This is a genomic window from Bradyrhizobium sp. SOJA106, assembly GCF_059448745.1.
On record NZ_CM182549.1, the window covers coordinates 226164 to 338489 of the forward strand.

Genomic DNA, 112326 nt, shown 5'->3' on the forward strand with positions numbered 1-112326 from the left:
TTGAGGCTGCCGCCGGCGAGCTTCTCAAAGACCTTGCGGCGGGTCGGGTCGGCCAGCGCCTTGAAGATGTCGGCTTCGATCATGGCAACACATAAGCATGTGCTTATGTGTTGCGCAAGCCCTTACTGTAAAGCCTCGCCGTGCTGGGTGATGTCGAGACCCTCCAGCTCCTGCTCGCGCGATACGCGCAAGGGCACGAACAGGGCGACCAGCTTGAGCAGGACGAAGCTCACGCCGGCCGCCCAGACGAAGGTGACGGCGACTCCGTAGAGCTGGATCAGCAGCCGCTGCGGATGGCCCTCGATCAGGCCGGCGGTGCCGCCGATCGCGCTGGTGGCGAACACGCCGGCGAGCACGGTGCCGGTCAGGCCGCCGACGCCATGGACGCCGAACACGTCGAGGGAATCGTCATAATTGAAGCGGTGCTTCAGCCAGGTACAGGCCCAGTAGCACACCGCGCCGGCGATGATGCCGATGACGATGCCATGCCACGGCGCGACGAAGCCGGAGGCGGGCGTGATGGTGCCGAGCCCTGCGACCGCGCCGGAGATCATGCCGAGCACGGAAGGCTTGCGCCGCGTCGACCATTCGATCGCGCCCCAAGTCAGCGCGCCGGAACAGGCTGCAAGATGCGTCGCGATGATCGCCATCACCGCGCGCGAATTGGCCGCGCCCGCCGAGCCGCCGTTGAAGCCGAACCAGCCGACCCACAACAGCCCGGTGCCCATCACCGCAAGCGACAGATCGAACGGCGAGAGATTCTCAGTGCCGTAGCCGTGGCGGCGTCCCATCACCTTGGCGGCGACGAGGCCGGCGGTGCCGGCCGACAGATGCACGACAAGGCCGCCGGCGAAATCCATCACACCCATGCTGCTAAGAAAGCCGCCGCCCCACACCCAATGCGCCAAGGGAATGTAGACGAAGATGAACCAGGCGACGGAGAACAACAAATAGGCGGAGAACCGCATGCGGTCGGCAACCGAGCCCGCGACCAGCGCCACCGTGATGATGGCGAACGTCATCTGGTACAGCATGAACAGGGATTCCGGGATCGTCTTCGCCGCCGGATTGACGCTGTCCATGGTCATGCCGGCAAGAAACCAGCGGTCGAGCGAGCCGATCCATGGGCCGTCGCCGACGAAGCACAGCGAATAGCCGAACGCGACCCAGAGAATGGAGATCAGCGTCACGGCGGCGAGACTCTGCGCCATGGTCGCGAGCACGTTCTTCTTGCGCACCATGCCGGAGTAGAACAGCGCCAGTCCCGGGATGGTCATCATCAGCACCAATGCGGTGGCGACGATCATCCAGGCCGTGTCGGCGGTGTTGATCTCGGAGGTGGCTGCATGCGCCGGCGAAGCCAAAGCGAACACATATCCGATCGGCGCGGCCAAAGCGGCCGCGCGGCGCAACAATCCCGCCATGTCATTTCCCCCGGCATCAAATTGGCGTCGCACGCTGTGGCGTCGTTACGAGGTGCGATCGAAAGAGAGTTTCTTAAAGCGCGTCGCTGTCGGTTTCGCCGGTGCGGATGCGCAGCGCGTGGTCGATCGGCGTGACGAAGATCTTTCCGTCGCCGATCTGGCCGGTGCGCGCGGACGCGGTGATCACGCCCACGGCCTTGTCGGCGATGTCGGAGGGGACCGCGATCTCGATCCGCAGCTTCGGCAGGAAGTTCACGACATATTCGGCGCCGCGGTAGATCTCGGTGTGGCCCTTCTGGCGGCCGTAACCCTTCACCTCGGTCACGGTCATGCCGTGGACGCCGATCGCCGTCAGGGCCTGGCGGACCTCATCGAGCTTGAAAGGTTTGATGATCGCGACGACGAGTTTCATGGTCAGGCCTATTCCCCGGGATGCGCAGCGCCGTAGGTCCCCGGCGCTGCGTCAATCTGGCATCTTTCCGGGCAAATGGCACAAAAAACTTGCAGATTGAAGCGAAAAACGTTCGGCCGTGTGAACGGCCGCCTCTGTACAGGGCAGTCGTTCATCATTCACAGTGCATTTTGGGCATGGATGCGGTGAACCTCCGCCTGTCGAGCGGTACATAAGTATTTTGAGGGGGACGCTTCATGGCAAGTTGGTTTTATGCGGCCGAGGGCAAGCAGCAGGGGCCTTTTCCGGAAGGGCAATTCCGCGACTTGGTTGCGCAAGGAATTGTGCGCGCCGACACGCTGGTGTGGTCCGAGGGCATGGCCGGCTGGCAGAAGGCCGCCGAAATCCCCGGCCTGATCGGCGGCGCGCCGCCGATGGTCCCGGCCGGCGGTCCGCCGATGATGGGCTCCGGCGGCTATGCTGGCGGTGGCAGCACGGGATCGATGGCCGTCGATTTCGGTATTCTCGAATTCACGTGGCGCACCGTCGTGCTGCTGATCGGGATGATCTTCGTCATCCCGGCTCCATGGGCGTTCGTCTGGTACACGAAATGGATCGTGTCCTGCGTGAAGGTCCCGGGACGTCCGAACCTCAGCTTCACCGGCAATGCGATGACGCTGGTGCCCTGGTTTTTCGGCTTCATCGTGCTGGCGATCGTGATCGGCTACATCGGCAGCCAGCTGCTCAGCAACTTGCTGTTCATCGTGCAGATCGTGCTCTACTGGCTCCTGATCAAATGGATGGTCGCGAACCTCGCCTCCAACGGGCAGCCGCTCGGCCTCAGCTTCTCCGGCTCGGTCTGGGCCTATATCGGCTGGAATCTGCTGTTCGCGATCTCGATCATCACCATCATCGGCTGGGCCTGGGTCGCCGCGGCCCAGATGCGGTGGTTCTGCCGCAGCATCGAAGGCGCGCGCCGCGAGATCGTGTTTCGGGGGAGCGGCCTCGGCATTCTCTGGCGCGGAATCGTGGCTGCGATCCTGTGCAGCCTGATCATCCCGATCCCCTGGGTGTATCGCTGGATCATGAACTGGTTCGCCTCGCAGACCGAGCTCGTGCCGCGCGGGTCGCTCGCGGCCTGATCCGAAAAGCTCCGGGCGCGGGTCTGGAGCTGTCAGCTCCTGCGCTCGCGCACCGAGCCCTCCTGCGCCACCGACGCCACCAGCGTGCCGTCGGGCTTGAAGATCGAGCCGCGGGTCAGGCCGCGGCCTGATTGCGCACTCGGCGAATCCTGCGCGTAGAGCAGCCATTCGTCGGCGCGGAACGGGCGATGAAACCACATGGCGTGGTCGAGGCTCGCCGGCATCATGCGCTTGTCGAACAGTGTGCGGCCATAGCGTGCCATGATCGCATCGAGCAGCGAGAAATCCGAGGCGTAGGCGAGCGCGCACATGTGCAGCGCCGGATCGTCGGGCAGCTTCGCCGCCGTCCTGATCCAGACATGGATGCGGCCGTCGTCGATCTTCTGGCCGAAATAGCGGCCGAGCTCGACCGGGCGCAGCTCGATCGGACGATCGGATTCGTAGTAGCGGCGGATGAACTCCGGCATCTCGCGGAACATCGGCTGTTTCGCCACCTCCTCCGCCGTGAGCTTCTCCGGCGGCGGCACTTCGGGCATCTTGTCCTGATGGTCGAAGGCGGTCTCCTCATCGGTGTGGAACGAGACCATGATCGAGAAGATCGCGTTGCCGTGCTGGATCGCGGTGACGCGCCGCGTCGAATAGCTCTTGCCGTCGCGCAGGCGCTCCACCTGGTAGATGATCGGAATCTGCGGATCGCCCGGCAGGATGAAATAGCAATGCAGCGAGTGCGGTAGCCGCCCCTCGACGGTGCGGCAGGCCGCGACCATCGCCTGCCCGATCACCTGGCCGCCAAAGACCCGCTGCCAGCTCGTCTTCGGGCTGTTGCCGCGGAACAAATTCACCTCGAGTTGTTCGAGATCGAGGATCGAGATCAGGTCGATCAGGCTTTTGGACATGACTTGCGCTTTCGAAGGATCCCGTCATTCCGGGTTCGCGCATTTGCGCGCCCCGGGAATGACACAATGAGGCCGTTCCGCCCTTGTTTCACCGCACTGTTTCGCCCAGCTCAAGTCTGCTAGCAAGACCGAGAATTGACCGGGAAGCTTGGTATGTCGGCACAGGGTAGCATTGTCATTGGCGGGGGCGCGTTTGCCGGCCTCGCATTGGCGCTGGCGTTGCGCCAGGGCCTGGGACCCGAGATTCCCGTCATCGTCGCCGATCCCGCGCTCAGCACGCGGCCGAGCCGCGACCCGCGCGCGACCGCGATCGTGGCGGCTTGCCGCCGCTTGTTCGAGGCGATCGGCGCCTGGGATGACGTCCGGGCTGAGGCCCAGCCGATCCTCGACATGGTCGTCACCGATTCCAAGCTGGAAGACGCCACCCGTCCGGTGTTCCTGAACTTCGCCGGCGACGTGGCGCCGGGCGAGCCGTTCGCGCATATGATCGAGAACCGCCGTCTGATCGATGCGCTGGTGGTGCGCGCCGAGGCCGAGGGCATCGATCTGCGCCCCACCACGGTGTCATCCTACGATGCGCGCCCTGAGCGTATCGACGTGACGCTCGGCGACGGCAGCGTGATCGCCGCCAGCCTTCTTGTCGCGGCCGATGGTGCGAAGTCGAGGCTGCGCGAACGCGCCGGCATCGCCACCCACGGCTGGGAGTATGATCAGTCCGGCATCGTCGTCACCGTCGGTCACGAACGCGATCACGAGGGCCGCGCCGAAGAGCACTTCCTGCCGGCGGGTCCCTTCGCGATCCTGCCGCTCTCGGGAAAACGGTCGTCACTGGTGTGGACCGAGCGCCGAGCGGAGGCCGCGCGCATCATCGCGCTCAGCGACGAGGAGTTCCATGCCGAGCTCGAGCAGCGCTTCGGCCTGCATCTCGGTGAGGTCAAGGCGCTCGACAAGCCGCGCGCGTTTCCCCTGTCCTATTTCGTCGCGCGCTCCTTCATCGCCGAGCGCCTCGCGCTGGTCGGCGATTCCGCCCATGTCATCCACCCCATTGCAGGCCAGGGTCTCAACATGGGGCTGAAGGATGTCGCGGCGCTGGCCGAGGTCGTCGTCGATGCCGCGCGGCTCGGCATGGATCTCGGCGGCGCCGACGTGCTCGAGCGTTACCAGCGCTGGCGCCGCTTCGACACCATGGCGATGGGCGTTGCCACCAACTCGCTGAACTTCCTGTTCTCCAATCAGTCGACGCTGTTGCGCACCGTCCGCGACATCGGCCTTGGCCTCGTCGACCGCGCTCCGCCGCTGAAGAGCCTCTTCATCCGCCAGGCCGCCGGGCTGACGGGCGAGGTGCCAAGATTGTTGAAGGGCGAGGCGCTGTAGCTCCACGCCCCGCTGTCGCCCCGGATCAGCGCACGGCGATGCGCCGGGACGACACCGAAAGTGGGGAGCGGCCATCGCGCATCTCTCAATCGATCTTCCGCGCCTCTTCCGGCAGCATGATCGGGATGCCGTCGCGGATCGGATAAGCGAGCTTGGCGCTGCGCGAGATCAGCTCCTGTTTGGCAGAATCGAATTCCAGCGGACCCTTGGTCAGCGGGCAGACCAGGATCTCCAGCAATTTGGGATCGACGCTGGTTTCGGGGCGTTCGGTGGGCGTATTCATTTCGGTCTCCGGCGGCTGGTTGCCTCTAGCACAGATATTTGTCACCGCCACCGCGCCGGCTCAAGTAGAGATCAACCGCAGCAGCTCGTCGATCAGGACCTGGATCCTGGCCGCTGGCACCGCCGTCCCCGACAGGGCGAAGCCGAGAAACGTCCAGTACAGGATCTGCGCACGGGCCTGCGCCGTCGCGGGCGCGAGCCCGCGCTTTGCGAGCAATGCTTCGATATATTCGATCCTGCGCCGGTCGATGGCGCGGACCGCGCCTTGCGCGGCCGCATCGAACGCGGCCCAGTTGCGCACCGCGCGTTCGAGGTCGAGCCGCGCACCAAAGGACCTGCGCAGCAGCGCCTTGAGCGGATCCTCAGTGGCAGCCTCGACATCGGCGATGATCTGCTCCGCCGCGATCTCACGCCAGCGCTTCAGAACGGCGGCGTGGAACGCGCCGAGATCGGTGAAATGCCAATAGAAGCTGCCGCGCGACACGCCGATGGCCTTGGCCAGCGGATCGGCCTTCAGCGCGGTGAAGCCGCTCCTCGCCAGCGCCTTGAGGCCCTGGTCGATCCAGTCGTCGGCGGAGAGCTGCTCGGTCATGTCTGGGTTCCGGAAAATCCGCCATACACTAGTGTATTGACAGGCGGCGGGCCAGCGCCTAATCAACCATACATAACTGTATGGAGACATCGATGCGTGATCTCTTGCTCCAGTGCGCCGGCGTCCTAACCATTGTCGTGGCGCTCATCCACGGCTTTCTCGGCGAAGCCAAGGTGTTTCCCCGCGCCCGGATCGAGCCGGAACGGCTGCGCACCCTGATCCGCCTGGTCTGGCAGGCCTCGACCGTCGCCTGGATCGGCGGCGGCGTGCTGCTGATCGCAACGCCCTGGATGGGCTCGGAGCCGGCGCGCCACTGGATCGCCGCCACCATGGCCTGCGTGTTCGGCTTTTCGGCCTGCGCCAACGCATGGGCGACGCGCGGCCGGCATTTCGGCTGGATGATGCTCAGCGCGGTCGTCGCGATGGCGGTTGCGGGATACTGAGCGTCGAGACGACAAGCCAGGCATTCAAGCGGAGCCGCATCATGGAAAATCGTGTTCGACTGACCATCGAAAACCGCGTGGCCCATCTCCGGCTTAACCGCCCGGACAAGATGAATGCGCTCGACCCGGCGATGTTCGAGGCCATCATCGAAGCAGGCACACAGCTGGGTACGGCCAAGGATCTCGGCGCCGTCATCATCTCGGGCGAAGGGCGCGCCTTCTGCGCCGGCCTCGACCTCGATCGCCTTCTCGCCACCGCGAACGGCAATCCGCTGCTCCCGTCCATTGACCTGACGCGTCGAACCCACGGCATCGCGAACTATGCCCAGCATCTCGTCTGGGTCTGGCGCGAACTGCCCGTACCGGTGATTGCAGCGGTTCATGGCGTTGCGTTCGGCGGTGGCTTCCAGCTCGCGCTTGGTGCTGACCTGCGCTATGTCGCGCCCGGAACAAAGCTCGGGATCATCGAGACCAAATGGGGTCTCGTGCCCGATATGTGCGGCACGCAGCTGATGCGCCGTCTCGCACGCGACGACGTCGTGCGAGAGCTGACCTATTCCGGCCGGGTCTTTTCCGCGCAACAAGCGCTTGCCTACGGCTTTGCGACGCGGCTGGCCGACAATCCCGTGGCGGCTGCGCTGGCCACGGCGCACGAGATCGCGAGCCGCAGCCCCGACGCCGTCCGCGCGGCCAAGCGCCTGTTGAACCTGTCTGCGACCTCGGATCCAGCGACCGGTCTCGCCGCGGAGACCACCGCACAGGCCGCGCTGCTTGGCACGCCCAATCAGATCGAGGCCGTCAGAAGCAATCTGGAAAACCGCAGGCCGCGATGGAGCTATGCATGAGCGAGACGCAAGGATTCGATCTGCAAATACTCAACGCGGTCAACGCATCGGCGGCCTTCAACCGCTCCGTCGGTTTCGACGTTGTTGCTGCCGGCCATGGCGAGGTGACCATCCGGATGGGCTGGCGGGACGACCTGACTCAATATTCCGGACATCTCCATGCCGCTCTCATCGCGGCCCTGCTCGATACCGCCTGTGGCTTCGCCGCAGCGACGCTCGTCGGTGCGGTCACCGCTTCGCATTTCTCGATGAATTGCCTGAGGCCGGCGATCGGCCGCTATTTCGTCGCGAAGGGAACGACGCTCCGCGCCGGGCGCAGGCAGGTGTTCGCCCGCGCCGAGCTCTTCGCGGCCGACGAGCAAGATGATCTCGCCCTCGTCGCGACCGGCGAAACCGTGCTCGTCCCCACCTGCAAACCGCGCAAGGTTGACGGGAGCTGAGCCATGGCGCTGACGCTCGTTACTGGAGGTACAGGTCATCTCGGCGGGGATATCGTCGATCGTCTCGTTCGCGCTGGGCATCGTGTCCGGGTGTTTGCGCGCTCGCCGGGCGCGCGACCGGATGTCGAATGGGCCTCAGGTGATCTCGCCACGGGCGCCGGTCTGCGGGCCGCGCTACATGACGTCGACACGGTCATCAATGCTGCGACCTATTCGCCGATTGCGCGGCGCGGCGGCATCCGTCCGATCGACTTCTTCAGGTCGCCCTCCGCCGTGGATGTCGAAGGCACGGAACGCCTGCTGGCCGTCAGTGGGGAAGCTCGGGTGCGGCACTTCCTCCACGTTTCGATCGTCGGTCTCGACGAGGCGACCTTGCCCTATGCGCGGGTCAAGCTCGCCGGCGAACGACTGGTGCGTGCATCCAACCTGTCCTGGTCCGTCGTTCGCGCGATGCCGTTCTATTATCTGCTCGACAGGCTGCTTTCGGGCCTGTTCTGGCTGCCGGTGTGGCCGGTGCCGACGTCGCGGTTCGATCCGGTCGATACGACGGACGTTGCCAACCACGTCGTGGCTTGCGCGTTCGACGGGCAGCGCGGGGCGCGCGCGGAGATCGGCGGGCCGGAAGCTCTCGATCTCGTTTCCCTCGCTCGCCAATATCAGAACGCGAGAAGACTGCATCGAAAAATTCTGCCGGTCGATCTTTCGGAGGCAAAGGCGCGCGGCATGGGTTTTGTCGTCAGTCAGGGTGTGCGAGGCCGCCTCACCTGGGCGGACTGGCTGCGGCGCAACGATCCGGGGACGCGAAGCGTGGCCTCGCGCAACTGGCAAGGCCAGAGTGCCATCCCCAAGCCGTGAGGCGTAAGGCCGCAGCAGCCGCTCAAATGTGTGGCGTACACGGAGAGCGCTGATGTTTTTCGGATCGTTAGAATAACTCTAAATCCAGAAAGCCCCGAACCGGATTGACTTCATCATCTCCTTTGCTTCCTTCGGTCCCGCTTCGCGGTCCGCGCAGCGCCCACGACAGAAGAGGAGACGTTCGTGAAGGTCATTCGTGTTGTTGCCATTGCAGTGACGGTCGGGATTGGTATGAGCTCGGCGGCGATGGCCGACGGGTTCAAGAACTGCACCAAGATCGACAAGGCGTCGTGGAAGCCGGCCAGCGAAGCCGAAGCCAAGGCCAAGGCGGCCGGCTACGAGGTGCGGCGCTCCAAGGTCGAGGGCTCGTGCTATGAAGTCTACGGCGTCAAGGAAGGCACGCTCTACGAGCTGTTCTACAGCCCGGAAGATCTCAGCCTGAAGCACACGATTGCCAAGTAAATCTTTAGGGTGGTCCCAGCTTGATCGACGAAGCGGTGCCAGAAACGCGCGGGGCGTCCGAAAGGGCCCCCGCGGATCGGACTGCATCGCGGACGGTTGCGGTTTGGGACCTCCCGCTACGCCTCTGGCATTGGGCCTTAGCAGCCAGCATCCTGGCCGCGTGGTTCACTCCCACCATCTATGACAGAGCTCATCGCATCGTCGGCTATACGGCGCTTGGGCTGCTCGGCTTCCGTCTGGTCTGGGGGTTTTGGGGAAGCCGCTATTCGCGCTTCCGCATGGTCGGCGTCAGGCTCCGTGCCGCGCCGCGCTATCTCTGGAATCTGCGCCGCGGCATCACCGGCCGCTATATCGGCCTCAATCCCGCCGGCACCCTGATGCTGGTGGCGCTGCTGCTGTCGCTCGCCGTCTCGACGATCACCGGCGCGATGTCGGTCACTGTGACCTTCTTCGGCGTCTGGTGGGTCGAAGACACCCACCATTATTCATCGGACGCGGTGATCGTCCTGGTCGTGCTCCACGTCATCGGCGTGGTGCTGATGGGGATGCTGCAGCGCGAGAACCTGATCCGCGCGATGATCACGGGCCGCAAGCGCATCCGCAACCATCCCTAGGCACAGCTGGTCGAGCTCGAACGGACCTAGCTGCGGGCTCGCCCAGCCGCGGAGTTTTACGGGACTCGTAGCCGCTGACCCGCACAGGACTACCGCCAACCGTGTCATTTGCCGAGCGACGTTTACCTCGTGATAGGCATGCAACTGTTCGTTGCTGGAAATTAACCTGGAGCAAGCCCGATCGGATCAATCCTCGATTGTATTGACGAGGGAGCGATTTTGAATGTTCCGCGTTTTTGCCTGCCTCACGGTGGAGCATGACTGGCGGCTTGTCATGCTCGCCGGCCTGGTCTGCTTCGCCGCAAGCATTGTCGCCGTCAGCATCTTTCATCGCGCGATCGCCTCGCGAGCCTGGGCGCGGCTGATCTGGATTGCGATCGCCGGCGCCGCCATCGGCTACGGAATCTGGGCAACGCATTTTGTCGCAATGCTCGCCTACGAGCCCGGCGTCCCGACCGGTTACGGCCTTGTTCTGACGGCGCTGTCGCTCGCTGCGGCAATGATCCTGACGTCGGGCGGCTTCGGCGTTGCCGTCAACAATTCGGGCCGCTGGCGCGCGGCAGCCGGTGGCGGCATCATCGGCGCCGGCATTGCAAGCATGCACTATATCGGCATGTGGGCCCTCGAGGTGCCGGGTCGTGTGACCTGGTCGCCGGGGCTGGTGTTCATCTCGATCGTCCTGGGCATGGCCCTGGGCTATGCTGCGCTCGCGGTTGCCCTCGGCCGCAAGGACAAGTGGGGTACCTTCGCCGCGGCGCTGTTGCTGACGCTCGCCATCGTGTCGCATCATTTCACGGCGATGGGGGCCGTTGAGATCGTCCCAGACCTGACACCGGCAAACCATACATTGTCGCTGTCTCCGACCTTCCTCGCCGTGGCAATTGCAGGTGTGGCCCTGTCGGTCCTCGGGATGAGCCTCGTCGGCGTGCTGGCGGATCGCCGCCTTGCGACCAGGACCAGCAGGTTCGAGCAGATCATCAGTGAGCTTTCGCTGGCCAGGCAGCAGGTGGAACAGTCGCAACAGGAAATCCAGGACCAGAAACTCAGGCTGGACACGGCCATCAACAACATGGTCGAGGCTCTCTGCATGTTCGATGCGGAGAAGCGGCTCGTCGTCTGCAACGAGCGCTATGCCCGACTCTATCAGTTGCCGCCGGAACTGCTGAGAACGGGGACCCCGCACGCCGACATCATCAGGCACCGCGTCGTGACCGGCATCCTCCGGAGCGACACCAGCGAGGGCGCTGCCGCGCAATTCCTCTCGAAATTGGCCGCGTTGCCGTTCGACGCAGTATCGAGCAGAATCGACGAGTTCGCGGATGGTCGGTTGATCTGCGTGACGCGCCAGCCAATGGCCGGCGGCGGGTGGGTGGCTACGCATCTCGACGTGACCGAGCAACGCCGGTCCGAGGCCAAGATCGCTCATATGGCGCAACACGATGCGTTGACCGATTTGCCAAATCGCGTGCTGCTCAGGGATCGGATGGAGCATGCACTCGCAGTGACGCGCAATGGTGGCCTCGATCTGGCGGTGCTCATGCTCGATCTCGACCGCTTCAAGGAAGTCAACGACACGCTGGGACATCCCGCGGGTGATTCCCTGTTACGCGCCGTGGCTGCGCGTTTGCGCGAGTGCACCAATGAAACCGCGTTGATCGCTCGGCTGGGCGGCGACGAGTTCGCCGTGATCGACTATGTGACAAACCCGGCCGTCGAGGCCGCCACCCTCGCCGAGACCATCAGAAAGGCGCTTTGCGAGCCCTTCGATCTCGGCGATCACCGGGTCCTAGTTGGTACCAGCATCGGCATTGCCATCGCGCCGCGCGATGGCAACGACTCCGACATGCTCATGAAGAGCGCGGATCTGGCGCTCTACTCGGCCAAGAGCGGTGGGCGCGGTGCATTCCGTTTCTTCGAGCCGAAACTCGACGAGCTCATGCATGCTCGACGCAACCTCGAGCGCGACATGCGGGATGCACTTGCCGCCGGTGAATTCGAACTGCACTACCAGCCGTTCGTCGATACCGCGACCGGCGAGATCCGCGGCTTCGAAGCCTTGCTGCGCTGGCACCACCGGCGACGAGGTCTGGTCATGCCCGGCGAATTCATTCCGCTCGCGGAGGAGACCGGTCTGATCGTGCCGCTCGGCGAATGGATCTTGAGAAACGCCTGTGCGGAAGCCGCCAAATGGCCCGCCCATCTCAGGATCGCGATCAACCTGTCTCCCGCTCAATTCAGGAGCAAGGAGCTTGTCCCGGTCATCGTCGGTGCACTGGCGAGTTCGCAGGTTGCGCCACACCGGCTCGAGCTCGAGGTGACCGAGACGGTGATCATGCATGACAGCGAAGCCGTGTTCGAAGCGCTCGGCCAGCTACGCGACCTCGGCGTGCGCATCGCACTGGACGATTTCGGCACCGGCTATTCATCGCTGAGCTTTCTGCAAAGATTCCCGTTCGACAAGGTCAAGGTCGACCGCAGCTTCGTCAACGAACTCTCTAGCGCAAGGCCAGACGCGCGCCATCTCGCGCGCGCAGTCGTTCGCTTCGCAGTCAGCCTCGGCAAGACGACCACCGCCGAAGGCGTCGAAACCAACGAGCAGCTGGACATCCTCCGTGAAGAGGGGTGTGGCGAAACGCAAGGCTACCATTTCAGCCGGCCGATGCGCGCATCCGACATCGCGAACATGTTGAGGCGCGGCACGAGGGCAGCCATCCGCGCCGCGTGAGCCGTCAGACCTTCACTGCAACGGCGGATCGCCGCTGGTGCGCTTCTTGGCGAGGTCCATCTCGGTCACCGCGATCAGGATCTCGGCGCGGGTCTTGAGGTCCGGCGCCTCAAGCATGGCCTGCTTCTCCGCGGGACCGTAGGGCGACATCATCGCCAGCGCGTTGACCAGCGCCTCGTTGGGCGCGCTTTCGACGCCTTCCCAGTCGACCTTGAGATTATTGGCCTTCAAGAAGTCCGCCAGCACGGACAGCAGCGCCTCGCGATCGACCTCGTCCTCGCCCATGCGCGCGGTGAAATCGTCGACGAAGGCGAAGAAATCCACCTTGCATTGGCGGTAGGCGGTCAGCACCTCCAGCTCCTCGACCACCTTGAAGCGCGAGACGCCGGTGAGCTCGAGGATGTAGCGGCCGTCGCCGGATTCGGCGAGCTGGGTGATTCGGCCGACGCAGCCGACGCGGAACAGCGCCGGCTTGTCCGAATTTTTCGGCGAATGCGCCACGTCGGGCTGGATCATGCCGATCAGGCGATGACCGTCGCGGAACGCATCGTCGACCATCGCGAGATAGCGCGGCTCGAAGATGTTGAGCGGCATCTGGCCGCGTGGCAGCAACAGCGCGCCAGGCAGCGGGAACACCGGAATGATCTCCGGAAGGTCGGCGGGCCCGCGATATTCGATGTTGATCGGCATCTGGTCCCCGCTAGAGCATGGATGCGGACCCGCAGGGCCGCGCTAGCGCAAAGCGTGTAGCGGTTTTCCGCTCAGATCATGCTCAAACAATAGTCGCGCTCTTTCCTTACGAGAACAGGATCGTCGACAAACGCTTGCGCCCCTCGACGGTTGCATCATCCGTGCCGCCCCAAGCCTCGAAAAACTGCACCAGCTGCTTGCGGGCGCCGTCATCGTTCCACTTGCGGTCGCGCTTGACGATTTCGAGCAGCTGCTCGGTGGCCGCAGTGCGGTTGCCTTGCGCGTTGAGCGCGGTGGCAAGGTCGAATCGTGCCTGATGATCGAGCGGATTTGCGGCGACTTTCTGTTCCAGCTCGGCGACCGGACCAAGCTGCTCCGCCTGCTCGGCGAGATCGATCGTGGTCTGCACGGCCTTCACCGCGGGGTCGTTGCGCTTGGATTCCGGCACCATGGCCAGCGTCTGCTTGGCCTGCTCCATCGCGCCTGACACGGCATAGCACTTCGCGAGGCCGGCAAGGGCCGCGATGTTGGTCGAATCATGCTGGAGCGCCTCGGCATAGATCTGCGCGGCCGCCGTGGCATCGCCCTCGGCCAGCACCGCTTCGGCCTCCTGTACGATCTCGGCGACGTTGACCTCGCCCGGCGCGGTCATGCCCTTGGTCAGCCTCTCGATGAAGGCGTTCACCTGGCTTTCCGGCACGGCGCCCATGAAGCCGTCGGCAGGCTGGCCGTTGACGAAGGCGATCACGGCCGGGATCGACTGGATGCCCATCTGGCCCGGGATCGCCGGGTGCTGGTCGATGTTCATCTTGACCAGCTTGACCTTGCCCTTGGCCGCCTTGACCGCCTTTTCCAGCACGGGGGTGAGTTGCTTGCAGGGGCCGCACCACTCCGCCCAGAAGTCGATCAGCACCGGCTGGCGCTTCGATTCCTCGATGACGTCCTTCACGAAGGTCTGGGTGGTGGTGTCTTTGATCAGATCGGCCGCAGCCGGGCTCGCCGCTCCGTTACCCTGGTCGATGATCGTCACGGGATTCCCTCGTCTGATGTCTGGAATGGCGGCTCTTTAGCACGTCGCCAATTCTTATGCTGTGGTGTCGGCGCTAAAATTGGGCCGGGACGGCCGAATTTCAATCCATCACGGGCAATTCGGCGGTTCCAGGGCATTTTGGTCGATTTGCCGCGCGTTCGGCTCCATTTGGGGCCTCAAAGATACCAATCTATACCGCGGGTAGCTGTTGCATTCCCCTCCCGCTTTTGGCATACGACAGCCGTTGCCGGCGCGTCATGCGACCGAAACAGGATGCGGGTGTAGCTCAGTGGTAGAGCACGACCTTGCCAAGGTCGGGGTCGAGGGTTCGAGCCCCTTCGCCCGCTCCAATTTTTCCCAGAGCATCCAGCCAAACCGGGTCGGGACGCGGTTTTCCATGCCGCGGGTGGCTGTATTGGGTCTCACATGACAGTTTTGGTTACGGGCAGCGCGGGTCACCTCGGGGAGGCGATTCTCAGCACGCTTCGCGGGCGCGGTTCCTCGGCACGTGGAATCGACCTCAAGGCTTCGCCCTTCACCGACGCGGTCGGCTCGATCGTCGATCCCGACTTCGTGCGGGAGCAGATCGACGGCGTCACCGCCGTGATCCACACCGCGACGCTGCACAAGCCGCATGTGGCGACCCACAGCAAGCAGGATTTCGTCGACACCAACGTCACCGGGACGCTCAACCTGCTCAAGGCAGCGGCTGCCGCCGGCGTGCGCAGCCTCGTCTTCACCAGCACCACCAGCGCGTTCGGCTCGCAGCTTCGCCCCGAAGCCGGCCAGGCGGCGGTGTGGGTCACCGAGGACCTGCCGCCGGTGCCAAAAAACATTTACGGCACGACCAAGCTGATGGCCGAGACCCTCTGCGAGCTGTTCTTTCGCGAGCGCGGTCTGCCGGTCGTCATCTTGCGGACCTCGCGCTTCTTTCCGGAGGACGATGACGATCCCGCGATGCGCTCTGCTTACCCGCTGGACAACGCACAGGCCAATGAGCTGCTCTATCGCCGCGTGGATATAGCGGACGCGGTGAGCGCGCATCTGCTGGCCGTCGAGCGCGCGCCGAAGATCGGCTTTGGCCGCTACATCGTCTCGGCCACGAGCCCGTTCGCACAGCACCATCTCGCGGCGCTGGCGCGCGACGCGGCCGCTGTCGTGCGCGCGCTCTATCCCGACTGCGAGCAGCTCTATGCCGCGCGCGGCTGGCGGCTGTTTCCGCGGATCGACCGCGTCTATGTCAATGAGCGCGCGCGGCGCGAGCTCGGCTGGCGGCCGGAATTCGACTTTGCCCATGTGCTGCGCAGCCTTCGCGATGGCCGCGATTTCCGCAGCGCGTTAGCGCGCGTAGTCGGTTCGAAGGGATATCATGATGCGGCTTTCGACGACGGGCCCTACCCCGTCGCCTGATGAGCGCCGCGTTCGTCATTTTGCTCGATGCATCAAGTGTCTGCTCGGCGTCGCCGCGAGCAAAGTCGGCCCGAGCCGTTCTACTGTGCATGGGGTTGTTTCGCAGTTTGGTTTGATGCCCCTCGTGCTGTCTGCAGACCAGGTCGCGCGCGATCTTGATTCCGCTTGCAGCGACAGTGCGGGGGCGCGTTGATTGACATTCCGTCTCAATTTTTACTGAGCGTAACTGCAGCGTACCCGACTCGCTTCTCACCGCTGGCAGATGTGCTAACCTTTTTGCGTCTGCCGCTCGGCGGATCCCAAACTTCGTCTCTCGACTAGCCATAACAAAATAAAGCGCGTCCTTGACGGCTGCCTTAGGGGAGTGACGCGATGACATCGATGTTCCATCGATCCGTGTTGGCGCTTGCAGCCGTAGCCCTTCTTGCGGGGACCAGCGTCGGCAATGCGCAACAGGAGGACAAGAATCGGGCGCTGAAGAAATACGAATCCGGCACCAAGGAATTCTGGACCCATCCACCGGATGACTGGTTCTTGGGCGACGAGACCGAGGCGCAGAAGGGCCTCGCGCCGCCTTCGGGTGCGCCGACTGGCGCCTCCGACGCCGAGCTCGCCAACATCGTCAAGAAGGTCAAGCTGCCGCCGGGCTTCAAGATGGAGGTCTATGCCTCCGGCGTGCTGGCCGCGCGGCAGATGGCCTGGGGTGACAAGGGCACGCTGTTCGTCGGCTCGTTCGGCCTCGGCAACGTCTATGCCATCAAGGACAACAACGGCAAGAAAGAGGTCAAGACCATCCTCAAGGGGCTGAACATGCCCACGGGGCTCGCCGTCAGGGACGGCGCGCTCTACGTCATCGCCGTCGACAAGCTGATCCGCTATGACGATATCGAGAACAAGCTCGACAATCCCGGCGAGGGCAAGGTCGTCTATGACGACATGCCGTCCTATGCCGCGCATGGCTGGAAGTACATCGCCGTCGACAAGGAAGGCTGGTTCTTCATACCGTTCGGACCGCCCTTCAATGTCGGCATTCCCCCGACCAGCGTGTCGCAGATCCGCCGCGTCGATCCCAAGACCGGCAATGCGGAAATCTGGGCGCTCGGCGTTCGCAACTCGGTCGGCGGCGACGTCGATCCGCGCACCGGCAAGTACTGGTTCACCGAGAACGCGCGCGACTGGATCAGCGATGACCTGCCGAGCGACAAGCTGAACATGATCAACAAGATCGGCGAGCATTTCGGCTATCCCTATTGCCACCAGGGCGACCTGCCCGATCCGAAGTTCGCGATGGGCCACAAATGCTCCGAGTTCACGCCGCCCGTGCTGAATCTCGGTGCGCATGTCGCCCCGCTCGGCATGAAGTTCTACACCGGCGATCAATTCCCCGCCGAATACAAGAACAACATCCTGATCGCCGAGCACGGCTCCTGGAATCGCCACAAGTACCAAGGCGGCCGCATCGTGCGCGTGATCGTCGGGCCCGACGGCAAGAACGCCAAGCAGGAGGTGTTCGCCTCCGGCTGGATCGAGGGCGACCAGGGCTATCTCGGCCGTCCCGATGACATCATCCTTGCCAAGGACGGCTCGATCCTCGTCGCCGACGACTGGGCCGGCGCGATCTATCGCATCAGCTACAGCAAGAAGTAGCCGGCACGAACGAACGCTGCGGCCGGTGACGGCCGCGGCTTTTCCATTTCATCGTCCAATGCTGTCGTTCCGGATTGCGCGCCGCTCGCGCGCAAGTCCGGAACCCCTAACCCCGATTCGTGGTTATGGATTCCGGGCTCGCGCCAAGCGGCGCGCCCCGGAATGACGACCTCGATAGATCGGAATCCCACCCATGCGCCGGCAGTTCATCTCGCACGCAATCCGCGCGGTTGCGCTCGTAACGCTTGCATTCGTTCCAGCAAGCGCCGCCGACAACGCCGCGATCAAGGATAAGGCCGCGGCCTGCTCCGGCTGCCATGGCGAGAACGGCATTTCGCAGACGGAGAATATCCCCTCGCTGGCCGGCCAGCCCGACCAATTCATCCAGTGGCAGCTCGTATTCTTCCGCGCCGGCTCGCGCAAGAACGACCAGATGCAGCCGATCGTGGAGGAGATCGCCAACGAGGACATCCGCAATTTTGGCGCCTATTTCTCGCAAATGACGCCGCCGAAGGCAGCGAAGGACACTGATCCCGATCTGTCGAAGAAGGGCGCGCAAGTGGCCGCCGGCCGCCGCTGCGCCTCATGCCACACCGATAGCTTTGCTGGCACCAAGGCGGTGGCGCGGCTCGCGGGCCAGCGCGAGGAATATCTGGTCAAGGCGCTGCACGACTACAAAGCGGGCGCGCGCGTCGGCGGCGGCGTCGCCGCGATGGCCGATGTCGCCTATCACATGAGCGACGAGGAGATTACCGCGGTCTCGCACTATCTCGCGTATTTCAAGTAAGGCTCGGTGTAGCCATCACCACAGCTCGTCGTCCGGAGCGCGCAGAGCGCTAACCCGGGACGACAGTGCCGTGGTTAGCTCGCCCGCTGCCTCTCATATGCTTTGAGATGCGTATACGCGATGCGCAGCTTCGGCACCGGCACCTTGGCGGCATCGGCGCGCGCGATGAGATCGCCGATCACGTGATCGGCTTCGACTGGCAGGCCCGCCTGGATGTCGCGGAACATTGAGGCAGTCATCGGCGAGCCCTCGGTCGTCAGATTCCCCTTCACGCGCTCGAAAAACGGGCCGCCTGGCGTATAGCCTGACGCAGTCGCGATCGCGCTGGTCTCATCCAGCATGCCCAGCAAGAAGTCGCGGCCGCCGGGCGCGGCGAGGATGTTGCCGACGGAGGTGCGCATCAGGCTGGTGGAAGCTGCAAGCGAGGACAGGAACACCCACTTCTCCCACATATCCTGCATGATGTTCTGGCTGGCGGCGGCGCCATTGATGCCGCTCTTGAAGACCTCGTCGATCGCCTTGACGCGATCCGACAGTTTGCCGTCGCGTTCGCCGTAGTTGAGCGACTGCATCGGCTGGAGCTGCACCACCTCGCGCTTCTCGTTCAGCGTCGCGGCGATGGCGCAGAGCCCGCCGAGCACGCGCTCCTTGCCAAACCTCTCGTCGAGGATATCGAGATGCTTCATGCCGTTCAGCATCGGGATGATCGATGTGTTCGGACCGACCGCGGGCGCGAACGACTTCATGGCGTCGTCGAGGTCGAACGCCTTGCAGCTCAAGAGCACGACATCGAATTTCTCTTTGAGCGTGTCGGCCTGCACGGTCGGCGGATTCTTCAGGGTCACATCGCCATTCGGGCTCTTGATGACGAGGCCGGCGCTCGCGAGCTCGCTGGCGCGGCGCGGGCGGACCAGGAAGGTGACGTCGCGACCGGCCTGCAACAGCCTGCCACCAAAATAGCCGCCGATAGCGCCGGCGCCGACCACGAGAATGCGCATGGGATATTCCTTTTGTTGCTATTGGCGGTTCATCTATAGTCGTCATTGCCAGCGAAGCGAAGCAATCCAGGATGCTGCCGCGATCACATTCTGTCGCCGGAGAATGAGGGGGCTACTTCTCGAGCACCATCTCCTCGACCTCGCGCAACTGTTCCTTGCCGAAGAACATCTCGTTGCCGACGAAGAAGGTCGGCGACCCGAAAGCGCCGCGGGCAACCGCCTCCTCGGTGTTCCTGATCAGCTTGCCCTTCACTTCCGGTTCCTGGGCGCGAGCGAACAGCTTTTGCGCATCGAGACCGGAGGACGCCAGCGCTTTCGCCGCGACTTGCGGATCGTCCATCTTCTTTGGCTCGCGCCACATGTGGTGGAAGGCGGCCTCGACATATGTCTCGAACACGCCTTCGAGCTGCGCGGCGATGGCCGCGCGCATCAGGTTCAGCGTGTTGACAGGGAAATGCGGATTGAAGACGTAGGGCTGGACCTTGAACCGCTTGATGAAGCGCTCGGTCTCGATCTGCTGGAACTCGCGCTTGTTCTTGATGCCGGCGAGCGTCTCGGCCGGCGACTTGTTGTTGGTCGATTTGAAGATGCCGCCGAGCAGGATCGGCACATATTCGAACTTGACGCCGATGCGCTGTTCGATCGCGGGGATCGCGAGATGGCTGAGATAGGCGTTCGGGCTGCCGAAATCGAACAGGAATTGCGGGGCTGTGCGGGTCAAGATCGTTCTCCCTGGTGTCGCTTTTTGCCCATTGTGGCGCAGCCCGCGCCACGGGTCCACCGTTTAATGATGGTCGTAATACTTTGATGATCAGACCGGACGCCGGACCGCGCGCCGGCGCCAGACCAGGAGGTAATAGCCCGTCTGCAAGACGAGCATGGCGCAGAACACGATCGGATAGGCCGCCCACACGCCCGCAAAGCCGATGGTGCGGCTCAGGATCACCGCGGACGGCAGCTCGATCGCGACGATGGCGAAGATCGACAGCAGCATCGGCGTCAGCGCCACGCCGGCGGCGCGCATCGCGCCGGTAAATGTGGTCGCAAGGCCGAACGGCACCGAGCTCCACAGGGCGACGTACAGCAGTCCTTTCGCCAGATCGAGCACGGCGCCGTCGGTGATGAAGAGGCCGAGCACGGCGCGCGGCACGAGATAGACCAGCGCCACCAGCCCGCCGGTCAGCACAACGTTGAACGCGAGCCCGGTGCGTACGATGCCGTGGAGCCCAGCGCTGTCGCCGCGGCCGATCGCCTGCGCGCCCAGAATCGACACCGCGATCGAAATCGACATCGCCGTGAACTGCGTATAGCCCATCACCTGGTTGACGGCGCCGTAGGCCGCGGTAGCGTCGGACCCAAAGCCATTGACGAGGCCGAGCAGCACCAGTTCGGCGATTGCCATCACCACCATGCCGATGGCGCTCGGCAGTCCGATGCCGAGGATCCTTCCGAGCACGGCGCGATTGAGCCGGAGATGACGCAGCAGTGCAGCATCAGGCGCAAGGGCATGTCTCGTCCGCAGCAGATAGATGACCAGCGCGAGCAGCGTCAGCGCGTTGGCGATCGCAGCCGCCCATGCCGGGCTGGTGATGCCAGCGGCGGGCAGTCCGACTGAGCCACGGATCAGCATCGGCGTCAGAATCAGGCCGATCGCAGTCGACAATGCCAGCGCCAGCAGCGGCGTGAGCGCATCGCCGACACCGCGGATCATTGCCGTCGTCAGTAGGAATACGAAACCGAGCGGCATCGTCAGCAGCATGACGCGCGCATAGGCGCTGGCCTGGTCGAGGATGTCCGCGGGCGTCGCGAGGGCCATCATCAATTGCCGGCTCAAGGTCCCGCCGATCAATGCGACGGAAATCGCGAGCAGGGGGCCGACCGCCAGCGTCGTGCCGACAACGCTTCTGATTTTGTTGTATTCGCCCGCGCCAAACGCCTGACCGATCAGAACGGTGGCGCCGGTGCTCAGCCCCATAACGAAGGCGAACAAAAAGAACATGACCGGAAAGAGCGCCGACACCGCGGCGAGCGCGTCGACGCCGATCATCTGCCCGAGAAAGACGTTGCTGACGGTGCCGAACAGCGATTGCAGCGCGTTGCTCAGCATCAACGGGGCGAGAAAGCGGAGGAATGTGGTCCAGAGCGGTTTGGCGGCAGACATGGATAGGCCTTTCAACAGAGCGCACGAAGCCGTCACCGCGCGCAATGCGCGGCTCGGCCGTCGATGGGGTTGTGAGGAACGCCGCGCCTTAAGCGCGGTCGCTGTAGGCGAGCTTGACGACGTGGTCGCGGATGTCGGTCGGCCAGTCCGCGATCAGCCCGGTGAAGCGCCGCCGGTCATCCGCGAACAATGCGCGCGAAGCTTCCTCGAACTGCGGCAGGTTGCCCGCCATGGTCGACATGAAGTGATAGGCCGCATCGCGCGCCTGCCGCTCGCGATCCTTATCGCCGCTGGCACGCCGCGCCTCGTCGACGAGCTTGCGCAGCGCGACCGACGCGCCGCCCGGTTGCGCGTTGAGCCACTCCCAGTGCCGTGGCAGCAGTGTCACCTCGCGCGCGACCACGCCGAGTTTCGGCCGGCCGCGCCCGCGCGGCTCGCTCGGTGCTGCAGTCTCCTCGACCGCCGATGGGAGGAGCTTGGCCAACCGCGCCAGTACCTCGCGATCTCCGCCGCGCAGATCGAAATCGATCGATCGGCCCGTGGCGTCCTCGAAGATGATGATGGGCTCGTCCGGCCGCGGCGCCACGCGCTTGACGACCAGCGCGACCTCTCCGGCCGGCCCGGACGCCAGGCGGCGCGGACCCTGGAATGCGGTGAAAATCTTCTGCATTGGAATCATTGCCATATTTGAGCAGCGTTGGCGGCTTAATACCCGGGTAAATTAGACCCGTCAATATACCCGGGTGAAAATATCCATTACCGATGGCTCGACATTGTGTTCCCGGGCTGGCACGAACGGCGCGGCCGATTGACCACGCCTAGCCTGGGGACTCCACCGATGCTGACCGTTCACCACCTCAACAATTCCCGCTCGCAGCGCGTGCTGTGGCTGCTCGAGGAGTTGGGCGTGCCCTACGAGATCGTGCGCTATCAGCGCCAGCCGGACATGCGCGCGCCGAAGGAACTGCGCGCGATCCATCCGCTCGGCAAGTCGCCCGTCATCACCGACAACGGCAACACCATCGCGGAGTCTGGCGCGATCATCGAATATATCGTCGCGACCTACGGCAACGGCCGGCTGATCCCGCCGCCGAACACGCCCGAGCGGCTGCGCTTCACCTATTGGCTGCACTACGCGGAGGGATCCGCGATGTCGCCGCTGCTGTTGAAGCTGCTGTTCACGCTGATGCCGAAGCGCGCGCCCGCACTGCTGCGCCCGCTGGTGCGCAAGGTCTCGAACCAGGCGCTCACTGCGTTGGTCAATCCGCAGCTCAAGCAGCACATGGACTACTGGGAAACCGAGCTTGGCAAGAGCGAGTGGTTCGCCGGCAACGAATTCACCGCGGCCGATATCCAGATGAGCTTCCCGCTCGAAGCTGCGCAAGCGCGCGGCGGGCTGGAGCAGGGTCATCCGAAGGCGATGGCGTTTCTGGAGCGTATCCACGCGCGGCCGGCCTATGCGCGTGCACTGGAGAAGGGCGGACCGTATCAGGTGGGGCGGTAGCGACCTTCTCCGTCATTCCGGGGCACGCGAAGCGTGAACCCGGAATCTCGAGATCCTCAAGGTGCGCAATTGCGCACGATAGTTCAGTGCTGCGCACCGCCCCGGGATGACGGTGCTAGTCAATCCGCGTGCAGCACGCGCCCGCGTGTCTCGGGCAGCGCAAACGCCGCAATGAAGAACACCGCGTAAGCCACCACCGCGAAGATCGCGATGGCATTCGCAAGCGACGTCGTTGCCGACAGTGCACCGACGAGGAACGGGAATAGCGCGCCGATGCCGCGGCCAAAATTGTAACAGAAGCCCTGGCCGGAGCCGCGCAGCCGCGTCGGATAGAGCTCGGTCAGGAACGCGCCGATCCCCGAGAAATAGCCCGAGGCGAAGAAGCCCAGCGGGAAGCCGAGCACCCAGAGGATCTCGTTGGTGAGCGGCAGCTGCGTGTAGAGCAGCACCACGGCTATCGCGCCGATCGAGAAGATCAGGAACAGATTGCGCCGCCCGATCCGGTCGGCGAGCCAGGCGCCGGTGAGATAGCCGATGAAGGAGCCGATGATCAGCGTCGAGAGATAGCCGGTCGAGCCGACGATCGACAGATGACGCTCCTTGGTCAGGAACTGCGGCACCCAGAAAGTGATGGCGTAGTAGCCGCCCTGGCAGCCCGTCGCCATCAGCGACGCCAGGATCGTGGTCTTCAGGATGGGACCTGAGAAGATTTCCCAGAGCGCCGGCCGGTCGCCGCTCGCCGCCTGCCTGGCGCGCGCCTCCGCCGCGATCTCCGGCTCGGTGACGGAGCGGCGGATATAGAACACCAGCAGCGCCGGCAGCGCGCCGATCACGAACATCCAGCGCCACGCCGTCTCCGCCGGCATCAGCGAGAACAGGATCGCCTGCGACAGCACCGCAAGGCCCCAGCCCACTGCCCAGCCCGACTGCACGGAGCCGACCGCGCGTCCGCGATATTGCGGCCGGATCGCCTCGCCCATCAGCACCGCGCCGGCGGCCCATTCGCCACCGAAGCCGAGGCCGAGCACGGCGCGCGCGATCAGGAGCTGGCCGAAATTCTGCACGACCGCGCAGACCAGCGAGAAGAACGAGAACCAGATGATCGTGATCTGGAGCGTCCTGACCCGGCCGATGTGATCGGAGAGATAGCCGCCGAGCCAGCCGCCGATGGCGGAGGCCAGCAGCGTCACCGTGCCGGCAAGACCGGCCGAGCCCGCATCGACCTTCCACAGCGCGATGATGGTGCCGATCACCAGCGGGTAGATCATGAAATCCATGCCGTCGAGCGCCCAGCCCGCCGCGCAAGCCCAGAAGGTCCGGCGTTCGGCGACGTTCATGTCGCGGTAGAAGGCGAGAAGGCTGGTATCCTCGATCTCGGCGCGTTCGATACGCTGGTTCGGATCGGCGATCGTCATGTGCGTTTCCCGGCAGTGTCTTTGGCCGGACGGTGGTAGCACGCGCGGCAGCTTGCGCAAGCCGGAGCAGGGGCTTCGCGCCATGCAGGGCAGAGTTACTGCCCTGCTGCCTCTGCGCCTCGGGTGCGCGGATCGGGCGCGCCGAGCGGTCCGTTGGCGGTCACGAGAATCGAGTTGGCCGAGGTCTGCCCCATCGGCTCGACGATGACGTGGTCCATCGCTTTCAACTCGGACAGCACCTTCTCGGGAAAGCCGCTCTCGACGCGGACCTCATCCGGTAGCCATTGGTGATGCAGCCGCGGCGCGGCGACGGCGGCCGCAACATCCGTCTTGTAGTCGAGAACGTTCACGATCACCTGGAGCACGGTCGAGATGATGCGGCTGCCGCCGGGCGAGCCCGTCACCAGCACCGGCTTGCCGTCCTTCAGCACGATGGTCGGCGACATCGAGGACAGCGGCCGTTTGCCGGGCCCGGGCAGATTGGCCTCGAAGCCGACGAGGCCGTAGGCATTGGACGCCCCGATCGCCGCGGTGAAATCGTCAAGCTCGTTGTTGAGCAGCACGCCGGTGCCCTCGGCAACGAGGCCGACCCCATAGCTGAAGTTGAGCGTGTAGGTGTTGCTGACGGCGTTGCCGCGGGCGTCGACGACGGAAAAATGCGTGGTGTTGCTGCCCTCCCGCGGCGGGGCGGCGGCGGACACGAGCGCTTTCGATGGCGTGGCGCGTTGGGCGGAAATGCCCGCGCGCAGCTTGGCTGCATAGTCCTTCGCGGTGAGGGTCTCGATCGGCGCGCTGACGAAGGCGGGATCGCCGAGATAGCGCGCGCGATCGGCATAGGCACGCTTCATGGCTTCGATCAAGAGATGCAGCGATGCCGGCGAGCCCTGCTTCAGATCGGCGAGCTGAAAGCCTTCGAGGATGTTGAGCGTCTCCACCAGCACCACGCCGCCTGAGGACGGCAGCGGCATCGAGACGATATCGTAGCCGCGATAGGTGCCGCGCACGGGTGCGCGGATCACTGGCTGATAGATTTTCAGGTCGGCCGACGTCATGATGCCGCCGGCATCGGTCACGGCTTTGGCGATCTTGTCCGCGACCGGTCCTTCATAGAAGCCGCGCGGGCCTTGAGCGGCCACGGCCGACAGCGTTTCGGCGAGATCGCTCTGCACCAGCCGGTCGCCTTCACTGAGCGAGGTCCCATCGGGCCGCGAAAAGATCCTGGCCGAAGCAGGCCAGCGCGCGAGCCGCCCGTGCCAGGCGGGTAGGCTGTCGGCGATGTCGTCGCTGACGATGAAGCCGTCGCGGGCAAGCGCAATCGCAGGTTCGAGCAGCTGCGCCAGCGTGAACTGGCCGGAGCCGTATTTATCCAATGCCAGAGCCAGGCCCGCCACCGTGCCGGGTACGCCGACGCCGAGCGCGGAATCTCGCGACTTCGCCGGATCGGGCTTGCCGTCCGGACCGAGGAAGATCTGCGGCGTGGTCGCTGCCGGTGCCGTCTCGCGATAATCGATCGTGATGTCTTCGTTGCGCTCGGCCGAATGGATCACCATGAAGCCGCCACCGCCGATATTGCCGGCGCGAGGATAGGTCACTGCCATCGCAAAGCCGGTGGCGATCGCGGCATCGATCGCATTGCCGCCGCGTCCCAGGATATCGGCGCCGACATGCGCAGAGATCTTCTCCTGTGTCACCACCATGCCGCGCTCGGCGGAAACGGCATGGACGCCGTCGAGTGCTGGCGGGACATAGGTCCGCCGCGCATCCTGTGCGGTCGCAGACGCAAGACCAAACGCCAGAGCGGCCATGAAGGCGAAAAACATCCGCCGTGTCGAAGGTGACGACATGATCAAATTTCCGCAGTGGCTTCGGGCCAGTTCACACATGTCATGGTAATGCTATACGGTTTGCGCCCGGTGAGGCAAAACTGTTCGTGATGAGGACTGCGTGATGACGACGATCGCCCAGGATGTGCGCATGGCCGGCGTGCAGCGGACCTATCCGCCGCGCGCCGCCGTCGTCAGCTGGATCTTCTTCGATTGGGCCGCGCAGCCTTATTTCACGCTGATCACGACCTTCGTGTTCGCGCCCTATTTCGCCACCAGCGTTGCGCCAGATGCGGCCACGGGGCAATCGCTGTGGGGCTTTGCGATGGCCAGCGCGGGTCTTGCGATCGCGCTGCTGTCGCCGGTGCTCGGCGCAATCGCCGACGCGTCCGGCCGCAGGAAGCCTTGGATCGCGGGGTTCGGTGCCGTGCTGGTGCTGGCCTCCTGCACGCTGTGGATCGGCAGGCCCGGTGATCCCTCGGTCATTCCGCCGCTGCTCACCGCGGTCGCGCTCGCCAGCGTCGGCGCGGAATTCGCCACCGTCTTCAACAATGCGATGATGCCGAGCCTGGTGCCGCCGGATCGGATCGGCCGGCTCTCAGGCACCGGCTGGGCCACGGGTTACATCGGCGGCATCGTCAGCCTGATCATTGTGCTCGGTTTCCTCGCGGCGAATCCCGAGACCGGACGGACGCTGCTCGGCTTTAAGCCGCTGTTCGGGCTCGATCCCGCCAGCCACCAGGGCGACCGCGCCGCGGGACCGCTCACCGGAATATGGTTCATCGTCTTCGTGACGCCGATGTTCCTGTTCACGCCGGACTATCCGGCGAAGCGGCCGTTGGGCGCGGCGCTGCGCGAAGGATTGCTGGAGCTCAAGCAGTCGATCAAGAGCCTGCCGCAGCAGAAATCGCTCGCGGCCTTCCTGCTAGCCAACATGATCTACACCGACGGCCTGGTGTCGTTGTTTGCGTTCGGCGGCATCTATGCCGCAGGCACGTTCGGCTGGCACACGATCCAGATCGGCACGTTCGGCATCATGCTGGCGATTGCCGGCACGTTCGGCGCGTGGCTTGGCGGCAAGCTCGACGACCGTCTCGGACCGAAGCGTGTGATCGCCGGCAGCCTGCTGATCCTGCTGCTGGCGGTGGCGGCGATCCTTCTGGTCGACAAGGACAGTGTGCTGTTCGTCAAGGTCGCGCCGCCGCAAGCAGGCGCGCCCCTGTTCTCGAGCGCGGCCGAGCGCGCCTATCTCGTGCTGGGTAGTCTGATCGGTGCCGCCGGCGGCCCGCTTCAGGCGGCCTCGCGCACGCTGCTGATCCACCTCGCGCCAAAGGACCGCATCGCGCAATATTTCGGCCTGTTCGCGCTGACCGGAAAGGTGACGTCCTTCATCGGCCCGCTGCTGATCGGCATGATCACGGCCGCGACCGCGAGCCAGAAGGCCGGCATGGCCGTGCTGGTGGTGTTTTTCGTTACGGGGCTGGGGCTGTTGATGCGGGTGCGGGATTAGCATCCGCACTGTCATTCCGGGGCATCGCCGAGCGATGAACCCGGAATCCCGAGATTGTCGAGCAAGATTCCGGGTTCGCGCTACGCGCGCCCCCGAATGACAGCAATTTCAATGCCTGAAATGCCGCGTGCCCGTGAACACCATGGCGATGCCGTGCTCGTCGGCGGCCTTGATCACCTCGTCATCGCGCATGGAGCCGCCGGGCTGCACCACGGCGGTGGCGCCGGCCTCAATGCAGGCGAGCATGCCGTCGGCGAAGGGGAAGAACGCATCCGACGCCACCACCGAGCCCTTGGTCAGCGGCTCGGCAAGCTTCAGCTCGTTCGCCGCATCCTCCGCCTTCCGCGCCGCGATCCGGGCTGAATCGACGCGGCTCATCTGGCCGGCGCCGATGCCGACGGTGGCGAGATCCTTGGCATAGATGATGGTGTTGGATTTGACGTGCTTTGCGACTCGGAAAGCAAATTTGAGATCGCGCATCTCGGCATCGGTCGGCGCACGCTTGGTCACGACCTTGAAGGTCATGTCGTCGACCACGGCATTGTCGCGGCTCTGCACGAGCAGGCCACCGGCGACCGTCTTGGCTGTGAGACCGGGCGCGCGGGGATCGGGAATGCTGCCGGCGAGCAGCAGGCGCAGGTTCTTCTTCATACCGATGATGGCGATGGCCTCCTCGGTCGCGTCAGGCGCGATGATCACCTCGGTGAAAATCTTCGTGATCTCGCGCGCGGTGTCGACATCGAGCGCGCGGTTCATCGCGATGATGCCGCCGAAAGCCGAGGTGGAATCGCAGGCCAATGCCTTGCGATAGGCGTCAACGAGGTTCGTGCCTTCCGCGACGCCGCAGGGGTTGGCGTGCTTGACGATGACACAGGCTGCGGTGCGCTTGGCGTCGAATTCGCCGATGCATTCATAAGCCGCATCGGTGTCGTTGATGTTGTTGTAGGAGAGCTCCTTGCCCTGGAGCTGTCGCGCGGTGGAAACGCCCGGGCGCTTGTCCGGCGTCGCGTAGAACGCCGCGGTCTGGTGCGGGTTCTCGCCGTAGCGCAGCGACTGGATCAGCCGGCCGCCAAAGGCGCGGAAATCGGGCGCTTCGATCTCGAGCTGTCGGTTGAACCAGTTCGAGATCGCGGCGTCATAGGCCGCGGTGCGCGCAAAGGCCTTCGCGGCCAGCCGCCGGCGCAGCTTCAGCGTCGTCGCGCCGTTGTTGGCAGCGAGCTCGTCGAGCACGGCCTTGTAATCTTCTGCCTCGACCACGACGGCGACGTCGTCGTGGTTCTTCGCGGCGGCGCGGATCATCGCGGGTCCGCCGATGTCGATGTTCTCGATGCAATCCTCGAAGCCGGCGCCTTTGTCGACGGTCGCCTCGAACGGATAGAGATTGACGACGAGAAGGTCGATCGGCGCGATGCCGTGCGCCTTCATCGCCTCCGCGTGCTCCTTGTTGTCGCGGATCGCAAGCAGGCCGCCATGCACCTTCGGGTGCAGCGTCTTGACGCGGCCATCCATCATCTCGGGGAAGCCGGTGAGGTCGGAGACGTCCTTCACCTTGAGGCCGGCCGCGGCGATAGCTTTCGCGGTGCCGCCGGTCGAGACCAGCTCGACATCATGCGCGGCAAGCGCCCTGGCGAACTCGATCAGGCCGGCCTTGTCGGAAACGGAGAGAAGAGCGCGGGTGACGCGGCGGGGATGGTCAGTCATGAGCAAGATCCTCTGTTCAGGGAGTGTCTATGCCCAGGCGCGCGGCGGATGTGTCCCGCGCTTCCCGATGGTGCTCCATCCAAGGTCGCCAGTCGCGCGAGCGAGGGCTCGATAGCAGCTTTCGGCGCCCGTCTCAACGGGTAGATAGGGGCGGATCGCGCCTGTCTACAGCGGAAGTTCCGGCTCGCGACGGGCGTTGCGGCGCGCATTGGTGACCGCCGGCGAAGCGGTCGAACGCACAAAGCTCCAGCGGATCGAGGCCGCCTGCCGCGCGTCCTGGCGGATCACGATCTGGGCGGTGCGGCGCGGCCCGTCATTGCCGGCCAGGAACACGCTGTCCTCAAGGTCAACCTTGTCGTCGAGCGCTTCAAAGGTCCAGACATCGCGGTTCGGCAGCACCAGCATGACGCCGCGGGCATCCGACAGCCGGCTCGCCTTCACGGCCGGATGCAGGTGGAAGCGCAGCGCGAAATCGGCATCCGCGCCCTTGAAGCGCCCGCCCTGCGGTGGCGACAGCGTGTCCTCGCCGTCGATGCGCGCGCCGTCATTGGTGATCATCAGCACACGGCGATGGATCGCACCGAATTTTGAGAGATAGCCGTCATGCGAGGTCGTCAGCATCGTTCCGTTCTGCACCACCTCGCGATAGCTCTCGACCTCGACCGGCCCGCTGGTGACGGGGGAGCCGTGCAGCAGCCGCTTCATCGCCGACATCTCGACGAACTGGCAGGACGAGGTGTCGTGATAGGTCAGCGTCGAATGCGCCGCGGTGCCGCGCGCGAACGGCCGCCAATTGTCACGGCCCGTGGTCGGCATGCCGCAATTGGTGACGATGCGGCTGATGCCGGAGGATAGTTCGAACGACAGGCAGCCGGCATGGGCGTCGTGACTGATGCCGGCTGGCGGCGGCGGACCGGTGTCGATGATCAGCGTCGTCTGGCCGACATCGAGCCGCTGGAAACCGGTATGCGGCATGTTCGCCATCGGCGCGCCGTGGGTGTCGTCATAGGCGAGCAGTGTCGCGAGCAGGTCCGAGGGCGTCGCGCTCATGCCGTTGAACAGCGCGAAATTTCCGTCGCCGTGTCGGAAGAAACGCAGCATCGGCATCATGCGGTCGATGGCATTGAGCAGCGCCGGCGGCGGCGCGATGTTGCGCGCGGCAAAGGTCTGCCGGAGCGGCAACAGGTCGATCAGCAATTCGATCAGCGCACCCGGGTTGCGCGAGATGTGGCCGCCGTCGGGCAGGATCTGCCGCTGCAACTCATCGGAGAGCTTCTTCGACGCGCTGCGGATGCGGCGCGCCTGGTTGGCGAGGCACAGCGCCGTGTAGCACAGCGCGATCAGCACCTGGAGCTTCGGCACCCCGTCGGGGATGTCGACCATGGTGTAGCGCAGCAAGCGGATCTCGCGCGCGAGCGCGCGCAAATAGCGGCGATAGAATTTGTTGTCGGTGTCGCCCAGCACCAGCGGCGCCTGCGACAATAGCGAGATCACGCGCCGTGCCAGCACGTCGGCGCGCCGCGCGACCGGCCGGCGCTTGTTGGCGGGGTTGGCGATCCAGTCCTCGACCAGCGCCCGTGCATTGGCCCGCGTCAGCGCGGTGTCGGCGGCGCGTAAGTGGCGCAGCCAGCCGAAGCCGAGCAGGGCGACCTCCCAATCCTCCGATGGCGGCTCGAGATCGAAGATCGAGCGGCCGTGGCAATTGACGATCTTGCCGGCGAAGACAAAGCGGCCGGCATAGATCTCCGCAGCGCGGGTCGCATCCGCGGTACGCAGATCATGCGGCGCGATGATGAGCCGGTCGGTGCGTGCGGGCCAGACCCGCGACAGCGCAACAGAACCGCCGCTCGCGCGCGCGAGCATGTTCCGCGCGAAGCGGTTCATCACCAGCGTCGAGATACGTCTGCGTTGAGCGACCGACACGCCTTGCCTTGGAGGGGAGAGGATTCCGACGAATCCTTATTAATCCCAAAATCGGAGGGCTGACACCACCTTGAACGGTCCGAATCAGGATCGTGGCGGCAAAATCCGGTGCAAAATCAGGATTTAACGAGCCGGGCGGCGTAAAATCCGTCGAGCCCGCCGAGCTTGGGATCGGGGTTCGGCAGATGGCTGGGCAGGGTGCGCAGGTCGCCCTCTGCGGTGATGATCTCGCTCAGTCCCGACACCTCGGACGCCTCGATCGGCACGCGGCGCAGGCCCGCCTCTGCCTGAAGCAGGGCAGCGATCGCCTGCTCGCCCTCCTCTGGTTCCAGCGAACAGGTGCAATAGACGAGCGTCCCACCGGGCTTCAGCAGCGAGACGGATTTCTTCAGCAGCCGCTGCTGCAGCGCGGCCAGGGCAGCGATATCAGACTCCTGCCGCAGCCATGCGACGTCGGGATGACGACGGATCGTGCCGGTCGAAGTGCAGGGCGCATCGATCAGGATGCCGTCAAAGCCTTCGGTCGGGCCGGCCCATTCCACGGCGTCGGCGACAACGGTCTCGGCCTGGAGCGACAGCCGCGCCAGATTCTCGCGCAGCCGCGCCACCCGGGCAGGCGAGCGGTCGATCGCGGTGACATGCGCGCCTGATAGCGTCAGCTGCGCCGTCTTGCCGCCGGGGGCGGCACAGAGATCGGCGATGGCTTTGCCCTTGATGTCCCCGAACAGGCGGGCCGGCAGCGCGGCGGCGGCGTCCTGCACCCACCATTGTCCTTCGGCAAAGCCCGGCAGCATCGTCACCGAGCCGTGCAGCAGCATCCGCACCGTCCCGGTCGGCAGCGTCTCGCCATGCAGCCGGCTCGCCCATTGCGCGGGGTCCGACTTCACGGTGAGGTCGAGCGAGGGCTCGTGGCCGAGCGCCAGCGCCATATCCCGCACGGCTGCCTCGCCATAGTGCGCGCTCCAGCGCGCGAGCAGCCAGGGCGGCAGGTCCAGCGATTGATTGGCGACTTCTTCGACCAGCGCCTTGCCCTCGCGCGCGCAGCGGCGCAGCACGGCATTGACGAGGCCGGCGTAGCGCGCGGCGCGGCGATCCGATTGCACGAGACGCACCGAGAGGTCGACCGCGGCGTGATCGGGCACGTCCATCCAGAGGATCTGCGCGGCGCCGATCAAGAGCGCGCTCTGCGCGCGCGGCGCGTCGGAGGGAATGCCCTTGTCGAGCAGGCGGGACAGCACATGGCCGAGCGTGCCGAGCCGGCGCAGCACGGTCGCAACCAGGCGGCGCATCAGCGCGCGGTCGCGGTCGGCCAGCGTCTTCAGTCCGGGGTGAGCACCCGCGCCGTCGAGCTGGTCGTCGAGCGTGCGATGCTTGTGCAGCACGCCGTCGACGATGTCGGCGGCAATCCGCCGTGCCGCAAGACCAGGCACTTCGGACGGAGGGACGAAACGTTGAGATGGCATGCGGTAGCAAGGTTCTGAGCGAGCGGCAGTTCCGCCGCGATGGGCGCATGCCTCGAGAAGCCGATCTCTCGCACGCGAATATGCCAAATGTAAGAATGGCCTCTCGCCTTTACAGGCCACGATTACCATTTCAGCAATGCGATATTGGACCTCGCGCCTCCCGCAATCCTGCGCTAGGAACGCCACGATGAGTGACCAGCCCTCCGTTCCTGATCGCAAGCCGCTCTCCCCGGCCGCCCAGCGTGCGCTGGCCGAAGCCGAAGCGCGCCGACAAGCTGCAGCCGCGGCGCATGCTGAAGCGGCGCCCAAGGAGTTGCAGGGACCGAAGGGGCCTGAACCCACCCGCTACGGCGATTGGGAGCGCAAAGGCATCGCCTCGGATTTCTAAGGCACCTTGCCGGTTCAGCCGACTCAGCCCTAGCGTGCGCGGATGTCACGCTTCGACCCCAGCCATTCCCATCGGCCCTCCTACAGCGGCTCGCCGTTCGGCCGTCGCCTCTCCGGATTGCTGCCGTGGATCTTCGTGGTCGGCGTCGTGACCGCGATCGTGCTCGGCTTTCGCCAGGGAACGATCTGGCCCAATCCGCATGCAGATGACGGACAGTCACGCGATGCCAAGATCATCGTGCAGCAGTCCGGCAATTCCGCCGCGCGTCTGGCGGTCGATGTCATCAGGACCGTCGACGGCGATACTTTCCTCGCGCGAGTGCATCAGCAAGGCGGCCGCGATTTCGTCGCGCGCGTCCGTCTGCGCGGCATCGACGCGCCGGAGATGAAAGCGTCCTGTCAGGCCGAGCTCGACAAGGCCGAAGCCGCCAGCGATGCGCTGCGCAACCTGCTCGGCCAGGGCGGCGTCACGATCTACAATCTTGGCCAGGACAAGTACGGTCGCGTTCTCGCCGACGTCGCGACCAGGCGAACCGCCAACGTTTCGGCGGCAATGCTCGCCGGCGGCTACGCGCGCAGCTACAATGGCGGCCATCGCGACGGCTGGTGCTCGCGCAGTTGGCGCTTCTGGTAACAAAAAAAGCCCCGTCGGATGACGCGGCTCTTTCAGTTTCCGATTTGGTGACGATCAGCGCGTCACGACCACCGTCGTGCCGACGGAGACGCGGCTGTAGAGATCGGTGATGTCGTCGTTGAGCATGCGGATGCAGCCGTAGGAGACGAAGCCGCCGATCGAGCCCGGCACGTTGGTGCCGTGGATGGCGTATTCGCCGCCAGCCAGCGTCATCGCCGCAACGCCCATCGGGTTGCGCGGCGAGCCGCCGGGAATGACGTCGGGCATGTTCGGCTTGTCGCGCTTGACCTCGGCGGGCGGCGACCAGGCCGGATTGAGATACTTGCCGTCGATGCGGGTGGTGCCGGCCCACTGCTTGCCGGATTTGCCGACTCCGACCGGGTAACGCACCGCGTGGCCGTTATCGAGGATGAGATAGAGCCGCCGCTCGCTGGTTTTGACCACGATGGTGCCCGGCGAATAGTCGGCGAGGTGCGCTCCCACCATTTCGGGCCGCGCCTCGGCCGCCGTCGACGTCAAGACCCCTGCTCCGATGGTGGCGGCCAACGCCACCGCAATCCTCATCGACATCGCATTTCCCCTTGCCCGAACGGATCCGTCGAAATCTACGCAAAACCGGCAATCGCCGGCATGCCCAGACATTCTTAACCGCGCGCGTTAACCGGATGGTTTCCGCGCACGGCCGCCCAGGGCCCGCCAGCAGGGGGAACAAAGGAAATGTTCGAAATAAAGTAAATAACAAGAAAACAACACTCGGCCGGAAAGATGCGGCTCTGCCCGCACGCGCCCTGAAAAGAGCGTGAGCGTATGAGCGGCCGTTAGTTCGAGGAGGTGCGCCGGTGCGAAAGGTAGGCTCGTGTCCCGGACGCGTTGCAGCGCCATAGCGCTGCTGCGCAGAGCCGGGATCCAGCTCTTTGTTCGCGCGGCTGGATAGGCCCCGGCTCAGCAGCGCACCGCAACGGCGCGCTGCGCTGCGTCCGGGGCACGAGAGGGTGCTTACGCCGATTTCCTGTTCTGCCGGTTCTTGACGAGGTCGTCGACCACGGCGGGATCGGCCAAGGTCGAGGTGTCGCCCAGGCTGCCCGGCTCGTCCTCGGCGATCTTGCGCAGGATGCGGCGCATGATCTTGCCGGAGCGGGTCTTGGGCAGGCTGGGGGCGAACTGGATCTGGTCGGGCGAGGCGATCGGGCCGATCTCCTTGCGCACCCAGGTGACGAGCTCCTTGCGCAGATCGTCGGTCGGCTCGACGCCGGCCATCAGGGTGACATAGGCGTAGATGCCCTGACCCTTGATGTCGTGCGGGAAGCCGACCACGGCGGCCTCCGAGACCTTCTCATGCGCGACCAGCGCGCTCTCGACTTCCGCCGTGCCCATACGATGGCCGGAGACGTTGATGACGTCGTCGACGCGGCCGGTGATCCAGTAATAGCCGTCGGCGTCGCGGCGGCAGCCGTCGCCCGTAAAATACTTGCCCTTGTAGGTCGAGAAATAGGTCTGCTCGAAGCGGGCGTGGTCGCCATAGACCGTGCGCATCTGCCCCGGCCAGGAGCGCGTCAGGCAGAGATTGCCGGTGGTCTCGCCTTCCAGCACCTTGCCATCGGCATCGACGATTTCGGGAACGACGCCGAAGAACGGCTGCGTCGCCGAGCCCGGCTTCAGCTTGGTTGCGCCCGGCAGCGGCGTGATCAGGATGCCGCCGGTCTCGGTCTGCCACCAGGTGTCGACGATCGGGCAGCGGTCGTCGCCGACGACGTGATAATACCACTCCCAGGCTTCGGGATTGATGGGCTCGCCGACCGAGCCGAGCAGGCGCAGGCTCGCGCGAGAGGTCTTCTTCACGGGCTCGTCACCCGACTGCATCAGGGCGCGGATCGCGGTCGGCGCGGTATAGAATATGTTGACCTTGTGCTTGTCGATGACGTTCCAGAACCTGGAATTATCCGGATAATTCGGCACGCCTTCGAACATCAGCGTGGTCGCGCCGTTGGCCAGCGGTCCGTACAAAATGTAGCTGTGGCCGGTGACCCAGCCGACGTCGGCGGTGCACCAGTAGATGTCGCCGTCGTGATAGTCGAAGACGTATTGATGGGTCATCGAGGCGAACACGAGATAGCCGCCCGTGGTGTGTAACACGCCCTTGGGCTGGCCGGTCGAGCCTGACGTGTAGAGGATGAACAGCGGATCCTCGGCATGCATGTGCTCGGCCGGGCATTCCGTCGTCACCATCTTGGCGGCGTCGTGATACCAGAGATCACGGGACGGATTCATCTCGACCTGACCGCCGGTGCGCTTCACCACGACGACCCAGTCGACGCCGTCGGCCTTGGTGAGCGCCGCATCGACATTGGCCTTGAGCGGCACCTTCTTGCCGCCGCGCAGGCCTTCGTCGGCGGTGATGATGACCTTGGACTTGCAGTCGTTGATGCGCTGGGCGAGGCTGTCAGGCGAGAAGCCCGCGAACACCACCGAGTGGATCGCGCCGATCCGCGCGCAGGCCAGCATCGCGTAGGCCGCCTCCGGGATCATCGGCAGATAGATGGTGACGCGGTCGCCTTTCTTGACATTGCGGGTGCGCAGGATGTTCGCCATCCGGCAGACCTCGTCATGCAGCTCCTTGTAGGTGATGTGCCGGGATTGCGAGGGATCGTCGCCTTCCCAGATGATTGCGGTCTGGTTGGCGCGCTTGGCGAGGTGCCGGTCGATGCAGTTATGCGCGACGTTGAGGATGCCGTCTTCGAACCATTTAATCGAGATGTTGCCGGGCGCGAAGGAGACGTTCTCGATTCTGGTCGGAGCCTTCATCCAGTCGATGCGCTTGGCCTGCTCCGCCCAGAATGCGTTCGGGTCCGAGATCGAGCGGGCGTACATCTCCTTGTACTTGACCTGGTCGATCCAGGCGCGCTTGGCCCACTCCGCCGGGACGTCGTAAATCTTCTCGGGCATGTTTCCCTCCACCTACGCCAAGTCGAACGCATGCGACTGGCAAGCTGACCTGATCGTTGAATCGATTATGCGTCGGGCTAACCGCCCCCGACAAGCAGCACAAGCTGGACCTTCGGCGAGCGGCCCGCCATGCGGCGCATCAAGCTGCGCAGGCCCGTTGTCGCAAATCTGAAACAGACCGAAGCGGCGAGCTTTCGGGTCTTTGACCCAAATCTCCGGAACAGGCCCGTGCAGGGCGCCCATGCGCCGCCGGAGGTATTTAGCAACCGTCTCTCACTGATTCGGGACTCGCAATACGGTTTGGAACACCCTAAGTGGCTAACCCGGGTCCGGAAGAGACCCTCAGGGAACAAAAATCAGAACAGCGGCATTGAACGACATCAAACAGGGTCAAGGCATAACACTATGATGGATCAGCAGAATCTCGGGACGATGCGGCCCGCTTCAGCCGATCCTGCCGCTATTGCACTGGCCAAGGCCCTCGGACAATGGCCGAAACCGGCCGGCTCCACCCGCCCCAGCCCGGAAAAGATCTTCAACACAGCGCCTGCGGCGACGACGGTCGAGGCCCTCGCCAAGGAGCTGGGCCTGCGGCTCGGCGACCAGAACGAGCTGACCATCCGCCGCGTCAGGCGCGGCAAGGGCTATTCCTTCGTCCGTCCCAACGGCGCCCATATCCGCGACGCACGCACCATCCGCCGGCTGCACGCCATGGCGGTGCCGCCGGCCTATCGCGAGGTGCGCTACTCCGCGGACCCGAACTCTCATCTCCAGGCAGTGGGACGCGATGCCGCGGGGCGGCTGCAATATCGCTATCACGCCGACTGGGAGAAGGTCCGCGAGCACCGCAAGGCGCATCGCCTGGAAAAGCTCGTCGGCGCGCTGCCAAAGATCCGGCGCAAGGTTTCGGCGTTCCTGTCGGGCGAGGAGCCGACGCGCGAATTCGCGCTCTCGGCCGTGATCGAGCTGATCGCGCGCACCGCAATTCGCCCTGGCAACGAATCCTACGCCCGCCTCAATGGCACCCGCGGCGCCACCACATTGCTGAAATCCAACGTCACGTTGGAAGACGATTCCTTCGTGCTGACCTTCAAGGCGAAGGGCGGCAAGGCGGTGCGCAAGGAGTGCGACGCGGCCAAGCTGGTCCGCGCCATCGGCGTCCTGCGCGGCGTCCCGGGAAAACGCATGTTCCAGTATCGCGATGCCTACGGCGTCGTACGCGCGGTCAACACCACGCAGGTGAACGCGTTTCTGCGCGAGATCGCCGGCATCAAGATCTCGCTGAAGGATTTTCGCACGCTGATGGCCTCCGCCGTCGTCGTGGAATCGCTGTCGCGGATCACGCCGGCGACCAGCCAGCGCGGCCGCAAGAAGCAGGTGCTGGACGCGATCCGCGCCGCCGCCGACCAGCTCTCCAACACGCCGGCGATCTGCCGCAAGAGCTACGTCCACGACACCATCGTCACGGCCTTCGAGGAGGGCATCCTGGAGCGTTTTGCGGCGACGATGAAAGGCCAGCGGTCGCAGGCGCGGCGCGAGCAGCTGCTGGCGCAGGTGGTCGCGACCGCGGCGGTGTAACGACACTGCCGGGTGGGCAAAAGCGCAAAGCGCCGCGCCCATCTCTCCATGGTCGCGAAGATGCGTGGGCCCGCCCTGCGAGAGCTATGCCTTGGTAGAAACACCCATGTCCGGGCCGGGATCGCCGCCCGCGGCCGCGGTGGTGAGTCGTCCCAGATAGTGCGCCCATCCCGTCGCGTGCGCGGCCGCCTGCTCCTCGGTCGGCAGGCCGCTATGGGTCATGCGCAGCAGGGTGCCGCCGTCGCGTTCGATCAGGTCGATCTCGATCAAGCTCGAGCCGGGCGGCACTTCCTGTCCGCCCTCCCAGCCGAAAGTGTAGGCGAGACGATGCACCGGCACGACCTCGCGGAAGGCGCCGCGGCCGACGCCGCCGCGCGGGCCGATGCCCTTGAGCAGATAGAGCCCGCCGGGATGCGGCTCGGTGGTCGCATCGGAGCCCATCCAGCTCAGGATCTTCTCGGGATCGGTGAGATAGGCAAAGACGGTGGCGCGGGGGGCGGCGATCTGGGTCTCGCGTCGCACTACGAAGGATTCGGTCATCGGCGATCATCCCTTTGCTGAGGGGCAGATGGCGGCGCCAAAGCGGCCCGTCAAGGATTGCCCGTGACAAGGACCGCCCGCATTCGCCATCATCGGACCATGCAGCTCTCCCCGACCCTCGCCTGGCTCGTCGACGCCGCCTCGGACAGTCCCGGGGCCGACCGCCTGCTGGCGGAACTCGGCGCGCATCTGGTCGCCGACGGGGTGCCGCTTGCGGCCGGCAGCCTGACGCTGGAGGTGCCGCATCCCTTGATCGCGAAACGGACCTGGCTATGGCGTGCCGACAGCGGCCGGGTGATCGAAGCGCTCGGCTTTGCACCCGGCGGCCTGTTGCCCGACCCGCCCCACGATGCCGGTCGCCGCTGGCTGCGCGACATCGCGGCCGGCGAGGTGCACGAAGACGTCGTTGGACGGCAAGACGGGCCATCGCTCGGCTGGATCGGGCCGCGGCCGTTCACATCAGGCGAAATCGCGCAATTGCGCGAAGCAGCGCGGTTCGCCGCGACGCCGCTTGCCGTGCTCGCCGCCCGCGCCACCTTGCGTGCGACGCTCGAGGCCTATCTCGGCAAGCGCAGCGCGGCGCGTGTGCTGACGGCGCCGCTGCGGCGCGATCTCGGCGAGACCATTCAGGCGGCGCTGCTCTATGCGGATCTGCGCGACTTCACGCGCCTGTCGGAGATCACACCACCCGCCGATGTCATCGCGGCGCTCGACGCCTGGTTCGACCGCATCGCCGGTGCGGTCCATGCCTTCGGCGGCGAGGTGCTGAAATTCATCGGCGACGGTGTGCTCGCGATCTTTCCGGTGCTCGAGGCCTCACCCCGCCATGCCTGCGATGCGGCGCTGCGTGCCGCAGGCGCGGCCGAGGCCGGGATGGCATATCTCAACGCGGAGCGCAGCGCGCAAGGACTGCCGCCGCTGTCGTTCGGCGCCGCGCTTCATCTCGGCGAGATGCTGTGGGGCAATATCGGCGCCGCCAATCGGCTCGACTTCACGGCGATCGGTCCCGCCGTCAATCTCGCAAGCCGGCTCGAAGGATTGTGCAAGCCGCTGGGCCGGACCGTGCTGGTGTCGGGAGCGCTTGCTGCGCAGACGGACATGCCTCTGATCGCGCTCGGACTGCACAAGCTGCGCGGCATTGCCTCGCCATGCGAGGTGCTCGCACTGCCGGAGACGCAAGCGCCGACTTCGGAGCGCTTATAGCCCGCCCATCTTGCAGACCAGCTTCCACTCCTCCGCCGTTACCGGCTGCACCGACAGGCGCGAATATTTCACCAGCGCCATGTTTGCGAGCTTCTTCTCGGCCTTGATCGCGGCCATCGTGACCGGGGTCTTCAGGGGCTTGTCGGCCTTGATGTCGACGCAGACGAATTTCTCGGTCTTGTCGGTCGGGTCTGGGTAGGCCTCCTTGATGATCTCGGCGATGCCGACGATCTCCTTGCCCTCGTTGGAATGATAGAAGAACGCCTTGTCGCCCTTCTTCATGTTCACGAGGTTCTGGCGCGCTGTGTAATTGCGCACGCCGGTCCAGGCCTCGCCCTTGGCGCCCTTCGCCACCTGCTGGTCCCAGGACCACACCGAGGGCTCGGATTTCACCAGCCAGTACGCCATGTTCATTCCTCTGCCTTGAAGGGACGCGTCAACAATCCGGATATCGCCGCGTCGATCGTGCTTCGGCCGCTCAGGATCGAAGCGACCGCTTCTGATACCGGTATCTCGATGTTTTGCGAAGCTGCGAGTTCGATCAGTACCGGCGCGGTGAACTCACCCTCGGCAAGCTTGCCGGCGGGCGGCTGCTCGCCGCGGCCGAGTGCGAGGCCCAGAGCAAAATTGCGCGATTGCAGGCTCGCGCAGGTGAGGATCAGATCGCCGAGGCCGGACAGGCCGGTCAGCGTCTCGCTGCGCGCGCCGAGCGCGCGGCCGAGACGCGTCAGCTCGGCAAAGCCGCGGGTCGTCAGCGCAGCCTGCGCCGAGGCGCCGAGCTTGCGCCCGACCGCGATGCCGACGGCGATCGCCAGCACGTTCTTGGCCGCGCCACCGATCTCGACGCCGCGGATGTCGGTGGAGTGATAGGGGCGGAATGTCGGGGAGCCCAGCGCCTGCACAAGCTCGCTCGCCAGCGCCTCATCCTTCGCCGCCAGCGTCACCGCCGTCGGCAGGCCGCGCGCGACGTCGTCGGCAAAGCTCGGGCCCGACAGGATCGCGGGCTGCGCCTGCGGCGCGGCTTCCGCAATCACATCGGTCATGAATTTGTGGGTGCCATGCTCGATGCCCTTGGCACAGGCGACGATCGGCAGGGGCTTTGCGAGATGCGAGGCCAGTATGTTGACCGCACCGCGCAGATGCTGCGCCGGGGTCGCGATCAGCAGCATGTCGGCGCGTGCGGCGAGCGCCAGGTCGCTCGTCACCACAATCTCCGGCGCGATCCGCACGCCCGGCAGCCGCGGATTGTCGCGCGTCGATGCGATCCGAGTGGCGTGCTCGGCATTGCGCGCCCACAGCGTCACGTTCCGCCCTGCCCGCGCAGCCACTGTCGCCAGCGCCGTGCCCCAGGCACCCGCCCCGATCACCGCGACGGACCGGAATGCGGTCATGGCTCAATCTCTCCACTTCCTCTCCCGGCTTGCGGAGGCGCGACGAGCTTCGCTCGCGCTGAGAGGGTGGGGGTGAGGGGGAGTCTCCGCGGGGACGGTGACAGAGAGACTTGCGGAGAGCCCCCCTCGCGTGGATTGCAGCCGCGATGCAACGTAGCCGAAGCTTTGCTTCGGCGTCTCTTAAGGACGGCCGCCGAAGGCGGCCTATGCTCTCCCCGCAAGCGGGGCGAGGTGAAGGGGAGCTCATTGCAGCACCACATCATTCAATATCCCGCCCGCGTCTTGCCGTAACCCGCTGGCGCCGTGGCGTTGGCGTCCAGCAGCCAGCGTGCGCGCGGCTGCGCTTCCATCGTGTCGGTCAGGCCGAGCGCGAGACGTTCGGCGCCGGCCCAGGCGATCATCGCGCCGTTGTCGGTGCAGAGCGCGGGCGGCGGCATGATCAGCTGCGTTCCGGCCTGCCGCGCGACGTCGTCCAGCGCGCCGCGGATCGCCTGATTGGCGGCGACGCCGCCCGCCGCCACCAGCGCATGCGGCGCGCCGAACTGTTCGCGGAAGAGTTTTAGGCCAACGCTCAAGCGGTCGGCGGTCGAATCGAGCACGGCGGCCTGGAAGCTGGCGCAGAGATCGCTGATATCTTGCGGCGTGATTTCGGTGAGCCGGCTCGCTTCGGTACGCACTGCGGTCTTCAACCCCGATAGCGAGAAATTGGCGTCGGGGCGCCCCTGCATCGGCCGCGGGAACACGAAGCGCGCGGCATCGCCGCTTGCCGCCGCGCGCTCGACCTGCGGGCCGCCCGGATAGGGCAGGCCCAGCATCTTCGCGACTTTGTCGAAGGCCTCGCCGATCGCATCATCCACTGTGGTGCCGAGCCGTACATACTGGCCGACGCCGGTGACCGCGACGATCTGGGTGTGGCCGCCGGAGGCGAGGAAGAGGCAGTAGGGAAATTCGATTCCGTTGGTGAGGCGCGGCGTCAGCGCATGCGCCTCCAGATGATTCACCGCGATCAGCGGCGTGTCGTGCACCATCGCGATCGCCTTCGCCGTGGTAAGCCCGACGATGACACCGCCGATCAGTCCGGGTCCCGCGGCGGCGGCGACGCCGTTGAGCTCGGCGAAGCCGATGCCGGCCTCTCCCATGGCGCGTTCGATGATGCCGTCGAGCAGGTCGACATGCGCGCGGGCGGCGATCTCCGGCACCACGCCGCCGAAGCGGGCGTGCTCCTCGACCTGCGACCGCACGATGTTGGACAGGATCCTGCCGGCACCGTCAGGCGCGCGCTCGATCACGGCCGCGGCGGTCTCGTCGCAGGTGGTTTCGATGCCCAATACCAGCATTGGCGAATTGTTATCCAATTTGCGCCCTTGCGCTCATCCGGAAAGCGGAGTTCTGGTAACGCGGTAGCATTCCGGGGTCGGCTTGCGCAATCGTCACGCGCGGCCGTTCTCGTCAATGCGTCGTGCCCGGGAACACCAGCGATGTCCATTCTTGTCACACGGCCGCATCCTGACAATGAGGCGACCGCGGACAGTTTGCGCGCGCGGGGCCATGCAGTGCTGCTCGCGCCGGTGCTCAAGTTCGAGCCGGTCGCCTTCCATGACGAGAGCGAGGCGGGCTATGGCGCCATCATCGTGACGTCAGCAAATGCGATCCGCGCCGTCGCGCCGCAGTTGCGCGATCTCGGGCTTTTGGAGCTGCCGCTGTTTGCCGTCGGCGAGCATACGGCCGCGGTTGCGCGGGAGACCGGCTTCACGAATGTGATCGTCGCCAGCGGCGATGCCGTTTCCTTGCGCGACAAGGTGATGCAGAGCGCGCGCGAGAAGCTGCTAGAGGCAAAAAGCACGCTGCTCTATCTCGCGGGTGCGGATCTGTCGCGCGATCTCGGCGGCGAGCTCGGTGCGGAAGGATTCAGCGTGGTGACGCAGACGACCTATCGCATGGTGCCGGTCAAAATTCTTCCGCGCGATGTCTGCGACGGATTCGCGGCTCAAGGAATCGAGGCGGTGCTGCATTACTCCCGGCGCAGCGCGAGGGCCTTCCTGGATGCGGCACGGGGCGAAGGCGTTGAAATTTCGGCGCTGGCGATCCCGCAATGCTGCCTGTCCGAGAACGTGGCCGCCGTGCTGCGCGAGGCCGGCGCATCGCAGGTTCTGGTGGCCGCAACACCGGACGAAAATGCCTTATTTGATACCTTGGAGCGTGCTTTGAGGACCCGTTTGGCGTAAGAGGTCGGGCCGAATCCGACGCAATCGGGTCCGCTCTGGCATGGAAGTGTGAGGAACCGTCACGATGGCCGACGACAAGCCTGAAGACACAGGATTGGCCCCCGAGCCCGGCCGTGCCAAGCGCACTCCGCCGACCATCGACCTCGAGGCGACCGACGTCTCGACGCAACCGCAGGAGCCGGCAGGTGAGCCTGAAGCTCAGCCGGCGCCGGAGCACGCCGAGCCCGAGCATGCAAAATCCGGGCCCGCCGCTGCGGCGCCGGAGCACGTCGAGGAGCCGGCCGCGGCCGCTCGCCCCTCGCCGCCGATTTCGCCCTGGGTCATTGCGCCGTTCGCCGGCGCCGTTGCCGCCGCGCTCGTGATCGCGGTCGGCTGGCTGCTGGGCTGGCCCGCCGTGCAGGCGCCGCCAGCCGCGCCGCAAGTGACGAGCGCGACCGTCGATGCGCTCGCCGGTCGTGTCGCCGCGGTCGAAGCCAGGGCGGGCAAGCCCGCCGCCGATCCGGCCCTGGTGGCGCGGATCGACGCGCTCGAAAAATCCGCAAGCGCGTTGCGCAGCGACATCGCCAATCTGCGTGCGCAGTCCGACAAAACCGCGAGCGCTCTGAATGATGCCAAATCTGCACCGAGCATTGCCGCGCCCGATCTTGCCGCTCTCAGCGATCGCGTCGCGCAACTCGAGCGCGCCAGCAGGACCGAGAGGGCCGAGCTCGCGCAGCAGGGCGAGAAGATCGCCGATGCCAAGTCGATGGACGACAAGCCGTTGCGTCATGTGGTGGCCGCGGCCCTGCTCGACGTCGCCGTTCGTCATGGCGATCCCTATCAGTCGCAATTGGCCGCGGCGCGGTCGTTCGCAGCCAAGCCCGACACGCTGAAGCCGCTCGAAGCGTTTGCGGCGAGCGGCATCCCGACGCCGGTCGCGCTGAGCCGCGAGCTGCTCAACATCGTGCCGAAGCTCTCGCCGCCGCCCGAGGCGCCGGCCGCCGGAGCCGGCATCGTCGAACGTCTCCAGGCGGGAGCGTCGAAGCTCGTCCGCATCGAGCGGACCGACGGGGTTGGCAATGATCGCGGCGCGATCGTTGCGCGGGTCACGGCCGCGGCGCTCCGCAACGATTTCGTCGAGGCGCGGCGCGAGCTGAAGACGCTGGCGGAGGCCGATCGTGCGCCGGCGCAGGCCTGGCTCGACAAGGCCGATGCGCGCGAGGCTGCGCTCGCCGCCTCACGCAAATTCGCTGACGACGCCATGGCGGATCTCGCCAAGCCTGCTCAATAAGGTTCGCGCAACAATCAGCGCGTATAGGGATCGCCATGCTTCGCATCGTCCTCTTCCTTGTCCTGATTGCGCTGGCGGCGGCCGGCGCGGCCTGGGTTGCCGATCAGCCCGGCGATCTCGTCCTGACCGCGGGCGGTTTCCGCGCCTCGACGACGTTGCCGAGATTCGTGTTTCTGCTTGGGGTGTTCGCCGCGGCCGTCGTGCTGGTCTGGAGCATCGTGACGATGATCTGGCGCGCGCCCGGACGTCTGCGCCGCCGCCGCCGTGAGAAGCGCCACGCGCGCGGCCGCCACGCCATCACCCACGGCCTACTCGCGATCGGCCATGGCGACATCGGGCTTGCGCGCCGTCACGCCGAATCTGCGCGACGCCTTGCCCCGAACGATCCGCTGGCGCTGCTGCTGCACGCGCAGTCGGCTCAGCTCGAAGGCAATCGCGACGAGGCCCAGCGTGTCTTCCGCGCCATGGCCGAGCGTGAGGATACCCGCCTGCTCGGCCTGCGCGGCCTGTTCATCGAGGCGCAGCGTGCCGACGATGCGGCCGGCGCCGTGATGATCGCGGAGGAAGCGATCAAACTGTCGCCGTCCTCGACCTGGGCCTCGCATGCGGTGCTCGGTTTCCGCTGCGCGCGGGGGGACTGGAGCGGTGCGCTCGCGATCCTCGATTCCAATCTGGCCGCGGGCCTGATCGACAAGCCGGCCTATCGCCGCCAGCGCGGCGTGCTGCTCACCGCACGCGCGCTGGAGCTCGAGACCATGGACCGCGACGTCGCGCGCGAGAGCGTAATGGAGGCGGTCAAGCTCGCGCCGACTTTGGTCCCGGCCGCCGTTCTTGCCGCGAAATTCGAGAGCGAGGCGCATCAGGTGCGCCGTGCGATGAAGCTAGTCGAGGCCGCCTGGCTCGCCAATCCGCACCCCGATCTCGCCGACGCCTATGCGCATGTGAAGCTCGGCGATTCCGCCCGGCAGCGTTTGCAACGGGTCGAGACGCTCGCGGCCAAGACATCCGCCGAGAAGCCCGGCCATGTCGAGGGCCAGCTCGCGATCGCGCGTGCCGCAATCGATGCGTCCGAATTCGCGAGGGCGCGCGAGGTGCTGGCGCCTTACGTCAACGATCCGACCCAGCGCGTCGCGCTGCTGATGGCCGAGATCGAGCGCGCCGAGCATGGCGACAGCGGCCGGGCCCGCGCCTGGACCCTGCGCGCGGTGCGTGCCCGCCACGATCCGGCCTGGACCGCGGATGGCTATGTCAGCGACCGCTGGCGCCCGGTCTCCCCGGTCACCGGCCGGCTCGATGCCTTCCAGTGGCAGACGCCGGTCGCGAGCCTTCCTTCGGACAAGGGCACCACGATCGAATCGTCGGCCTTCGAGGAGGCCATGCTGGCTGCCCCGCCGCCGAAGCGGGTGACGGCGGCGCCGACCGAAATGCCGGTGGATCCGCCCGTGTCCGCGCCGGCCGCGCAGGACAATTCGCCTCCCGAGGCCAAGGACGTCGTCAAAGAGCCCATCACGGAAGCTCCTAATGAGGCTTCCGAGGACGTCGCCAAGGAGGAGCCGGCGGTCGCGCCCGCCGAGCCGGTCAAACCGGCCCTCGAGACCGCCGAATCATCGCCCGTTGCGGCAACACCGGTGTTCCGGACCCGGGCGGACCTCGGCAAGCCTGGGTCCGCGCCGATCCAGGCCGTCATCCCGATCGTCCGCGCCCCCGATGATCCCGGGATCGATGACGAGGCTCCGAGCGATGAATTTACGGAACAAATCGGCACGCCCAAGGGCCACGCCAAGGCCCAGGCTGGCGGCTGGCGCGGATTCTGGTCCCGCTGGGGCGCGTGAGGCGCATTTCGCCTCCCGCTTGTCCTTGCCAATTCAAGCCATGCCCGATATCAGGAGCGCGCGTATCGGGGCCGGCATCGCCGAGATCCCGGCAGGGTTCGCCGCAATAGCTCAGTCGGTAGAGCACGTCATTCGTAATGACGGGGTCGGGGGTTCGAATCCCTCTTGCGGCACCAGCCTTCGAATTGTCCAGCCCGGACACATAGGTAACAGAACGTACCTGAGACATGGGTGACAACCTCGTGCCGAGCGGGTTGTCGCGGCTTGCAGGGTCACTTGCTCCACGCATTCATGGCAGGGCGCTCAATCCATCAGATCGCTGTCAGCGCATTGCCGAAAGGAACGCGGCACGCATGAGCGCGCGTCGCGTGCGGCGCCAGCTTGGTGACGTCTATCACATAACCTTGCACCCCGCCTCCCGTAGTGTCCGCGTCACGCAAACACGGGGAGATTTCACATGCGCAAGATCATTCTGGTTGCCGCCATGGTGCTGGCCTCCGCATCTGCCCATGCCGCCGACCGCAGCCTGTCGCTGTCATCGGCAACCGGGCAGACCTCCGCTCCGCAGGCCGCCGCGACCACGGCGACCCAGGTGAGCGAAGTCGCACCGGCTGCGGAGGCCCCGAAATATATCGACCGTCCGCCGGCAGTTGTGGCCCCTGCGCCCGCTGCGGCGACCGCTCCGGTCACGACCACGACGGCCTCAGCGCCGGTCGCGACGACCAAGCCTGCCAAGACCGCAAGGGCGGAGAAGCCGAAGCGCAAACGCGAATGGACCGAGCGCCGCATCATCAGCGAGCTGCATCGCCACGGCATTTACTGGTAGACGATCGCTCGCTCCAAAAAGCAAATGGCCGGGCAAGAGCCCGGCCATGACGTTTTGAGAGAGTGTTTCGATCGAGCTTACTGCGAAACCGTCTGCACCACGCTCGAGATCGGACGCAGGGTCGTGCTGGCGGTCGGCACCTTCAGGTCCTTCATCAGCGCCTCGTCATATTCCGGCAGCGTCTGAAGCGTCGTCTTGGCCTTGATCTGCACGACCTTGTAGCCGCCGGCCTTCAGCCGCGCGAGCAGCGCCGGCAGCGCTTCGCCGGTGTGCTTCTGGAAATCGTGCATCAGGATGATGCCCTTGCCGAGCTTGTCGAGCCTGTTCATCACCGTCTCGATGATCTTCTCCGGCGTCGCGCCCTTCCGGAAATCGAAGGAGTCGATATCGGTGGAGAACATCGCGACGTTGCGGGTGCCGAAATAGCTCACGATCGCCGGGTTGTGCTGAAGCTGCGGGAAGCGGAAGAACGGCGCGGGGTTGGCACCGAGCGCGAATTTCACCGCGCTGATGCCTTTTTCGACCTCGTCCTTGGCCATCTGCTCGGTCATCTTCTTGCCGTTCAGATTGACGTGCGACCAAGTGTGTGTGCCGACCGTGTGGCCCTGGGCCAGAACCTGGCGCAGGATTTCCGGATGATAGGTCGCATGCTTGCCGACCGAGAAGAACAGGCCCTTGGTGCATTCATCCGCGAGCGCCTTCAGCACCGCGGGGGTGTTCACCGGCCAGGGACCGTCGTCGAAAGTCAGCACGACCTCCTTGTCGGTGAGGAAGTCGAACTGCTTGAAATGATCGAAGCCGAAGCCGGGGCCGCCGGTGGTGTCGATCTCGACCACGCGGGAGACCCCGAGCGCGTTCGGATTGGCGCAGGCCTGCTTCGGCTGCACCGGCATGATCGGTGCAGGCGCAGGCGCGGGTGCCTGGGCAAATGCCGTCGGCTTGACCGCGATCGTGGCGGTGGTCTCGACGTCGTCTCTGGCGGCGAGCTTCGCCGGTGCCGGGAGCGGATCGGCGGCACGGGCGGCAACTGTCTTGGGAGCGCCCTGGTCGGCGCGCGTGGAATAATAAAACCAACCGCCGGCGGCGATGACGACCGCGGCAACTACACTGGCCAGCATCAGGCCCAACGCATTACGCATCGCTACTCTTTCCAATTACGCAACCAAACCGGCGGAATCCCCCGCGCGACGAGCCATTAATGCGAAGGAACAGTTAACGTGACACCAACACGACAGCGGATGCGGAGGAATTTCAGCCGGGTGCGCCAAAGTGACCGATGTCACAGAGGCTGGCCTGCCCGTGACCGTCATCACAGTGGAAACTGTTTTGCCGGAGCATCGTAGGTCCCATCAACAACCGGCCCGCTGTCCGCGGTGCCAATGGGAGCTTCAAATGACCAAGTCCTTTTCGGCCAAGATCCGCGACGCCAGCCTGGCGCTGGGCTTTGCCGCGATCGTCTCCATCACGTCTGCGACCTCGAGCTTCGCCTTCTCGTCCGAGGCGCAGCAGATGTGCACCGGCGATGCCTTCCGCCTCTGCTCGGCGGAAATCCCCAACATCCCGAAGATCACCGCGTGCATGATGAAGCATCGCTCCGACCTGAGCGCCGGCTGCCGCGCGGTGATGGACAAGGACCTCGCCAAGGACGCCTCACGCAAGGTCGCTGACGCCCAGGACAGTCAGTAAGAGAGCCCGCAACGCCGCAAGCGTTGCGATGCCCGAGCTCCCTGTATGCCGTGCCCCGGCGTCAAGCCGGGGTACACGCGGCAGCGCCAATCAACCTATAAGCTCAGCCTGCCAATAAAGCCGTTGCGGCTGAGGGGTCGTCGCACTAGCTTCGCCGCACTTTGTTCCGGGTTGAGGCATTACGCGATGACCAGATTTCTTCTCACTGTTTCTTTGATCCTGTGCGCATCGGCTGCGTCCGCGCAGCAGCAGCCCGGGCATGATGCCTGCGCGCGTGATGTCAGCCGTCACTGCCGCGCCGTGATGAACAATGGCGATGGTGCCGTGCTCGCCTGCCTCAAGCAGAACCGCTCCCGCCTCAGCAAGGCCTGCGACAAGGTACTGACCGACCACGGGCAGTGACTGTCGTTCCGGATTCGCGCTTGACGGCGCGTCCCGAGATCTACGTGCTGCTCCCCGCCGCGGTCGCGACCACCGGCAGCACTTCCTTGCTTGCGCGGTCCGGCGTCTCTTCCTTCCAGCGTACCGAGCCGAACGGCCGCTCCAGCATGCGGCGGACGCGCACCGGCTCGGGGCCGATGTGGAAATCGATCGCCTGCTGATGCAGCGCGCGTTCGGACAGGGTCGCGCGGTTGCGCTGGCGCAAATAGTCGAACCAGGTCGGGCAGTGATAGCGCTCGGTCCACAATTCGGGATCGGCGATGTCACGCGCGATCGACCAGCCATAGGCGCCGTTACGCTGGCGCGAGAGCTGCACGTCCTGCATGACGTTGTGGAAGGCGCGCGCATTCTCCTGGGACACGCGATATTCGATCTCGACCACCAGCGGTCCGCTGCGCCCGGTGATCGACAGCTTCACCTCGGGGTCGGCCAGCACGTCGGCATCCTCGTTGCGGGCGCCGACGCGCGGCATCGTGAGCCAGATCCCGAGCAGCGGCGAGACCAGCATCAGGCCGGCGGCAACCAGCAGCGCGACCTCGACGCCGGCATAGTCGGTGAGATGGCCCCAGCCCCAGGCGCCGATCGCGATGCCGCCGGAGATCGAGGCCTGGAACGCCGCGAGCGAGCGGCCCGCGACCCAGCGCGGCGCCGAGAGCTGTACGCCGATGTTGAACAGCGCGACCGCCGCCATCCAGACTGCGCCAGCGAGCACCAGCGCCGTGGCCGTCAGCACCGGCTCCGTGCTCACGGCAAGCGCGGCCATCGCGAACGCCATCGAGATGGTGCAGGCGCGGATCGCAGCCTCGCCGCTCATGCGCTTGCGCAGCTCGTGGATGTTGAGCGCGCCGACGACCGCGCCCATGCCGAAGGCGCCGAGCATGATGCCGTAGGTCTGCGCGCCGCCATGCAAGAGGTCGCGCGCGACCAGCGGCATCAACGCCATGACGGCGCCGCCGATCAGGCCCATCACCAATGTGCGCAGCAGCACGATCTTGATCGGCGGCGAATTGGTGATGTAGCGGAAGCCGGACACCATGGCGCGGTTGAGCTTCTCGCGCGGCAGTCGCGACGGCTCGACCACGCGCCGCCAGAGCAGCAGTACCACCAGCAGCGGCAGATAGAGGATCGCGTTGCAGGCGAACGCCGCCACCGCGCCGAGCGCCGCGACGATGACGCCGCCGACCGCGGGGCCGAAGCTGCGCGCGATGTTGTAGCTGATGCCGTTCAGCGCGACCGCCGACGGCAATGCCTCGGGCGGCACCTGCTCGCTGACCGAGGATTGCCAGGCCGGTCCGAACAGCGCGTTGCCGCTGCCGACGACGAAGCAGAAGGCAAGCAGCGTCTCGGGCGTGATCAGCTTGAGCCCGGCCAGCATCGTCAGCGCGGACGCGCCGGTCAGCGCGATCGCGAGCGAGACCAGGGTGACGATGCGGCGGTCGTACATGTCGGCGATCGCGCCGGCCGGCATCGAGATCAGCATGATCGGCAGCATCAAGGCGGTCTGCACCAGCGCCACCTGGTCGGCCGACGCTGCCATCTGCGTCATCGCCCAGGCCGCGCCCACGCCCTGGATCAACAGGCCGAGATTGGAGAGCAGGCTGGCGAGCCAGATGCGCCGGAACACGGTGTAGCGCAGCGGCGCGGTAATGCCGTCGGCCGCAATTTTCTGACGGTTCGGCTGCTCGGTCATATCCCCTTCCATATGGGCTGGCAGACGTGGTCTTGGATGATTTCGGCAAGACCAGTGATGCCCGCGAAAGTCCTTCGCTGTCCAGTGGTTAGGCCGGTATAAGCGGTGCAAGACTGAAGGTTTCGCCGGGAGGAACAGATGAAGCTATCGCGACGAACAATCCTGCAAGGGGTGGGCGGCCTGCCTTTCGCGGTTGCGAGCTTGCGGATGGGGGCGCTGGCCCAGACCGCGCCCGTGGCGCAGAACGTCGAGGTGCCGCCAATCCTGTTCGTCCATGGCAATGGCGACTACGACGCGCTCTGGATGACGACGCTGTGGCGGATGGAATCGAACGGCATCGCGCGCGATCGCATGATGGCGATCAATTTCACCGATCCCCTGGCGCGCAGCGACGACAAGGTCGAGCAGGCCGGCCGCTCCTCGACCGAAGACCAGCGCCGCGAGCTAGCCGCCGCCATCGCAGACCTGAAGCACCGGACTGGCGCGGCGCGCGTGGCACTGGTCGGCAGCTCGCGCGGCGGCAATGCGATCCGCAACGTCATCAAAAGCGGCGGCGTCGGCGGTGTCAGCCATGCCGTGCTGTGCGGCACGCCCAATCACGGCGTGTTCGCAACCGACGATCAGCCCAACAACGAGTTCAACGGCCGTGGCCCGTTTTTGCGTGGCCTGAACGAGGGCGACAGCGAGGTGACGCCGGGCGTTGCCTTCCTCACCTTGCGCAGCGACGGCATGGACAAATATGCGCAAGCCGACGGCCGCTTCATCGGAAAGCCCGGCACGCCGACCAATGTTACCAACGAGGGGCCGGAGCTGAAGGGCGCCACCAATCTCGTGCTCGGCGCGCTCGACCATCGCGAGGTGGCGTTCCATCCGCGCGCTTTCCGCGAGATCTATAAATTCATCGCGGGACGCGAGCCGACGCGGATCGCGATCGTGCCGGAGCCGAGCGTCAGGCTGAGCGGCCTCGTGACGGGCACGCCGGGCGGCGTGCCGACCAATCGTCCGGTCGTGGGTGCAACCGTCGATGTCTTCCGCGTCGATCCCCAAACCGGTGAGCGTAGTGGCAACGCGGTGCTCAGCGCGAAGACCGGAACGGACGGCCGCTGGGGCGTGGCGCAGGTCGATCCGTCATGGTCGCTCGAATTCGTCCTGACCTCGCCGGAGGCGCCGACGACACACATCTACCGCTCGCCTTTCCCGCGCTCGTCCGATGTCGTGCACCTCAGGCCCGGGCGCCCGCTCGGCCCGGCAGACAAGGATGCCGGCGCGGTCGTGATCATGTCGCGTCCGCGCGGCTATTTCGGCCTGCCGCGGGACGTGGTGCTGTTCGACGGCAAGGAGCCAGCCGACGTCAAGCCGGGCGTGCCCACGGATGCGGCAGCAACCTTGCGTCTTCCGGCCAGCGAGGTTGGGCGTAACATCGTGGCCCAATTTGGCGAAGAACGGATTGTGGCACGGCTCTGGCCTGCCGCCGAGAACAGGATTGCGATTGCCGAGCTGACTTACTAGCTATTTACCTGCGCCATATCTCTCGGGAGGGAGCCATGAACATCGCCAGCGTGCGTCGGCCCATCGTCCCTCCGGCACCGCCGCGTGCGCCCGACGAGATGTCGTTCCTCGGCCGGGTCGCCGTGATCAGGCGCAACATGATCGCAACCTGGGGCCAGCGCGCCTATGAGGAAGAGGTCATCAAGGGCCGCTTCTTTCTCCGCAACAGTTTCATCCTGAACCAGCCGGATGCGATCCGGCACGTGCTGCTCAGCAATTATGAGAATTACACGCGCACGCCGGCCGGCATCCGCATGCTGCGCCCCGTGCTCGGCGACGGCCTGCTGATCGCGGAAGGCCATTCCTGGACGTTTCAGCGCCGCACGCTTGCGCCGGCCTTCACGCCGCGCGCGACTGCGAACCTCGTTCCGCACATGACCGCGGTGCTCGATGAGACCATCGCCAAGCTCGATACCCGCACGGGCGAGCCGGTCGATCTGCGCGAGATCATGCAGCGCATGACGCTCGAAATCGCCGGGCGCACGATGTTCTCGTTCGGGATGGATCGGCACGGGCCGACGTTGCGCAACTTCGTCATGGAATACGCCGATCGGCTGGGACGGCCCTATTTCCTCGATATGGTGCTGCCGGTGTCCTGGCCGACCCCGATGGATCTTGCCCGCGCCCGCTTCCGTAAGCGCTGGACCGAATTCGTCGCCATGCTGATCGCCGAGCGGCGCGCCGCGGGCAAGAAGGCGGACGCGCCGCCGCGCGACCTGTTCGATCTCATGGACGCCGCGCGCGATCCCGAAACCGGCAAGGGCTTTTCCGACGAGCAGCTCGTTGACGAGGTCGCGACCATGATCCTCGCCGGTCACGAGACCACCGCGACCGCGCTGTTCTGGGCGCTGTATCTGCTCGCGCTCGATCCGGAGACGCAGGAGGAGGTGGCGCTCGAGACGCGCGGCGAGCACCTCGACAGCATGGCCGACATCGATCGCCAGAAATTCACGCGCGCGGTGATCGAGGAGACGATGCGGCTCTATCCGCCCGCCTTCCTGGTCGCGCGGGCCGCGCGCGACAAGGATAATGCAGCCGGCGTCGAGATCGGCAAGGGCGACATCATCATGATCGCGCCCTGGCTGCTGCACCGGCACGAGAAGCTGTGGGACCAGCCGAATGCGTTCATTCCCAAACGCTTCATGTCGGCGGAGGCGCCCGATCGCTTCGCCTATCTGCCGTTCGGCGCGGGACCGCGCGTCTGCGTCGGCGCGCCGTTCGCGCAGGCCGAATCCGTGCTGGCGCTGGCGCGCCTGATCGGCGCCTTCCGGGTCGAGCTCGTCGATACGACCAATCCCGTGATTCCGCTCGGCGTCGTCACGACCCAGCCGGACCACTCACCCATGTTCCGCATCACGCGTCGTTGACAGGCGATGGCTTGGCCGACGGCGTGATCCAAGAAAGATAGAGTTGCGCCATGAGCGACATCCAGGCCCAGTTCTCCGTTCTGAAGCAGACCGCCGATCCCGCCGTCGTCGAGGCCATCGCGCAGCTGATCGCCAGCGGTCACGATCGCGATCTCAACCGCATCAATGCGCTGGATTTCGCCAACCGTACCGGGCTCGATCAGGAGAAGGTCATTTCCGGATTCCTGCATGCCTCGCGGCTCGGCTTGTTCGACATGAGTTGGAACGTGCTGTGTCCCGGCTGCGGAGGGGTTCTGGGTGCACACACGACACTGAAGTCACTGAAGCACGAAGACTACAACTGCGCGCTCTGCGCGGCTGGATACGAGGCGTCCGTCGACGAGATGGTCGAAGTGGCTTTCACCGTCAGCCCGCAGGTCCGCCGCATCGGTGCTCACGATCCCGACACGTTGCCGATCTGGGAATATGTGCGGCAGATGTTCTGGAGCTCCGGCGTCGACATCAACGAAGAATCGTTCTCGCGCCTGATCAACGAAGCGACACTCGAAGCACTCGAATTGCCTGCAGGCGAAAAGGCGATCCTCTCGCTGAATCTGCCGAGCCAGTTCATCATCGTCTTCGAGCCGGTCACACATTCTGCGCATTTCCTGGACGTCCAGGGCGAGCCGACGAGCGAACGTCAGCAGCTTTCGATCATGTTCAACAAGCTGGAGGCGCCGACCGGGACCACCGTGATGCGTCCCGGGCCGTTGCGGCTCACGCTCGAGAATCAATCGGGCAATCGCGTGCTGCCCTCGGTCTGGATTGCCGCCGACGCGCTGCACGAGATGATCGGCAAGCGCAAGCCGATCCTGACCGCCAAGCGGATGCTGTCCAACCAGACGTTCCGCGACGTCTTCAAGGCCGACAATCTCAATGTCGACCAGCGCTTGAAGATCACGTCACTGACGTTCCTGTTCACCGACCTGAAAGGGTCGACGGCGCTGTACGAGCGGGTCGGCGATCTCAGCGCCTTCGACCTCGTCCGTGCGCACTTCCGCGCGCTGCTGGAGATCATTGCCGCCGAGAAGGGCGCTGTCGTGAAGACGATCGGCGATGCCGTCATGGCAACCTTCGTCAGGCCTGAGCACGCGATCACCGCGGGACTGCGCATGCGCGCGGCGATGGACGAGCTCAACACGCAGCGCGGCGCCAACGACCTCGTTCTCAAGATCGGAATCCATGAAGGACCGTGCCTCGCGGTGATGCTGAACGAGCGGCAGGATTATTTCGGCCAGACCGTCAACATCGCCGCACGCGTGCAGAGCCTGTCGACCGCGCAGGAGATCCACATCACCGGCCCGGTGCTCGATGCCCCCGCGGTCGCCGAGGTGCTGGAGCGGCGCGCGATCAAGCCGATCCAGAAGCAGGCCGCGCTGCGCGGCATCGCCGACAAGATGGTGGTGTACGAGATACCGTGAGGGATCATCCGTCATTCCGGGATGGCCCGTAGGCCAGACCCGGAATCCTGAAATTGTAGCGCGAGATTCCGGGTTCGCGCCGCGCGCGCCCCGGAATGACAGCGAACGGATTGCCGAAACGTAATGCGGCGCGCGGAACTGACGCACATTGCGCCGGTTGAGTTTCCCGATCATATAATGCTGGTAAAGGCCGCGCTTGTTGCGGCGTCATCGAATTCGGTAGGACCTTATATGCTTGACGGCCTGCGCCAATTCATCGCCGACATCGTCGCCCCGCACGACCAGAATCGCACCTTCGACGACAGCGATTATCGCCTGGCCGCGACCGCGCTGCTGGTCCACGTGGTCTCACTGGACGGCCAGCCGACGGCGGCCGAGCAGCGCAAGCTGCACAGCCTGATTGAAAGCCATTTCGGGCTCGATCGCGGCACCGCGGACCGGCTGATCGCGGATGCGACCCAGGTCGAGGGCGAGGCGGTCGATCTCTATCATTTCACCAGTGTCATCATGCGCTCGCTCGACGAAGAGGGCCGCAAGCGCATCGTCCGGATGATGTGGGAGCTGGTCTATGCGGACGGCCAGGTCACCGAGTTCGAGGACAACGTCGTCTGGCGCGCCTCCGACCTGCTCGGGGTATCCCAGCGCGACCGCATCGAGCTGAAGCATGCCATCGCCGAGCGCGCTGTTGGCCAAAACGGCGGTCAGGTCAAGGACGACGCGATCGGCGGCTGAGCCGTTTCGGCCCCGCCGCCTCCCGGTTGTACCGAGCACATGACGAAACTTTAATGTAACCGCGCCGCGCCGGGGCCGGATTCACCTGCAAATTCCGCGGCTTTCCTGCACTCCCGTCGCCGGTTCAAGCAGCCATGCTGCCGGCGCCGCTTGCCTGTCACGTACGGCCTATGCTCTCGTTCCGCCATTGCGGGGCCAAAACACTTCAATTCAAGAGACGTCGATCGTGACTGAGCGGGTAACGTTGATCACCGGTGCCTCGGCGGGAATAGGCACGGAGCTGGCGCGCGTGTTCGCCGCCAACGGCCACCGCCTTGCATTGACGGCGCGGCGGGCGGACCGGCTCGAGGCGCTCGCGGACGAGCTGTCCTCGAAATACGGCAAGAAGCCGATTGTGATCGTCTGCGATCTCCAGGACGCCGACGCCGGCGAGAGGATCGCCGCGGCACTTGCGGCCGAGGGTGTCGAGCTCGATCATCTCGTCAACAATGCCGGCTTCGGCGTGTTTGGCGATGCCGTCGAGCGCGACCGCGATGAGCAGGTCGGCATCGTCGATGTCAATGTCCGCGCTTTGACCGATTTGTCGCTGCGCTTCGCCGATCAGTTGATCAGGAACAAGGGTGGCCTGCTCAATGTCGGATCGGTCGCCGGCTTCCTGCCCGGCCCTGGCATGGCCGTCTACTACGCGTCCAAGGCGTATGTGATTTCCCTCACCGAGGCGCTGCGAGCGGAGCTCGCGCCGCGCGGCGTTCGCGTCACCGTGCTTTGCCCGGGTCCGGTGCCGACCGAATTCCAGGCACGCGCCGGCGTCGGCACCGGACATGATACGGCCCTGCTCAACGTGTCGGCCAGTGAGGTCGCACGTGAGGCCTATCGCGGTCTGATGGCCAACAAACGGGCAGTGCTGCCTGGCCTCGGCATCAAGATCGTGCCGATCGCGCTGCGATTCTTCCCGCGCGCCTTCATCCTGTTCGCCACCAGCCGGTTTCAGCGGCAGCGGCATTAGATTTGCTGTTTTGACGCGTTTTCTTCGCGCGAACCGGTGTCCACTTCGCTCGAAAACGCTTTGAGCGCCCCCGTACTGGCCCGGAGCTTGCTTTAATCTCAAGGCGCGTGTGCGCGAACTCACACGATGTTAACCTTCGCTTAGCTATGCTGGCGAACTGGATCCGATAGCACTCGCAGAGGCCATGTCGTTCCGGACGGACAGGTTTGGTGGCGCAGAACTGGTGCCCTTCCGAAACAGGGCGTCGCGTGCCGCCGCCTCCGAACTCCGATTGCCGGTGCTGATCGTCCTGCATCAGGAATCCTCGACACCCGGCCGCGTCGGCAATGCGCTGCGCGCGCTCGGCCACCGCCTCGACATCCGCCGTCCCCGGTTCGGCGATCCCTTGCCCGAAACGCTCGACCGGCATGCCGGCGCCGTGATCTTCGGCGGCCCGATGAGCGCCAATGATTCCGACGACTACATCCGCCGCGAGATCGACTGGATTGAAATTCCGCTCCGAGAACAGCGGCCGTTCCTCGGCATTTGCCTCGGTGCGCAGATGCTGGCGATGCAGCTCGGTGCCCGCGTCGCGCCGCATGCGCAGGCGCTGACCCAGATCGGTTACTATCCGATCCGACCGACCGCTGCGGGTCGGGCGCTCTGCCCGGACTGGCCGGCGCAGGTCTATCACTGGCATCGCGAAGGCTTCGAATTGCCGCGAGGCGCCGAATTGCTGGCGGAAGGCGATGATTTTCCGATCCAGGCGTTCCGCGCCGGCAATGCCTTCGGTGTCCAGTTCCACCCCGACGTGACTTACGCGATGATGCATTGCTGGACCACGCGCGGCTATGACGGCCTCAGCGCGCCCGGCGCGCGCGAGCGGCATCATCATTTCGCGGATCGTGCCGTGTATGACGTAGCTGAACGCGCCTGGCTTGATCATTTCATCGACGGCTGGCTGGCGCGTCGGCCGCTGCTGGCGCAAGCCGCCGAGTGATCGCGCCTTCGGTGAGCGACAAGATCGCGATCATTACGCTCAATCGTCCCGATCACATGAACGCCTGGGCGCCGATCATGGCGCGCGATGTGCGCTACGCGTAACCTGAGTGGTTTGGATATTTTCGGAGATCGTTGATGGCTGAGACAGCCCGTCTTTCTTCGCCCTTCGGGCTACGCCGCGGCAGCCTTCGCTACGATAGGGCTTGCCGAGCCGAAGCAGGCGCAGCCTGCGAAGGCTGGTGGAGCCAGGCGGGATCGAACCGCCGACCTCGTCATTGCGAACGACGCGCTCTCCCAGCTGAGCTATGGCCCCTTTGCTGGCCGCTCTGGTAAACGCGGCCGACAACCGGGCGCCATTTAAGTCCCCGCCAAGGTCAAGTCAAGGACGCGTGTAACCCGGTTTTAGCCATCCCGGCACCGACTTCCCTTGTTTGGGCCGGGGGGAACCGATATCTAGCGCAAGACGTCAATCCCACCCGCAGCCAGAGTTTTCAAAGCCAGAGTCTTAAAAGCCATGCGTGCCGTTCTCGACATCGTCATCATCGTGCTCGACCTCTACGTCTGGCTGCTGATCGCCTCCGCGATCCTGTCCTGGCTGATCGCCTTCAACGTCGTGAACACCCGCAACCAGTTCGTGTCGGCGGTGGCGGAGTTCCTGTACCGGATCACCGAGCCGGTCCTGGCGCCGATCCGCAGTTTCCTGCCGAGCCTCGGCGGCCTCGACATCTCGCCGATCATCGTGATTCTAGTCATCATGTTCATCGAGCGGGTGATTCTGTACTACATCTACCCCAACGTGATCTGAGCAGGCTGGAGCGCCTTGGTTGCCAAAGACGCCTTTAGGGAACCCTGGCGCTACGCGGCCGCCGGAATCAGCATCGCGCTGCGGGTGACGCCGCGCGGCGGTCGCGACGATATCGAGGGGATCGAGCAATTGGCCGACGGCCGCAGCGTGCTCAAGGTACGGGTACGCGCAATCGCCGATGGCGGCGAGGCCAACAAGGCCGTTCTGGTGCTGCTGGCGAAATCGCTCGGGGTGCCCAAGGCCAGCGTAAAACTGCAATCGGGAGCCACCTCGCGGCTGAAGCAGATCACGGTCGATGGCGACCCGGCGCGGCTCGGGGAAGCCCTGCGCCAGCTCGTCTCGGCCAGATCGACAGATTGAGGAACTGACATGACCGCCAAGATCATCGATGGAAAAGTCATCGCCGCGGAGCTCCGTGCACGCGTCGCCGACGAGGTCGCGCGGGTCAAGCGCGAGCACAATCTGGTGCCGGGCCTTGCCGTCGTGCTGGTCGGCAACGACCCCGCCAGCGAGGTCTATGTCCGCTCCAAGCACACCCAGACGCAGGCCGCAGGCATGGCCTCGTTCGAGCACAAGCTGCCGGCTGACGTGTCGCAAGGAGATCTGCTGGCGCTCGTCGCAAAGCTCAACCGCGATCCGGCCGTGCACGGCATCCTGGTGCAGCTGCCGCTGCCGAAGGGGCTGAACACCGAGGCCGTCATCAACGCGATCGATCCCGCCAAGGATGTCGACGGCCTGCATCCGAAGAATGCCGGCCGGCTCGCCGGCGGCTTCGAGGCGCTGTCGCCGTGCACGCCGCTCGGCTGCATCACCCTGACCAAGAGCGTGCACGCCTCGCTTGAAGGCCTGAACGCCATCGTGATCGGCCGCTCCAACCTGGTCGGGCGTCCGCTGGTGCAATTGCTGCTGAACGAGAATGCCACTGTGACTATTGCGCATTCGCGCTCGCGCGATCTGCCCGGCCTCGTGAAGCGCGCCGACCTCGTCTATGCCGCAGTCGGAAGGCCGGAGATGGTGCGCGGCGACTGGTTGAAGCCGGGGGCGACGGTGATCGACGTCGGCATCAACCGCATTCCGAAGGAGGACGGCAAGACTCGGCTTGTCGGCGATGTGGCCTATCAGGAAGCGCTTGACGTTGCCGGCGCGGTGACACCGGTGCCCGGCGGCGTCGGCCAGATGACGGTGGCCTGCCTGCTGGTGAATACGCTGCGCGCCGCGTGCGCGATCGCAGGGCTGCCGAAGCCGGCGGTATGACGAGTGTCATTCCGAGGCGATGCGCAGCATCGAACCGGAATCCCGCGCCCCAATCTCTGGATTCCGGGTTCGCGCTGACGCGCGCCCGGAATGACGATCAGCCCTTCTTCTTCTGGCGCTCGATGCCTTCGAGGATCAGCTTGTGCGCTTCCTCCGGGCCGCCCCAGCGCAGGATCTTCACCCACTTGCCCTTCTCGAGATCCTTGTAGTGCTCGAAGAAGTGCTGGATCTGCTGCAGCGTGATGTCGGGCAGGTCGGAATACGACTTCACCTTGTCGTAGCGCTGCGTCAGCTTCGATGACGGCACCGCCAGGATCTTCTCGTCGCCGCCCGCCTCGTCTTCCATGAACAGCACGCCGACCGGGCGCACGCTCATGACGGCGCCGGGGATGATGGCGCGGGTGTTGATGATCAGCACGTCGCAGGGATCGCCATCGTCGGACAGTGTGTGCGGGATGAAGCCGTAGTTACCGGGGTAACGCATCGGCGTGTACAGGAAGCGGTCGACCACCAGCGTGCCGGCCTCCTTGTCCATCTCGTATTTGATCGGTTCGCCGCCCACGGGTACTTCGATAATCACGTTGACGTCGTGGGGGACGTTCTTCCCGATCGAGACTGCATCGATACGCATTCAAGGCTCCGTTATTGCCGAGGTTAAATCGCGCCCGGCAGCGATTTGGCGCTGTCATACGCGGGCTTGGCCCGCCGATCCATCGTGTTTTTGTGAAATAATGAATCCGGCGATCACCGGCGAAAAGGCTGGCGGTATCGGCGGAGGGAAAAGGCTGCCGGCTACTCTTTCAGCAGCTCAATTGGTCCAATCTTTAGTTGGTCCAAGCGAAGGCAACCTTGTCGAGCAACTTCGGCCCGAAACGCTCGGAGGAGCGCGCCACCATCCGGCCACCCAGGGCACGGTAGAACTCGGTCGCGGGATCGTTATCCGAGAGCGCCCACACAACCATGCTCTTCAGGCCGCTCTGCATCAGGTCGCGGCGGGCGGCGGCGAACAGGCGGCGGCCGAAGCCGAGGCCCTGGAATTCGGGACGCAGGTAAAGCTCGTAGATCTCGCCGTCGAAGTGCAGGCTGCGGGCGCGGTTGCGGCCATAATTCGCATAGCCTGCGATCTTGTCGCCGAACACGAGCACGCTGACGCGGCTGCCCTTACGGATCGCGCTGTCCCACCATTGCGGGCCGCGGCGGTTGATCAGCTTCTCCAGCTCGCCGCCGGGAATGATGCCCTGATAGGCGGAACGCCAGGCTTCGTCATGGGTGGACGCCACCGCAGTTGCATCTGCAGCTTTGGCCGGCCGGACCTCGATCAGGGTTGTGCTCATGGGCGTGATCAAACCAAGTCGCCGCGCCGGCGGCAAGACCTATCGTTAATTATCGGTTAACGTGTGGACTTTGTGCATCAGTATTTGAACCATGTTGTACCGAAAAAAGACAAGACGCCAGTTCGAATGGCGTCGCAATGCCATACGTCGGTGCAAAACTGGCTTGCGGCAACGAACGAGTGGCGATGGCAGCGCAGAAAGTCCGCCCAGAATGATTCGTTCCTACTAGTCTCGCTGTTAGTTGTCCGTGTTCGCTTTTGGCAATTCATGCGGCTCTTCAACGCTCTCGCTCTCCTGCCTGTGTTGGCCTTGCTGACCGCGGCGCCGCTGTGTGCTGAGGTCACGTTCGGCGCATCGGGCGAAGAAGGCGAACCGTTTCGCCGGCAACAATGGCGTGTGCCGTCGCCCGAAGCCGACATTCCCGCGCATGCGTTGTTGTTTCGTCCAGCCGGCGCCGGTCCATTCCGGCTCGCAGTGATCGCGCATGCCTCGACGCAGAACGTGCTGCGTCGCGCGCAAATGCCGCAGCCGGAATACCGCGCGCTCACGGCCTTTCTCGTCGCGCGCGGCTTTGCCGTGCTGGTGCCAGAGCGGCTCGGCCATGGTGCGACCGCCGGCCGCTATGTTGAGGACCAGGGCGGCTGCGACGAGGCGGATTACGCGCGCTCCGGCCGCGCAACGGCGGACGAAATTTCGCGTGCACTGGAATTCCTGCGAAAGCAGGATTTCATTCGCAAGGATGCAGCCGTCGTGATCGGCCATTCCGCCGGCGGCTGGGGCGCGCTGGCGCTGGCCAACGCCGATCCGAACGCGGTCGCTGCGATCATCGCGTTCGCGCCGGGCCGCGGTGGCCATGCCAATGATGAGCCGAACCGGATTTGCGCGCCGCATACGCTCCTTGCGGCAGCAGCTGAGTTCGGCAAGAGCGCGCGGATTCCGGTTACCTCGCTCGTTGCGGCCAACGACAGCTATTTTGCGCCGCCATTCTCGAAAGTCTTGGCTGCTGCGTTTCGCTCCAGCGGCGGCAAGGCCGACTTCCGCACATTACCCGCCGTCGGCAGCGAGGGTCACTGGATGATCGAGACCGAGGCCGGCGTCAAAGCCGTGAGCAGCGAACTCGCGCGCGCGCTGAACCCGCCAAAGCCGGTGGCGACGAAGAAGCCGTGATGCTGTATTTCCTGGTCAAATTCGTCCATGTGCTCGGCGCCGTCGTCATCCTCGGCACCGGAACCGGCATCGCCTTTTCATGCTGATGGCGCATCGGACACGCGATGCCGCGTTCATCGCCCGCACCGCGTCGGTGGTGGTGATCGCGGATGCGATCTTCACGTTGTCGGCCGTGCTGCTCCAGCCGCTCACGGGTGGCCTGCTGATGATGCTGTCGGCGACCCCGATCACCGAGCGGTGGCTGCTGGCCTCGCTCGCGCTCTACATCTTTGCCGGCCTGTTCTGGGTCCCCGTCATCTTCATGCAGATCGAGATGCGCGATCTCGCGCGCAAGGCCGCCGATCAGTGCAGCTCGCTGCCCGAGCGCTACTTCATCCTGTTCCGCCGCTGGTTCGCATTCGGCTTCCCCGGCTTCGGCGCGACGATGCTGATCCTGTGGCTGATGATCGCCAAATCATTTTGAGAGAAGCGATGAGCGAGCGGACCATTCTGGTGCTCGGCGCCTCCGGCCTGATCGGCCGCTTCGTCACTGACGATCTGCGCGCGCGGGGCTTTCGTGTCGTCGGCGTGGCGCGCAACCTGTCGCCGGCGCAGAAGATGAGCGCGCTGGATCTCGAGCTGCCGATCCTCTCGCTCAATGCCGCCGCCTTGATGCGTCTTTTCAGCGAGCAGGCGGTGGATGTCGTCGTCAACTGTCTCGGCGTGCTCCAGGATGGGCCCGGCAGCGACACCAATGCCGTGCACCGCGATTTCGTCGCGCGCGCGCCTCGTGCTGATCGCCTTCCGTCGCACCGCTGCGATCGGGCTCGTCGCGGGCATTGTTGCTTCGCTTGGCTATATGGTGGGCGCAGCGATCCTTACGCCCGACCTCTGGATCGAGCTGCTCGGCGCGCTGGTGAAGACCGGGCCGGCGATCGTGCTGATGCTGGTCGCGCTCTCGATGCTGGACAACCGATAGGGTTTTCGAGCGAAGTGGATCCCGGTTCGCGTGAACGAAACGCGGCAAAAAGAGAGCCCAATGAGCAAATGGCCCGATGACGATGTCATTCTGTTCGACGGCGTCTGCATCTTCTGCTCGCGCTGGGTGCGGTTCGTCGCCAAGCGCGACACGGCGAAGCGGTTTCGTTTCACGCCGATCCAGTCGGATTATGGCGCACGGCTGGCGCGCACATTCGGCATCGATCCTGATGATCCCGATACCAATGCCGTCGTCCACGGCGGCGAGGTGTTTATGAAGTCGGACGCCGCGCTGACGGTGCTCTCGCAACTCCCCGGCTGGGGCTGGATGCGTGCATTGTTCATCGTGCCGAAGCCGCTGCGGGACTCGATCTACAGCGTTATCGCGCGCAACCGCTACCGCATCTTCGGGAAGTACGACGCTTGCTTCGTGCCTGATGCCGATCTGCGGGCGCGGGTGATCGAGTAGTTCGTTACTGCTTGGCGAGAGCCGCCAGCACTTCCTTCGCTGCCCGCTCCCCGCTGTCCCGCGCGCCATGGGCCGTCGAGAAGAAGTTCGGCGATGTCGCTTCGCCGGCAAAGAACAGCCGGCCATCGACCGGCGCCGCCAGCACGGCGCGATCGCCTGCATGGCCGGGCAGCGCGTGCGAATAGGAGCCGCGGGCAAAGGGATCGTGGGCCCAGCGCGATTCGCGCAGCGGCCTCAGCTTGCGCCTGATGTCATTGCCGAGAAAGGCAGCGATCTCGTCGATGCTTTGTGCGGCGAAGGCGCCCTCGCCCGCATCCTCCAGCTCGCGCGCGAAGCGGCCGCCGAAAAATCCATCGATGCAGGGCTGGCCGAACGGTCGGATGTGGTAGGTGCCCATTTCGGTACGCATGGTGGCGCCGCGCAGGTTTCCTTCGATTGGAAACTCGTCCGCATCCTCCAGCGCCAGCACCACCTTGTCGTCGACGCCGAGCGGCAGGCCGCGCGCCGCATCGAGCTTGACGGGCAGCGCCGGGAAGAAGCGGATGGCCTCGTCGGCAATCAGATTGGTCGGCACGGTCACGATCACGCTTGCGGCCTCGATCGTCCCCTGTGACGTCGCGAGACGGATGCGCTTGCCGGAATGGTCGACCAGCGTGACCTCGCAGTTCAGCGCGACCGGGCATGGCGCGCCATAGGCGGCGATCAGCGTCCCGTAACCGGCGCGCACGCGCCAATTGAAATAGGTGTCTTCATAGGCCTCCATGTCGAGAACCGAAGCCTGGTCGAGCTCGCAGCCGTTCACATAGGTCGAGATCGCGTCGATCATCGGATTCCAGCGATTGCCCGGCTCGAGGTAGCGGGCAGCGGGCGCATCCTCGCCTTCCTCCGCCGCCTCCCAGAGGCGCTCGTAGAATTCGTCGATCGCGCGCACGAACTCCTTGCGCGCGGCTTCCGGAAACGCATCGCCAAAGGCGCGATCGCCCCAGGGCGGCAGATCGGTGTTGATTTCGAACTTGAGCCGCTTGGCAATTCCGACGAAGGAATTCTTGTCGGCCGAGTGCAGCCAGCCGCAGCCGACGTCGAAGGTGACGTCAGGCGAAGCCTGCACTGTCCAGGCGCGCCCGCCGAGCCGGCCCCGCGCCTCCAGCACGATCACGGAGAGGCCCGAGCCATCAAGCGCATGCGCGGCGCCGAGGCCGGCCGCACCAGCCCCGATGATCGCAACGTCGACGGAGGAGGGAAACGAGCTCATGGGTGGGCTCTAGCACGTCTGTAATACGCGCTAAAGGCACCACAAGTCAGGTGTCATCACCCGCGAAGGCGGGTGATCCAGTATTCCAGAGACGATTGTGAAGTACGGAGAGGCCGCGGTGTACTGTATTCCCCGCTTTTCGCGGGGAATGACAACTTCGTAGGGTGGGCAAAGGCACTCTTGCGCCGTGCCCACCATTCTCAAGTGGTGGGCACGCTTGCGCTTTGCCCACTCTACGGCACTGCGTGAGAGCGGTAGCTTACGCCACCGCTTCCTTGGCCTTTTCCGCGCGCTTGCGCTCGTTCGGGTCGAGGTGCTTCTTGCGCAGGCGGATCGACTTCGGGGTGACCTCGACCAGCTCGTCGTCCTCAATATAGGCGAGCGCCTTTTCCAAGGTCATGCGGATCGGCGGGGTCAGGCGCACCGCTTCGTCCTTCGACGTCGTACGGATGTTGGTGAGCTGCTTGCCCTTGAGCACGTTGATCTCGAGATCGTTGTCGCGGGTATGCTCGCCGACGATCATGCCCTTGTAGACCTTCCAGCCGGGCTCGATCATCATCGGGCCGCGGTCTTCCAGCTTGAACATGGCGTAGGCCACCGCTTCGCCCTGGTCGTTGGAAATCAGGACGCCGTTGCGGCGGCCCTGGATCTCGCCCTTGTACGGCGCGTAGCCGTGGAACAGGCGGTTCATGATCGCGGTGCCGCGGGTGTCGGTGAGCAGCTCGCCCTGATAGCCGATCAGGCCGCGGGTCGGCGCGTAGAACACCAGGCGCTGACGGTTGCCGCCCGAGGGCTTCATCTCGATCAGCTCGGACTTGCGCTCGCTCATCTTCTGCACGACGACGCCGGAATGCTCCTCGTCGACGTCGATCACGACCTCCTCGATCGGCTCCATCGTGGCGCCGGTCGCTTCATCCTTCTGGAACACCACGCGGGGACGCGACACCGAGAGCTCAAAGCCCTCGCGGCGCATGGTCTCGATCAGGATCGCGAGCTGCAATTCGCCGCGGCCCGAGACTTCCATCGCGTCCTTGTCGGCGGATTCGACGACGCGCAGCGCGACGTTGCCTTCGGCCTCGCGCAAGAGACGGTCGCGGATCATGCGGCTCGTCACCTTGTCGCCTTCGGTGCCGGCCAGCGGGGAGTTGTTGACGATGAACGACATCGACACGGTCGGCGGGTCGATCGGCTGTGCCGGCAGCGGCACTTCAACGGTCGGATCGCAGAAGGTGTCGGCGACCGTGCCCTTGGTGAGGCCCGCGATTGCGACGATGTCGCCCGCTTCGGCTTCATCGAGCGGGGTGCGCTCGAGGCCGCGGAACGCCAGGATTTTTGTGATACGTCCGGACTCGACCAGCTTGCCGTCGGCGTTGAGCACCTTGACCTGCTGGTTCGGCTTGAGCGTGCCTGAGGAGATGCGGCCGGTGATGATGCGGCCGAGATAGGGGTTGGCCTCCAGGATGGTACCGATCATCCGGAACGGGCCTTCCTCGACCTTCGGCGGCGCGACGTGGCGCAGGACCAGGTCGAACAGCGGCTCCATGCCCTTGTCCTGCGGACCCTCGGGGCTATCCGCCATCCAGCCCTGCTTGGCCGATCCGTAGAGGATCGGGAAGTCGAGCTGCTCCTCGCTGGCGTCGAGCGCCGCGAACAGGTCGAACACCTCGTTGATAACCTCGGTCGGGCGCGCATCGGGGCGGTCGACCTTGTTGATGACGACGATCGGCTTCAGGCCGACCTTGAGCGCCTTGGAGACCACGAACTTGGTCTGCGGCAGCGGGCCTTCGGCAGCGTCGACCAGCACCAGGGCGCCGTCCACCATGTTCAGGATGCGCTCGACCTCACCGCCGAAATCGGCGTGGCCGGGGGTGTCGACGATGTTGATGCGGGTGTCCTTCCACTGCACCGAGGCCGCCTTGGCCAGAATGGTGATGCCGCGCTCGCGCTCCAGGTCATTGGAGTCCATGGCGCGATCGGTCACCTTCTGGTTCTCGCGGAACGTGCCGGACTGCTGGAGGAGCTTGTCGACCAGGGTCGTCTTGCCGTGGTCGACGTGGGCGATGATGGCGACGTTGCGGAGGTTCATGAGTGAGCTTCTTTGCGGTCGAACAATGGGTTAAGCGCGATCTCGCCGGTCGGACCGGGACCTCTTCACGGACAACGCTGGAAACGTGGAAAACGGGGCCTGCTTCGCCCAAAAAGGAAGCCCGGTCAGCTCGACCGGGCACCCTACGCGTTTGCGGCGCAATATATGCAAAAACCGCCAAAAAACAATGTGTTCTTTGCTGCTTGGTTGACTGAATTTTGTCCGGGGATTCCCGGGGCTTAAGCCTGTGTTCCGGGATGGGCGGGAGCCTTCCGCCCCTTGATCGCCGCCCAGATCAGGACGACGCCTCCGATGCCGACCACCAGTCCCAGGAAGACCAGCGGCGCGATGTCCGAATCGATCTTGCCCCCCCTCGGAGATGGAGATTCCGCCGAACAAGAGTGCGCACAGACCCGGCAGCAGCAGGATCACCCCCGAAATCACCATAAGCGCGGTCAGGCAGCCGCTGCGTGCCTTGGGCGTCGGCAGGGGTGACAGAACCGGCGGTGGCGTGTCGCTCATCGTGGTGCCTCCTCGCTCTGCCTTGCCTCGCGATAGGTCTGACCTTCGAGCTCGGCCCGAATCCGGCCGATCGCGCCGTTCCGATAGAACAGATTGTAGGTGTCGAACGGGATGATCGCGCCCTGCTCGGTTACGAAATGGATGCAAGAGCGCTTGACGTTGCCGACGCAGAAATTGAAGCGGTCGAGAAATTGCACGACGGTGACGCGGAACACGTTCTCGTAAGTCAGCTCCTGCGGCACCTCGAAGCTCGGCAGGCAGCACAAGAGCTCGCAGACACGCTCGGACGTGTTGAGCGGGCCCGACGACAGCGAGAACAAGTCGATGAACTTTTCCCGCAGCATCGCATATTTTTCCGGGCTGATGGTGTTGGGCATCACCGCAACCAGCTGCTCCTGCGGGATCAGCGACGCCAGCGGCAGCACCTTCTCGCCGTTGCGCAGGCCATAGCCGATCGAGATGCTCTCGGGATTGCAGGGCAGCGGGATCATGTCCTTGTCGCCGAACACGCCGGTCTCGACGACCCGGTTGCGGATCTCCGACAGCATGATGCGGTCGGTTGTTTTGTCGAAATTCTCGTTGCGGCCGGCATCCTGCACAGGTTGGAGCGTGACGCCGCGCACGCACTTCCAGGTGAGCGCATGGCGGACGATGTCGCCGATCTCGCCGTCGTTGATGCCGCGCTTGATGGTCGCCACCAGGGTGGTCGACACGCCGTAATATTCGAGATTCTCCAGCGCCTGCTGGCGGATTTTCCGCAGATCCGCGCCGCGCAGATTGATCAGCGCATCGCGCTGGAGCGAATCGAACTGGAGATAGACCTCCAGCCCCCGCCTGTTCTCGGCGAGCCGCGCCACGAAGTCCTTCTCGCGGGCGATGCGCGGGCCGTTCGTGTTGATCATGACATGGCGGATCGGACGGGCGCGCACGGCGTCGAGGATCTCGAAGAAATCCGGATGCAGCGTCGGCTCGCCGCCGGAAATCTGCACGAGATCGGGCTCGCCCTCGCTGGCGACCAGCGCGTCGAGCATCTTCTCGACCGTCGCGAGCGGGGTGAATTTCGTTCGGGCCGGTGCGGAATCCGCGAAGCAGACCGGGCAGGTGAGATTGCAGTGCTCGGTGATCTCGATCAGCGCGAGGCAGGAATGCTGCTCATGGTCGGGACAGAGGCCGCAATCATAGGGGCAGCCGAATTCGGTGCGCTGTTGGAATTGCAACGGCCGGTCGCCCGGCTTGATGAAATCCTTGCACAGGCGCCAATAGGCCGCGTCGGTGGACACCAGCGTCGATTGAACGCCGTGCTCCCGGCAGCGCTTTTCGTACCAGACCTCGTTGTCGAGGATCTGGATCTTGGTCGGCACCAGCTTCAGGCAGATCTCGCAGAGGGATTGAGTCTGGCCCCAGAAGATGTAGGGGCGCGACTTACGCGGCGGCGCGTTCATGCACAGGCCTCGCTTGGGGCGCCCTCGCCAGCATGACGGCGGCGTAGAGCAGGATGGAGAGCGACAGCAGATGAAACAGCGTGAAGGGCCCGATCAGCGTGCCATAAGGCTTGAGGAATTCCCACAGGAAGCGCTGCGCTCCGTAAAAAGCGAGAACCAGGTAGAAACCATTGGTGATCACGAACGCATTCCGGTTCACGACCGCCAGCACATAGAGCTGCGCGAACAGGGCCATCGCCGCGCTCTCGTAGAGCTGCACGGGATGCCGCAAAATGCCGTCGCCGAAATCATGGCTCCAGGGCAATGTCGTCGGCGTGCCATAGGTGAAATCGTCGAGGCCGGCGAAATAGCAGCCGAGCCGCCCGATCGCGACGCCGAGGGCCAGCGGCAGGGCAAACCGCGCGCCGGTGCGCACGGCGATCCCTGCGGTCCATTTGTAGAGCTCGATTGCGACGATGCCGCCTGCGAGCGCGCCCTCGACCGAGCGCGCAAGGCCGCTCTGCCCCGACAGCCACAGATTGACCGAGCCGAACAGATAGGCGCCAAGCCCGGCGCCGAACACCAGCGCGGCGATGTAGGGCAGCTCGAACGATTGCGCGGGAAACCGCAAACCCTGTCGCGACAACCAGTAAACGGCGGCTGCCGCCGCCAGCCACGCCGCGATATCGAACACCGTGTGAAGAAAAGCCCCGCTCATGCGGGGATATTAGAGCAGGTCCCGGCGGCGTGGGATAGTACACCGCCGCTTTTGCACGCCAGAGATGGCGTTAGCTGGCCTCCCGCTCCTCGGTCGGATACACCCCCCGCAGCACCTCCTCGAAGTGCATCTTCACGGCGTCGTTGCACAGGCAGGCGCGCAGACGCAGGCCGTCGCGGTTGCGGACCAGGATCGAGCCGCGCCTTGTGTCGAGCACGCCTTCCGCCCTGAACGATTGAAGCACGCGGCTGGCATAGCTGCGACCGACGCCAAGCAGCGTCGCGAGCTGCTCGTGCGTCAGCGGCACGCTGCTCTCGTCGCCGGTGCGCTCCATCGCCGCCAGAATCCATTTGGCCGTGCGCCGCTCGATCGAGTGGATGGCGTTGCAGGCGGTGGACTGGAATATCTGCGCCAGCATGCAGTCCGCGTAACGGGCAAAGATGTTGCGCAGTGACGGCGAGCGCTGCTTGGCCGCTTCGAGCTTGCCGACATGAATGCGCGCAAACGGCCCGCCGAACTTGACGCAGATGCGAGTATAGGCCGGCAGAAATCCCTCGCTGACGATGCCGCCGACCGCGCCCTCGCGGCCAACCAGAATGGTCTCGACGTCACGGCCGTCTTCATTGGGGACGAGAAAAGTCGCAAGCGATGGCCCGCAGGGAAAGTGCACGACCTGGACGTTGTCGCCGGGATTGTAGAGCAGCTCGCCCGCCGCGGTCTGGTCAACGGCGAGGTGCGGCGCCAGCAGCGCGTAATCCGCCGCATTCAAGCGCCGCAGCAGATTGTTGACAGGCCTGGTGTTGACCTCGCTTGTCGTGCTGATGCGCGCGTCCATCGTCGATCCCCTGCTCTCCTGTCGACCTTAGCGAGCTCCGCGTCCTGGCTGTGTGCACAAGTGGACAGACGTTGAAACTGTTCTGTGGTGAGTTTCGTTCCTGGAACCCTCCGATGCGCTGGGCGCAGGCATCGGACAGAGGCTGCCTAACGGACAAAGACATGCAGCCCTCGATAGCCGGCACCATGATACCTGCCTCCCCGAACGGCTCGGCCGATATTCCCAGTGATATCCTGATCGTTGAGGACGATCCCATCATCGCCATCGATTTCGAGGACCGCCTGCTTGGATTTGGCGCAAAGAGCGTGCGCAGCGTCGGATCGGTCGCGCAGGCGCTGGATGCGATCGCCAGGCGTGCGCCGGATTTCGCGCTGCTCGATGTCGAGCTGAGCCGCGAGAAAAGCTTTGCCGTCGCCGAGCGGCTGGCGGCCGCGCAAATCCCCTTCGTCTTCGTGACCGGCTACGGCGCCGAAACCCAGATCCCGGCCGAGTTCAAGGCAAGGCCCCGGCTGCAAAAGCCCTGCTCGAGCGAGGCGCTGGAGGCCGCGCTGCGCTCGCGGGGCGCCTGATCGCGCCCCCGTCCCCGTCCCTTCAGGCAAGCTTCGGATCGAGCGTGGTCGACCACAGCGCGACATCGGCACGGTCGCGCAAGGTCACCGTCATCTGGCCGGAGGCGCCGTCGATCTTGACGTGACCGAAGAACTGCATGCCGGCCGAGGGCGGCAGGTTCTGCTTGTCGGGGCCGGGCGCCCTAACGAAGCGCACCTCGGGTCCAAACGTATTGTCGAGCTCGTTCGGGCCGAACGTGCCGGCGTGCAGCGGGCCCGAGACGAACTCCCAGAACGGCTCGAACTCCTGGAATTGCGCCTTGTTTGGATCGTAATAATGCGCCGCGGCGTAGTGCACGTCTGCGGTGAGCCACACTGTGTTGTTGATCGGCGCCATCTTGATGAAGCGCAGGATGTCGGCGATCTCGAATTCGCGACCGCGCACCGGGCCGTCGCCTTGCGCGAAAGCCTCCGAGCCCTTCTTGTTGGCCGCGTCGTCATAGACGATCAGGCTGAGCGGCATGTCGGAGGCAATGACTTTCCAGGTCGCGCGCGAATTGAGCAGTCCGCGCTTGAGCCATGCCATCTGCTCCGGCCCGAGGAAATACGCCGCCGGCCCGTACGCCGTCTCCTGGTTCGCGCCGTTCGGGCCGCGATAGCTACGCTCGTCGAGCACGAACACGTCGAGATGCGGCCCGTAGGAGATTTTGCGATAGACGCGGCCCGGCTCGACGATGCTCTCGCGCATCGGATACATCTCGTGAAAGGCGCGGCCGGCGCGCGCTGCGAGCAGCGAGATATCGCGCACCTTGTAAGTCGCCGGCAGCTCCTTCGACAGCGACCAGTTGTTGGTCACCTCATGGTCGTCCCACTGCACGAAGATAGGCACTTCGGCATTGAAGGCGCGGACATTGTCGTCGGTGAGATTGTATTTGTGCGCGGCGCGGTATTCGTCCAGCGTCTCCGCGATCTTGGCCTTCTCGGGGATGGTGATGTTCTTCCAGATCTTGCCGTCCGCTAGCTTCACCTCGGATTGAATCGGGCCGTCGGCATAGATGGTGTCGCCGGAATGCAGGAAGAAGTCCGGACGATGTTTGCGCATCGCCGAGAAGGTGAACATGCCGCCGTCATCGGGATTGATGCCCCAGCCCTGGCCCGCGACGTCGCCGCCCCAGACGAAGCTGACATCGCGGCGGTCGGCTGGCGCGGTGCGGAAGCGGCCGACCACCGGCTCGCCCTCGATCGCGGTGTGCGAGAGATCGCGGAAACGGACGCGGTAGAAAATATCCTGGCCGCCCGGCAGATTCTCCAGCAGCATCTTGGCGGTGAAATCGCTCTCGGGAAGGGCTGCGATTGGCGGCAGCGCGCGGGCGTCCTTGAACGATTCGGTCGTCGCCACCTCGACCAGCATCTGCGCCGGCCGGTCCGTGCGCGCCCACACCACGCCGCCGTCGACGGTGACATCGCCCGATTGTACGCCATGGGTCACTGCCGGCCGGTCGGCCGCGCGCGACAGACGGGGCATCGCGATCGCGCCAAGCGCGCCGGCGCTGGTGCTGAGGAAACGGCGGCGGGAGAATTTGATCTTCATGGCTGGCTCGCGGCTGGCTGTCTCGTGCGTATCTCGCGCCGTCATTCCGGGATGGTGCGCGAGCACCGGACTCGGAATCCCGAGATTCTGGATGCGATGCTGACGCATCGCCCCGGAATGACAGCGGAAGCTATATTGAGACAATGTGACGCAGCAATTACGCGCGCAAGCTCTTATGCGTTGCCGGCGGCCCTGAACTGAGCGCCCGTACGCTGCAGGTTCTGCGACAGGCTGAACAGCACGGCCTTGCGGTCGGCAACCGCAGCGTGGAATTGGTCGAGCGCGATGTTGAAGGCGGTGAGCGCGGCTTCCTCGATCGCGCCGTGATCGAAGCAGCGCAGCGTGTCGCGCAGGATGTCGTCGGCCTCGGTCTGCATCTGGTCGAGCTCTTCGGTCGTCTCGCATTTGCGCGCGGCCGCGATCATGTCGAGCAGACGCTCGCGCAGATGGCTGTTGTTGTCGCGCTCGTCCTTCTTCAGATAGCCCGCGAACCAGGCGCCGAGCGAGCCCATGGCCGACAGGGCCATCAGGCCCCACCAGATGTAATCGCTGTACCTGTCGAGGAAGGTCTTCTCCTCGCCGTCGACGAAGGCGGCGGCGCCGGGATGCACGGGGATCACGGCGTCCTTGTCGGTGTCGGGCGTCTCGATCTTCGCCGCGAGCGGGAATTCCGTCACCAATTGCTGGCGCACGGCGAACAGTTGCCGGGTGAATGCCGCGATGGTGGTTTCGGAGATACCTTTGCGCGCCACGATGTGGTGCGAGAAGCTGATGGTCTTGACCTCGTCCTCGGGCCTGTCGGGCGAGCCGCCATAAGTGCCGGCGGGAATCTCCGCGGCTTCATAGACCGGATGGTTCTGCGCGATCGCGTCGGCGGAATCGATTGCGAGGAAGGTCGGCGTCCCACCGTCCTTGGCGGAGGCCGCGATCGCATCCGCCGTGATCTTGCTGTTGACGGGGCCTGCGGCGAGATAGGCATCGGCCTTCTGGGCCTTGATCGCCTCGGCGGCTTCATTGGCCGGGAACTGGATGATCTCGACCTTGGCGGGATCGACGCTGTATTGCTGCAGGATCACCTTGAGCAGATTGACGTTGGCCTGGGTGCGGCCGACCACGCCGACGCGATGACCGGCGAGCTGCGCGATCTTGGTGATCTTCGCGCCCTTCTTCTTGCCCTTGCCGGGCACGGACCACAGCACCACGACGTTCTTGCGCAGGGTCGCGACCGCTTGCGCGTTCTTGGGAACGTCGACGTCGCCGCGCACGATGGCGAGGTCGACCTTGCTCTCTGCAAGCGCCTGGGCGCTGGCGGTGGCGCCGTCGGTCTGGATCGGCCGCAGCCGCACATAGCTCTTGTTCTGCGAGAAAGCCTGCGTCAGCGTCTGCACGAGCTTGATGTCATCGCTGTTGGCGGGGCCGACCGCGATCTTCAGCGTCACCGGCCGCATCGCGAAATAATAGCCGCCGGTGATCGCGCCGATGAGCGCGAGCACCAATGCGAGAGAGACAAGCGCGGTACGTCGCGCCGCTGATCGCGGCGACGTCGAGTTGGGCGCTTCGGCCAGGTCCAATCCCCCGGTCATCGATCTCCCGAACAGGCGCTTGAGGCTCAGTTTCATCTCGGCCGGCGACTTACGCCCGTAATTGTAGCAAAATTCTTGTCCGGAGGGGTTACATCTCCGTCATGGTTAGCGGATGGGCCCAGTCCCCGGTGAACCCGGGCCGTAGGCACGGTGTTAGGGTAAAGTTCCCCTGAACGACGGAGGCGATCATGGCAGAGCGGCTGACGGCGGAAGCACGCAAGCAGGCGCTGGGCGCCATACAGGGCTGGACGGAGGTCCCGGGCCGCGACGCCATCGCGAAGACCTTTGTCTTCAAGGATTTCAACGAGGCGTTCGGCTTCATGGCCCGCGCCGCGCTGGTCGCCGAGAAGATGGACCACCACCCCGAATGGAGGAACGTCTACAAGACCGTGGAGGTGGTGCTCTCCACCCACGACGCCGGCGGGGTCACCAGGCTCGATATCGAGCTCGCCCAAAAGATGAACGCCATCGCCGGCTGACACCGGGCTTACATCTTGCCGAGGCCGGCAGCATCCCCATCTTGTGATCAGCGACGGATGCGGCGATCTGCCGCCCTGGCTGAACGGGGAGTTTGCTGGACATGGCTGCCGAACACAGCGTCGGTTTCGAGCCGGCCGATCGGCTCGCGCAGGATCGCGAGAGCGTTCGCCGCCGCTTCTGGCGCAAGCTGAAGCGCGTTGCCGCCCAACTGCCGTTCGCGGAAGATCTGCTCGCCGCCTACTACTGCGCGTTCGACCGGCAGACGCCGCGCCATGTCCAGGCCTCTCTCCTGGGGGCGATCGCCTATTTCATCCTGCCTTTCGACTTCGTTCCCGACGTGATGCCGATCCTCGGCTTCACCGATGACGCCGCCGTGCTTGCCACCGCCATCCGCATGGTCGCGAGCCACATCACCAGCGAGCATCGCGAAGCCGCGCGTGCCGCGTTGAAGCGTGGGGTGGATGAGGGGGACGTGGAAGTGGCGTAGCAGACGCGGCCTCAGGCTTCCCCCCAGTCATTCCCCGCGCAGGCGGGGAATCCAGTATGCCGCGGCCTCTCGATCCAATCACCAGCGTCACGGAATACTGGATCTCCCGCCGGAGCCCGGGCTCGCCGAAGCGAGACCCGGTGGCGGACGATGACGATTGAGTGTGCGGATGGTGCTTGCCCCCAAGCACCGTCATTGCGAGCGAAGCGAAGCAATCCAGAAATGTCCCCGCGGCGGCAGTCTGGATTGCTTCGTCGCTTCGCTCCTCGCAATGACGCGGCTTACTTCTTTTCCGCCCGCGCGTTCTCCGCGTCCCACGCCTGGAATTGCCTGAACAGCGTTTCCCTCTCGGCATCGGAAACTTTCGCGGCCGCCGGATTCTGCTTCAGGAACGCCTCGAAGCGCTGGCGCGTCACCGGTTCGACGCCGTGCTTGTCGAGCCATTGCTGCGCCACCGGCAATCGGTTCCAGCCGGCGAGCGGTGCGGCGAGCGAGACCTCCTTCCACTTGGGATGGAACGGCGGGTTCTGGAGCGCGGGGAATTTGGTGAAGAACGCATCCACGAACAGCGCGAGCTTGCGATAGCGCTCGGTGTTCGGCGCCCAATTGTAGGCCGCCAGAACCGCGGGCACCGCGATCGTGTCGACGCTCTCGCCGTCCTTGATCAGGTTGGGATAGTCCTTGGCCGTGAGCGTTGCCGGCAGATAGTCGCTCTGCAGCGGCTTGGCGTAATCGACGTTGGCGAGATGGAAGCGGCCGTCATTGGCGAAGGTCGACACCGACTTGTACGGCTTGCCGCCGACCACGATGACGGCGTCGATCTCGCCGGCCTTCAGCTTCTCCATCGCGATGCGCTGCTCGACATAGACGAACTTCGCCTTGATCCCGAGCCGCTCGAACACGGTGAGCGCGGTGACGAAGGTGCCGCCGTTCGGCAGGTCCACGCTGACCGTCTTGCCTTCGAGGTCCTTCAATGTTGCGATCGACTTCGGCGCGATCACCTGCATTTCCTCGTTGTAGAGCTTGGTCACATAGGTGAACTGCCGCTTGATGTCCTTCGCAAAGCCCTTGCGCTCGAGATAATCGAGCGTGTCCGCGCGCACGACGCCGAGATCGACGCCTTGCAGGAACAGGATGTCGGCGACGCTCTGCACCGAGCCGCGGCCGACGATCGGAAGCACGCGGATCTTGTTGCCGTCGTCGAGCACGGAGGCGAGGTCGGCGCCGAACTGCACATAGGTGCCGCCGATCGTGCCTGTGATCAGCGTGACGGTGTTGGCGTTCAGCGCCTGTTTGGTCGAGTTGGAGCCGAACTGGAAAATCGCCTTCAGGCTGTCCGAGACTTTGGCCGGATCGTATTCGGTCTGTTCGGCACGGGCGGCGAAGGCACAAATTGTCATGATGGCGGCGAGCGCCATTCGATAGACGTTACGCATGGTGTCCTCTGAAGAGTTCTAGTTCGAGAGCTGGCTGAGGCGCTGCCGCGCTTCCGCCGATCCAAGGTTTGCGGCGCGCTGGTACCAGTCGCGCGCTGCGGACGGGTCGCCAACGATGGTCCGCGCATCGCTGGTGCCGAGCACCGCAGGATCATAGGTTTGCGCCAGCAGCAGCGCGGCGGTTGCATCCTTCGCATTGGCTGCGCGTTCGAGCAGCAGGCGTGCTGCGGCGATGTCGCCGACGCCGATCAGGCTCCGCGCCCGCGTCATCAATCCTGCCAGCGTGTCTGCGTCGAGCGTCCTGACGGGCTCGGGCGGTGGTGCTACTGGCTGCGCCGCGACAGGTGCGGGCGCTTGCACCGGCGTCTGGGCTTGCAGCGCAGTCTGGTAGGCGCTCGCGATCGCTTCGCGGCTTGGCGCCGGCGGCGCCGGAAGACTTTGCGCGTCGGCGCTCGCCAGCACCGCATTGGAGAGGCGGGCCGGGTCCTTGACCGGGGTCTGCCGCGCAACCGGCGGCGGAGACGCGGCAGCCTGCACCGTCGAGGCGTCGGCATAGGCGACGACGAGATCGCGCAAGTCGGATTGGAACACCCCAGCCAGGATCGTGGCTGCGGCGGCCGCCAGGACCGCCGCGAGAATGGCCGGGATGAACCTGGTTCTCGGGCGTAGCGCCTGCGGCGCATATTCCCGCGGGTCCGGCGCCCCGAGGGGGGCGGACAGGAACAGCGGCATTGGCTCGTCCTGCGGAAGATCAGCCCGTGCGGCGCGCGCACGGATATAGGACGCGGTAGACGAATGTGATGCAGATCGATCGGAGTCGAACGCCTGCGATTCCCTGGACGGACGGTACGCCGTCGTCTCCATGGTGATGCTCCCCATTACTAACGCAACGCAGGGGCATCCTGGGTTCAGTCTTCTTATTATTGTCCAGAAGCACCCCGCAAACTGGAACCGGTAAATCGCCGTTTGAATCAGCCTAAAAAACGACCACGGTTTGCGCGAATCAGGAGATATTTGGGTTTGATTGCGGCGAGCCGGGGGAATGCACCGCCATTTTAATCGTTCTGGTTGAAAGTTGCTTTACCAAGCCGGGCCATGCGCAGCGGCGCGCGAACAGCGGAAGGCATGGCGTTGCCGCTGCAAACTTCGCTGTCATTACCCCGCCTAGTGCGCAATTGCGCACGGGGGCGGGGAATCCAATACGCCGCGGCTTCTCGGCTAAGTCCCTGCTGTCTCTGAAATAGCGGGTCGTCCGGTCAAGCCGGACGACGACGTAGGTGTGGGCGAGAGTGCGCAGTATCGCGCCGCCACCCCATCACCTCACGGATGCAGGATCACCTTGCCCATGGCCTGACGTCCCGCCAGCACCTTCAATGCGTCGGCGGTCTGCGCCAGCGGGAAGGTGCGATCGACATGCGACGAAATCTTCCCTTCCGCCGTCCACCTCACGAGCTTTTCGAGATTGGCGCGGTTCTTCTCCGGGTTGAGCCGGGTCCACGCGCCCCAGAACACGCCGCGGATGTCGCAGCCTTTCAGCAGCGCGAGGTTGAGCGGCATCTTCGGAATGTCGCCGGCGGCAAAGCCGATCACCAGGAAGCGGCCTTCCCAGGCGATCGAGCGCAGCGCCTGCTCGGCATAAGCACCACCTACGGGATCGAAGATGATGTCGACGCCCTTGCCACCCGTGAGCTTTTTCAAGCCTTCCTTCAGATCCTCCTTGGCGTAGTTCAGCGTCAGCTCCGCGCCATGCGCCTTGGCGAATTCGAGCTTCTCGTCCGACGAGGCGCAGGCGATCACCTTCAGCCCCATCAGCTTGCCGAGCTCGCAGGCCGCAAGGCCCGTGCCGCCGGCAGCTCCAAGCACTGCGAGCGTTTCGCCCGGCTTGGGGCTCGCGCGATCCTCCAGCGCATGCAGCGCCGTGCCGTAGATGATGATGATACCGGCCGCGCGGTCGTAATCGAGATGATCGGGAATCTTCACGATCGAGGCGGCCGGCAGCGCGATCTTCTCGCGCGCGCCATTATGGCCGCAGGAGGCGACCACGCGATCGCCGGCCTTCAGATTGGTCACGCCGGGACCAATGCTCTCGATCACGCCGGCGACTTCCGCGGCCGGCGAGAACGGGAACGGCGGCTTGATCTGGTACTTGCCCTGGATCATCAGGAGGTCGAAGAAGTTCAGCGCCGCCGCCTTGATCGCGATCACGGCCTCGCCGGGACCCGCCATCGGATCCGGCACCTCGGCGAGCACGAGATCGTCGGGCTGGCAATATTGCGAGCAGAGGATGGCTTTCATGGTGGCACCTTCTTGAGAAGTAAGTACTGGGCGTTTCGAGTGGAATTATAGTTGGTCCGGTTTTGCCGGATTTAGGCCGACCCTACAATCAGGATTCTTTGTTCGAGGAGCGCACGGGCTTATCCTCGGCATTGCGAGCGAAGCGAAGCAATCCAGACTATTTCCGCGGAACGGACTCTGGATTGCTTCGCTTCGCTCGCAATGACGGAAAAGGGAGCATTCAAACGATGTTTGAAACAGGTCTGCTCAGGGACAAACGCATCCTCGTCACCGGTGGCGGCTCCGGCCTTGGCGCTGCGATGGGGCATCGCTTCCTCGCACTCGGCGCCGAGCTTGTGATCTGCGGCCGCAAGCTCGACCGGCTCGAAGCAACAGCGCGCGAGATGCGTGAAGAGACCGGTGGCAGGGTCACGACGAGCGCGTGCGACATCCGCAGCGGTGCCGCTGTCGACAGCATGATGGACGCGATCTGGCGCGAGGCTCCGCTCGACATTCTCGTCAACAACGCCGCGGCGACCTTCATCGCCCAGAGCGAGCATCTCTCCTTCCGCGCGGCGGACGCGATCCTGGCGCCGACGCTGCATGGCGCGATGTATTGCACGCTCGCCGCGGGCAAGCGCTGGATCGATGGTCGGCACAAGGGCGTCGTGCTCTCGATCCTATCGACCTCGACCATCACCGGCCGCGCCTTCACCGTTCCCTCGGCGATGGCGAAGTCGGCGGTGCTGGCGATGACCAAGAGCCTCGCGGTGGAATGGGGCCCGAAGGGCATCCGCACCGTCGCGATCGCGCCGGGCCCGTTCCCGACCGCCGGCGCATCCGGGCAGCTGCGCCCCGAGGGCCGCGAGGAGGGCTGGACCGCGCGCAACCCGCTTGGACGCACCGGCGAGCACGGCGAGCTTGCCGACCTCGCCAGCTTCCTGGTCTCGGACCGTGCCGCTTACATCAATGGCGAGATGGTGGTGATCGACGGTGGCGCGCATCTGCGCAGTTCCGGCGCCGAGGATCTGCTCGGCTGGAGCGATGCGCAGTGGGCCGCGCAGCGCGCCGCGCGATCTACGGGCTGACGAAGCGGATGACCTGCTAACTGCCTTCCCAAACAGGACTTTCCCGGCTATCCCTGCGCCGGGGACAACGCGCGGCCGGGCCATCTTCCAGTCACAATATTGAGGGAACCACTCCAGCATGTGGCGGGTGCTGATTTTAGCGTTGATGACTGTAGCGGCGTGGGGACTCGCCGGTTCCGCACGGGCGCAGACGGCGCAACCGGCGCCCAAGGCGACACCGGCTGCTCCGAAAGCGGCTGCGCCGGCGGCAAAGACGGCTGCAAAGCCCGAGAGCAAACCGGGGGCGGCGCCCGCCGCGGTTGCCGGCGGCGCGGAGCCGACTCTGATCGGGCAGTTCGGTACCTGGGGCGCCTATTCGGCCACGCCCAACGGCAAGAAGGTCTGCTTCGCGCTGGCAAAGCCCTCGTCGTCGAAGACCAATCCGCCGAACAGGCCGCGCGATCCCGCCTATGCCTTCGTCTCGACCCGGCCGGCGGAGAAAGTGAACAACGAAGTCTCGGTCATGATCGGCTACGCGCTGAAGCCGGGCTCGGAATCGACCGTCGAGGTCGGTGGCGCCTCGTTTGCGATGTACACGCAGGGCGACGGCCTCTGGATCAAGAATGCGGCCGAGGAGGAGCGGATGGTCGAGGCCATGCGTAAATCCGCCGATCTCGTCGTCAAGGGCGTTTCGGCCAAAGGGACGGAGACGACCGACACCTTCTCGCTGAAGGGCCTTGCCCAGGCGCTCGACAAGATCGCCCAGGATTGTAGGCGGTAACGCCTAAAGCATGATCCGGAAAAAGTGCGCAGCGGTTTTCCGAAAAGATCATGCGCAAACAACAAGCTAAAGCGCGATGACGATTCATCCTGATCTCGCCGCGCTTTAGTCGTTAAGGCTGAGGCGATAAGGTCGCAATCGGTGTTCCGGTTGCTATATAGAGCCGGTTCCAAACTTTTCCGTCATTCCGGGATGGTCCGAAGGACCAGACCCGGAATCTCGAGGTTCCGGGTTCGACGCTTCGCGTCGCCCCGGAACGACCACGCAATCAGGTCTATTCGATGCAACCGACGACCGAGCCGCACAACGCAACATTGCTGGAGAAGACTCCACTCGAAACCTATGTGCCGCCGGCAAAACCGTCGCTGATCGGCCTGTCGCGCAGCGAGCTCGCCGATCGCCTCGGCGAGATCGGCGTCGCACCCGCCCAGCGCAAGATGCGCGTGCAGCAGCTCTGGCATTGGCTCTATTTCCGCGGCGCTCAGAGCTTCGACGAGATGACCTCGATCTCGAAGGGCATCCGCGCCGAGCTCTCCCAGCATTTCACAGTCGATCGGCCGGAGGTCGTGGCCGAGCAGATATCGAACGACGGCACCCGCAAATGGCTGCTCCGCCTGCCGAGCGGCGACAATGTCGAGAAGGCGCATGAAGTCGAGTGCGTCTACATACCCGAGACCGATCGCGGCACGCTCTGCGTCTCCTCGCAGGTCGGCTGCACCTTGAACTGCGCCTTCTGCCACACCGGTACGCAGCGCCTCGTGCGCAACCTCACCGCCGGTGAGATCGTCGGTCAGGTGATGGTCGCGCGCGATCGCCTCAACGACTGGGCCGACCGCGAGGACGGCACGCGCCGCGTCACCAACATCGTGATGATGGGCATGGGCGAGCCGCTCTACAATTTCGACGCGGTGCGCGATGCGCTGCTGATCGTCGGCGACAATGAGGGCATCGGCATCTCCCGCCGCCGCATCACGCTGTCGACCTCGGGCGTGGTGCCGAACATCGTCCGCGCCGGCGAGGAGATCGGCGTCATGCTCGCGATCTCGCTGCATGCGGTGCGTGACGAATTGCGCAACGAGCTGGTGCCGCTCAACCGCAAATATCCGATCAAGGACCTGCTGCAGGCCTGCCGCGATTACCCCGGCGCCTCGAACGCGCGCCGCATCACCTTCGAATATGTGATGCTCAAGGGCGTCAACGATTCGCTCGAGGATGCGAAGCTGCTGGTGAAGATGCTCAAGGGCATTCCGGCAAAAATCAACCTAATCCCGTTCAATCCCTGGCCCGGCACGGCCTACGAATGCTCGGACTGGGACCAGATCGAAAAGTTCTCCGAGTACATCTTCAGCGCCGGCTATTCCTCCCCGGTGCGCACGCCGCGCGGCCGCGACATCCTCGCCGCCTGCGGTCAGCTCAAGTCGGAGACGGAGAAGCTCAGCGCACGCGAGCGCCAGGCGCTGCGTGCCATGGCGATGACGGATTGAGGATGAGTGCCCCACGCACTCTCGTCATGGCCGGCCTTGTCCCGGCCATCCACGTCGAGCCGCAAGTGAGAAAGTCGTGGATGCCCGGGTCGAGCCCGGGCATGACGATTGTGGGTGTGGCGATCCCATTGGTCAGCTGCTTGCTGGTGTCATGTCCCTGATCGGTCGCCTCATCGTCATCTTCATCGGCTTTCTCGCGGCCTGCTTCGTCGGCGGGATGATCGTCGTCATTGCGCTGCTGTTTCCGGAGTTCGCCGATCTCGGCGCGGGGCCCATCGATCAAGGTGCGATCGACATCCTGCTCGGCTTCGGCTTCATCTTCGTCTCGGGCTTTGCACTGGTACCGGCGGCGGTGATCGTCGCGATCACCGAGGCGCTCTATATCCGCAGCGCGCTCGCTTACGCCGTCGGTGGCGGCCTCGTCGGGCTCGCCTGCTATCTCGGTCTCGTTCCCTTCCACCCCGACACCTTGCAGTTCGAAGGCATCGTGCGGCGGCATCTGGAGATCATGACCGGTGCGGGCATCGTTGCCGGCGTGGTCTATTGGCTGATTGCCGGCCGCAATGCCGGCGCCTGGCGCATCCCGCCACCCCAGCATAAGCCGCCTCCCCCGCTGCCGTCGAATTCGCGGCCCGATGTGCGGTGATTTGCGCCGTCATTCCGGGGTGGTCAAGGACCAGACCCGGAATCTCGAGATTCCGGGCTCGGCTCTGCGAGCCGCCCCGGAATGACGGTCATAGGGTTTCCATCCCCGTCCCACTCCGCTAAACCGCGCGCCATGAACCGGACTGGACTTTTCATCGCTCTGGCGCTGTGGCTCGTGATCGGCGTGGTTTTCGGCCTCTATCCCGAGCTCGATCTCAAGCTCGCGTCGCTGTTCTTCGACCCCGAGACCAAGACGTTTCCGATCAAGCTGAACGAATGGGCGGCCTTCGCGCGTGACGCTGCGATGTGGATTGCCTGGGCGTTCGCTTTGCCGTCGCTGGTCGCGCTCGTCGTCAAGATGATCAGGCCCGACCGGCCGCTGATGGTGTCCGGGCGCGCGATCATCTTCCTGCTGGTGACGTTGACGCTGTCGGCCGGCGTCCTCACCAATCTCACCTTCAAGACCTATTGGGGGCGGCCGCGCCCCGTGGTGGTGACGGAGTTTGCCGGCGACCAGCAATTCGTGCCGTGGTGGGATCCGCGCGGCGACTGCGCGCGCAACTGCTCGTTCTTCTCCGGCGAAGGCGCGACCGCGTTCTGGACGCTGGCGCCGGCTGCGCTGGCGCCGCCGGCATGGCGGCCGCTCGCCTATGCCGGCGCCGTCGTCTTCGGCCTCGTCACCAGCGGCCTGCGGATGGCGTTCGGCGGTCACTTCTTCACCGATGTGTCGATCGCCGGCCTCGTCACCTTCGTGGTGATCTGGCTTTTCTACGCGCTGATCTACCGCTGGCCGCGCACACGGTTCTCGGACGCGGCGGTCGATGCCGCCCTGACCCGGCTGAACATGCCCGCCTACCGGCTTCGCCAGCGCCTGTTCGGTCGCAGGACGAGCGCCGAACCGTCTGTTTGAGCCATTAAATGGGTGCCGAGGCGTGCGAAATTTGTTATTCGCCCGATCAGTTCCTCCCTGACACCAGCCCTTTGAGACCCGATTGGAAGCCCCATGACCACGATCCTGAAAAGCCTGCCCAAGGGTGAGAAAGTCGGAATCGCTTTTTCCGGCGGTCTCGACACGAGCGCGGCGCTGCTCTGGATGAGGCAGAAGGGTGCGCGCTGCTACGCCTACACCGCCAATCTCGGCCAGCCCGATGAGGCCGACTACAACGAGATCCCGCGCAAGGCCGAAGCGTTCGGCGCCGAGAAGGCCGTGTTGGTCGATTGCCGCACGCAGCTGGTGCACGAAGGCATCGCCGCGATCCAGTCCGGTGCCTTCCACATCTCGACCGGCGGCATCACCTATTTCAACACCACGCCGCTCGGGCGCGCGGTGACCGGCACGATGCTGGTCGCCGCGATGAAGGAGGATGGCGTCAACATCTGGGGCGACGGCTCGACCTTCAAGGGCAACGACATCGAGCGCTTCTACCGCTACGGCCTTTTGACCAATCCTGCCTTGCGCATCTACAAGCCCTGGCTCGATCAGCAGTTCATCGACGAGCTCGGCGGCCGCGCCGAGATGTCGGCGTTCATGACGGCGCAGGGCTTTGCCTACAAGATGAGCGCGGAGAAGGCGTATTCGACCGACAGCAATCTGCTCGGCGCGACCCACGAGGCGAAGGATCTCGAAAGCCTCGACAGCGGCATCAAGATCGTCAACCCGATCATGGGCGTGCCGTTCTGGCGCGACGACTGTGCCGTGAAGGCCGAGAAGGTCGTGGTGCGTTTCGAGGAGGGCCAACCGGTCGCGTTGAACGGCGAGACCTTCACCGATCCCGTCGCGCTGTTCCTCGAAGCCAACGCGATCGGCGGCCGCCATGGCCTCGGCATGAGCGACCAGATCGAGAACCGTATCATCGAGGCCAAGAGCCGCGGCATCTACGAGGCGCCCGGCATGGCACTGCTGCACATCGCCTATGAGCGTCTCGTCACCGGCATCCACAACGAGGACACCATTGAGCAGTACCGCATCAGCGGCATGCGGCTCGGACGTCTGCTCTATCAGGGCCGCTGGTTCGATTCGCAGGCCCTGATGCTGCGCGAGACCGCGCAGCGCTGGGTCGCGCGCGCTGTCACCGGCGAGGTCACGCTGGAGCTGCGCCGCGGCAACGACTATTCGATCCTCAACACCGAGAGCCCGAACCTCACCTACGCGCCGGAACGGCTCAGCATGGAGAAGATCGAGGACGCCGCCTTCACGCCGGCCGACCGCATCGGTCAGCTCACCATGCGCAACCTCGACATCGCCGACACCCGCACCAAGCTTAAGCTCTACAGCGACACCGGCCTGCTCTCCGGCAGCGAAGGCTCGCAGATCTTCCGCCTCGAGAGCGACAAGGATTGATGCGTCCCGTGTCCCGGACAAGCGTTGCGGCACTGAGCCGGGAGCCAGAATCCGTAGCGTGGGCAAAGGCGCAACGCGCCGTGCCCACCATCTTTTTCCGATCGTGACGAAGATGGTGGGCACGCTTCGCTTTGCCCACCCTACGATGGCTGCGTGCTGCACTGCGTCCGGGGCACGAGAGTCGCGAAAACAAAAATGGCCGGGATCGCTCCCGGCCATTTGCGCTTGTGTGTGCGATTACCGCGGCGGCGCGGTGCCGGGCGGGGGCGGCGGCAACGAGGCCGTGCCGCCATTGAGCAGCGGCGTGATGCGGCGGATGGTGACGCGTCGGTTGATCCGGCTCGGCCCCTGCGTCTGCTCCTTCAGGTACTGCTCGCCGTAACCCTGGGACGTCAGGTTCTCCGCGGGCACGCCAAACTGCTGCGTCAGCAATTCGGCCGCGGCCTGCGCGCGGCGGTCCGACAGCGACAGATTGTCGACGTCGTTGCCGACCGCGTCTGTGTGTCCCTCGATCAGGAACACCTCGCGCGGGTTGCGCTGGATCGCCTGGTTGAGGCCGTCGGCAATCACCTGCAGCCGGGCCGCCTGGTCGGGCGGGATGGTCCACGATCCCGTCTCGAAGTTGATCGTGTTGACGTCGATGCTCGGCATCTGCATGCGAACATTGGGGCTGTAGCGGATCTCGTCGAGCGAGTAACGCCGCTCGATCCGCTGCACCGGCGGTGCCTGCATGGTCGCGTAGATCACGTCCGGCGAGGCCTCCTCGGCGTCGACGATGTAGCGATCATAGGGAATGTTCACGACCGGCGGCGGCACGTCGACATAGAAGCCGCCGACCGCGCGCGGATCGCGGTAGCTGTTGTCGATGATGACGATCTCGCGCCCGCCGGGGTCCCTGCGGATGCGCCGCAACAGCGAACCGTCCGGACCGACCACGGTGATCACCTCGCTGCCATCGGGGCGGACCACGACAGTGCGGGTTTCGCCGCCTTCGTTGAAGGTGCGGATGTCGCGGGCGCCATAGCGGAAGCGATAGAGATCGTTGCCGCGGACATAGGCCTGCCCGCCCGGATCGCGGATGATGATGCGGTCCGGCTCGGTGTAGACGGTGCGGCCGCCCTCGACGATCTCCTGTCGCTGGTTATGCATGTCGGCGATGGTGGCGCCGATCACGGCGCCGGCCACCACGCCTGCACCGATCGCGAGCGGGGTCAGGTCACGCTGTGGTGGACGCGGCGGAGGCGGCAGCGGTGCTGCGACCGCCGGCGCGGCCTGGAAGGCCGGGGCAACCGTCGGCGGACGGTATTGGGCCCGATCGGGCGGTGGCGTAGCAGCCGCGGAGCCGGGGACGACCGTCGGAGCTGCAGCGCCTGCCGGCGCCGCAGCTCGGGGCGGGAGACCGCCGGCCTGGGGCGGCGCAGCGGGAGCTCCGGCCGCAGGCGCGCCAGCAGGTGGCGTTCCACCCTGTTGGCCGGGCGTCGGCGTGGCCGTCGGGGCTGGAGTTGCGCCAGGCGCTGGCGCCGCTGCACCGGAGCGTCCGGGCGGCGGGGTCGGAGTGCCAGTGGGGGCCGGCGTGGCCGTGGCTCCCGGCGCCGGCGATCCCGCGGCCGGCGGCGTGCCCGGGCGTCCGCCGCCGGGCGGCGGTCCGCCGGGACGGCCCGCTGGCGGTGCGCCAGGCGTGGCGCCCGGAGCGGGCGTTGCGGTCGGCGCAGGCGTTATCGTCGGAGCGGGCGTCGCTGCCGGGGCGGGCGTCGCTGGCGCGCCGGGGCGGGCCGCAGGTGCAGCCGCTGCAGGCGGGGTCGCGGGTGTTGTCGGCGTTGCCGTCGGCGCAGGTGCGGGACGCGCCGCAGCTGGAGGCGGCGGAGGCGGAGGCGTCGGGGTCGGATGAGCTGCGGGCGGCGGGGCGGCCGTCGGGGCATGCTGCTGCGGAGCCGCGGCAGGCGGCGGCGCGGACGGCGTCGGTGCCGGACGAGCTGCAGGCGGTGCCGGAGGCGGCGGCGTCGGGGCATGCTGCTGCGGAGCCGGGGCCGGAGGCGGCGCTGCAGGCTGCTTCGGAGCGGCAGGCGGCGGGGGCGGTGGCGGAGCAGCCGGACGGGCCGCGGGTGGAGGCGGCGGCGGAGGCGCTGCAGGACGAGGCGGTGCGGCAGCCGGCGGTGGTGCGGCCGGCGGGTGAGGCGGTGCGGCAGCCGGCGGCGGCGAGGCGGGCGGATGAGGCGGCGCCGCAGCAGGCGGCGGTGCAGCCGGGCGCGCGGGTGCCGCGGGCGGTGCAGCCGCTGGCGGTCCCTTCGGCGGCTGCTTCGGTTTTCCGTCAGGGCCCGTCTCTTGGGTCTGGGCCTGCGCGACCACGAGTGGCGAAGCGCTTTGCGCATGCGATGCGGAGCTTGCCAATTGCATCGCGGTCAGAGCCGTGGTCGCAAGCAGCACGAAACGAAGGTTGGTCATGTGGTGAAATTCCCCGGAAGGTTCTTTGACGAAGTGTTGGGATGAACAGCTACGCGTTAGGCCGGATTGTGGCGGGCGAAGCCGTCGCGGGCCGATTTATTTCTGCATGTAAATCACGTCACTACGGCGACGTTCATTGCGCATTCAGACGCTGGTTGCAATCGCCTCACATGTGATGCTTCGTCTCATGTGTGATCTCGCGGCGAACTTGCATCCGTCGCAGGATTCGGTGTGCGCGGTCCGTTCGGTCCGCGTGGCGGAATCTCTTCAGGGATGCGGCCCGGCAGTTCGTCGGGCCGCGGTGATTCGCCGGGCTCGCGCACCGGTGGCGTGATTTCAGGCTGCGGGTTGCCCGGCGGAATTCCCGGCGGCGGCTCGCTCGGAGTCCCTGGTGTCGACGGCGGAATCTCGGGCGGTTCGATCGGCATCAGCATCATCGACATCAGTTGTCCGGAGGACGACAACGATGATCGCGCGCGGATGTTCCTTGTCGTGCCGTCCCGGAAACTGCTCTATTCCGGTGCGTGACAGACCGCTTCGATGTTGGGCCCGTCGGGGTCGAGCACGAACGCGCCATAATAGTTCGCGTGATAATGCGGACGAATGCCGGGCGCGCCGTTGTCGCGGCCGCCAGCCGCCATCGCCGCCTTGTAGAAAGCGTCGACCGTGGCACGGTCTTTCGCCGCGATGGCGACGTGCACCGGCTTGTTCATCGCGCCTTCGGCACCGAACCAGAACTCCGGCTTGCCGTTCGCGCCGAAGCCGGCTGCTGCGGCGTGACCGGTCTGCTCCGCCGTCACTTCCATGATCAGGCTGTAGCCGAGCGGCGCCAGCGCCTTGGCGTAGAACGCCTTCGCGCGCTCATAGTCGGAGACGGAGAAACCCAAATGGTCGATCATCGTAACCTCCGTAGTTGACGCCCGTCAGCGCGACAGGAACGTATTGCTCCGCGTCCTGCGCGCGATCGTAAAGCCGCGCGCGACCATGTCGGCAATACAATCCTGCTGCCATTCGTTTTGTGACAGATGCTCGATCACCACCGCGCGCGGCCACAGCGGTTGCGGCGCGTCGCGGAAGAAGCCGATCAGCACGCGGTCCTCGAAGCCCTCGACGTCGATCTTGAGCGAATCGACCTGCGTGATGCCGGCCTCTTCCATAATCCTTGTCAGCCGCAGCGACGGCACCTTGATGGCCTCGGCACTGGCGGCGCCGGTGACGACATGGGTGGCGCCGAGATTGCCGCCGCCGCTTTCGATCATCAACTCGCCGTCGCTGTCGCCCGCCGCGGCCTGCACCAGGCGCACCTGCGTTGCTCTCGATGCGGCGTGGTTGAACGAGAGTCGCCCGAAGGTCAGCGGATGTGGCTCGATCGCGACAACCTTGCCTGATGGTCCGACCTGCCTCGCCATGACCAAAGCAAATGTGCCGACATTGGCGCCGACATCGACGAACGTGCCGCCCGCTGGGGTGTGCTGGCGCAGGAAGTCGAGTTCGTCGAGATTGTAGTCGGGATTGAACAGCGCGCCGCGCTCGGTCGCGCTGCCCTGGTGATAGAGCCGGAACGAGGCGCCCTGGTACTGCACGTCGATCGGCCCGCCGCGCAGCAGATTCACCAGCCGCGACATCCACGGACGGAACGCCCCACGCTTCAGTCCCGACTGTTGCGTCAGGCGAATGATCACGGCCTGCGCCGCATTCGGCGCAAACGCGCCGAATGGCGCGGTTGATGGAGTGTTGTCGCGTGTCAAGCAGGCGGTCCTTGTTGCAGGCGGCGCATGCATAGCCGGTTTTGATGGGGGCCACAATTTCACTGTCGTCCCGCTTTCGCCGGGGCGACGGAGCCTCACGCCGCCTTCTTCGGCGCCTTCCGCTGCCTCAGGAATCGCCCGAGCAGCCTGCGCTTGCCTTTGCGCGGGATCAGGTCGACGTCGCTGACGAGTTTGGCGCCGCCTTTGCGACGTTCCAGCACGATCTTGCGGCTGTGGAAGGCTTCCAGTTCGACGCGATGCGCGACGCTGACGATGGTCGCCTTCGGCAGCTCGTCGGTGACCATTTTCATCATCTTGTCCTGGCTTTTCTCGTCGAGCGCGGAGGTCGCTTCATCGAGCACGACGATGTCGGGGTTGTGCAGCAACAGCCGCGCGAAAGCGAGGCGCTGTTTCTCGCCGCCCGAGAGCGTCTGGTCCCAGGGTCCCTCTTCCTCGATCTTCTCCTTGAGATGATCGAGGCCGACCTTGTGCAGGGCCTCGCCGATCTCCGCTGCGCTCCAGCTGTCGACCGCGCCGGGATAGGCGACGGCACGGCGCAGCGATCCCGACGGGACATAGGGCCGCTGCGGCAGCATGAACAGCCGCCGGTCGGCATGGAAATTGACGCTGCCGCCGCCCCAGGGCCACAGACCTGCGATGGCGCGCACCAGCGTGCTCTTGCCGGTCCCGGATTCACCGGCGACCAGGAGGCGCTCGCCGGGCTCGATCACGACTTCGGTCTCGCCGACCACGGCGGTGCCGTCATCGAGCGTGACGGACAGATCCTTCAGCTCCAGCATGGCCTCGTTATTGGTTTCGCCGCGCTTGATGCGGCCGAAGCCGTCGCCCTGCTCGGCGCGTTCGAGAGCGTCGAGCGACATCATCAGCGAGGCGATGCGGCGCGCGCAGGCATTCCAGTCGGCGAGCCGCGGATAATTGTCGACCAGCCAGCCGAACGCGCTCTGCACGATGGTGAAGGCGGAGGCCGCCTGCATCACCTGGCCGAGCGTCATGCTGCCGTCGAGGAATTTCGGCGCGCAGAGCAGCAGCGGCACGACGGGAGCAACGAGGCTCGATCCTTGCGACACCAGCGTGGTGCGCATGTGCTGGCCGGCCAAGCGTGCCCATTGTCGCAGCACGCCGGTAAATTTGCGGTCGATGCCGTCGCGCTCTTCCTCCTCTCCGCCGAGCAGCGCGATGCTCTCGCCGTTCTCGCGCACGCGCGTCAGCGTGTAGCGAAAGTCAGCTTCGGCCTGGTTCTTGTCCTCGGAGACCTGCACGAAGCGCCGGCCGATCACCATGATCGAGCCGGATGCGATCGCAGCGTAGAGGATCGCGGCGATCACGAGGAAGCCTGGAATGGTGATAGCGGCTCCGCCGAGCGTCACGGTGAGCGCGCCGCCGATGGTCCAGAGCACGACGATGAAGGTTGCGGCCGAGAGCAGCGCCGAGGTCACGCCGGCGAGGAAATCGACCGGCGAATCGGTCGCGATACGCAGATCCTCGGCGATGCGGTATTCCGGATTGTCGTGGTCGCCGCCGACGAGATTGAGCTGGTAATAGCGGCCGTTCGTGAGCCATCGCGTCAGCACGCTTGCAGTCAGCCAGGCGCGCCAGCGCCGCTGGATCCCCATGCGCGCAAATACCTGCGCCACGCCGAGCACGATGCTGCCGATCGCGAGCGGAAAGAACATCGCGGTGAGATGAAACACGCTCGCCGCGTCGCGCTTCTCGATGGCGTCGAAGATCGCACGATTCCAGACGTTGATGCCGTATTGGAAACCAACGGTGAGGACGATCAGCACGCCGAGGCCGATCGAGAACGGCCAGGCCAGCCGGTCGCCGTTGCGGCCCCAGAAGCCCCGCGCGCTGATCCAGAACCGCGCCAGCAGATAATCCTTGCGCACCTGCTCGGCTTCCTCCGGCGACAGCTCGGGGTCGGGCTCGAGCAATTCCGGCGGTGGCGGGGCGACGTCATCGCCATTCTCGCCGGTGATCTCGACGATGGGCGGCTTGTCGCCCTGTTCGCGCTTTGCGGCCGGCTTCTGCATGCGCGGACAACGCAAAGGAAATCAACCGGTTCCCTTCGGTTCCAGGAGGCCGGTCATTCCGCGGCGCCGTCGCGCACCCGGCGCAGCCGCGCCGCCCTGTAGAGCACCTGCGACAGCTCCTCGATCGAATAGGGCTTCTGCACGAGTTCGAAACCGACGCTGCCCTCGTGGGCAAGCGCCTCGCTATAGCCGGTCGTCAGCACCACCGGCACGCCAATGCCGCGGTCGCGGATGGCGTGCGCGAGGTCGAGCCCGGTCATTCCCGGCATGACGACGTCCGAGAACACGACATCGAAGCGGTCCGCGTCCACGACGAGCTCGGCGAGCGCATCGGTTGCGTTGTCGACGAGCGTGATGCTGTAGCCGAGCCCGGTGAGGCCGTCGGCTGCGAAATTGGCGAGCTCGATATTGTCCTCGACCACCAGCACTGACATGCCGCTGCCGGCCAATGCCGGCGCCGTGTTCGGCGCCTGACGCTGCGGCAGCAGGTCCGGCGGCACGCGCGGCAGATAAAGCGTGAAGGTGCTGCCCTGACCGACCTCGCTGATCACGGTCACCTCGCCGCCAGACTGCCGGGCGAAGCCGAACACCTGCGACAGGCCAAGACCAGTGCCGTGGCCGACCTGCTTGGTGGTGAAGAACGGCTCGAAGATGCGGCCGAGCCGCGCGGCAGGAATGCCGATGCCGGTGTCGCTGACTGCGACGCTGACGAAACCGTGGCTGCCGACGAGATGTGCCAGCGACTCCGGAACGGTCGCCGCCGGTTGAACGGCCAAGGTGATCCTGCCCTTGCCCTGCATGGCATCGCGCGCATTGGTCGCCATGTTGATCAGCGCGGTCTCGAACTGGCCGGCATCGGCATTGACGAGGCAGGGCTCGGCCGGCAGCCGGATCGCGATCTCGATCGCCGAGCCGAGCAGGGTCGCGAGCATGTCGTGCAGCGATCGTATCCGCTCGCCGACGTCGAACACTTCCGGCTTCAAGGTCTGCCGCCGCGCAAAGGCGAGCAGCTGCGAGGTCAGCTTGGCCGCGCGCGCGACGGCGTCCGCGATCGCGGTGATGTAGCGCTGCCGCCGCTCCTCGGTCAGCTGCGGCCGGTTCAACAGGTCGACCGAGGCGCGGATCACCGTCAGCAGATTGTTGAAGTCGTGCGCGACGCCGCCGGTGAGCTGCCCGAGCGCCTCAAGCCGCTGGCTGTGCTTGAGCGCCTCCTCGGCATCGCGGCGCGCGGCGGCCTCGGCCTGCAGATGCTGGGTGCGGCGGAACGCGAATGCCAGCAGCAGGAACAGCAGCGCGGTGGCGGGAACACCGAACACCAGATGCTGGCCGATCGTGGCGTACCAGCGCGCGCGAATCGCCGAGGTCTCGAGGCCCGCGCTGACATAGATCGGATATTCGGCTACGCGCCGGTAGCCGATGCGCCGCTCGACCCCGTCCGAGGCCCAGTCGATGGTCATGAGGCCGTGGTCCGGGTGAGCTGCGATCTTCTGGCCAACCGGCCCGGTTGGATCGAGCCGGAGGTCGCGGTCGAGCCGCGGAAAGTGCGCCAGCACCGTCCCATCGGTGCGTCCGATCGCGAAGAAGCTGCCCGGGTCGGAGCCGATCCTGGCATAAAAGCTCTCGAAATATTCCGGCAGGACCGACGCCTGGATCACGCCGATGAAGCGGCCGTCGTCGGAATCGCGGCGGCGGCTGACGCCGAAGAAGCGCGCGCCCTGGTAGGGCGGCCGCGGCGTCAGCGGCGTGCCGATGAAGGTGCCGATGGCCTGGTCGACATGAGCGAGAAAATAGTCGCGGTCGGCAAAGCTTTGGTCCGGCGGCGGTGAGACGAGGCTGTTGACCAGCGATCGCCCGTCCGCATCGAAGATCCAGGCCGATTTCAGCTGCGGCAGCGAATCGGTCAGGCGCTTCAGGCGCTGGTGCAGCGCCGGCTCGCGCGCGCGGATCGCATCATCCGAAAGGCCGCGCACCACCTCGTTGATCTCGGCAAGGCTCCGGTCGATGGTCTCGAACACCTTCAGCGCGTGCTCATGGGCGACGTCGAGCGTGCGCTCGATCTCACGGTCGGCGATGTCGTTGGTCGAGGTGTAGGCGATCGTGGAGGCGAAGACGAACAGCGCAATCGGAAGCGCCAGGGATGCAGCCATCATCCACTGCAACAGTCTCAGCGAGTTGCGTTGCGCGCCCTGCACGGTCGGTCCCGGTCCCTGGCCGGGGAGCTTACTTGAATTTCGCGCCGGGAAGGAAGCGGCTTGTCGCGGGAACCTTTGGTTGTATTCCAAGGATTCGCCCGCGGCGCGGGTCGTGGCAAAATCTACTCAAACTGATGTCGATCGTAGAATGCCCCCGCCGCCGCGGCGGCCGGGGCCTTGGCATGACTGAGACCTAGATCTGGCGCTCGACCATCTTGAGCTTGAGCTCGGCGATGGCTTCCGCCGGGTTCAGGCCCTTCGGGCAGGCCTTGGCGCAGTTCATGATAGTGTGGCAGCGATAGAGCCGGAACGGGTCCTCGAGATTGTCGAGCCGCTCGCCGGTCGCCTCGTCGCGCGAATCGGAGACCCAGCGGTTGGCCTGGAGCAGCGCGGCGGGACCGAGATAGCGCTCGCTGTTCCACCAGTAGCTCGGGCAGGAGGTCGAGCAGCAGGCGCACAGGATGCACTCGTAGAGGCCGTCGAGCTTCTCGCGGTCCTCGTGGCTCTGGCGCCATTCCTTCTGCGGCGTCGGCGAGGTCGTCTTCAGCCATGGCTCGACCGAAGCGTACTGTGCGTAGAAATTGGTGAGGTCAGGAACGAGATCCTTCACGACGGGCTGATGCGGCAGCGGGTTGATCTTGACCGCGCCGTCCTTGACGTCGTGCATCGAGCGGGTGCAGGCGAGCGTGTTCTGGCCGTCGATATTCATGGCGCAGGAGCCGCAGACGCCTTCGCGGCAGGAGCGGCGGAAGGTCAGCGTGGGGTCGATGTGGTTCTTGATCCAGATCAGACCGTCCAGCACCATCGGACCGCAATCATTGGTGTCGACGTAATAGGTGTCGACGCTCGGATTCTTGCCGTCATCGGGATTCCAGCGATAGACGCGGAACTCGCGCAGCTCGGTCGCGCCCGCGGGCTTCGGCCAGGTCTTGCCGCCAGTGATCTTGGAGTTCTTCGGAAGTGCGAATTCAACCATTGCTCTAACCTTTCGTCATTCCGGGATGGTCCGAAGGACCAGACCCGGAATCTCGAGATTCCGGGTTCGATGCTACGCAGCGCCCCGGAATGACGAGCACCTGTTGCTTCTCAATACACGCGCGCCTTGGGCGGGATGTACTGCACGTCGTTGGTCATGGTGTAGTCGTGAACCGGGCGGTACTCGATCCTGACCTTGCCGGAATCGTCCAGCCAGGCCAGCGTGTGCTTCATCCAGTTCTTGTCGTCGCGCTCGGAGAAGTCCTCGCGGGCATGGGCGCCGCGGCTCTCGGTGCGATTGGCGGCCGAGTTCATCGTCACCACCGCCTGCGAGATCAGATTGTCGAATTCGAGCGTCTCGACCAGGTCCGAATTCCACACCAGCGAGCGGTCGGATACGGCAATGTCGGTGATGCCGCTGTGGACCTTCTGGATCAGGTTCTGGCCTTCGCTCAGCACTTCGCCGGTGCGGAACACCGCGCAATTGTTCTGCATGACGTGCTGCATGCCCTCGCGCAGCTTCGCGGTTGGCGTGCCGCCGGAGGCGTAGCGGTAGTGGTCGAGGCGACCGAGGGCGAGCTCGGCCGAGTTCGCCGGCAGCTCCGGCTGCTTGGCATTGGGCGTGAGCTTCTCGGCGAGGCGCAGCGCTGCGGCACGGCCGAACACCACGAGGTCGATCAGCGAGTTGGAGCCAAGGCGGTTGGCGCCGTGCACGGAGACGCAGGCGGCTTCGCCGATCGCCATCAGGCCGGGGATGACCGCGTTGTCGTCGCCATCCTTCTTGGTCAGCACTTCGCCGTGATAGTTGGTGGGGATGCCGCCCATGTTGTAGTGCACGGTCGGCACGATCGGGATCGGCTCGCGCGTCACATCGACGTTGGCGAAGATCTTTGCGGACTCGGAGATGCCCGGCAGGCGCTCGGCGAGCACTGCGGGATCGAGATGGTCGAGATGCAGGAAGATGTGGTCCTTCTTCTTGCCGACGCCGCGCCCCTCGCGGATCTCGATGGTCATCGCGCGCGAGACGACGTCGCGCGAGGCGAGGTCCTTCGCGGAGGGCGCATAGCGCTCCATGAAGCGTTCGCCCTCGGAATTGACGAGATAGCCGCCTTCGCCGCGGGCGCCTTCGGTGACGAGGCAGCCCGAGCCGTAGATGCCGGTCGGGTGGAACTGCACGAACTCCATGTCCTGCAGCGGCAGGCCCGCGCGCAGCACCATGCCGCCGCCGTCACCGGTGCAGGTGTGCGCCGAGGTGCAGGAGGCGTAGGCGCGGCCATAGCCGCCGGTGGCGAGGATCACGGTCTGGGCGCGGAAGCGGTGCAGCGTGCCGTCGTCCAGCTTAAGCGCGATGACGCCGCGGCAGGTGCCCTGGTCGTCCATGATCAGGTCGATAGCGAAGAACTCGATGAAGAACTCGGCCGCGTGGCGCAGCGACTGGCCATACATCGTGTGCAGCATGGCGTGGCCAGTGCGGTCGGCGGCGGCGCAGGTGCGCTGTGCCTGGCTCTTGCCGAATTCGGTGGTCATGCCGCCGAACGGACGCTGGTAGATCTTGCCGTCCTCGGTGCGCGAGAACGGCACGCCCCAATGCTCGAGCTCGTAGACCGCGTCGGGCGCGTTGCGCACCATGTATTCGATCGCGTCCTGGTCGCCGAGCCAGTCCGATCCCTTCACGGTATCGTACATGTGCCAGCGCCAGTCGTCCTTGTGCATGTTGCCGAGCGAGGCCGAGATGCCGCCCTGCGCCGCTACCGTGTGCGAGCGGGTCGGAAACACCTTGGTGATGCAGGCGGTCTTCAGGCCGGCTTCGCTGCAGCCGACCACGGCGCGCAGGCCCGCGCCGCCGGCGCCGACCACGACGACGTCATAGGTGTGGTCTTCGATCGGATAGGCCTTGCCGTTGGTGGCGGGAGCGCCGTTGCCCTTGCCATTCGTCTCGTTGGCCATGGGTTACACTCCGGATGACAGTTGGAGGATCGCGTAGATCGAGGCGAGCGCGACCGCGATCGAGAAGAAATTGTTGAGCATGATCGAAGCGAGCTTCAGCTTCTCGTTGTGGACGTAATCCTCGATCACGACCTGCATGCCGATCTTCATGTGCCAGGCGCTGGCGACGATGAAGAGCACCATGATGATGGCGATCGGCAGCGAGCCGAGGATCTGCTTGGCGCCGGCCTGGTTGCGGCCGAGCAGCATCATGATGACGACGACCACCGGGATCATCAGCAACACCATCGCCACCGCGGTGACGCGCTGGCGCCAGAAGTCGCCGGTGCCGGAATGCGCGGCGCCGAGATTGCGCACGCGGCCGAGCGGGGTGCGCATGCTGCGCTTCGGCGTATCGGTTGCGCTCATCGTCCACCTCCGATCGCATAGGCGATGATCCAGATCAGCACCGTCAGCGCGATGCCGCCGATCAGCGCGCCCCAGGTCAGCGCTTCGCGCTCATTGGCCTTGAAGCCAAAGCCGAGGTCCCACACGAAGTGCCGGATGCCGCTGAGCATATGGTGCATCAGCGCCCAGGTGTAACCGAACACGATCAGTCGGCCGATGATGCTGCCGGTGAAGGCCTGGACATGGGCGTAGGCGGCGGGGCCGGAGGCCGCCGCGATCAGCCACCAGGCCAGCAGCAGGGTTCCGACGTAGAGGGCAATACCAGTGGCGCGGTGGACGATGGAGAGCGCCATCGTCAGGGTCCAGCGGTATGTTTGGATGTGGGGAGAAAGCGGTCGTTCGATCCGTGCGGTCATGGGCTTTGATGTTGTATGGCGGCCCAACAGGGCGCGCGCGGGGATCGCGAGAGGTCGGCTCTATTTACGGAGTCGGTTTCGCCTGCGCAATCACCAAATCGCCAAAAATCGAACACCGGTTCAGCTATAGACCGTTGATGAAACAAGGCCAATCAGGGGCTTGGTATACCAGGACGATGGCGTACCGACTAAGAAGCGAATATCAATTCATCTATTGTGATATGAGGCGAGGCGCGTTGAAATCGCTATTGGAACGCCTCTAAGCCTTCGCCCTCAGGTCACACTTCGAAGCAGTCAGTTCATGACGGCTGAGGCGGCGCGAACGCTGAATGAGTCGTCGGTCAATTTCCGTCGCACGCACTGAATTTTCGCCGGGCGGTTGGATATGCGCAACCTGCATCCCACCCAAGACGACGGGGCGCCGCGTGTCGACCACGCAAATCAGATCACCTACAGCTTGGACCGCAGCCGAATCCGAGCGCGAGCCTCGGAGACGCCAGCGACCAGTTGCCGGGGCAGGTCAGGGTGATTCCAGGTCTTGATATCAAGGAGATCGTCGAGCTCGCGCTGCTGTTGATCGCAACCGGCGCGCTCTCGGGATTCCTGGCCGGCGTGTTCGGTATCGGCGGCGGGGCGATCCTCGTGCCGGTGTTCTACGAATGCTTCCGCATTGCCGGCGTGCCGCTGGAGGTGCGAATGCCGCTCTGCGTCGGCACCTCGCTGGCGGTGATCATTCCGACGTCGATCCGCTCGTTCCAGGCGCACTACAAGCGCGGTGCGGTCGACATGTCGATCCTGCGGGTCTGGTGGCTGCCGATCCTGATCGGCGTTGTCTCGGGGAGCGTCGTCGCGCGCTTCGCGCCTGAGCGGCTGTTCAAGATCGTGTTCGTGTGTGTCGCCTATTCGGCCGCGGCGCGACTGATCTTCGCGCGCGAGGGCTGGAAGTTCGGCGATGATCTGCCCAAGGGCTTTTTGATGCGCATCTACGGCTTCTGCGTCGGCATCCTCTCGACGCTGATGGGCATCGGCGGCGGGCTGTTCTCGAATTTGCTGATGACCTTCTACAGCCGGCCGATCCATCAGGCCGTGGCGACCTCGTCGGCGCTCGCCGTGCTGATCTCGATCCCCGGCGCGCTCGGCTACATCTACGCCGGCTGGCCCGCGGCTGCGACCTATCCGTCCGTTGCCGCCCTGCAAATCCCGTTCGCGCTCGGCTACGTCTCGCTGATCGGCGCCGTGCTGGTGATGCCGATGAGCCTCGTGACGGCGCCGCTGGGCGTGCGAGCCGCGCACGCGATGTCGAAGCGAACGCTGGAGGCGGCGTTCGGGTGTTATCTGTTCATCGTGGGTAGCCGGTTTGTGATCAGTCTGGCGGGTGGGCAGTAGCCGCCCCGCCCACCGTCATTGCGAGCGAAGCAATCCAGCCTGTCTCCGCGCAAAGATTCTGGATTGCCTCGCTTCGCTCGCAATGACGCGGAGAGAGCAGAGCCCAGAAATCGCAGGCGGATTAGTCCTTCAATCGCACTTCGCTGCGTCGATCGGCAGTCCAAGCTCTTTGCAATGATCCATCGCCCGGGTGGCTTCATGACCGAGAAAACGATCTCGTCGAGCCGTTGCTCGGTTACTCCCGGTGGGAGCTGCACCTCGTCCCACGTGAGCTCGCAGATATATTCATATGGTTCCCGGTCGGACTTTGGAGGCTCAAGATCCGGATACTGATCGTAGATCGGCTGAAGCAACTCGTCCTTCAGCGCGTCAAGGACGCCGTACAACGAGCCCTCCAACTTAATCCGCTCGGCTTTGCCAAGTCCCGCAATAGCCATTCGGGCTCGGTCCAGTGCCGCGCAGGCATCCAGGAGATGATGACTGATCCGGACGGCCTCATCGCGCTTCATGTTTCCCCCAACCCCGAAGCATTGACCCTATTTCTTCGCGTAAATATCCTTGTACGTGTCGCGCAAGATATTCTTCTGCACCTTGCCCATCGTATTGCGCGGCAGCTCGTCGACGACGAAGACGCGCTTGGGCATCTTGAATTTTGCAAGACGCCCTTCCAGGCCTTTCAGCACGGCGGCTTCATCGATGTTCGCACCGGGCTGGCGCACCAGCACCGCGGTGACGCCCTCGCCGAAATCGGCATGCGGCACGCCGATCACGGCGGACTCGATCACGCCGGGCATAGCGTCGATCTCGCTCTCGATCTCTTTGGGGTAGACGTTGAAGCCGCCGGAGATGACGAGATCCTTGCCGCGGCCGAGGATGTGAACGTAGCCCTTGTTATCGATCTTGCCGAGGTCGCCGGTGATGAAGAAGCCGTCGGGGCGGAATTCGGACTTGGTCTTCTCCGGCATGCGCCAATAGCCCTTGAACACGTTCGGGCCCTTGACCTCGATCATGCCGATCTCCTCGCGCGGCAATTCCTTGCCGGTCTCGGGCTCGGTCACGCGCACGGAGACGCCGGGCAGCGGGAAGCCGACTGCGCCGGGCACGCGCTCGCCGTCATACGGGTTCGAGGTGTTCATGTTGGTCTCGGTCATGCCGTAGCGTTCCAGCACCGCATGCCCCGTGCGCGCCCACCATTCGCGATGGGTCTCGGCCAGCAGCGGCGCCGAGCCCGAGATGAACAGGCGCATGTGCTTGGTTGTCTCCTTCGACAGCGCGGGGTTCTGCAGCAGCCGCGTGTAGAAGGTCGGCACGCCCATCAGCACGGTGGCGCGCGCCATCAGCTTGATGATGAGGTCTGGATCGAGCTTCGGCAGGAAGATCATCGAGGCGCGCGCGAACAGCGTCACGTTGGTCGCCACGAACAGGCCGTGCGTATGGTAGATCGGCAGCGCGTGGATCAGCACGTCCTTGTCGGTGAAGCGCCAGTAGCCGACCAGCGAGAGCGAGTTCGACGCCAGGTTATCATGCGTCAGCATCGCGCCCTTGGAGCGGCCGGTGGTGCCCGAGGTGTAGAGGATCGCGGCGAGATCGTCGCCGGCCCGCGTCACCGTCGCAAATTCGCTGGCGGCCTTGTCGGCGGCGTCCGTCAGAGAGCCCTTGCCGTCAGCTCCGAGCGTCTCGACCTTGGCCTTCACCTTGGCGGCGATCGGGGCGAGGCCCTCGGCCTTGGAGGGATCGCACACCACCAGCGACGGCTCGGCGTCGCCCATGAAGTAATCGAGCTCATTCAGCGTGTAGGCGGTGTTGAGCGGCAGATAGACCGCGCCGGCCCTGACCGTGCCGAGGTACAGCACGATGTTGGCGACGGACTTTTCCACCTGCACCGCGACGCGGTCGCCGGGCTTCACGCCGCGCGCGACCAGCACATTCGCCATCTGCCCGGCCCGCGCGATCAGATCGCCATAGCTGATATGGGCGCCGTCCTGCGTCTCGATGGCGAGGCGTTTGGGATCGTCGAGGCCCTCGAACAGGCGGGAAAACAGATTGGCGTTGGCTGCTTGGTTCATGCAAGATTTCCTCGACCGTAAGACTGACAAGGCCGGTCAAAACCGAGGGCTGGATTAGCAAAAACCGCCCCATTGAAGCAACGGAGACAGTTTGCATGACCAAAAACGGGAAACGCGTGGCCTGGGTCACGGGCGGCGGCAGCGGGATCGGGGAGGCCGGCGCCGAGGCGTTGGCGGCTGACGGCTGGACGGTGGTGGTTTCGGGCCGCCGCCAGTCAGCTCTGGAGACGGTGGTTGCGAAAATCACCAAGGCGGGCGGCACCGCCGAGGCCATCGCGCTGGACGTGGCCAACGCGGATCAGGCCCAGAAGGCGGCCGATCAAATCGCGGCGAAGCACGGCCGAATCGACCTGCTCGTCAACAATGCCGGCATCAATGTTCCCAAGCGCAGCTGGAAGGACATGGAACTGGAGGGCTGGGACAAGCTCGTCCAGGTCAATCTCAACGGCGTGCTCTATTGCATGCGCGCGGTGCTGCCGACGATGCGCAAGCAGCAGGACGGCTCGATCATCAACGTCTCGTCCTGGGCCGGCCGTCATGTCTCGAAGATGCCGGGCCCGGCCTACACCACGACCAAACATGCGGTGCTGGCGCTGACCCACTCCTTCAACATGGATGAGTGCGTGAATGGCCTGCGCGCCTGCTGCCTGATGCCGGGCGAGGTCGCAACGCCGATCCTGAAGCTGCGTCCGGTGGTGCCGAGCGAGGAGGAGCAGGCCAAGATGCTGCAGCCCGAGGATCTCGGCCGCACCATCGCGTTCATTGCCTCGATGCCGCCGCGCGTCTGCATCAACGAGCTGCTGATCAGCCCGACGCACAATCGCGGATTTATTCAGACGCCGCAGAGCAGGGATTGAGGCGGGCGTATTGTGCAATAGGCACACTGCCGTAGGGTGGGCGAAGGCGCGAAGCGCCGTGCCCACCATCTCTCCCCGCATTTGCGTTTGGTGGGCACGCTGCGCTTTGCCCCCTACGGCACCGTTTGCTTGGCGCACGCTCACCCTCACGAACGTCCCCGCACATAGTTTCACCCATCACAAAGAATTTTTCCTCGAAACCGCATCGCGAAACCTCCCGTAGTTCGGCCAACGACGGCGCTGCTGCTTCACCTCGAGACTGCCGCAAGCCGCCTTCGTTGCCCCAACTCAACGCCGGCCATTGCCGGTCACCATTCAATCGGGAGACTTTCCATGTCGAAGCGTATTGCCTATCTCGCTGCCGCTGCCTTCAGTGCCCTCGCGATCACCGCAACCGTCGTCAGCCCCGTTCGCGCCGAGGAGAAGACCGTCATGGTCGGCGGCGCCGCGATGTTCCCGTCCAAGAACATCGTCCAGAACGCGGTCAACTCGAAGGACCACACCACGCTGGTTGCGGCCGTGAAGGCGGCCGGTCTTGTGCAGACGCTGGAAAGCAAGGGCCCGTTCACGGTGTTCGCGCCGACCAACGCCGCCTTCGGCAAGCTGCCGGCCGGCACCGTCGACAATCTGGTCAAGCCCGAGAACAAGGCGACGCTGACCAAGATTCTCACCTACCACGTCGTGCCTGGCAAGCTCGAAGCCTCCGACCTCACCGACGGCAAGAAGCTGAAGACCGCCGAAGGCGAGGAACTCACCGTGAAGAAGATGGACGGAAAGGTCTGGATCGTCGACGCCAAGGGCGGCACCTCCATGGTGACCATCTCCAACGTCAACCAGTCGAACGGCGTCATCCATGTGGTCGATACCGTGCTGATGCCGGCGACGTAACACCGCAGCTTGCTGTTTCATCCCCGGAAAACAGCCTGATTTGCGACGGCGAGCCGGGGATGCCCGGCTCGCTTTTTTTGTGACCGCCATAGCCTGCGGGCATCGATTCGATGGCCAAAGGGGCGTAACGAAAACGGGCGCAGCGGCGTATATTCAGTGTCAGACGACGTTCAGGACGGAACCATCATGTCGAGCCTCATAGTCTCAGGCGAGCAGGTCAGCGCCACCCCGGCCAAAGTGATCCAGCCGGCCTGGGTCCGCGTCATGCACTGGATCAACGCGCTGGCCATGATCCTGATGATCCTGTCGGGCTGGCAGATCTACAACGCCTCGCCGCTGTTCGGCTTCAGTTTTCCGCGCGAATACACGCTCGGTGGTTGGCTCGGCGGCGGCCTGCTCTGGCATTTTGCCGCGATGTGGCTGCTGATGATCAACGGCCTCGCCTATCTCATCACCGGCTTCGCGACCGGCCGCTTCCGGAAAAAACTGCTCCCGATCACGCCATCGGGCGTGCTCCACGACGTCAGGGCCGCACTGACCTTCAAGCTCGGTCATGACGACCTCACCGTCTACAACTACGTGCAGCGCCTGCTCTATGCCGGCATCATCGTGGTCGGCGTGCTGATCGTGCTGTCCGGCCTCGGCATGTGGAAGCCGGTGCAGCTCTACTACCTGGTGATGCTGTTCGGTGACTATCCGACCGCGCGCTACGTGCATTTCTTCTGCATGGCCGCGATCTGCGCCTTCCTCGTCGTTCACGTCCTGCTCGCGCTGCTGGTGCCCAAGAGCCTGCGCGCCATGATCATCGGCCGTTGAGCATGATCCGGAAAAGTGGGAACCGGTTTTCGACAAGATCATGCTCAAAACAGATATGTGAGAACCACCATGGCCAAGCGTTCATTCCTGATCCCCGGCGTCGACAAGCGGCTGCTGATCAAGGACTCCATCAAGGCGATGCCGGATTTTACCCGCCGCCGCTTCATCGCCGGCGGCGCCAGCTTAGGCGCGCTGACGCTGCTCACCGGCTGCGACGTGGTCGACTCCTCCTCGGCCGAGACCATGCTGGCGAAGGTGTCGAAGTTCAACGACGCCGTGCAGGCCTTCATCTTCAATCCCGACGCGCTGGCGCCGACCTTCCCCGAGAGCGCGATCACAAAGCCATTCCCGTTCAATGCCTATTACGATCTTGACGACGCGCCTGACATCGATGGCAAAGATTGGAAGCTCGAGGTGCGCGGCCTCGTCGACAACAAGAAGTCCTGGACGCTGGACGAGCTCACCAAGCTGCCGCAGGTGACGCAGATCACCCGCCACATCTGCGTCGAGGGCTGGAGCGCCATCGGCAGCTGGACCGGCACGCCCTTGCGCGATTTCCTCAAACTGATCGGCGCCGACACCCGCGCGAAATATGTCTGGTTCCAGTGCGCCGACAAGGACGGCTACAACTCGCCGCTCGATATGCGCAGCGCGCTGCATCCGCAGACCCAGATGACCTTCAAATATGCGAACGACATTCTGCCGCGCGCCTATGGTTTCCCGATGAAAATCCGCGTGCCGACGAAGCTCGGCTTCAAGAACCCGAAATACGTGATCTCGATGGAAGTCACCAACGACTACAAGGGTGGCTATTGGGAAGACCAGGGGTACAATTCGTTTAGCGGGAGTTGATCGTCGCCCCGGCTAACCCACCCTACGGCACCGGTGATTTCGCCGGCCCCACCTTCCGCTGGCACAGCGCCAGGACCGCGCCCAACGCCAGCAGCGCCGCCGACACATTCAGCGCGTAGCTCAAGCTCCCCAGCGCGTCCGTGATCGCACCGACCACGATCGGTCCCAACGTCTGGCCGACGCCGAACGAGATCGTCATCGCCGCGATCGCGGTCGGCCACACCTGCGGTGGATAGTTGAAGCGGACGAAGGCGGTGGTCGAGCCGACCACCGCGAAGAAGGCGACCCCGAACACCACGGCTGAAATCGCGAGCCAGGTCGGGGAATGCCCGAGCATCGGCAAGCCGGCGCCGAGCGCGTTGGTGCCGAGGATGATGGCGGTGGCAAGCCCGCCGCGATCGAGCGCGAGCACGCCGCGCCAGGCCCAGGGCGTGACGAACGCCGACAGGCCGATCAGGCCCCAGAACGCAGCTTGCGCCGCCGCACCGCCGCCGCCGTCGCGGACATAGGCGATCATGAAGGTCATGTAGGCGATGTAGCCGGCACCGAACAGGAAATAGGCGGCGAGATAGATCAGCACGGGCAGAATTGCGAAGGCGGCGTGGCTGCCTTCGGAGAAGCGCGCGCCGCTTTCGATGCGGGTCAGGTACAGCGGCACGGTCATCGCGGCCGAGAGCAGCGTCAGCGCCCACCATACGATCCACCACGAGCCCGGCCCGAAATATTGCAGCGTGAACGGCGCGATCAGCCCCGAGGAAAGGATGCCGACGCCGGGCCCGGCATAGAACAGGCTGAGCAGGAAATTGGCCCGCTCCGGGTACGACTGCGCGATTGAAGCGGCGAGCGCGCCGCCGGCGACGAAGCCGGCCGCAGCGCCGAGGCCCAGCACGAGGCGCGCCAGGCTCAGCGCCACGAAATTGCCGGTCAATGCGCAGGTCGCGAGCGCGGCGACGCAGGCCAGGGTCCCGCCGCGGATCGCCGCCGCCCAGCCGACCCGCTGGATCAGCCGCGACGCTGCCAGCGCGCCGACGAGATAGCCGACGGCATTGATGGTGTTCATGAAACCCGCCGCCGAGTAGGACCAGCCGAGGTCCTCCCGCATGTCGGGCAGCACCAGGGCATAGGCAAAGCGGCCGATGCCGAGCCCGACCGTCGCCGCCAGCGACAGGGTCAGGATCAGCCGCGCGGGGTGCGCGTCGTGTGGCGGGCGCTCAGGGACGTGCAAAGGGTACTCCGGCGTCTGGCACTGTGGCAGGCTAGGTGCGCCTTGCACAGCCGCGGTGCGGCAATGGTGTCTTGCCAAGCGCGCAAGGCCGCTCTAGCACTCCCGCCGAAATTCATCCCCGCTTGTCATGCCCGGGCTTGACCCGGGCATCCATCCTTCAAAAAAGCTGGATTGCCGGGTCAAGCCCGGCAATGACGAGAAAAAACTGAGGACACGACCATGGCGACCCACAAATTGCTGCTGCTCCCCGGCGACGGTATCGGCCCGGAGGTGATGGGCGAGGTGAAGCGGCTGATCGATTGGCTCAATTCGGCCGGGATCGCTAAATTCGAGACCGACACCGGCCTCGTCGGCGGCTCGGCCTATGACGCCCACAAGGTGTCGATCTCCGAGGGCGACATGGCCAAGGCGCTGGCCGCCGACGCCATCATCTTTGGCGCGGTCGGCGGCCCCAAATGGGACGCGGTGCCCTACGAGGTGCGCCCCGAAGCCGGCCTCTTGCGCCTGCGCAAGGATCTGGCCCTGTTCGCCAATCTCCGCCCCGCCGTGTGCTATCCGGCGCTGGCCGACGCCTCGAGCCTGAAGCGCGAGGCCGTGGAAGGCCTCGACATCGTCATCGTGCGCGAGCTCACCGGCGGCGTCTATTTCGGCGAGCCCAAGACCATCACCGATCTCGGCAACGGCCAGAAGCGCGCCGTTGATACCCAGGTCTACGACACCTATGAGATCGAGCGCATCGGCCGCGTCGCCTTCGAGCTTGCCCGGAAGCGCAAGAACAAGGTGACGTCGATGGAGAAGCGCAACGTCATGAAGTCGGGCGTGCTCTGGAACGAGGTCATGACTCAAGTCCACAAGCGTGAATATCCCGATGTCACGCTCGAGCACCAGCTCGCCGATTCCGGCGGCATGATGCTGGTGAAGTGGCCGAAGCAGTTCGACGTCATCGTCACCGACAATCTGTTCGGCGACATGCTGTCCGACATCGCGGCGATGCTGACCGGCTCGCTCGGCATGCTGCCCTCGGCCTCGCTCGGCGAGGTCGACGTTAAGAGCAAGAAGCGCAAGGCGCTGTACGAGCCCGTGCACGGCTCGGCGCCTGACATCGCCGGCAAGGGCCTCGCCAATCCCATTGCGATGATCTCGTCCTTCGGCATGGCGCTGCGCTATTCCTTCGACATGGGCGATCTCGCCGACAAGGTCGACGCCGCGATCGCCGCGGTGCTGGCGAGCGGCCTGCGCACCGCCGACATCAAGTCGGAGGGCACGACCGCCGCCTCGACCACGCAGATGGGCGAAGCGATCCTGAAGGAACTGCAGAAGCTGCACGCGTAAGGCTGATCCTCGTCATTCCGGGGCGATGCGAAGCATCGAACCCGGAATCTCGAGATTCCCGGTGCGCAATTGCGCACCTGAGGTTCGGCTCTCCGAGCCGCCCCGGAATGACAGCTCGAGACATCGCGGGCACGGCGCGATGCGTCTTTGGCCCACCCTACGGCACCTGCTCCCGGAGCCATCTCATGGACGCCTCGCCCCGCCCCAAGATCGCGGAAACCTTCATCCATGAAACCGTGCGCCAACGCGAGGCGCAGATCGGGCGGCGCTGCGAAATTCTCAGCCATAGCCGCATCGAATATGCCTCGCTCGGCGACTACTCCTATCTCGGCGAGAATTGCGAGGTCGCCGACGCCGCGATCGGAAAGTTCACGGCGATCGCCAATTCGGTGCGGATCGGCGCGCCCAATCATCCGATGGGCCGCCCCTCCCAGCATCGCTTTACCTATGTCCCCGAATATTATGAGGCGAGCGCGACGCGCGACCGCGACTTCTTCGCGGACCGCCGCGGCGACCGCGTCATCGTCGGCAATGACGTCTGGATCGGCCACGCCGCGATCCTGCTGCCGGGTGTCACGGTCGGCGACGGCGCGGTGATCGGCGCAGGCGCGGTCGTCAGCCGCGATGTCGAGCCCTACACGATCGTCGGCGGCGTTCCCGCGCGCCCGATCCGCAGGCGGTTTTCCGAGTCGGTCGCGGACAGCCTGCGCCGCATTGCCTGGTGGGATTGGCCGGATGAGCTCATCTTCGAACGCCTCTGCGATTTCCGCTCCGAGGCGATCGAGGAATTTTGCAGGCGGTACGATCCGGCGGCGAACGCGTAGCCTCAGCCGTCATTGCGAGGAGCCCGCGACAAAATTGCGAAGCAATTTTGCGCTGGCGACGAAGCAATCCAGAATCTTTCCGCAGAGACTCTGGATTGCTTCGCTGCGCTCGCAATGACGGTCGAGAGGCAGGTGCGCCCTACGGCACCCCGCAAAAAGAAATGGCCGGGTGCTGGCCCGGCCATTTTGATTCGAAAGATACGCCCGCTCAGTACAGCGGGAAGTTCTGCGGGTAGCCGCCGACATCGGCCGGGGTCGAGAGCGGCTGGCGATCGATCGGGCGGTTGAGGTTTTCGCGGGCGAAGGACGGATAGCCGACGGCCGGCGGGAAGGCGTAGTCGCTGAACTTGCGGTCGCCCGGATTGACCTCGGTGCCGCCGTCGAGCCAGGAGCGCTTGCTCACATAGATGCGGGTGCGGCCCTGCTGATAGACCGCGTTGGGGCCGCTCGGGCCGTAATAGGGGCGGCCGCGCTCGTCATAGCGCTTGGTCTTGGTGTCGGCCGCAGCCGGCGTCGCGAAGGCCGCGGCGATGACGGCGCCCGCCGCTAGCCAGGTCGCCAATTTGGTTGCCGCAGAAAATTTCGAGCTCATCACGTCCCCTTCAGGCGGCAGGCCGCCAGTCGATTTCGCCCCATACTAGCCCGGCCGGGGTGGCTGCAACTAGGTCTATTGGGTCACACCGGCCGGGAATAATCGTGCGCGCCGGCAAAAGTTGCATGCAAACCAGCCACTTGAGCTTGGTGCCGCTCAAAGCGCCCCGCGCAATTGCGCATTGGCTGCGCCCAGCAGCCAGTCGGAGGCGGCAGCGCCGTCGCAGGCGCGGCGCTTCAGCTCGGCATGGGCGAAGAATTCCGCCAGCTTCGGCTCGTTGCCCGAGGCCAGCAGCGTCAACCGGTTCAGCATGCAGGCGATCGCCGCGCGCCGAACGGGCATTGTGTCGCCCTGGCAGGAGAAGCCGGAGATCTGCAAGCCCGGCTCCTCGTTGCGCTTGAGATAGCCGAGGCAGGGCGGCGCTGCCTTGTCGGTGCCAACCGGCCGGAACAGGGCGGCGGGGCCGAATTTGGTCTGGATCAGGCCGGCCTGCTCGAGTGGTGTGGCGGCGCCAAGGCCCATCTGGATGGCGAGATCCGCCGTCGCCGGACGGGCGACATCGAATTCGCCGCCTTCCCGATAGATCTCGAGCTCGGCCACAGGCTTGTCCGCCTCGCTCGTCCAGCGCATGACGTCCCTGCGGCCGCCTTCGGGATGCCGAAGGATGGCGTAAGATACTGTTTTTTCTGATGAATGCTGCCGGCTGACGGCGAAGGCCGGATGCGAGCGGTCGGCCACGCCCCAGCCCGGCCGCACCGCCGGCTCATCGTCCCGCATGTCGGGCAGCTGGTTGAGGGCCGCCAGCGCCAGGATGGAAAACAGGGCAAGCGCCCCCACATAGGCGAACAGGCGCGCCAGCGTGCCGACCACCTCGTCGGCGAAGGCTGCAAGCGCCAGATAGAGCTGGGTGGGAGTTTCGGCCGTCCTGGCCTCAGGCGATTGCATCCACGGCCTTCAGGCATGGTCCAACGTTGTCTTGGGGCCGGTTCTCGCATAGAAGCGCTGCTCTTCCTGTTTAAGCGTCAGCTTCAGGAACGGGCTTTTTCATCGGAGAGTGAACGATGGGTTACAAAGTCGCAGTCGTCGGCGCGACCGGCAATGTCGGACGGGAAATGCTCAACATCCTCGATGAGCGCAAATTCCCCGCGGACGAGGTCGTGGCCCTGGCGTCGCGCCGCAGCGTCGGCGTCGAGGTCTCCTATGGCGATCGTACCCTGAAGGTCAAAGCGCTCGAGCATTACGACTTCTCCGACGTCGACATCTGCCTGATGTCGGCGGGCGGCTCGGTCTCGAAGGAATGGTCGCCGCAGATCGGCGCCGCCGGCGCGGTCGTGATCGACAACTCTTCCGCCTGGCGCATGGACCCGGACGTGCCGCTGATCGTGCCCGAGGTGAACGCAGGCGCGACCGATGGCTTCAAGAAGAAGAACATCGTCGCCAACCCGAACTGCTCGACCGCGCAGCTCGTGGTCGCGCTCAAGCCGCTGCACGACAAGGCGACGATCAAGCGCGTCGTGGTCTCGACCTATCAATCGGTGTCGGGCGCCGGCAAGGACGCGATGGACGAATTGTTCTCGCAGACCAAGGCCGTCTACACCAATGACGAGCTGGTCGCGAAGAAATTCCCCAAGCGCATCGCCTTCAACGTCATTCCCCACATCGACGTCTTCATGGAGGACGGCTACACCAAGGAAGAGTGGAAGATGATGGCGGAGACCAAGAAGATCCTTGATCCCAAGATCAAGCTCTCCGCGACATGCGTGCGCGTGCCGGTGTTCGTCGGCCACTCCGAGGCCGTCAACATCGAGTTCGAGAATCCGATCACCGCTGATGAAGCGCGCGAGATCCTGCGCAAGGCGCCCGGCTGCCTCGTCATCGACAAGCAGGAGCCCGGCGGCTACGCCACGCCGTACGAGGCGGCCGGCGAGGACGCGACCTATATCAGCCGCATCCGCGAGGACGCGACGGTGGAGAATGGTCTGGCGCTCTGGTGCGTGTCGGACAACTTACGCAAGGGCGCGGCACTCAACGCGATCCAGATCGCGGAAGTCCTGATCAACCGCAAGCTGATCAGCGCGAAGAAGAAGGCGGCGTAAGACAAGTCACCGCTGCGGTGGGGTGGGCAAAGGCGCAAAGCGCTGTGCCCACCATTCTTTCGATTTAGCACCGGTGCCCTAGGGTGGGCAAAGCGAAGCATGCCCACCATTCGTTCGTAATCACGAAGAGATCGTGGGCACGGCGCGCTGCGCCTTTGCCCACCCTACAGTTTCTGCCCACCGCACGAGAGCGGCGGTTACACCACGCTGCGCGCGCTCTTGAATTCCTTCGTCGCCTTGTCCAGCACGAACAACGTTCCCTCGGCGACACCGAAATAGGCGCCGTGGGTCTGCATTTGGCCGCTTTCGACGGCCTTCTGCACGAACGGGAACGTCATCAGGTTTTCCAGGCTGCGGAACACCGCGGCTTTCTCGATGCGTTCGACGAACTGGGCCATGGTCTCATGGTCGCGCTGCTCCACCACTTCGCCCGGCTTGATGAACATTTGCATCCATTTGCCGATGAAGTCGCCGGGGGTGAGCGGCTCGATCTTGTCGACGAAGGCGCGGATGCCGCCGCATTGCGCGTGGCCGAGCACCACGATGTGCTTCACCTTCAGCACCGTCACGGCATATTCCAGCGCGGCGGAGACGCCGTGCGCGTTCTCGTCGGGCTGGTAGGTCGGCACCAGGTTGGCGATGTTGCGGACGACGAACAATTCGCCGGGGCCGACGTCGAAAATCACTTCGGGTGAGACGCGGCTGTCGCAGCAGCCGATCACCATCACTTCCGGTGACTGCCCCTTCACCGATAGCTCGCGGTAGCGGCTCTGCTCGGCCGGGAGCCGCTGGGTGGCGAAGGCCTTGTAGCCTTCCAGCAAATGCTTCGGGAATGTGATCATGGCCTATGCCTAACCATAGAGCGGACCGACGAACAAGCCTTTCGAATAGGCAGGCCAAGTGCTATCGGCTCGGGCAGAATGGACACGAGGAAACCGGAAGGAACGCCAGCATGACCCGCCCGCGCCGCAGCCATCTGTTCATGCCCGGATCCAACCCCCGTGCGCTGGAGAAGGCACGCAATCTCCCAGCCGATGGCTTGATCCTCGATCTCGAAGATTCGGTCGCCCCCGACGCCAAGGCGGTGGCGCGCGACGGCATCGCCGCCGCGATCGCCGCCAAAGGGTTCGGCAAGCGCGAGATCCTGATCCGGACCAACGGCCTCGACACGCCCTGGTGGACCGAGGACGTCGCAATGGCCGCCAAAGCCTCGCCGGACGGCATCCTGGTTCCAAAGGTGTCCTCCGTCGACGACCTCGACACGATCGGCCGCAAGCTGGCCGAGCTCGGCGCCGCACCGACCGTCAAGGTCTGGGCGATGATCGAGACCGCGCGCGCGGTGCTGCATGCCGAGGAGCTCGCCGCGGCCGGGCGCGATCCGAACACGCGGCTGTCGGGCTTCGTGTTCGG

105 protein-coding genes, 3 tRNA genes, 4 pseudogenes and 1 riboswitch (2 of these 113 running past the window's edge) are annotated in these 112326 nt (G+C 65.1%); of the genes and pseudogenes, 58 read left to right on the forward strand and 54 right to left on the reverse strand.

The genetic code is table 11. The features are described from left to right. The 3 genes from AC5V87_RS01070 to AC5V87_RS01080 all read right to left on the reverse strand — a co-directional run. Positions 1 to 83 carry the 5' portion of an ArsR/SmtB family transcription factor gene (locus AC5V87_RS01070; RefSeq protein WP_211383744.1) on the reverse strand. The gene continues 232 nt to the left of window position 1, outside the view, so 83 of the gene's 315 nt are visible here — the first part of the coding sequence; its start codon is at positions 81 to 83; its stop codon lies beyond the left edge, outside the window. A gap of 39 nt (positions 84 to 122) precedes the next feature. Further along, positions 123 to 1424: an ammonium transporter gene (locus tag AC5V87_RS01075; protein ID WP_495369737.1), complete on the reverse strand. Its 1302-nt coding sequence runs from the start codon at positions 1422 to 1424 to the stop codon at positions 123 to 125. A gap of 73 nt (positions 1425 to 1497) precedes the next feature. Next, entirely contained in the window at positions 1498 to 1836 is a 339-nt protein-coding gene (locus AC5V87_RS01080; protein WP_456841755.1) for a P-II family nitrogen regulator, read from the reverse strand. 236 nt (positions 1837 to 2072) lie between these two features. On the opposite strand from AC5V87_RS01080, the gene AC5V87_RS01085 reads away from it, so the two are divergent. Then, entirely contained in the window at positions 2073 to 2957 is an 885-nt protein-coding gene (locus AC5V87_RS01085; protein ID WP_495369738.1) for a GYF domain-containing protein, read from the forward strand. A gap of 32 nt (positions 2958 to 2989) precedes the next feature. Here AC5V87_RS01085 and tesB read toward each other — a convergent pair whose 3' ends face one another. Then, positions 2990 to 3853 carry an acyl-CoA thioesterase II gene (gene tesB, locus AC5V87_RS01090; protein ID WP_456841757.1) on the reverse strand — a complete coding sequence of 288 codons (864 nt, stop codon included), beginning with the start codon at positions 3851 to 3853 and terminating at the stop codon, positions 2990 to 2992. Between the two features lie 153 nt (positions 3854 to 4006). Here tesB and AC5V87_RS01095 point away from each other — a divergent pair, with 153 nt between their 5' ends. Next, a complete protein-coding gene (locus tag AC5V87_RS01095; protein ID WP_456841758.1) occupies positions 4007 to 5227 on the forward strand; it encodes a ubiquinone biosynthesis hydroxylase in 1221 nt (406 codons plus the stop codon). Positions 5228 to 5312: 85 nt separating this feature from the next. Here AC5V87_RS01095 and AC5V87_RS01100 read toward each other — a convergent pair whose 3' ends face one another. Continuing rightward, positions 5313 to 5510 carry a Trm112 family protein gene (locus AC5V87_RS01100; protein ID WP_456841759.1) on the reverse strand — a complete coding sequence of 66 codons (198 nt, stop codon included), beginning with the start codon at positions 5508 to 5510 and terminating at the stop codon, positions 5313 to 5315. A 60-nt stretch (positions 5511 to 5570) separates the two neighbouring features. Then, positions 5571 to 6101: a TetR/AcrR family transcriptional regulator gene (locus AC5V87_RS01105; RefSeq protein WP_495369739.1), complete on the reverse strand. Its 531-nt coding sequence runs from the start codon at positions 6099 to 6101 to the stop codon at positions 5571 to 5573. Between the two features lie 92 nt (positions 6102 to 6193). On the opposite strand from AC5V87_RS01105, the gene AC5V87_RS01110 reads away from it, so the two are divergent. The 7 genes from AC5V87_RS01110 to AC5V87_RS01140 all read left to right on the forward strand — a co-directional run bounded on the left by AC5V87_RS01110 (position 6194) and on the right by AC5V87_RS01140 (position 12485). Then, positions 6194 to 6544 carry a hypothetical protein gene (locus AC5V87_RS01110; protein WP_456841761.1) on the forward strand — a complete coding sequence of 117 codons (351 nt, stop codon included), beginning with the start codon at positions 6194 to 6196 and terminating at the stop codon, positions 6542 to 6544. A 41-nt stretch (positions 6545 to 6585) separates the two neighbouring features. Next, positions 6586 to 7389 (forward strand): crotonase/enoyl-CoA hydratase family protein, encoded by an 804-nt coding sequence (locus AC5V87_RS01115; protein WP_495369740.1) that lies wholly within the window; start codon positions 6586 to 6588, stop codon positions 7387 to 7389. Next, positions 7386 to 7829 carry a PaaI family thioesterase gene (locus tag AC5V87_RS01120; protein WP_495369741.1) on the forward strand — a complete coding sequence of 148 codons (444 nt, stop codon included), beginning with the start codon at positions 7386 to 7388 and terminating at the stop codon, positions 7827 to 7829. Before AC5V87_RS01115 ends, AC5V87_RS01120 begins: the two co-directional genes overlap by 4 nt. Positions 7830 to 7832: 3 nt before the next feature. Further along, a complete protein-coding gene (locus tag AC5V87_RS01125; RefSeq protein WP_456841764.1) occupies positions 7833 to 8684 on the forward strand; it encodes an SDR family oxidoreductase in 852 nt (283 codons plus the stop codon). Positions 8685 to 8867: 183 nt separating this feature from the next. Then, the gene (locus AC5V87_RS01130) at positions 8868 to 9146 is read left to right on the forward strand and encodes a PepSY domain-containing protein (protein WP_495369742.1); all 279 of its coding nucleotides are present in this window, start codon (positions 8868 to 8870) and stop codon (positions 9144 to 9146) included. A gap of 20 nt (positions 9147 to 9166) precedes the next feature. Continuing rightward, positions 9167 to 9760 (forward strand): cytochrome b/b6 domain-containing protein, encoded by a 594-nt coding sequence (locus tag AC5V87_RS01135; protein WP_456841766.1) that lies wholly within the window; start codon positions 9167 to 9169, stop codon positions 9758 to 9760. A 223-nt stretch (positions 9761 to 9983) separates the two neighbouring features. Beyond that, positions 9984 to 12485 carry an EAL domain-containing protein gene (locus tag AC5V87_RS01140; protein WP_495369743.1) on the forward strand — a complete coding sequence of 834 codons (2502 nt, stop codon included), beginning with the start codon at positions 9984 to 9986 and terminating at the stop codon, positions 12483 to 12485. 12 nt (positions 12486 to 12497) lie between these two features. Here AC5V87_RS01140 and AC5V87_RS01145 read toward each other — a convergent pair whose 3' ends face one another. Next, complete coding sequence (locus tag AC5V87_RS01145; protein WP_456841768.1) at positions 12498 to 13175, reverse strand: LON peptidase substrate-binding domain-containing protein; 678 nt, start codon at positions 13173 to 13175, stop codon at positions 12498 to 12500. A gap of 106 nt (positions 13176 to 13281) precedes the next feature. Further along, entirely contained in the window at positions 13282 to 14205 is a 924-nt protein-coding gene (gene trxA, locus AC5V87_RS01150; RefSeq protein WP_456841769.1) for a thioredoxin, read from the reverse strand. 275 nt (positions 14206 to 14480) lie between these two features. On the opposite strand from trxA, the gene AC5V87_RS01155 reads away from it, so the two are divergent. The 4 genes from AC5V87_RS01155 to AC5V87_RS01170 all read left to right on the forward strand — a co-directional run bounded on the left by AC5V87_RS01155 (position 14481) and on the right by AC5V87_RS01170 (position 18049). Next, a tRNA-Gly gene (locus AC5V87_RS01155) sits at positions 14481 to 14555 on the forward strand. Between the two features lie 76 nt (positions 14556 to 14631). Beyond that, the gene (locus tag AC5V87_RS01160) at positions 14632 to 15615 is read left to right on the forward strand and encodes an NAD-dependent epimerase/dehydratase family protein (protein ID WP_495369744.1); all 984 of its coding nucleotides are present in this window, start codon (positions 14632 to 14634) and stop codon (positions 15613 to 15615) included. Between the two features lie 372 nt (positions 15616 to 15987). Continuing rightward, entirely contained in the window at positions 15988 to 17262 is a 1275-nt protein-coding gene (locus AC5V87_RS01165; RefSeq protein WP_495369745.1) for a PQQ-dependent sugar dehydrogenase, read from the forward strand. A 193-nt stretch (positions 17263 to 17455) separates the two neighbouring features. Beyond that, positions 17456 to 18049 (forward strand): c-type cytochrome, encoded by a 594-nt coding sequence (locus tag AC5V87_RS01170; RefSeq protein ID WP_495369746.1) that lies wholly within the window; start codon positions 17456 to 17458, stop codon positions 18047 to 18049. 74 nt (positions 18050 to 18123) lie between these two features. On the opposite strand, the gene panE is transcribed toward AC5V87_RS01170, so the two are convergent. The 4 genes from panE to AC5V87_RS01190 all read right to left on the reverse strand — a co-directional run bounded on the left by panE (position 18124) and on the right by AC5V87_RS01190 (position 21893). Continuing rightward, positions 18124 to 19047: a 2-dehydropantoate 2-reductase gene (gene panE, locus AC5V87_RS01175; protein ID WP_456841773.1), complete on the reverse strand. Its 924-nt coding sequence runs from the start codon at positions 19045 to 19047 to the stop codon at positions 18124 to 18126. A gap of 112 nt (positions 19048 to 19159) precedes the next feature. After that, positions 19160 to 19768 (reverse strand): 2-hydroxychromene-2-carboxylate isomerase, encoded by a 609-nt coding sequence (locus AC5V87_RS01180; protein WP_456841774.1) that lies wholly within the window; start codon positions 19766 to 19768, stop codon positions 19160 to 19162. Between the two features lie 90 nt (positions 19769 to 19858). Further along, positions 19859 to 21208 carry an MATE family efflux transporter gene (locus AC5V87_RS01185; protein ID WP_495369747.1) on the reverse strand — a complete coding sequence of 450 codons (1350 nt, stop codon included), beginning with the start codon at positions 21206 to 21208 and terminating at the stop codon, positions 19859 to 19861. A gap of 88 nt (positions 21209 to 21296) precedes the next feature. Continuing rightward, complete coding sequence (locus AC5V87_RS01190) at positions 21297 to 21893, reverse strand: DUF2239 family protein (protein ID WP_456841776.1); 597 nt, start codon at positions 21891 to 21893, stop codon at positions 21297 to 21299. Positions 21894 to 22046: 153 nt separating this feature from the next. On the opposite strand from AC5V87_RS01190, the gene AC5V87_RS01195 reads away from it, so the two are divergent. Then, positions 22047 to 22712: a glutathione S-transferase family protein gene (locus AC5V87_RS01195; RefSeq protein WP_495369748.1), complete on the forward strand. Its 666-nt coding sequence runs from the start codon at positions 22047 to 22049 to the stop codon at positions 22710 to 22712. A gap of 119 nt (positions 22713 to 22831) precedes the next feature. Here the strand turns inward: AC5V87_RS01195 and AC5V87_RS01200 are convergent, their stop codons facing one another. Together AC5V87_RS01200 and ggt are read right to left on the reverse strand one after the other, a co-directional pair. After that, positions 22832 to 24127 carry an MFS transporter gene (locus AC5V87_RS01200; RefSeq protein ID WP_495369749.1) on the reverse strand — a complete coding sequence of 432 codons (1296 nt, stop codon included), beginning with the start codon at positions 24125 to 24127 and terminating at the stop codon, positions 22832 to 22834. Between the two features lie 95 nt (positions 24128 to 24222). Further along, entirely contained in the window at positions 24223 to 25971 is a 1749-nt protein-coding gene (gene ggt / locus AC5V87_RS01205) for a gamma-glutamyltransferase (protein WP_495369750.1), read from the reverse strand. A 103-nt stretch (positions 25972 to 26074) separates the two neighbouring features. On the opposite strand from ggt, the gene AC5V87_RS01210 reads away from it, so the two are divergent. Then, complete coding sequence (locus tag AC5V87_RS01210) at positions 26075 to 27460, forward strand: MFS transporter (RefSeq protein ID WP_495369751.1); 1386 nt, start codon at positions 26075 to 26077, stop codon at positions 27458 to 27460. A gap of 108 nt (positions 27461 to 27568) precedes the next feature. Here the strand turns inward: AC5V87_RS01210 and purH are convergent, their stop codons facing one another. From purH to AC5V87_RS01225, 3 genes are all read right to left on the reverse strand, one after another. After that, on the reverse strand, positions 27569 to 29161 hold the full coding sequence (purH, locus tag AC5V87_RS01215) for a bifunctional phosphoribosylaminoimidazolecarboxamide formyltransferase/IMP cyclohydrolase (RefSeq protein ID WP_495369752.1): 1593 nt from the start codon (positions 29159 to 29161) through the stop codon (positions 27569 to 27571). A 24-nt stretch (positions 29162 to 29185) separates the two neighbouring features. Beyond that, positions 29186 to 29267: riboswitch (ZMP/ZTP riboswitch) on the reverse strand. Positions 29268 to 29326: 59 nt separating this feature from the next. After that, positions 29327 to 31045: a heparinase II/III family protein gene (locus AC5V87_RS01220; RefSeq protein WP_495372021.1), complete on the reverse strand. Its 1719-nt coding sequence runs from the start codon at positions 31043 to 31045 to the stop codon at positions 29327 to 29329. A gap of 155 nt (positions 31046 to 31200) precedes the next feature. Then, a complete protein-coding gene (locus tag AC5V87_RS01225; protein ID WP_495369753.1) occupies positions 31201 to 32547 on the reverse strand; it encodes an RsmB/NOP family class I SAM-dependent RNA methyltransferase in 1347 nt (448 codons plus the stop codon). Between the two features lie 187 nt (positions 32548 to 32734). Between AC5V87_RS01225 and AC5V87_RS01230 the strand changes: the two genes are divergently transcribed. Both AC5V87_RS01230 and AC5V87_RS01235 read left to right on the forward strand, forming a co-directional pair. Further along, positions 32735 to 32935 carry a DUF1674 domain-containing protein gene (locus AC5V87_RS01230; RefSeq protein ID WP_456841783.1) on the forward strand — a complete coding sequence of 67 codons (201 nt, stop codon included), beginning with the start codon at positions 32735 to 32737 and terminating at the stop codon, positions 32933 to 32935. Between the two features lie 42 nt (positions 32936 to 32977). Further along, positions 32978 to 33568 carry a thermonuclease family protein gene (locus AC5V87_RS01235; protein ID WP_495369754.1) on the forward strand — a complete coding sequence of 197 codons (591 nt, stop codon included), beginning with the start codon at positions 32978 to 32980 and terminating at the stop codon, positions 33566 to 33568. Positions 33569 to 33622: 54 nt separating this feature from the next. Here AC5V87_RS01235 and AC5V87_RS01240 read toward each other — a convergent pair whose 3' ends face one another. Further along, positions 33623 to 34138: a L,D-transpeptidase gene (locus AC5V87_RS01240; RefSeq protein ID WP_495369755.1), complete on the reverse strand. Its 516-nt coding sequence runs from the start codon at positions 34136 to 34138 to the stop codon at positions 33623 to 33625. A gap of 426 nt (positions 34139 to 34564) precedes the next feature. Further along, a complete protein-coding gene (gene acs, locus AC5V87_RS01245; protein WP_495369756.1) occupies positions 34565 to 36511 on the reverse strand; it encodes an acetate--CoA ligase in 1947 nt (648 codons plus the stop codon). A 405-nt stretch (positions 36512 to 36916) separates the two neighbouring features. Between acs and AC5V87_RS01250 the strand changes: the two genes are divergently transcribed. Beyond that, complete coding sequence (locus tag AC5V87_RS01250) at positions 36917 to 38089, forward strand: DNA topoisomerase IB (RefSeq protein WP_495369757.1); 1173 nt, start codon at positions 36917 to 36919, stop codon at positions 38087 to 38089. A gap of 84 nt (positions 38090 to 38173) precedes the next feature. On the opposite strand, the gene AC5V87_RS01255 is transcribed toward AC5V87_RS01250, so the two are convergent. Continuing rightward, complete coding sequence (locus AC5V87_RS01255) at positions 38174 to 38629, reverse strand: SRPBCC family protein (protein ID WP_235542021.1); 456 nt, start codon at positions 38627 to 38629, stop codon at positions 38174 to 38176. A gap of 99 nt (positions 38630 to 38728) precedes the next feature. On the opposite strand from AC5V87_RS01255, the gene AC5V87_RS01260 reads away from it, so the two are divergent. Continuing rightward, a complete protein-coding gene (locus AC5V87_RS01260) occupies positions 38729 to 39832 on the forward strand; it encodes an adenylate/guanylate cyclase domain-containing protein (RefSeq protein WP_456843497.1) in 1104 nt (367 codons plus the stop codon). On the opposite strand, the gene AC5V87_RS01265 is transcribed toward AC5V87_RS01260, so the two are convergent. The 3 genes from AC5V87_RS01265 to tsaD form a co-directional block, all read right to left on the reverse strand. Beyond that, positions 39827 to 40240, reverse strand: a complete 414-nt coding sequence (locus tag AC5V87_RS01265) for an EVE domain-containing protein (protein ID WP_456841789.1) — start codon at positions 40238 to 40240, stop codon at positions 39827 to 39829. The genes AC5V87_RS01260 and AC5V87_RS01265 overlap by 6 nt on opposite strands. Before the next feature lie 2 nt (positions 40241 to 40242). Beyond that, on the reverse strand, positions 40243 to 41223 hold the full coding sequence (locus AC5V87_RS01270) for an NAD(P)H-dependent glycerol-3-phosphate dehydrogenase (protein WP_456841790.1): 981 nt from the start codon (positions 41221 to 41223) through the stop codon (positions 40243 to 40245). Positions 41224 to 41486: 263 nt separating this feature from the next. Continuing rightward, complete coding sequence (gene tsaD, locus AC5V87_RS01275) at positions 41487 to 42560, reverse strand: tRNA (adenosine(37)-N6)-threonylcarbamoyltransferase complex transferase subunit TsaD (protein ID WP_495369758.1); 1074 nt, start codon at positions 42558 to 42560, stop codon at positions 41487 to 41489. A gap of 141 nt (positions 42561 to 42701) precedes the next feature. Between tsaD and AC5V87_RS01280 the strand changes: the two genes are divergently transcribed. The 5 genes from AC5V87_RS01280 (at position 42702) to AC5V87_RS01300 (ending at position 47376) form a co-directional block, all read left to right on the forward strand. Beyond that, the gene (locus AC5V87_RS01280; protein WP_456841792.1) at positions 42702 to 43448 is read left to right on the forward strand and encodes a uroporphyrinogen-III synthase; all 747 of its coding nucleotides are present in this window, start codon (positions 42702 to 42704) and stop codon (positions 43446 to 43448) included. A 64-nt stretch (positions 43449 to 43512) separates the two neighbouring features. Beyond that, entirely contained in the window at positions 43513 to 44718 is a 1206-nt protein-coding gene (locus AC5V87_RS01285) for a COG4223 family protein (protein ID WP_495369759.1), read from the forward strand. A 35-nt stretch (positions 44719 to 44753) separates the two neighbouring features. Then, positions 44754 to 46550, forward strand: coding sequence for a heme biosynthesis protein HemY (locus AC5V87_RS01290; RefSeq protein ID WP_495369760.1), 1797 nt, complete (start codon positions 44754 to 44756; stop codon positions 46548 to 46550). A 100-nt stretch (positions 46551 to 46650) separates the two neighbouring features. Continuing rightward, positions 46651 to 46726, forward strand: a tRNA-Thr gene (locus AC5V87_RS01295). Positions 46727 to 47007: 281 nt separating this feature from the next. Next, positions 47008 to 47376: a hypothetical protein gene (locus tag AC5V87_RS01300; RefSeq protein WP_456841795.1), complete on the forward strand. Its 369-nt coding sequence runs from the start codon at positions 47008 to 47010 to the stop codon at positions 47374 to 47376. 77 nt (positions 47377 to 47453) lie between these two features. Here the strand turns inward: AC5V87_RS01300 and AC5V87_RS01305 are convergent, their stop codons facing one another. Then, positions 47454 to 48515 (reverse strand): polysaccharide deacetylase family protein, encoded by a 1062-nt coding sequence (locus AC5V87_RS01305; RefSeq protein ID WP_495369761.1) that lies wholly within the window; start codon positions 48513 to 48515, stop codon positions 47454 to 47456. A gap of 253 nt (positions 48516 to 48768) precedes the next feature. Here AC5V87_RS01305 and AC5V87_RS01310 point away from each other — a divergent pair, with 253 nt between their 5' ends. Both AC5V87_RS01310 and AC5V87_RS01315 read left to right on the forward strand, forming a co-directional pair. Next, positions 48769 to 49062, forward strand: a complete 294-nt coding sequence (locus AC5V87_RS01310; protein WP_495369762.1) for a hypothetical protein — start codon at positions 48769 to 48771, stop codon at positions 49060 to 49062. 186 nt (positions 49063 to 49248) lie between these two features. Further along, a complete protein-coding gene (locus AC5V87_RS01315; RefSeq protein WP_495369763.1) occupies positions 49249 to 49464 on the forward strand; it encodes a cysteine rich repeat-containing protein in 216 nt (71 codons plus the stop codon). Between the two features lie 40 nt (positions 49465 to 49504). Here AC5V87_RS01315 and AC5V87_RS01320 read toward each other — a convergent pair whose 3' ends face one another. Further along, complete coding sequence (locus tag AC5V87_RS01320; RefSeq protein ID WP_456841799.1) at positions 49505 to 51193, reverse strand: MFS transporter; 1689 nt, start codon at positions 51191 to 51193, stop codon at positions 49505 to 49507. Between the two features lie 138 nt (positions 51194 to 51331). Here AC5V87_RS01320 and AC5V87_RS01325 point away from each other — a divergent pair, with 138 nt between their 5' ends. The 7 genes and pseudogenes from AC5V87_RS01325 to AC5V87_RS01355 all read left to right on the forward strand — a co-directional run. Then, positions 51332 to 52702: a hydrolase gene (locus AC5V87_RS01325; protein WP_495369764.1), complete on the forward strand. Its 1371-nt coding sequence runs from the start codon at positions 51332 to 51334 to the stop codon at positions 52700 to 52702. A 35-nt stretch (positions 52703 to 52737) separates the two neighbouring features. Continuing rightward, positions 52738 to 54108 (forward strand): cytochrome P450, encoded by a 1371-nt coding sequence (locus tag AC5V87_RS01330; RefSeq protein WP_495369765.1) that lies wholly within the window; start codon positions 52738 to 52740, stop codon positions 54106 to 54108. Positions 54109 to 54158: 50 nt separating this feature from the next. Then, the gene (locus AC5V87_RS01335; RefSeq protein WP_495369766.1) at positions 54159 to 55568 is read left to right on the forward strand and encodes an adenylate/guanylate cyclase domain-containing protein; all 1410 of its coding nucleotides are present in this window, start codon (positions 54159 to 54161) and stop codon (positions 55566 to 55568) included. Between the two features lie 231 nt (positions 55569 to 55799). Further along, a complete protein-coding gene (locus tag AC5V87_RS01340; protein WP_495369767.1) occupies positions 55800 to 56300 on the forward strand; it encodes a tellurite resistance TerB family protein in 501 nt (166 codons plus the stop codon). A gap of 226 nt (positions 56301 to 56526) precedes the next feature. Continuing rightward, a complete protein-coding gene (locus AC5V87_RS01345) occupies positions 56527 to 57306 on the forward strand; it encodes an SDR family NAD(P)-dependent oxidoreductase (protein WP_495369768.1) in 780 nt (259 codons plus the stop codon). Between the two features lie 184 nt (positions 57307 to 57490). Beyond that, complete coding sequence (locus AC5V87_RS01350; RefSeq protein WP_456841804.1) at positions 57491 to 58285, forward strand: glutamine amidotransferase; 795 nt, start codon at positions 57491 to 57493, stop codon at positions 58283 to 58285. Further along, positions 58282 to 58386: pseudogene (locus AC5V87_RS01355) on the forward strand (enoyl-CoA hydratase); the annotation flags it as partial. The gene AC5V87_RS01350 and the pseudogene AC5V87_RS01355, both read left to right, overlap by 4 nt. Positions 58387 to 58524: 138 nt before the next feature. Here AC5V87_RS01355 and AC5V87_RS01360 read toward each other — a convergent pair. After that, positions 58525 to 58600, reverse strand: a tRNA-Ala gene (locus AC5V87_RS01360). A 201-nt stretch (positions 58601 to 58801) separates the two neighbouring features. Here AC5V87_RS01360 and AC5V87_RS01365 point away from each other — a divergent pair. From AC5V87_RS01365 to folD, 3 genes are read left to right on the forward strand one after another with little or no spacing between them, the layout of a single operon-like run. Next, on the forward strand, positions 58802 to 59092 hold the full coding sequence (locus AC5V87_RS01365; protein ID WP_495369769.1) for a YggT family protein: 291 nt from the start codon (positions 58802 to 58804) through the stop codon (positions 59090 to 59092). Positions 59093 to 59107: 15 nt separating this feature from the next. Further along, positions 59108 to 59452, forward strand: coding sequence for a DUF167 domain-containing protein (locus AC5V87_RS01370; RefSeq protein WP_495369770.1), 345 nt, complete (start codon positions 59108 to 59110; stop codon positions 59450 to 59452). A gap of 9 nt (positions 59453 to 59461) precedes the next feature. Further along, positions 59462 to 60346, forward strand: coding sequence for a bifunctional methylenetetrahydrofolate dehydrogenase/methenyltetrahydrofolate cyclohydrolase FolD (gene folD / locus AC5V87_RS01375; protein ID WP_495369771.1), 885 nt, complete (start codon positions 59462 to 59464; stop codon positions 60344 to 60346). 97 nt (positions 60347 to 60443) lie between these two features. Here the strand turns inward: folD and ppa are convergent, their stop codons facing one another. Both ppa and AC5V87_RS01385 read right to left on the reverse strand, forming a co-directional pair. Then, complete coding sequence (gene ppa, locus AC5V87_RS01380; protein ID WP_456841808.1) at positions 60444 to 60977, reverse strand: inorganic diphosphatase; 534 nt, start codon at positions 60975 to 60977, stop codon at positions 60444 to 60446. 193 nt (positions 60978 to 61170) lie between these two features. Continuing rightward, positions 61171 to 61680, reverse strand: a complete 510-nt coding sequence (locus tag AC5V87_RS01385) for a GNAT family N-acetyltransferase (RefSeq protein WP_456841809.1) — start codon at positions 61678 to 61680, stop codon at positions 61171 to 61173. Between the two features lie 267 nt (positions 61681 to 61947). On the opposite strand from AC5V87_RS01385, the gene AC5V87_RS01390 reads away from it, so the two are divergent. The 4 genes and pseudogenes from AC5V87_RS01390 to AC5V87_RS01405 all read left to right on the forward strand — a co-directional run bounded on the left by AC5V87_RS01390 (position 61948) and on the right by AC5V87_RS01405 (position 64273). Next, a complete protein-coding gene (locus AC5V87_RS01390; RefSeq protein ID WP_456841810.1) occupies positions 61948 to 62847 on the forward strand; it encodes an alpha/beta hydrolase family protein in 900 nt (299 codons plus the stop codon). Then, a pseudogene (locus AC5V87_RS01395) lies at positions 62844 to 63310 on the forward strand (DUF2269 family protein). The gene AC5V87_RS01390 and the pseudogene AC5V87_RS01395 overlap by 4 nt, the downstream one beginning before the upstream one ends. Positions 63311 to 63318: 8 nt before the next feature. Beyond that, positions 63319 to 63609: pseudogene (locus AC5V87_RS01400) on the forward strand (NAD-dependent epimerase/dehydratase family protein); the annotation flags it as partial. Positions 63610 to 63865: 256 nt separating this feature from the next. Further along, on the forward strand, positions 63866 to 64273 hold the full coding sequence (locus AC5V87_RS01405; RefSeq protein ID WP_495369772.1) for a thiol-disulfide oxidoreductase DCC family protein: 408 nt from the start codon (positions 63866 to 63868) through the stop codon (positions 64271 to 64273). Positions 64274 to 64277: 4 nt separating this feature from the next. On the opposite strand, the gene AC5V87_RS01410 is transcribed toward AC5V87_RS01405, so the two are convergent. From AC5V87_RS01410 to AC5V87_RS01435, 6 genes and pseudogenes are all read right to left on the reverse strand, one after another. Beyond that, the gene (locus AC5V87_RS01410) at positions 64278 to 65525 is read right to left on the reverse strand and encodes a flavin monoamine oxidase family protein (RefSeq protein WP_456841813.1); all 1248 of its coding nucleotides are present in this window, start codon (positions 65523 to 65525) and stop codon (positions 64278 to 64280) included. A 259-nt stretch (positions 65526 to 65784) separates the two neighbouring features. Then, positions 65785 to 67611 carry a translational GTPase TypA gene (gene typA, locus AC5V87_RS01415; RefSeq protein WP_456841814.1) on the reverse strand — a complete coding sequence of 609 codons (1827 nt, stop codon included), beginning with the start codon at positions 67609 to 67611 and terminating at the stop codon, positions 65785 to 65787. A 239-nt stretch (positions 67612 to 67850) separates the two neighbouring features. After that, positions 67851 to 68133, reverse strand: a pseudogene (locus AC5V87_RS01420) (hypothetical protein). Beyond that, the gene (locus AC5V87_RS01425) at positions 68130 to 69575 is read right to left on the reverse strand and encodes a radical SAM protein (RefSeq protein ID WP_495369773.1); all 1446 of its coding nucleotides are present in this window, start codon (positions 69573 to 69575) and stop codon (positions 68130 to 68132) included. The pseudogene AC5V87_RS01420 and the gene AC5V87_RS01425 overlap by 4 nt, the downstream one beginning before the upstream one ends. Continuing rightward, the gene (locus tag AC5V87_RS01430) at positions 69556 to 70272 is read right to left on the reverse strand and encodes a prolipoprotein diacylglyceryl transferase family protein (RefSeq protein ID WP_495369774.1); all 717 of its coding nucleotides are present in this window, start codon (positions 70270 to 70272) and stop codon (positions 69556 to 69558) included. The genes AC5V87_RS01425 and AC5V87_RS01430 overlap by 20 nt, the downstream gene beginning before the upstream one ends. Positions 70273 to 70342: 70 nt before the next feature. Continuing rightward, positions 70343 to 71107, reverse strand: coding sequence for a Crp/Fnr family transcriptional regulator (locus tag AC5V87_RS01435; protein WP_456841818.1), 765 nt, complete (start codon positions 71105 to 71107; stop codon positions 70343 to 70345). A 161-nt stretch (positions 71108 to 71268) separates the two neighbouring features. On the opposite strand from AC5V87_RS01435, the gene AC5V87_RS01440 reads away from it, so the two are divergent. Beyond that, complete coding sequence (locus tag AC5V87_RS01440) at positions 71269 to 71676, forward strand: response regulator (protein ID WP_495369775.1); 408 nt, start codon at positions 71269 to 71271, stop codon at positions 71674 to 71676. A 22-nt stretch (positions 71677 to 71698) separates the two neighbouring features. Here the strand turns inward: AC5V87_RS01440 and AC5V87_RS01445 are convergent, their stop codons facing one another. Beyond that, on the reverse strand, positions 71699 to 73246 hold the full coding sequence (locus tag AC5V87_RS01445; RefSeq protein ID WP_495369776.1) for an alkaline phosphatase D family protein: 1548 nt from the start codon (positions 73244 to 73246) through the stop codon (positions 71699 to 71701). Positions 73247 to 73419: 173 nt separating this feature from the next. Next, entirely contained in the window at positions 73420 to 74865 is a 1446-nt protein-coding gene (locus AC5V87_RS01450) for a TAXI family TRAP transporter solute-binding subunit (RefSeq protein ID WP_495369777.1), read from the reverse strand. A 152-nt stretch (positions 74866 to 75017) separates the two neighbouring features. Here AC5V87_RS01450 and AC5V87_RS01455 point away from each other — a divergent pair, with 152 nt between their 5' ends. Together AC5V87_RS01455 and AC5V87_RS01460 are read left to right on the forward strand one after the other, a co-directional pair. Then, the gene (locus tag AC5V87_RS01455) at positions 75018 to 75308 is read left to right on the forward strand and encodes a 4a-hydroxytetrahydrobiopterin dehydratase (protein ID WP_456841822.1); all 291 of its coding nucleotides are present in this window, start codon (positions 75018 to 75020) and stop codon (positions 75306 to 75308) included. A gap of 101 nt (positions 75309 to 75409) precedes the next feature. Beyond that, complete coding sequence (locus AC5V87_RS01460; RefSeq protein WP_456841823.1) at positions 75410 to 75796, forward strand: YkvA family protein; 387 nt, start codon at positions 75410 to 75412, stop codon at positions 75794 to 75796. A gap of 281 nt (positions 75797 to 76077) precedes the next feature. On the opposite strand, the gene AC5V87_RS01465 is transcribed toward AC5V87_RS01460, so the two are convergent. The 3 genes from AC5V87_RS01465 to AC5V87_RS01475 form a co-directional block, all read right to left on the reverse strand. Then, positions 76078 to 77232, reverse strand: a complete 1155-nt coding sequence (locus AC5V87_RS01465) for a TAXI family TRAP transporter solute-binding subunit (RefSeq protein WP_456841824.1) — start codon at positions 77230 to 77232, stop codon at positions 76078 to 76080. An 18-nt stretch (positions 77233 to 77250) separates the two neighbouring features. Beyond that, the gene (locus tag AC5V87_RS01470) at positions 77251 to 77964 is read right to left on the reverse strand and encodes a hypothetical protein (RefSeq protein WP_495369778.1); all 714 of its coding nucleotides are present in this window, start codon (positions 77962 to 77964) and stop codon (positions 77251 to 77253) included. A 588-nt stretch (positions 77965 to 78552) separates the two neighbouring features. After that, positions 78553 to 79527, reverse strand: a complete 975-nt coding sequence (locus AC5V87_RS01475; protein ID WP_495369779.1) for an NADPH:quinone oxidoreductase family protein — start codon at positions 79525 to 79527, stop codon at positions 78553 to 78555. 227 nt (positions 79528 to 79754) lie between these two features. On the opposite strand from AC5V87_RS01475, the gene AC5V87_RS01480 reads away from it, so the two are divergent. The 6 genes from AC5V87_RS01480 (at position 79755) to argG (ending at position 85824) form a co-directional block, all read left to right on the forward strand. Next, a complete protein-coding gene (locus AC5V87_RS01480) occupies positions 79755 to 80594 on the forward strand; it encodes an SDR family oxidoreductase (RefSeq protein ID WP_495369780.1) in 840 nt (279 codons plus the stop codon). A gap of 118 nt (positions 80595 to 80712) precedes the next feature. Then, positions 80713 to 81354, forward strand: coding sequence for an invasion associated locus B family protein (locus tag AC5V87_RS01485; RefSeq protein WP_456841828.1), 642 nt, complete (start codon positions 80713 to 80715; stop codon positions 81352 to 81354). Positions 81355 to 81635: 281 nt separating this feature from the next. After that, entirely contained in the window at positions 81636 to 82838 is a 1203-nt protein-coding gene (gene rlmN, locus AC5V87_RS01490; protein WP_495369781.1) for a dual-specificity RNA methyltransferase RlmN, read from the forward strand. Positions 82839 to 82989: 151 nt separating this feature from the next. Beyond that, the gene (locus tag AC5V87_RS01495; protein WP_456841830.1) at positions 82990 to 83484 is read left to right on the forward strand and encodes a hypothetical protein; all 495 of its coding nucleotides are present in this window, start codon (positions 82990 to 82992) and stop codon (positions 83482 to 83484) included. A gap of 132 nt (positions 83485 to 83616) precedes the next feature. Continuing rightward, a complete protein-coding gene (locus AC5V87_RS01500) occupies positions 83617 to 84393 on the forward strand; it encodes a phosphatase PAP2 family protein (protein WP_456841831.1) in 777 nt (258 codons plus the stop codon). A gap of 93 nt (positions 84394 to 84486) precedes the next feature. Continuing rightward, the gene (gene argG / locus AC5V87_RS01505) at positions 84487 to 85824 is read left to right on the forward strand and encodes an argininosuccinate synthase (RefSeq protein WP_495369782.1); all 1338 of its coding nucleotides are present in this window, start codon (positions 84487 to 84489) and stop codon (positions 85822 to 85824) included. A 237-nt stretch (positions 85825 to 86061) separates the two neighbouring features. On the opposite strand, the gene AC5V87_RS01510 is transcribed toward argG, so the two are convergent. The 10 genes from AC5V87_RS01510 to sdhC all read right to left on the reverse strand — a co-directional run bounded on the left by AC5V87_RS01510 (position 86062) and on the right by sdhC (position 97982). Continuing rightward, the gene (locus AC5V87_RS01510) at positions 86062 to 88266 is read right to left on the reverse strand and encodes an OmpA family protein (protein WP_456841833.1); all 2205 of its coding nucleotides are present in this window, start codon (positions 88264 to 88266) and stop codon (positions 86062 to 86064) included. 185 nt (positions 88267 to 88451) lie between these two features. Further along, the gene (locus AC5V87_RS01515; protein WP_456843499.1) at positions 88452 to 88694 is read right to left on the reverse strand and encodes a hypothetical protein; all 243 of its coding nucleotides are present in this window, start codon (positions 88692 to 88694) and stop codon (positions 88452 to 88454) included. Between the two features lie 84 nt (positions 88695 to 88778). Further along, positions 88779 to 89165, reverse strand: coding sequence for a VOC family protein (locus tag AC5V87_RS01520; protein WP_495369783.1), 387 nt, complete (start codon positions 89163 to 89165; stop codon positions 88779 to 88781). Between the two features lie 24 nt (positions 89166 to 89189). Beyond that, a complete protein-coding gene (locus AC5V87_RS01525; protein ID WP_456841835.1) occupies positions 89190 to 90014 on the reverse strand; it encodes an FkbM family methyltransferase in 825 nt (274 codons plus the stop codon). Between the two features lie 95 nt (positions 90015 to 90109). Continuing rightward, the gene (locus AC5V87_RS01530; protein ID WP_495369784.1) at positions 90110 to 92065 is read right to left on the reverse strand and encodes an ABC transporter ATP-binding protein/permease; all 1956 of its coding nucleotides are present in this window, start codon (positions 92063 to 92065) and stop codon (positions 90110 to 90112) included. A gap of 53 nt (positions 92066 to 92118) precedes the next feature. Further along, the gene (locus AC5V87_RS01535) at positions 92119 to 94257 is read right to left on the reverse strand and encodes an ATP-binding protein (protein WP_495369785.1); all 2139 of its coding nucleotides are present in this window, start codon (positions 94255 to 94257) and stop codon (positions 92119 to 92121) included. A 193-nt stretch (positions 94258 to 94450) separates the two neighbouring features. After that, positions 94451 to 95233, reverse strand: a complete 783-nt coding sequence (locus AC5V87_RS01540; RefSeq protein WP_456841838.1) for a succinate dehydrogenase iron-sulfur subunit — start codon at positions 95231 to 95233, stop codon at positions 94451 to 94453. A 110-nt stretch (positions 95234 to 95343) separates the two neighbouring features. Further along, positions 95344 to 97179 (reverse strand): succinate dehydrogenase flavoprotein subunit, encoded by a 1836-nt coding sequence (gene sdhA / locus AC5V87_RS01545; RefSeq protein WP_456841839.1) that lies wholly within the window; start codon positions 97177 to 97179, stop codon positions 95344 to 95346. 3 nt (positions 97180 to 97182) lie between these two features. Further along, positions 97183 to 97587: a succinate dehydrogenase, hydrophobic membrane anchor protein gene (gene sdhD, locus AC5V87_RS01550; protein ID WP_495369786.1), complete on the reverse strand. Its 405-nt coding sequence runs from the start codon at positions 97585 to 97587 to the stop codon at positions 97183 to 97185. Next, entirely contained in the window at positions 97584 to 97982 is a 399-nt protein-coding gene (sdhC, locus tag AC5V87_RS01555) for a succinate dehydrogenase, cytochrome b556 subunit (RefSeq protein WP_456841841.1), read from the reverse strand. Before sdhC ends, sdhD begins: the two co-directional genes overlap by 4 nt. A 525-nt stretch (positions 97983 to 98507) precedes the next feature. Between sdhC and AC5V87_RS01560 the strand changes: the two genes are divergently transcribed. Beyond that, positions 98508 to 99368: a sulfite exporter TauE/SafE family protein gene (locus AC5V87_RS01560; protein WP_495369787.1), complete on the forward strand. Its 861-nt coding sequence runs from the start codon at positions 98508 to 98510 to the stop codon at positions 99366 to 99368. 536 nt (positions 99369 to 99904) lie between these two features. Here the strand turns inward: AC5V87_RS01560 and AC5V87_RS01565 are convergent. Continuing rightward, complete coding sequence (locus tag AC5V87_RS01565; RefSeq protein WP_495369788.1) at positions 99905 to 101434, reverse strand: malonate--CoA ligase; 1530 nt, start codon at positions 101432 to 101434, stop codon at positions 99905 to 99907. A gap of 95 nt (positions 101435 to 101529) precedes the next feature. Between AC5V87_RS01565 and AC5V87_RS01570 the strand changes: the two genes are divergently transcribed. The 4 genes from AC5V87_RS01570 to AC5V87_RS01585 all read left to right on the forward strand — a co-directional run bounded on the left by AC5V87_RS01570 (position 101530) and on the right by AC5V87_RS01585 (position 104847). Beyond that, positions 101530 to 102291 carry an SDR family oxidoreductase gene (locus AC5V87_RS01570; RefSeq protein ID WP_456841845.1) on the forward strand — a complete coding sequence of 254 codons (762 nt, stop codon included), beginning with the start codon at positions 101530 to 101532 and terminating at the stop codon, positions 102289 to 102291. 333 nt (positions 102292 to 102624) lie between these two features. Next, positions 102625 to 103179: a fasciclin domain-containing protein gene (locus AC5V87_RS01575; RefSeq protein ID WP_456841846.1), complete on the forward strand. Its 555-nt coding sequence runs from the start codon at positions 102625 to 102627 to the stop codon at positions 103177 to 103179. 186 nt (positions 103180 to 103365) lie between these two features. After that, entirely contained in the window at positions 103366 to 103995 is a 630-nt protein-coding gene (locus tag AC5V87_RS01580) for a cytochrome b/b6 domain-containing protein (RefSeq protein WP_456841847.1), read from the forward strand. Positions 103996 to 104064: 69 nt separating this feature from the next. Then, positions 104065 to 104847 (forward strand): molybdopterin-binding protein, encoded by a 783-nt coding sequence (locus AC5V87_RS01585; RefSeq protein ID WP_495369789.1) that lies wholly within the window; start codon positions 104065 to 104067, stop codon positions 104845 to 104847. A gap of 22 nt (positions 104848 to 104869) precedes the next feature. Here the strand turns inward: AC5V87_RS01585 and AC5V87_RS01590 are convergent, their stop codons facing one another. Further along, positions 104870 to 106072 (reverse strand): YbfB/YjiJ family MFS transporter, encoded by a 1203-nt coding sequence (locus AC5V87_RS01590; RefSeq protein WP_495369790.1) that lies wholly within the window; start codon positions 106070 to 106072, stop codon positions 104870 to 104872. Positions 106073 to 106291: 219 nt separating this feature from the next. On the opposite strand from AC5V87_RS01590, the gene leuB reads away from it, so the two are divergent. Together leuB and AC5V87_RS01600 are read left to right on the forward strand one after the other, a co-directional pair. Continuing rightward, positions 106292 to 107404, forward strand: a complete 1113-nt coding sequence (leuB, locus tag AC5V87_RS01595; protein ID WP_283083097.1) for a 3-isopropylmalate dehydrogenase — start codon at positions 106292 to 106294, stop codon at positions 107402 to 107404. A gap of 185 nt (positions 107405 to 107589) precedes the next feature. Then, entirely contained in the window at positions 107590 to 108228 is a 639-nt protein-coding gene (locus AC5V87_RS01600; RefSeq protein ID WP_456841850.1) for a DapH/DapD/GlmU-related protein, read from the forward strand. Positions 108229 to 108436: 208 nt separating this feature from the next. Here the strand turns inward: AC5V87_RS01600 and AC5V87_RS01605 are convergent, their stop codons facing one another. Both AC5V87_RS01605 and AC5V87_RS01610 read right to left on the reverse strand, forming a co-directional pair. Then, a complete protein-coding gene (locus AC5V87_RS01605; RefSeq protein ID WP_456841851.1) occupies positions 108437 to 108820 on the reverse strand; it encodes a hypothetical protein in 384 nt (127 codons plus the stop codon). Between the two features lie 156 nt (positions 108821 to 108976). Then, on the reverse strand, positions 108977 to 109765 hold the full coding sequence (locus tag AC5V87_RS01610; RefSeq protein WP_495369791.1) for a hypothetical protein: 789 nt from the start codon (positions 109763 to 109765) through the stop codon (positions 108977 to 108979). Between the two features lie 116 nt (positions 109766 to 109881). Here AC5V87_RS01610 and AC5V87_RS01615 point away from each other — a divergent pair, with 116 nt between their 5' ends. After that, positions 109882 to 110916 carry an aspartate-semialdehyde dehydrogenase gene (locus AC5V87_RS01615; protein WP_495369792.1) on the forward strand — a complete coding sequence of 345 codons (1035 nt, stop codon included), beginning with the start codon at positions 109882 to 109884 and terminating at the stop codon, positions 110914 to 110916. 197 nt (positions 110917 to 111113) lie between these two features. Here AC5V87_RS01615 and AC5V87_RS01620 read toward each other — a convergent pair whose 3' ends face one another. Beyond that, entirely contained in the window at positions 111114 to 111758 is a 645-nt protein-coding gene (locus AC5V87_RS01620) for a carbonic anhydrase (RefSeq protein ID WP_456841854.1), read from the reverse strand. 110 nt (positions 111759 to 111868) lie between these two features. Here AC5V87_RS01620 and AC5V87_RS01625 point away from each other — a divergent pair, with 110 nt between their 5' ends. Beyond that, positions 111869 to 112326: the 5' portion of an HpcH/HpaI aldolase/citrate lyase family protein gene (locus tag AC5V87_RS01625; RefSeq protein WP_495369793.1), read on the forward strand. The gene runs 424 nt beyond the window's last position; the window shows 458 of its 882 coding nt (coding positions 1–458); its start codon is at positions 111869 to 111871; its stop codon lies off the right edge, out of view.

Coding starts and splice junctions, on each gene's coding strand:
- AC5V87_RS01465 (WP_456841824.1), bottom strand. CDS start 77,232: ATGCGTAACGTCTATCGAATGGCGCTCGCCGCCATCATGACAATTTGT.
- AC5V87_RS01185 (WP_495369747.1), bottom strand. CDS start 21,208: ATGTCTGCCGCCAAACCGCTCTGGACCACATTCCTCCGCTTTCTCGCC.
- AC5V87_RS01585 (WP_495369789.1), top strand. CDS start 104,065: ATGGCCAAGCGTTCATTCCTGATCCCCGGCGTCGACAAGCGGCTGCTG.
- AC5V87_RS01575 (WP_456841846.1), top strand. CDS start 102,625: ATGTCGAAGCGTATTGCCTATCTCGCTGCCGCTGCCTTCAGTGCCCTC.
- AC5V87_RS01270 (WP_456841790.1), bottom strand. CDS start 41,223: ATGACCGCATTCCGGTCCGTCGCGGTGATCGGGGCGGGTGCCTGGGGC.
- AC5V87_RS01335 (WP_495369766.1), top strand. CDS start 54,159: ATGAGCGACATCCAGGCCCAGTTCTCCGTTCTGAAGCAGACCGCCGAT.
- AC5V87_RS01540 (WP_456841838.1), bottom strand. CDS start 95,233: ATGGTTGAATTCGCACTTCCGAAGAACTCCAAGATCACTGGCGGCAAG.
- AC5V87_RS01520 (WP_495369783.1), bottom strand. CDS start 89,165: ATGATCGACCATTTGGGTTTCTCCGTCTCCGACTATGAGCGCGCGAAG.
- AC5V87_RS01430 (WP_495369774.1), bottom strand. CDS start 70,272: ATGAGCGGGGCTTTTCTTCACACGGTGTTCGATATCGCGGCGTGGCTG.
- AC5V87_RS01290 (WP_495369760.1), top strand. CDS start 44,754: ATGCTTCGCATCGTCCTCTTCCTTGTCCTGATTGCGCTGGCGGCGGCC.
- ggt (WP_495369750.1), bottom strand. CDS start 25,971: ATGTCGTCACCTTCGACACGGCGGATGTTTTTCGCCTTCATGGCCGCT.
- sdhD (WP_495369786.1), bottom strand. CDS start 97,587: ATGAGCGCAACCGATACGCCGAAGCGCAGCATGCGCACCCCGCTCGGC.
- AC5V87_RS01080 (WP_456841755.1), bottom strand. CDS start 1,836: ATGAAACTCGTCGTCGCGATCATCAAACCTTTCAAGCTCGATGAGGTC.
- AC5V87_RS01085 (WP_495369738.1), top strand. CDS start 2,073: ATGGCAAGTTGGTTTTATGCGGCCGAGGGCAAGCAGCAGGGGCCTTTT.
- rlmN (WP_495369781.1), top strand. CDS start 81,636: ATGCAACCGACGACCGAGCCGCACAACGCAACATTGCTGGAGAAGACT.
- ppa (WP_456841808.1), bottom strand. CDS start 60,977: ATGCGTATCGATGCAGTCTCGATCGGGAAGAACGTCCCCCACGACGTC.
- AC5V87_RS01515 (WP_456843499.1), bottom strand. CDS start 88,694: ATGCCGATCGAACCGCCCGAGATTCCGCCGTCGACACCAGGGACTCCG.
- AC5V87_RS01440 (WP_495369775.1), top strand. CDS start 71,269: ATGCAGCCCTCGATAGCCGGCACCATGATACCTGCCTCCCCGAACGGC.
- AC5V87_RS01315 (WP_495369763.1), top strand. CDS start 49,249: ATGACCAGATTTCTTCTCACTGTTTCTTTGATCCTGTGCGCATCGGCT.
- AC5V87_RS01220 (WP_495372021.1), bottom strand. CDS start 31,045: ATGAACCGCTTCGCGCGGAACATGCTCGCGCGCGCGAGCGGCGGTTCT.
- AC5V87_RS01280 (WP_456841792.1), top strand. CDS start 42,702: ATGTCCATTCTTGTCACACGGCCGCATCCTGACAATGAGGCGACCGCG.
- AC5V87_RS01260 (WP_456843497.1), top strand. CDS start 38,729: ATGCAGCTCTCCCCGACCCTCGCCTGGCTCGTCGACGCCGCCTCGGAC.
- sdhA (WP_456841839.1), bottom strand. CDS start 97,179: ATGGCCAACGAGACGAATGGCAAGGGCAACGGCGCTCCCGCCACCAAC.
- AC5V87_RS01235 (WP_495369754.1), top strand. CDS start 32,978: ATGTCACGCTTCGACCCCAGCCATTCCCATCGGCCCTCCTACAGCGGC.
- AC5V87_RS01120 (WP_495369741.1), top strand. CDS start 7,386: ATGAGCGAGACGCAAGGATTCGATCTGCAAATACTCAACGCGGTCAAC.
- AC5V87_RS01250 (WP_495369757.1), top strand. CDS start 36,917: ATGATGGATCAGCAGAATCTCGGGACGATGCGGCCCGCTTCAGCCGAT.
- AC5V87_RS01240 (WP_495369755.1), bottom strand. CDS start 34,138: ATGTCGATGAGGATTGCGGTGGCGTTGGCCGCCACCATCGGAGCAGGG.
- AC5V87_RS01310 (WP_495369762.1), top strand. CDS start 48,769: ATGACCAAGTCCTTTTCGGCCAAGATCCGCGACGCCAGCCTGGCGCTG.
- AC5V87_RS01300 (WP_456841795.1), top strand. CDS start 47,008: ATGCGCAAGATCATTCTGGTTGCCGCCATGGTGCTGGCCTCCGCATCT.
- argG (WP_495369782.1), top strand. CDS start 84,487: ATGACCACGATCCTGAAAAGCCTGCCCAAGGGTGAGAAAGTCGGAATC.
- AC5V87_RS01390 (WP_456841810.1), top strand. CDS start 61,948: ATGCGGCTCTTCAACGCTCTCGCTCTCCTGCCTGTGTTGGCCTTGCTG.
- purH (WP_495369752.1), bottom strand. CDS start 29,161: ATGACTGACCATCCCCGCCGCGTCACCCGCGCTCTTCTCTCCGTTTCC.
- AC5V87_RS01305 (WP_495369761.1), bottom strand. CDS start 48,515: ATGCGTAATGCGTTGGGCCTGATGCTGGCCAGTGTAGTTGCCGCGGTC.
- AC5V87_RS01115 (WP_495369740.1), top strand. CDS start 6,586: ATGGAAAATCGTGTTCGACTGACCATCGAAAACCGCGTGGCCCATCTC.
- folD (WP_495369771.1), top strand. CDS start 59,462: ATGACCGCCAAGATCATCGATGGAAAAGTCATCGCCGCGGAGCTCCGT.
- AC5V87_RS01255 (WP_235542021.1), bottom strand. CDS start 38,629: ATGACCGAATCCTTCGTAGTGCGACGCGAGACCCAGATCGCCGCCCCC.
- AC5V87_RS01480 (WP_495369780.1), top strand. CDS start 79,755: ATGTTTGAAACAGGTCTGCTCAGGGACAAACGCATCCTCGTCACCGGT.
- leuB (WP_283083097.1), top strand. CDS start 106,292: ATGGCGACCCACAAATTGCTGCTGCTCCCCGGCGACGGTATCGGCCCG.
- AC5V87_RS01530 (WP_495369784.1), bottom strand. CDS start 92,065: ATGCAGAAGCCGGCCGCAAAGCGCGAACAGGGCGACAAGCCGCCCATC.
- AC5V87_RS01610 (WP_495369791.1), bottom strand. CDS start 109,765: ATGCAATCGCCTGAGGCCAGGACGGCCGAAACTCCCACCCAGCTCTAT.
- AC5V87_RS01190 (WP_456841776.1), bottom strand. CDS start 21,893: ATGGCAATGATTCCAATGCAGAAGATTTTCACCGCATTCCAGGGTCCG.
- AC5V87_RS01145 (WP_456841768.1), bottom strand. CDS start 13,175: ATGCCGATCAACATCGAATATCGCGGGCCCGCCGACCTTCCGGAGATC.
- AC5V87_RS01600 (WP_456841850.1), top strand. CDS start 107,590: ATGGACGCCTCGCCCCGCCCCAAGATCGCGGAAACCTTCATCCATGAA.
- AC5V87_RS01495 (WP_456841830.1), top strand. CDS start 82,990: ATGTCCCTGATCGGTCGCCTCATCGTCATCTTCATCGGCTTTCTCGCG.
- AC5V87_RS01450 (WP_495369777.1), bottom strand. CDS start 74,865: ATGAAACTGAGCCTCAAGCGCCTGTTCGGGAGATCGATGACCGGGGGA.
- tesB (WP_456841757.1), bottom strand. CDS start 3,853: ATGTCCAAAAGCCTGATCGACCTGATCTCGATCCTCGATCTCGAACAA.
- AC5V87_RS01620 (WP_456841854.1), bottom strand. CDS start 111,758: ATGATCACATTCCCGAAGCATTTGCTGGAAGGCTACAAGGCCTTCGCC.
- AC5V87_RS01445 (WP_495369776.1), bottom strand. CDS start 73,246: ATGAAGATCAAATTCTCCCGCCGCCGTTTCCTCAGCACCAGCGCCGGC.
- AC5V87_RS01565 (WP_495369788.1), bottom strand. CDS start 101,434: ATGAACCAAGCAGCCAACGCCAATCTGTTTTCCCGCCTGTTCGAGGGC.
- AC5V87_RS01615 (WP_495369792.1), top strand. CDS start 109,882: ATGGGTTACAAAGTCGCAGTCGTCGGCGCGACCGGCAATGTCGGACGG.
- AC5V87_RS01580 (WP_456841847.1), top strand. CDS start 103,366: ATGTCGAGCCTCATAGTCTCAGGCGAGCAGGTCAGCGCCACCCCGGCC.
- AC5V87_RS01165 (WP_495369745.1), top strand. CDS start 15,988: ATGACATCGATGTTCCATCGATCCGTGTTGGCGCTTGCAGCCGTAGCC.
- AC5V87_RS01500 (WP_456841831.1), top strand. CDS start 83,617: ATGAACCGGACTGGACTTTTCATCGCTCTGGCGCTGTGGCTCGTGATC.
- typA (WP_456841814.1), bottom strand. CDS start 67,611: ATGAACCTCCGCAACGTCGCCATCATCGCCCACGTCGACCACGGCAAG.
- AC5V87_RS01100 (WP_456841759.1), bottom strand. CDS start 5,510: ATGAATACGCCCACCGAACGCCCCGAAACCAGCGTCGATCCCAAATTG.
- AC5V87_RS01095 (WP_456841758.1), top strand. CDS start 4,007: ATGTCGGCACAGGGTAGCATTGTCATTGGCGGGGGCGCGTTTGCCGGC.
- AC5V87_RS01470 (WP_495369778.1), bottom strand. CDS start 77,964: ATGCCGCTGTTCCTGTCCGCCCCCCTCGGGGCGCCGGACCCGCGGGAA.
- AC5V87_RS01425 (WP_495369773.1), bottom strand. CDS start 69,575: ATGAACGCGCCGCCGCGTAAGTCGCGCCCCTACATCTTCTGGGGCCAG.
- AC5V87_RS01510 (WP_456841833.1), bottom strand. CDS start 88,266: ATGACCAACCTTCGTTTCGTGCTGCTTGCGACCACGGCTCTGACCGCG.
- AC5V87_RS01075 (WP_495369737.1), bottom strand. CDS start 1,424: ATGGCGGGATTGTTGCGCCGCGCGGCCGCTTTGGCCGCGCCGATCGGA.
- AC5V87_RS01410 (WP_456841813.1), bottom strand. CDS start 65,525: ATGAGCTCGTTTCCCTCCTCCGTCGACGTTGCGATCATCGGGGCTGGT.
- AC5V87_RS01405 (WP_495369772.1), top strand. CDS start 63,866: ATGAGCAAATGGCCCGATGACGATGTCATTCTGTTCGACGGCGTCTGC.
- AC5V87_RS01485 (WP_456841828.1), top strand. CDS start 80,713: ATGTGGCGGGTGCTGATTTTAGCGTTGATGACTGTAGCGGCGTGGGGA.
- AC5V87_RS01570 (WP_456841845.1), top strand. CDS start 101,530: ATGACCAAAAACGGGAAACGCGTGGCCTGGGTCACGGGCGGCGGCAGC.
- AC5V87_RS01285 (WP_495369759.1), top strand. CDS start 43,513: ATGGCCGACGACAAGCCTGAAGACACAGGATTGGCCCCCGAGCCCGGC.
- AC5V87_RS01200 (WP_495369749.1), bottom strand. CDS start 24,127: ATGACGATCGCCGATCCGAACCAGCGTATCGAACGCGCCGAGATCGAG.
- AC5V87_RS01435 (WP_456841818.1), bottom strand. CDS start 71,107: ATGGACGCGCGCATCAGCACGACAAGCGAGGTCAACACCAGGCCTGTC.
- AC5V87_RS01125 (WP_456841764.1), top strand. CDS start 7,833: ATGGCGCTGACGCTCGTTACTGGAGGTACAGGTCATCTCGGCGGGGAT.
- AC5V87_RS01265 (WP_456841789.1), bottom strand. CDS start 40,240: ATGGCGTACTGGCTGGTGAAATCCGAGCCCTCGGTGTGGTCCTGGGAC.
- acs (WP_495369756.1), bottom strand. CDS start 36,511: ATGCCCGAGAAGATTTACGACGTCCCGGCGGAGTGGGCCAAGCGCGCC.
- AC5V87_RS01320 (WP_456841799.1), bottom strand. CDS start 51,193: ATGACCGAGCAGCCGAACCGTCAGAAAATTGCGGCCGACGGCATTACC.
- AC5V87_RS01475 (WP_495369779.1), bottom strand. CDS start 79,527: ATGAAAGCCATCCTCTGCTCGCAATATTGCCAGCCCGACGATCTCGTG.
- AC5V87_RS01195 (WP_495369748.1), top strand. CDS start 22,047: ATGCTGACCGTTCACCACCTCAACAATTCCCGCTCGCAGCGCGTGCTG.
- tsaD (WP_495369758.1), bottom strand. CDS start 42,560: ATGCTGGTATTGGGCATCGAAACCACCTGCGACGAGACCGCCGCGGCC.
- AC5V87_RS01605 (WP_456841851.1), bottom strand. CDS start 108,820: ATGAGCTCGAAATTTTCTGCGGCAACCAAATTGGCGACCTGGCTAGCG.
- AC5V87_RS01230 (WP_456841783.1), top strand. CDS start 32,735: ATGAGTGACCAGCCCTCCGTTCCTGATCGCAAGCCGCTCTCCCCGGCC.
- AC5V87_RS01210 (WP_495369751.1), top strand. CDS start 26,075: ATGACGACGATCGCCCAGGATGTGCGCATGGCCGGCGTGCAGCGGACC.
- AC5V87_RS01140 (WP_495369743.1), top strand. CDS start 9,984: ATGTTCCGCGTTTTTGCCTGCCTCACGGTGGAGCATGACTGGCGGCTT.
- AC5V87_RS01365 (WP_495369769.1), top strand. CDS start 58,802: ATGCGTGCCGTTCTCGACATCGTCATCATCGTGCTCGACCTCTACGTC.
- AC5V87_RS01105 (WP_495369739.1), bottom strand. CDS start 6,101: ATGACCGAGCAGCTCTCCGCCGACGACTGGATCGACCAGGGCCTCAAG.
- AC5V87_RS01385 (WP_456841809.1), bottom strand. CDS start 61,680: ATGAGCACAACCCTGATCGAGGTCCGGCCGGCCAAAGCTGCAGATGCA.
- AC5V87_RS01455 (WP_456841822.1), top strand. CDS start 75,018: ATGGCAGAGCGGCTGACGGCGGAAGCACGCAAGCAGGCGCTGGGCGCC.
- AC5V87_RS01350 (WP_456841804.1), top strand. CDS start 57,491: ATGTCGTTCCGGACGGACAGGTTTGGTGGCGCAGAACTGGTGCCCTTC.
- AC5V87_RS01110 (WP_456841761.1), top strand. CDS start 6,194: ATGCGTGATCTCTTGCTCCAGTGCGCCGGCGTCCTAACCATTGTCGTG.
- AC5V87_RS01225 (WP_495369753.1), bottom strand. CDS start 32,547: ATGCCATCTCAACGTTTCGTCCCTCCGTCCGAAGTGCCTGGTCTTGCG.
- AC5V87_RS01460 (WP_456841823.1), top strand. CDS start 75,410: ATGGCTGCCGAACACAGCGTCGGTTTCGAGCCGGCCGATCGGCTCGCG.
- AC5V87_RS01330 (WP_495369765.1), top strand. CDS start 52,738: ATGAACATCGCCAGCGTGCGTCGGCCCATCGTCCCTCCGGCACCGCCG.
- panE (WP_456841773.1), bottom strand. CDS start 19,047: ATGCGCATTCTCGTGGTCGGCGCCGGCGCTATCGGCGGCTATTTTGGT.
- sdhC (WP_456841841.1), bottom strand. CDS start 97,982: ATGACCGCACGGATCGAACGACCGCTTTCTCCCCACATCCAAACATAC.
- AC5V87_RS01340 (WP_495369767.1), top strand. CDS start 55,800: ATGCTTGACGGCCTGCGCCAATTCATCGCCGACATCGTCGCCCCGCAC.
- AC5V87_RS01170 (WP_495369746.1), top strand. CDS start 17,456: ATGCGCCGGCAGTTCATCTCGCACGCAATCCGCGCGGTTGCGCTCGTA.
- AC5V87_RS01325 (WP_495369764.1), top strand. CDS start 51,332: ATGAAGCTATCGCGACGAACAATCCTGCAAGGGGTGGGCGGCCTGCCT.
- AC5V87_RS01160 (WP_495369744.1), top strand. CDS start 14,632: ATGACAGTTTTGGTTACGGGCAGCGCGGGTCACCTCGGGGAGGCGATT.